Genomic DNA, 100,233 nt, shown 5'->3' on the forward strand with positions numbered 1-100,233 from the left:
CATTTAGAAACATAAGTACAGATGGCTTTCCGGTCTTTGTTCCGAAAAAGCTGTAGTCTTCGCTAAAGGACATAGGCTCTTTGAGGATGTAGTAATTTTCCTCACCTAGAGTGCCTGTGATTAGGTCGACGAGGTCTTCATCGTTGTAGCAGGCGTCATAGCCCAAGCTGATGTTGGCGTCTATTTTGCAGCCGGAAAGGGTTTCTATACCTTTGCAGATTTCGCGAATTTTTTCTGTTGCGATGGTGCGGGCTTCTTGGGTATAAGCGCGAAGTGCACCTTCCATGTAACAATAGTCGGCAATGATATTGATTGCCGCGCCCCCTTGAATCAGGTTCATGGACAATATGCAGGTGTCCAATGGGCTGATATTTCTCGCTTGAATCTGCTGCAACAAAAGGTTAATCTGCGTTGCGGCTAAAATTGCGTCGTTTGCATTTTGCGGTTGTGAACCGTGACTGCTTTTTCCGTGAATTTTGATTTTTACTTCGTCGGCGGAGGTTGTCACGGCGCCTTTTCTAATTCCTATCAGTCCAACGTTGTCATCGCTTGGAATGACATGGGTTGCGAAAAAAGCGTCAACATCGTCTACTGCACCTGACTCGATGATTCCAATAGCGCCGCCGGGCTGCGTTTCTTCACCTGCTTCAAAGATAACCTTTACCGTGCCAGAAAACTTATCTCTCATATCGCACAGGGTTCTTGCAATTCCTAGCATCATTGCAGTATGTAAATCATGGCCGCAGGCATGCATAGCGCCGGGGGTCAGGCTGCAAAATGAAAGACCTGTTTCTTCTAAAACCGGAAGTGCGTCCATATCACATCGCAGACCGATACATTTTCCGGGTCCTTTTTTACCTCTTATCGTGCCTACGACGGAAGACTTGCCGGCGCAGATAATTTCATCGACACCGTAGGCTGAAAGTTCTTTTTTTACCAGAGCTGAGGTTTTGGGCAGTTCAAATCCAATCTCTGGGTTTCTATGAATTTCCCGTCTTATTGTGATAACATCTTCCAGAATTTCACTGATTTTTTCTGGTATAATCAAGGCGATATCCCTCCTTCTTCAGTTTTGAATTTTAATTTAGAGATTTTTCATAATAAATTGTAATATTTTTATTGATGAAAAGGAAATTAAAGGTTATAATGGACATCATTAGTGAAAGTAATGACAGCTATATTTGTGACTTGAACTAAGGGGAGATACGACTATGGAAATTAGACAGATTTATTACGTGTTAGAGGTTGCAAAGCAGAAAAACTTCACAAAAGCCGCGCAGGCTCTGTATGTCACACAGTCCAATATTTCACAGCAAATCAGTGCACTTGAGTCTGAACTGAACACGGCCCTTTTTGTAAGGGATCATCACAATATTTATTTAACTGTAGATGGAGAGCGATTTTGCAAATATGCAAGAGGGGTTGTGGATGCTATCGATGTGCTTATGAAGGAATTCAATGGCAATGAGGAGTCAGAAAAAGCGGTAATTAATGTCGCTGTTTTTCCGTTTTCATGGACCGTTGGGGTATCTACAATCGTAAAAGATTTTTATAAATCAAGCACCAATGTTGTCGGCACCATAAGAATTTCTGATAATTACTGTGCCTATACTGACCTCAAAAAAGGGGCTTTGGACTTCGCCCTTGTCAAGCTGAGACCGGAGGATAAGGTTGACTACTTGACCTACATTCCGCTAATTGAAGAGGATTTACTGGTGATTATCAATCGGAATAATCCAATTGCGGCGCATCATGCCATTTCGGCGGAAGATCTGTCAAACTTACCGGTACTTGTAGGGGAGAAAACGACAAATCTTTACGATGATTTTCACAAGATATATGCGGATAGAAATGCTGAATTTCAGGTCGTCCTCGAAAACACATTTGATAGAGATTTGCTTATCAATATGCTTTCCAGCGGCGAGGGTATTACCTTTGCTACAGAATCCACAGCTGCACAGATTGTTAATGACAAAATCACAGCCATTCCTCTTGAAGTTCCAGTTAAATATAATACTTATCTGGTATATTTGCAGGACAAAGAACCGAGGGGAATTTACAGAGCTTTTGTAGATTACGTGGTAAATGAAACTCATAGTTTGAACGAAACGAAGAAAATTAAGATTAAAAATAACGATATTTTGTATTAGACGGGGAGAGCACTGAAAAAATACATATTTTTAAAGAAAACCCCGAAAATATGCACATCGGTCTGCATATTTTCGGGGTTTTTACGTTATATATGCACATTCTGAGCTGTAAGGCGATAGTAAAACTGCTGTTTGATAGTTTTTTATAGGAAAAAATGCATTTCAGGAGAAAAACTATCAAAAATATGCACATTTGCTCGAGGATTTGTGCATATTTTGGCTGTTTTGATGGATATATGCACAGAGGCGAACGAGCAGTAAAGTTCGCTGTTCTTTGCACTTGTGAATCGCAGGATATTTGGTATAATGTTCTTAGGTTAGCGAAGCAGAATGAATAACAGCTGAGGCTTCGGTTGCATTGAATCGTTTAATTAAGATAGATTTGATTAAAAAATTTTGACAAGGAAGAAGTTTTTTCTATCAAAAAACTTGATGTTTCACCAAAAATAAAGGAGGCACGGTATGAACAAACCAGTACTGGTTATTATGGCTGCAGGCATGGGCAGCAGGTACGGAGGACTTAAGCAGATAGATCCAATCAGCGACAGAGGAGAAATCATTTTAGATTTTTCTCTTTACGATGCCATGATGGCGGGCTTTGAGAAGGTGATTTTTATCATTAAAAAAGAAAATGAAGAAGATTTCCGCAGACTGATCGATCAGCGCGCAGGAAAATACATGAAGGTGGAGTATGCTTTTCAGGAGCTTACAGATATTCCGCAGGGGTATCAGGTTCCTGCAGAGCGTGTGAAACCGTGGGGAACTTGTCATGCGGTGCTCAGTGCACGCAAACTCATTGACGGACCTTTTGCGGTTATCAACGCAGACGATTACTACGGACCAGGTGCATTTCAGATCATCTACGACTATCTGGACCAGGCGAAGGATGACGGAAAATATCGTTACTGCATGGTTGGCTATAATCTGGAGAAAACTTTGACCGAAAACGGTCATGTAGCTCGCGGCGTCTGCAAAGTGGGTGAAAATGGACAGCTTTTGGATATCGTGGAACGTACAAAGATTATGTATCGTGACGGTGGCATTGCCTTTACAGAGGACGATGGAGTAACCTGGCAGGCTTTGGAAGAAGGAACCACCGTTTCTATGAATTTCTGGGGTTTTACAGAGTCCTTTGTCCGTGAAATGGAGGAACGTTTTCCGGCATTTTTGGATAAAGCGCTGGTCGAGAATCCTCTTAAAGGAGAATATTTCCTGCCGGGGGTTGTGGATCAGCTAATTAAAGAGGATAAGGCGACCGTAAAGGTGCTTCACTCCCATGACAAGTGGTATGGCGTCACATACAAAGAAGATAAGCAGAGCGTAGTTGATGCGCTGCAGTCCATGAAGGATAAGGGGCTGTACCCGGAAAAGCTTTGGAAATAATGCAAAAAAGACTTGCAAGGCCGCTGCTTTGCGGGTATAATAATAAGGCACGATTTTGTGCAAAATCTCTGCGTAGGCATGGGGCTTACGCCATTTAGTCCATAGGGAGGTGAAACCAATGACAAATTATGAAGTTATGTTCATTATCGATCCTACTTTAGAAGATGCTAAGAAGGAAGCTACAGTTGAGAAGGTACAGGGTATCATTGCAGCTGACGGAGAAGTTCAGAAAGTAGACACTTGGGGCATGAGAAAGCTTGCTTATCCGATTCAGAAGAAGAACGAAGGCTACTACGTTGTAATCGAATTCGCAGCAAGCACAGAATTACCTAAGGAACTTGACAGAAGACTGAGAATTTCCGACGATGTAATGAGACACATCATCATCAACAAAGACGCAAAATAAGGAATGGGGTGTAGTTAATGAATAGTGTAGTTCTAATCGGAAGACTTACCCGTGACCCGGAAGTCAGATATACTGCAAGCACACAGATGGCAGTTGCAACCTTTACCGTTGCTATTGACAGACCTGTAAGAGCAGGCGGAGAGAAGCAGACAGATTTTCCTCGCGTGACCGTTTTCGGCAAACAGGCAGAGAACTGCGAGAAGTATCTGGCAAAGGGCAGATTAGTCGGCGTTCAGGGTAGAATCCAGACCGGAAGCTATCAGAACAAGGACGGCGTCACTGTTTACACAACCGATGTTGTGGCAGACAGAGTAGAATTTTTAGAGTGGGGCGACAGACCGCAGAGCAGCGGTAATTTCGCACCGAGACAGAACGCTTCTTCAGGCTATAACAATCAGCCGGCTGCCAGCAGCATGCCGGAAGAGATGCCGGATTCATTCCAGGCAATTGATGAAGACGTTCCATTCTAAGGAAAGGAGATAAGAACCATGATGGATAGAAGACGTGGTGGCATGAGAAGAAAGAAAGTATGCCAGTTCTGCGCTGATAAGACAGAAGTAATCGATTTCAAGGATACAGAAAAACTCAAGAAGTATATCACTGAGAGAGGCAAAATCCTGCCTAAGAGAATCACTGGAACTTGCGCTGTACATCAGAGAGAAGTTACCACTGCAATCAAAAGAGCAAGAATCGTTGCATTACTGCCTTACGTTGCAGACTAATTTAAAAAGAACCATACAGGAGCCGACCAGGCTCCTGTTTCTTTATATTAGAAAGCCTGTTAAAGACAAGTAAGATTGCATGACGCCAATTTGAAAGATTTTTTTTGAGAATTTTGCATAGGGGCAACGCAAAAATAAAGAAAAAAAGCGGCGAAGTTGGCGTTGGTAGAATCGAAGGAGCTACTACAGTTTTATTGTGAATCCTCTTGACAACAGACAGGTGGGTGCTTTAATATGTTAATGTAATAAATGACAAGAGGTGTATTTAAGATGAAAATTTTGAAGAAATCCAAAGAGAGAACCGCAGAAGATAACCGGGCTTTACGAGATGGTGTAACTGCGATTATAGATGATGTATGCCAGCGCGGTGATACGGCGCTTCATGAATATAACGAGAAATTTGATGACTGCCATAGACAGATGCTGCGAATCAGCAGAGAGGAAATTGAAGAGGCTTATGAACAGATAACAGAGCAGGAACTCTCAGATCTTCGCATGGCAAAGTCTAATATAGAAAAATTTGCAGCGGCACAGAGAGGAACTGTGACAGAATTAGAGAATTTCAGTCCACAGCCGGGGATTTATCTGGGGCACAGAATTATTCCCGTTACATCCTGCTGCTGTTATGTGCCAGGCGGTGGCTATCCTCTTTACTCCACTGCGCTGATGTTGATTACACCTGCAAAAGTGGCAGGCGTGAAGCGGGTTGCAGCATGTTCACCGACAGTAAAAGGTACTTCGAGGATTCACTACAAAACGCTGGTTGCTATGGATCTTGCAGGCGCAGATGAAATTTATGCAGTAGGCGGGGCGCAGGCTGTTTCTGCGTTCTCATACGGTACAGAAGAAATCAAACCGGTGGACATGATTGTAGGACCAGGCAATCGCTATGTAACAGAAGCAAAGCGCCAGTGTTACGGACAGATTGGAATTGACTTTGTAGCAGGACCTAGTGAAGTTCTTGTCATTGCAGATGCGAAAGCAGATAGCAAGACTATCGCTGCCGATCTTTTGGCACAGGCGGAGCATGATCCCAATGCTAAGGGTATTCTGGTAACCACCGATGAAGCCTTTGGCAAACAGGTCATCGAAGATGTAGAGGCAGAACTGAAAATCCTTTCTACTTCAGGCATTGCAAAAAAATCCTGGGACGACTACGGTGAAGTTGTAGTTGTAGATACATTGGCGGAAGCCGTGGCGATATCCAATGATTATGCGCCGGAACACTTAGAGGTCAATATTGAAAATCCGAATGAGATTATAGAGGATTTGTATAATTATGGCTCCTTATTTATCGGTGGCAATACAGCGGAGGTCTTTGGTGACTATGCGTCGGGAACCAATCATACTCTGCCGACAGTAAAAGCAGCACGTTATACTGGCGGCGTCTGGGTAGGTACTTTCCTAAAAACTTGTACGCACCAGAGCATGAGTCTCGAAGCGTCGAAGAAAATTGCGCCGCTAGTTGCTAGAATGGCATATGGAGAAGGGCTGGAAGGTCATGCAAAGGCAGCAGAGGCAAGAGCATAGAAAATATAAAACGCTGAGAGAGTACGGCTCATCTCAGCGTTTTGCTTTAGTTATTTATCGTGTTAATTAAATTACGATATTTTGGCTTCTCCGTTTGGGGGATATCCAAGCAGTCCATGACCTGTTCAAGGTCTAAGTGAAGATTTTTAATTAGAGATTGGATATTGGAGAGTGTGGTCTGTTCCAAGGTTTTTTTAGTGACTTCTTTAGTGACTTCTTTAGTGACCTCTTTAGTGACTTCTTCGGTCACTTCCCTGGTCACCCTCTCCGTGGTTTCTTTTGTGGCTTTCTCTGCGGCAATCTCCGCAGCTTCTTCTGCTCTAATCTCTATGAATTCCTCCATGGTTATGCTCCGCCATGCCATCTTCTCCACCTCCGCGCTATGAGCTCTTAAAAAATTCACTAAGATGTTTTCCTTGAGGCAGCGTTCTACGGCAGCGCCTACTGCTTCTTTTCTGTCCTTTCCTGCAGAAAGCCCTTCTTTCACATACCTAACGAACATTCCATATTCTCTCAGCTTAGTACTTTTCTGCAATACAGGATTTTTCTCCGCTTCCTCTTCTTCTCCTTCATTGTACACCACTTTGATGACTTTTACTACTAATTCTACGGAATTTTCCTTTGGCTCTCCCATGAAGCTGGATGATAATCTCAGTTCGTCCACGTCCCATGGCTCGCTTCCCGTGTAGATGACGAAAAACCGTGGTGTCGGGATTTTTACCTGACCCTGTCTGAAAAACGCTCTACTGTCTAGTAGTATTGCGATGTTATTCGCCAAATAGCGGAGCATACGGAGTGGAATATTAGCAGATATAGTACTCTGCTGTTCTCCAAATACCAGATATGCAACTGCAATCTCATAGCTAAGGTCATTTTTAATGCCGTGATAAATGACGTCATCTAAGGTCAAAAACCTCACTTCGGTGTCGGGACCATAGTCAGTTCCCTCCAGTGCATTAAAAAGTTCGATGGCATTTTCTTTTTCTGAAAACAGCATGCGAAAGATACTGTCTTGATAAGTTCTCTTAGGTTCGGCTGCTGTCAACAGCTTATTCTCTGTCATTTACTTCCTCCGTTCTATATTAATGGGATATTATTACTGTATTTCTATTATATTCCAAAAATCAATCAGTGGCAAGAAGAAATTCCTTTATAAGGATAAAATGTTAATATATGGATAATAAATATTTCCTTTTTAAAGTTAAAATTAAAATTTCTTTCTTTTCTAAAAACTTTTGGGAAATCTATTGTCTTTGCTTTATACAAAGATTAGAATGTAGGTAAATATTTATAATGCGTCGAGGAGATTAAGAGAAAGTACGCGGGAAAGGAAAACATATGGGAAAATTTGTTTATTCATTCAGTGAAGGATCCAAGGACATGAGAAGTCTTTTGGGCGGTAAAGGCGCAAATCTGGCGGAAATGACCAGGATTGGGCTGCCAGTTCCCTACGGGTTTACGGTGACGACTGAAGCCTGCACGCGGTACTATGAAGAAAATCAGATGATTGGCGAAGATATCATCGAAGAAATTTATGAGAAACTGGCGGAACTGGAAGCAGTCACTGAGAAAAAGTTCGGTGACAAAGAGAATCCGCTGCTGGTTTCCGTTCGCTCTGGCTCTGTTTTCTCCATGCCCGGCATGATGGATACGATCCTGAATCTGGGTCTCAACGACGAAACTGTGGAAAGTCTGGCAAAGCTGACAGAAAACGATCGTTTTGCTTATGACAGCTATCGCCGTTTTATTCAGATGTTCGGCGACGTCGTGCTGGAAATTCCAAAGAGCGAGTTCGATTTTATCTTTGATGGACAGAAAGAAAAAGTAGGCGCAGCCTTTGACGTAGATTTAACCACTGACGATTTGAAGGAAATTATCGTTGGCTATAAAGCGCTGGTTAAAAAAGCTGTGGGCAGAGATTTTCCGCAGGAGCCAAAAGATCAGCTGATGGAGGCAATCAAGGCAGTATTCCGTTCCTGGAACAACGATAGAGCGATTCTTTACAGAAAGCTCAACAGAATTTCCGATAAGCTGGGCACTGCAGTCAACGTGCAGTCCATGGTATTTGGCAACATGGGAGACACCTCCGGTACAGGTGTAGCCTTCACCAGAGATCCGGCAACCGGAAACAATCAGCTTTACGGAGAATTTCTTGTGAATGCTCAGGGCGAAGATGTGGTTGCAGGAATCCGCACCCCGAAACCAATTGCAGAAATGGCTGAGGCATTCCCTGAAGTATATAAAGATTTTGAACGTATCGCAGAGATACTGGAAAAACACTATAAAGACATGCAGGATATGGAGTTTACTGTAGAAAGAGGTAAGCTATTTATGCTGCAGACCAGAGCGGCAAAGAGAACGGCGGTTTCTGCAATCAAGGTGGCGGTTGATATGGTGGATGAAGGGCTGATTGCCAAAGAGACAGCCGTAGAGCGCATTGACCCCGCGCAGATTGATCAATTGCTGCATCCGACCTTTGACACAAAGGCTGAAAAAACGGCAGAAGTACTGGCAAAGGGTCTTCCTGCTTCACCTGGCGCAGCGACGGGAAAAATTTATTTCACAGCCTCTGACGCAGAGGCAGCTGTAGAGTCCGGTGAAAAAGCCATTCTTGTTAGACAGGAAACTTCTCCGGAAGATCTTGCTGGTATGGTTGCGGCAGAGGGAATTTTGACTGCCAGAGGCGGTATGACCAGCCATGCGGCAGTTGTAGCCAGAGGCATGGGCAAATGCTGTGTTGCAGGCTGCTCTGAAATTATCGTAGATGAATCGGGTAAAGCTTTGACAATCGGAGATGATCGTTTGGAGGAAGGCGACTATATTTCTCTAAACGGATCTACTGGTACTGTATATAGAGGGCAGATTGCAACTGTTCAGCCAGAACTTTCCGGAGATTTTGGAATGATTATGAGTTGGGCAGATGAAATCCGCAAGTTAAAGGTTCGCACCAATGCGGACAATCCGAAAGATGCAGCGCAAGCATTGGCGTTTGGCGCAGAGGGAATTGGTCTTTGCAGAACGGAGCATATGTTCTTTGAAGAAGAAAGAATTCCGGCAATTCGTCAAATGATTTTGGCGGAGACCGAAGAAGAAAGAAGAGCCGCTTTGGCAAAACTGCTGCCGTTCCAGAAGTCTGATTTTAAGGGCATGTATGAAGTGATGGAGGATAAGCCGGTTACCATTCGTCTATTAGATCCGCCGCTTCATGAATTCTTGCCGCAGACCGAGGAAGACACCAGAGAACTGGCAGCTCATACCGGCATTCCGTATGAAAAGCTGGCGCAGGCAGCCAGTGAGCTTCACGAGTTCAACCCAATGCTGGGACATCGCGGCTGCAGACTTGCAGTGACCTATCCGGAAATCGCAGAAATGCAGACTCGTGCTATTATGGAAGCAGCCATTGAAGTTTCTGCGGAGAAAGGCGTAGATATCGTACCTGAAATCATGATTCCGCTGGTAGGAAGCAAGGCAGAAATCGCTGATGTAAAAGCGACTGTTGTAAAGACTGCTGACGCTTGCAGAGAAGAAGCAGGCGGCCAGATGAAGTATCACATCGGCACGATGATTGAGGTGCCTAGAGCTGCTTTGACAGCAGATGAGATTGCGGAAGAAGCAGAATTTTTCTCCTTTGGAACTAACGATCTGACCCAAATGACTTTCGGTTTCTCCCGTGATGATACAGGAAAGCTGATTAAAGAATACGTGGATAAAGGGATTCTGCCTGATGACCCGTTCCAGACCATTGATCAGGATGGTGTAGGTTTGCTGGTGCAGATGGCAGTGGAAAAAGGAAGGCAGACCCGCCCGAATATTAAATTGGGTATTTGCGGTGAACACGGCGGAGATCCGAGAAGTATTGAGTTCTGCCACAGAACAGGACTTGACTACGTTTCCTGCTCCCCTTACCGCGTGCCGATTGCAAGAATTGCGGCAGCGCAGGCAGCAATTAAAGATGTTGAAAAATAAATATGAATTGGTAATAGGCAAGAGTCCTGAAGAACAGAATCTTTAGGGCTCTTATTTTATCATTGTGCACTGGCTTGGTGTTTAACCTATAGACAATTTTTCCTTAAAATATGTATAAGAGCTTCCCCGATTCTTAACCGAGATTATAGAAAACGCTATAAAAATGTATAAGAGTGTTGTCAGTGAAACGGATTATCTCGAAATTGCGGGCGAAAAACTTGCGTTATATGCAATAATTTCCCCAAATTTTTGGCGTATATGGCGCGGTTCATAGGAAATTTGAGTGTGAGAGATGATGGACTTATACATTTTTAGAAAGAATTTGCTGTTTGGGTTAAGATTTCATTTTTGATTCAACCAACAACTCTAGCTTTAGCAGTTTTGTTACTCCATAGCCGGCAGTGATTCCTGCGACATACAGAATAATATCAAAGGTGTCAAAGAATCCTCGCGCAGTAAGTGCTTGTAAAAGCTCCAACGCAAAAGACAGGAAGATGGCGCTGCAAATCATGAGTGGGAATTTTATTTTCCTAAAGAAATAGCCCATAGGAACAAAGCAAAGAAAATTTAATAGACTTTGCAGTTTCATTTCCGGCTCGCCCAATGCCGCAAAAGAGTCTGCTGGATTCCAAATATATTCGGCATGGAGTGCGGAGCGACCGAAAAGGGTGATAAAAAGAAGTACAGCGTAAAGGGCTATTAACGAAAAATATAAATATCTCGGTATTTTGTGATAAAGCACGATGTAACCTAATGCTGAAAAACATGCGATACAGAAGAAAAGTGAAAACCACATGGCAGGAAAATACAGTGGATTGCCGGTTGATACAAATCGAGTAAGAAGTTCACAGAATAGGTAGTAGTGCATAAGATAACCGGGAACGATACTGACTATGGCAATGGTTGGAAGTTTTTTAAGGTTCATAAAAAAGCCTTTCTTTCCTAAAAAATATGATATCAATATTTTAATATATATTGGATGGAACGTACAGAAAAAAGTCAAAAAGGAGGCAGCTTCAAGAGCAGCCTCCAACTTTCACCAGCACAATCTTACTTACTGTTTGGTAAGGGGTATAAGCATTTTTCACCGAGTATTTAATTTGATATTCACCTTCGCAGTCGAAAATCCATGCTGCGGCTTCTTCGGCAGTCACTGGTTGGAAATCAGCATCAGAAGGACCTTTAATTGCAATTTTCAGCTTTGATGTCACATCTTTACCGTTATGAACAGCGCTGATTCCGGTGATAAGATCGGTCGATATGCGGGGCTGTACGGCTAAAGGTGTATTGCAACTGCCGTCTGTACCGACAAGAGCAGCGTTAAACGCCGGCGGCAGCGTCAACTGTGGGTCATTGTTGACTGCCCCTTTTTTAGAAGTGATTGTAATGACCTTTTTCGCCGCTTTATAAGGGGCGTATTTATTTTTGACGATGTATTTTACCGAGTATTTGCCGGTCTTTGCAAACCGGTAATTCTTTGCGTCCCGGTAGGAATAGATCTTGTATTTCTTTGCGCCGGGCGCTTTGATGTAGACCTTCATGGCACTGGTGCGGATGGCGGAAGCCTGCTTTGCGGTGACACCTTTTACAGCGTTTTTATCGCCCCAAGTGACGGTCCTGCTCTTTGCGCCGGAGATGACGGGCGCTTTTAAATTGTCCACGACTTTGATTTTCACGGTGGTGCTGGCGCTTTTTCCGTAAGGAGCAGTGACGGTGTAGGTGATCTTATAAGTTCCCAATTTGTTTGTGGAAAAAGTATCGCTGACATATTTTCCTTTCTTGGAAGAGTAACGCTCCACCTTGGAAACCTTGATGAAACCCTTTAAGTTCATAAAGGTATTCGGATCCTCCGCATAGACGTAGCTTTTCGGGTCATAATTTTTCTTGCCGTATTGCACCGTCAGAGGTTTTTTTGAAGAAACTCTGATGGTTGGCGCGTCTATAATATAGTACGGATTGGCGGGGTCCGGGTCTGTAGGATCCCAGTATTTATAGCGACCGGTGTAAACCTTAATGGGTGCAGGCTTTCCCAGCGGACCCGGGTTATCACTGCGATAAATGGTCACCTTGGTGCCGATTTTGCAGGTGTAATAAATCCACTTGGCGTCGACGACGGAAAGGCGTACGCAGCCGTGGGATGCGGACTGCCCCAGCATGTTGAACTGGCTGGTGACCTGCGAAGCCTTGTCAAAGCGTTCTGTATAGTAAACGGAGTGGAATAGAATGTCATCGGTGATGTGGGTGCAGTACTGTCCATACACATCGTTCATCAGTTCACCCCAGTTCCATCTCCCCTGCGTGTAAAAAGTCCCTTTGGGCGTAGTGCCGCCAAGACCGGTAGAACAGAGCATGGCGCGAATCGGCTTCCATTTGCCGTCAATTTTTTTGTAAGCCGTTATAACGTTTTGCTGTTCGTTGACTTTGAGCCAGTATTTGCCTGTATAGGTGCTAGCGTGAGCATCTGAGACTGTAAAGCATAGCACTGCCATGGTAAAAAGCACGGCGAGCAAAATACCAATTCCCTTTTTTTCTCTAATCATATTTTGCCTCCCAATTTAATCAGTGACTATAGTATAGCACGTTTTTTTCTGTATAAATATGAAATTTTCTAAAGAATTTCCCAAGAATTCTTCTTTTTTTTCTGAACGGAAGGGAAAAGGACAGTAGTACTTTTTTTTATGCCTGATTTTTCAACGGAAATAAAGAATCAAGATTCTGAATTTAATAAATATACATAGTAAAGGGATACAACTTTAAAGGAATAACGCGAAAAAATATATACATTTTCTGGAAAATAATTACATAAAAAATGAAGAAAAAGCTGAAAAAATCAATGCTTTTTGACAAAAAAGAGTAGCGCGCAGAGCAAAAAAACTGTATAATAGGGATACAAAAAATAGGAGTCAAGAAAAGCATATTAATACTAAAATTAGAATAATTATAATGAAAGATAGGAGTGAGAAGATGGCAGTTTTGATTAACGGACGTGACCTTACGGTAGAAGAGGTTATTCGCGTATGCCGCGGAAATGAAAAAGTTGAAATCGAACCACAGGCGAAGGAGGCAGTCAACAAGGCACGGGCTTACATCGAGCGAAAGCTGGATGAGGGCGCAGTGATTTATGGTTTGACTACCGGGTTTGGTAAATTTTCCAACGTGCTGATTTCTAAAGAGGAGACGACAGACTTACAACGCAATCTGATTATCAGCCACACTTGCACTTTTGGAGAGCCCTATCCGAGGGAGTATGTAAGAGCAGCTATGCTGCTGCGCTGTAACGCATTATCGAGGGGAAATTCCGGCATCAGACTGTCCACCATTCAAACTATGCTGGATATGCTGAATGCAGGCATTCATCCGGTGATTCCAAGGAAAGGCTCTTTGGGCGCTTCGGGCGATCTTGCACCGCTTTCTCACATTGCGCTGGGTCTGATTGGACTTGGAAAAGTGGAATATAAGGGGGAAATCGTTGACGCAAAGGATGCCATGGTGGCAGAAGGCATTACGCCTGTGGAACTGGCAGCCAAAGAGGGGCTTGCCCTGAACAACGGAACCCAGATGATGACAGCAGTTGGTGTTAACGTGCTTTGGGACGCAATGAATCTTTTGAAAGTGGCAGATCTTGCCACTGCCATGACAGCAGAGGCGCTACACGGAATTACTAAGGCGTATGACCATAAAGTGCAGGATGTGCGGGGACATCAGGGGCAGAAAATTACAGCGGAGAATTTGCTTACCCTGCTCGATGGCAGCAAGAATGCTATGGGGGTACAGCCGACTAAGGTGCAGGATCCATATTCTCTTCGCTGCATTCCGCAGATTCACGGGGCTTCCAGAGACGCGCTGCAGTACGTGTATGATGCGGTTTCCAGAGAGATTAATGCAGTAACGGATAATCCAATCGTATTTCCTGATGAAGACGAGGTTATTTCTGGCGGAAACTTCCACGGTCAGCCAATGGCACTGGCATTTGACTTCATGAAGATGGCGATTTCCGAGCTTGCCGATGTTTCTGAAAGAAGAGCAGAAAGATTGATTAATCCGGCGCTTTCGGAGGGACTTCCGGGCTTCCTCACTAAGCATGGAGGCGTTTGCTCCGGCTTTATGATTGCCCAGTATGCAGCGGCTTCCATGGTTTCCGAGAACAAAGTTTACGACCATCCGGCCTGTGTGGATTCCATTCCGTCCTCCGGTAATCAGGAAGACCATGTGTCTATGGGAACGACTTCTGCAAGAACAGCAGCAATGGTGCTCGACAATGCACAGAAAGTGCTCAGTATTGAAATCGCAGCGGCGGCACAGGGCATCTGGCTGAGACAGGAAATCGGCGAAAGCAGCATTGATAATCTGGCGCCGGCAACCAGAGCCGCTTACGATTACATCAGAAGCATTTCTGAGCCGATTGAGGAAGACGTAATCATGCACGATGAGCTTGCAAAATTTGAGCGGATGGTGAAGGATAACAGCCTGCTTGAAGCAGTGGAAAAGGTAGTAACTTTGAAATAAATGGAGGGGAAAAGCATGTTAGATAACAAGACCATTGAAGGGGCTATGACTATTAGACTGGGAAATGACTATCCAGATCATCCGGCTTTTGCGGAAGGAATCAGAAGAGCGCCAGACAGAGGATTCAGACTGACCAAGGAGCAGACAAAGATTGCGCTGAAAAATGCACTGCGCTATGTACCAGAGGAGCTGCACGAAAAGCTGGCGCCGGAATTTATGGAAGAGCTGACAACCCGCGGTAGAATCTATGCGTATAGATACAGACCGGAGGGCAGACTTTACGGAAAGCCGATTCACGAATACAAGGGCAAGTGCCTGGCAGGAAAAGCGTTTCAGGTCATGATTGAAAACAATTTGGACTTTGAGGTTGCTCTTTACCCATATGAACTGGTTACTTACGGCGAAACTGGTCAGGTTTGCCAGAATTGGCTGCAGTACAGACTGATTAAGAAATACCTGGAAGAGTTGACCGAAGACCAGACCCTGGTTGTAGAATCGGGGCATCCACTGGGACTGTTCCCGTCCAAACCGGAAGCGCCGAGGGTTATTATCACCAACTCCATGATGATTGGCATGTATGACAATCTGGACGATTGGGAAATTGCCGAGGAAATGGGCGTTGCCAACTACGGACAGATGACTGCAGGCGGCTGGATGTATATCGGACCGCAAGGTATCGTTCACGGTACATTCAACACCATTTTAAATGCAGGCAGAAAATATCTGGGTGTGGCAGAGCAGGGTGACTTACAGGGTCATACCTTCGTGTCCTCAGGGCTTGGCGGCATGAGCGGGGCACAGCCGAAAGCTGCTAATATTGCAAATGCCGTAGGCATTTTTGCGGAAGTGGACTATTCCAGAATTGTCACCCGTCATCAGCAAGGTTGGGTTGACGTTATCATGGACGACATCGACGAGGTTTTCAAGCTGGCCAACGAGAAAATTGCGGCAAAAGAAAGCATTTCCATCGCTTATCACGGTAATATCGTAGACCTCCTGGAAGCTGCTGCCGCAAAGGATTTTCACATTGATTTGCTGTCAGATCAGACCAGCTGTCACAACGTATATAACGGCGGCTACTGCCCGGTGGGCATGACCTTTGAAGAAAGAACGGAGCTGCTCCATGAGGATCGAGACAGGTTCTGCAAAGAAGTTGACAAGACACTCCACAGACATTACAAGGCAATCAAGGCGCTGACCGAAAAAGGAACCTATTTCTTTGACTACGGCAATTCCTTTATGAAAGCTATGTACGACGCAGGTATCAAGGAAATTTCCAAGAATGGTTACGACGACAAAGACGGCTTTATCTGGCCTTCCTATGTAGAGGATATCATGGGACCGGTACTCTTTGACTACGGCTATGGTCCGTTCAGATGGGTTTGCCTGTCTGGAAAGCCAGAGGATCTCGACGCAACCGACAAGGCGGCGATGGACTGCATCAATCCGGAAAGAAGAGCGCAGGACAGAGACAACTGGGTTTGGATTCGCGATGCAAAGAAGAACAAACTGGTCGTTGGAACCCAGGCGAGAATCCTTTATCAGGATGCAGAAGGCAGAAGGGATATTGCGCTAGCATTTAATAAGCTGGTGCGCGAAGGCAAGTGCGGTCCTATTATGATGGGAAGAGATCACCATGACGTATCCGGTACCGATTCCCCATTCAGAGAGACTTCCAATATCAAGGATGGCTCCAATGTCATGGCAGACATGGCAGTGCAATGCTTTGCAGGAAATGCAGCTAGAGGTATGTCTCTTTGTGCACTGCACAATGGCGGCGGTGTAGGCATCGGAAAAGCCATCAACGGCGGCTTCGGACTGCTTCTTGACGGCTCTGAAAGAGTGGACGAAATTATCAAATCTGCTATGATGTGGGACGTCATGGGCGGCGTTGCCAGAAGAAACTGGGCGAGAAACGAAAACGCACTGACTACTTCCATCGAATACAACAAGAACTACGCAGGAAAAGGACATATCACCATTCCGTTCCTTGCTGACGATGCACTGGTGGAAGCGACAGTTGATAAGTTTGTGAAATAAATCGGGATAATCGTGAGAATCGGAGCAGCCTTGGGTGGGCTAATCTGGTTTATCATGTGAAATGTCTTCGTATGCTGACAAACCTGACAAAAAGCAAAAATATTGTCAGTTTCGTCAGCATTTTGAAAGAAAACCCTGACAAACCTGACAAAATTATAGAAATTTGTCAGTACTGTCAGCAAAATCTATGAGTATGGGAGTGTTTGAGCTGAAAATGCTGACAAAACATTGATCCATTCATAGATTTTGTCAGTAAACACAAAGAGAGACGAGGAGAATCACCAAATGGCAACAGTACTTGTAAAAAATATCGGATTGCTGCAGACCCCTGTTGGCAGTTTCAGTCACGGCGGCAAAGTGCAAGGTGAGAACCTAAAGCTGAAGGACGCCGCTATTCTCATCGAGGACGGAATTATCAGTGAGATTACCGAGGGCGGCGTGCTGCCAAAAGGAGCAGAAACAGCTGATACAGTCATCGACGCAGAGGGCAGGCTGGTGACGCCAGGGCTGGTGGAAGGGCATACCCATATGGTATTCGGCGGCTACAGGCAGCATGAAATACCCATGAAGCTGAAAGGCGCGGGATATCTGGATATTCTGAGAGCAGGCGGCGGCATTCTGGATACCGTGAGAAAGACCAGGGCTGCAAGCTTTGAGGAACTTTACGACAAAACCGAAGGTTTTCTCGATGAAATGATGGGGCTGGGTGTTACCACCTGCGAAGCAAAGAGCGGCTATGGTCTGGACTTTGATACTGAAGTGAAAATGCTGGAAGTGCTGAAAAAGCTCAATGAGGATCACCCGATGGATATTGTGAGCACTTTCATGGGAGCCCATGCCATTCCTGAAGAATACAAGGACCGGGAGAATGGCGCAGATCAATTTATTGATATGCTCTGTACGGACCTGCTGCCTTATGTAAAAGAAAACCAGCTGGCTGACTATGCGGATATCTTCACCGAGGATTCGGTATTTAACTATGAGCAGAGCAAAACCTACCTGGAAAAGGCAAGGAAGCTGGGTTTTGGGCTGAAAATCCATGCTGATGAAATTGAGGCAATCGGCGGCAGCGTATTGGCAGGCGAAATGGGAGCAGCCAGCTGCGAGCATTTAATTGCCATCGATGAAGCGGGTCTTGCGTCTCTGGCAAAAGGCGGTGTGACCGCTATGTGTCTGCCGGCAACTTCCTTCTATTTAGGGGCAAATTTTGCGCCGGCGCGGAAAATGATTGAGATGGGCATACCTGTGGCGACAGCCTCCGATTTTAATCCGGGATCCTGCCCGTCGCTGAATCTGCAGTTTGTCATGAATCTGGCATGTATCAAATACCGCATGCTGCCGGAAGAAGTGCTGACTGCAGTGACCATCAATCCGGCTTGCGCTATTGGAAAAGGTGAGCTAGTAGGGACGCTGGAGTGTGGCAAACAGGGCGATCTGGTAATCTGGGACGCCCCTGACATGGATATGCTTTGCTATAGATTTGGCTCTAATCTGGCATTGCAGGTAATCAAGAAAGGAATGGTAGTAGCATGAAATTAATCGATATGCAGGTAAAAGAATATTTGGACGTTTTGAAATCAGATGCACCGGCGCCGGGCGGCGGTTCTGTCAGTGCATTGGCAGGTGCGCAGGGCGCGGCTTTGTTCATGATGGTGGCGGATCTTACTATCGGTAAGGAAAAGTACGCAGACTGGCAGGAGGTGTGCAAAGCAGCAAAGGAAAAGGGCGCAGCCCTTTACGAAGAATTGACTGCGGCGGTAGATAAGGACACCGAGGCGTTCAATCTTGTTTCCGCAGCCTTTAAAATGCCGAAGGAAACTGATGAGGAAAAGGCGGCAAGAAAACAGGCAATTGCGGACGGAACTCTGGTGGCAACGGAGGTGCCTTTCCGCACCATGCAGTTGGGCTATGAGGGTTTGATGACAGCAAGGACCATGATTGGAAAGTCCAATCCTAACGCAGCAAGCGACCTGGGCGTAGCCATTTTGAACCTGACGGCTTGCATCAAGGGCGCATGGCTCAATGTAAAAATCAATCTGCCGGGCGTAAAGGACGAGGCAAAGGCAGCGTATTACGCACAGGAAGGACAGAAAATGTTCGATGAGGCGGATAAAATTGCTAGCGGTCTGTATAACGAAGTGGCTGCAGCACTGTAATTTTTAGATGATAGAAGGAGAAAGAGGAACAATGGCACAGATTATTGAAAGTATTCCAAATATCAGTGAAGGAAGAAGAACTGATGTAATAGAGGCATGTGTGGATCAGATTAGAACCACACCGGGCTGTACCCTGCTTAACTACAGCTCCGACGAGAGCCACAACAGAACCGTTATCACCTATATCGGTGATGCAAAAGGCGTGGAAGAAGCCAGTGTGAAGTTGGTTAAGAAAGCGGCTGAACTCATCGACCTGACAAAACACGAAGGGGAGCACCCTAGAATGGGCGCAGTAGATGTCATGCCTTTCCTTGCCATCAAGGACTGCACCACAGAGGATTGCGTAGAACTTTCCAAGGTAGTCGGCAAAAGAATCGCTGATGAAGCAGGCGTGCCAGTTTTCCTCTATGAGTACTCCGCACAAAGACCTGAAAGACAGAATCTCGTAAAAATCAGAAAGGGTCAGTTTGAAGGCATGGCAGAAAAAGTGCAGGAGCCTGATTGGGAACCTGATTTCGGCGAAAGAAAAGTTCACCCGACAGCAGGGGTTATGGCAGTAGGAGCAAGACCGCCGCTGGTTGCATACAATTTGAATCTGAACACAGACGATGTGCAGGTTGCGAAGAACATTGCAAACGTTATCAGAGAAAAGGACGGCGGTCTGAAATGCGTCAAAGCCATGGGCTTTGAAATCGAAGATGAAGTGACTGGCAAGAAATATGCTCAGGTTTCCATCAACATGACCAATTATGAGCAGACACCGCTTTATAGAGTCACCGAAATGGTAAAATCCGAAGCAGCCAGATACGGCGTAGTTGTTACCGGTACAGAAATCATCGGACTTTGCCCGATGAAAGCGCTGGTGGATTCTGCGGAATATTATTTGCAGATAAAAGATTTCGATTTCCACACACAAGTACTTGAAAATCATATTCTGTAGTGTTATAACTAAAGGGCAGAGTATTTTTCGAGAACAAGGAGAACCAAATGACCGGCGGCAATAACTATTCTAACGTATTTTCACTGACTGATGAAATCGCAGATATCATCCGGGATAGAATCCTCAAAGGGGAGTATAAAATCGGAGAAAAGATCAAGGAAACACAGATTGCGTCAGAGCTGAAGGTCAGCAGAACGCCAATCAGAGAAGCGTTCAAGCAGTTAGAAAATGAAGGGCTCATTGATTACATTCCAAATAGAGGATGTTTTGCGAAGGGTTTTACCAAGCAGGATATCGAGGATATTTACGCGGTGCGTAAGGCACTGGAAATTCTGTGCGTGGAATGGGCAGTAAGCAGAATCACAGAAGAACAGATTCAGAATCTGCAGGATCAATGTGACCTGATGGAGTTTTATACGGTGCGCCAGGATGAAAAGAAGGTGCTGGAAATCAACACTGGGTTTCACGACATCATCTATAATGCCACCGGCAGCCGTTTTATGGCGCAGGTGCTGCGCTCTTATAAAGAGTACATCGACCAGACGAGAAAGGCGCTTTACTATGAGCCTGACTATTTAGACGAGATTCTGGAAGAACATCGGGCGATTCTTACTGCAATCAAGAACAGAGACGTAGAAGAGGGCAAGACGGCCATGTCAAGACACTTGGACGGTTCCAAGCGCCGGGCAGAGTTTATCTATAATGTGAAATAAGTAAAAATAAACGGGTGGGGACGTAATAAGGCGTTCCCGCCTATTTTTTTACTTTATAGTAAATTGCGTTTGTGAGAACAATGAGGTAAAACGAAGAGAAAATAAAAATCAACTCGTTGAGCAAAGCGGTACAGAGGGCGTTGCGAAGTAAAGTATAATCGAAATGTTTCACATGACGCAAAACAGAGACGTTAACGACACCACCCTCAGAAGGGAGTGAGTTCTCTTTGCGACCGGTTTTAGCAGGGGGAACAGTAGTGATGCTTGAGATAGATGGAGTTGACAATATGGCATATATAACATATAATGGAATAAAAGGAGTAGAATTAAATGTTTCAAGTTCAATTTTTTGAAAAAGAAAATGGGGATTGCCCTGTTGAGAATTTCATTCTAAGCTTAGATGCAAAAATGCAGGCAAAGATTGTAGGCTTATTGGAAATTCTTCAGGAAAACGGAAATTCGCTTAGAGAACCGTATAGCAAACATTTATCAGAAGGCATTTCTGAATTGCGATGCAAAGTTGGAAGTAATGCTGCCAGAGTTTTGCATTTTTTCTATTTTGAGGAGAGAATAATCTTGACGAATGGTTTTATTAAAAAGACATAAAAGACGCCAGACAAGGAAATCAAGTTGGCAAAGCAAAGAAGGCAAGCTTTTATAGAGAGGATGGATAGAAAATGAAAACATTAAATTCTTTTAAGGAGCAGAGAATGCAAGATGCTGATTTTGCAAAGGAATATGAAGCAATGCAGCCGGAACTGGATGTAATTAGAGCAATTGTAAATGCTAGAACATCACAGAATCTGACACAAAAGGAACTCGCTGAACGCACAGGGATTAATCAGGCAGATATCAGTAAGCTAGAGAATGGCACGAGAAACCCATCAGTAAATCTTTTAAAAAGATTGGCAGATGGAATGGACATGGTTTTAAAAATTGAATTCGTTCCCAAGACAAAGTAGTGAAGGGGTCTTGATGATGTCGAAAAGGGAAATGTAAGAGTAGCATAGCACGGTGTGGGAGAAAGTGCAATGGAGATTTACCCCTTGCACATAATCTGTTCTATCATGACAAGAACGGACGCACAGGTGTGAAACTGTACGATATCATCTTCTAAATTCAGAATTTGGCGAAGTCTGCCGATTCTGTAGCGGATAGTGGTCTCCTTTTGACCCATAGCCTCGGCAGCTGCTTGATAAGAGCCCTGACAGCGGACATACGTTCTTAGGGTATCAAAAAGTGTTGAGTTGTTTTCTGACTTATAAGTGTTGATTGCGGAAACCATGCTGTCATAATAGCGATAAAGCTCAGGGGCATCTTTTAATTTCATGAGGAGCTGCAGCAAAGAGGTTTCGTCATAGGTGACTTGGTTTTCATGTAAAAATATTGCAGTGTTCATTGCCTGCTCACATTCATTAAGGCAAAGATCAATTTCTGTATTTGGGTGGAGCATACTGACGCCTGTAGTATGGTCGGAAAAATAAGACTTCAGTGTATTTGAGAAAACTTCTATATTTTTCTTTAAACGGGACTTTTGGCTGTGGCTAAAAATAAAATAATGATAATCGTCGCACACGATATAGGCGCTCAAAGAATCTTTCATAAAAGATGCAGTCAGTTCGTTTTCGGTGACAGAGGAGCGAATGGTACCTTTTGTACTGATTACGCCTATGAACTGCTCAAATTTAGGATTGATACTTTCTAAAATACGGAGCTTTTCTATATCACTTAGCTTTGCCCGCTTCAGCATATTGATTTTGCTGCCGTTTAAGGCGTGGTAGTATCTTTGTACAATTAACTTGTTAATCGTATCCATGATTTTGGCATAGGGAATATCCCGGTCAACCATGATAATCGGCAGTCCGCCGCGATTGCAGTGAGACATGATTTTCTCTGTAATCAGCGAAGCGTTAATGTCGAGAACGATGAGGGCGCTGCACTTACAGTCAATCAGTGTACAGATAAATTCTAAAAGAATCTCAGGACTGTCTATAAATTGATCCAGACTGGAAAGAAATAAATCCCCATGTTCGATGATATTTTTGTCGATGGCACTGCCTCTGACGGGACAGTCAAACACGGAAACCCTGTTAATGATGTTATCGAGATAGGCTTCTCCCGCCAGAATCTGAGCATCTTCAAAAAGGGGCTGATTTAGAAGCGTCTGTACTGTACATAACATAGTGCTACCTCCTGACAACATTATAGCAGAATCGTAATAAAAAAGATAGCTTCCATGGGGGAAAATAGAAGCTATCTTTTGTTTATAGTAATATCATAAATTAACGAGGATAGATAGCCTCTAATTCAGGATCTGCCATCTTACCTTCATCCATCAGCTGTACGCCATCAAGCCATACGGAGGTATTCAGACAAATGCCATCGGTGTGAGAAACAGCAGCCTGACCTTCAGGACCTCCGACAGTCGGGCTGACATAGCCGATACCCCATTCTGTACAGCCCCATACGCGTTCATCCTCTACGACATTGCCGGAAAGTTTTGCACCCGGATTAAATCCATAAGCGACATGAGCCATTTTCAGCATACCAGGGTCATTAAAATCTTTTAGCCACTTCTCATAGGCTTTTGCGTCAGTGCCGCCTTCAATATTAACGATGACGCTGTCTTTTACAGTCAGTTTGATTGGCTGGTCAGGGGTTCTGCCAAACGGCGGCGTTACGGTGCCGTCGAAAACGATAGTTCCGTTAACTGAGCCATATCTAGGCACTACATTGAGTTGTCCCATCATCATATATACGCCGCTCTTTGAAGCATCGCCGGCATCTACACTGACCACATGGCGGTCGTCTGTTTCAAAAGTGACATCAGTTCCGCTTGGAGTCGTCATACGGATGACCTTTGCAGCACGGTTCAATTCAGTTACGCGGTTCATAAATTCAGTCAGCTTTGCGGTGTCGATATCGCTCATGGTTCTAATCATTACATCTTCTGTAAATTCCACAAGGCACATATATCTCAATTTTTTATTGGTTGAGATTGCTCTCTGATATGGAGTGGAATATAAGAGCCATTTCTGGTTAAACTCAATCCAGACGTCGCAGTTTGAAACAGCGCCCGTCAGCGGCTCAATTGGAAGCTTGGGATCTGCAGCCTGACCAACGCCGTCTGGTGCTGGAAACTTAATTACCATTGGGAGAGCTCCTGCTGCATGAGCACTTGAAGCAACTGCGTCAACGATTTTCATGCAGGAGAGAGAATCACAGGTTAGTACGACAGTTTCTCCCGGCTGAACCTTAAAGATATCGCGGATTAAAGTGTCCGCAGCTTTTTGCATTTCATAATCAAACATTTTGAAACCTCCTAGAATTGAATGAGTTCTTCAAATTGGATTATACGAAAGTGATGCAAGAAGGTCACTAATATTTTTTCAATATTTTAGATTTTAGACTGTAAATTTTATAGTGCAGTAGAGTATACTTTAGAGTAAAATGTTAGAAAATTCAATTTCGTTTGTATTTTGTTTGCGTATTGGGATTGTATATTCTATCTTTTGTATGAAAATGAGTTCTTCAAAGCAATCCCGGCAAAAAATAGATACGAAATTGAGCTGGAATAATTCACTTATTGTATTTAAGAAATGAGGACAGTAATGAAAGAAAAAAAGAGTAATGTGGAAACCACTACTTTGAATCAGGTTTCAGAAGAAGAAAAGAAGGGATGGGTGGAGGTTGCGTTTATTCATGCAGGTGTTATGATTTGTGTTCCCAGTCTGCTGATTGGAGGCCTGCTTGCTTTGGCAATGCCGCTTGGACAGGCGCTCCTTGCCGGATGTATCGGGTATGGACTAGTTATGCTTTTCGCATGTTTCACTTCTATACAGGGCAGTGATTTAGGCTTGCCTTCCTGCGTTGTATTGCAGTCCTGTTTTGGCAAAGCAGGATCAAAGTATCTGATTTCCCTTTTGTTTACAATCTCTCTGTTAGGTTGGTTCGGCGTTAATAATGCTGTGTGCGGCAGTGCATTTTCAAATCTTATGGCAAATTCTTTCGGCATTGAGGTACCTGTTTCTGTTTCCATTCTGATTTGGGGTGTAATCATGCTGACAACGGCAGTATAGGGAATCAGTGCAATGGGAAAACTCAATACCTTGGCGGTGCCAGCGCTGCTGATTGTTTGTCTTGCGGGCTGTATTATGGCACTGCGCACACACGGTACAGAAAATATCAATACTCATGTCGAGACGACCATGTCTCTGATTGAAGGAATTACCCTTACGACGGGATTTTTAACGATGCAGATTGTAACTGCTGCGGATATTACTCGTTATCAGAAGGGCAGAGGCAATACGGTAAAGGCAACTCTTTGGGGCGTTCTTCCGGCAGGCATTCTGATGCTGGTTATCGGCATTGTGATGGCAAAGGTTGCCGGTGAGTACGATATCAGTCGGGTGCTTTGCAATGTAGGACTTCCTGTATTGGGGATGATTGTTCTGATTTTAGCGGCATGGACCACTAACACTACGAATGCTTATCTGGCAGGAATTAATATTGTAAATATTCTGGGTCTGAAAGATGATAAACGTGCAATGGTAACGCTGATTTCGGGGCTCATTGGAACAATTCTGGCGGTGATAGGAGTGATGAGTCAGTTCGAGGCATTTATCACATGGCTGGGCGCAGCATTTTCACCGATGGGCGGCGTGATGCTGGTTGACTACTGGATTCTAAGAAAAGCAAATCCCGAAAAATGGTCTCCGAGAGAAAGCTTTGACTGGCTTGGCGTTACCGCATGGGCAGCAGGTTTTGTACTGAATATCTTTGTGACAAGCGGTCTTGTGCTGGTGCAGAGCATTTTGCTGTCAGGCATTGTTTACTATGCATTATGTAAGGGTTTGAGAAAAGAGGAATACCATGGCGCAGCTCTTTGATGAATATTATGAGGAAAAAGAAGCAGAACTTTTGCGGGATATCTGTGATAGTATTGCAATTCCCAGTATTGCGCAGGAAGATGATGGGCAGGGGAATCCCTTCGGAAGGTCTGTGACAAAATGTCTGGAACACATTTTGGAGTGTGGGGCGGCACTGGGCTTTCAGACAAACAACGTAGATAACTATGTGGGCGAAATTACCATGGGCAGCGGGGAACATCTGATTGGAATTTTATGTCACGCAGATGTGGTAGACGCTGGCACAGGCTGGAATACGGAGCCTTTTTCTGCGGTTGTGGCAGATGGTGAACTATATGGAAGAGGTTCCATAGATGATAAAGGCCCGATGATGTGCTGCTTATATGCTATGGATTACATACAACGAAATCAACTGCTGCCGGATAATACTAGAATTAGGATGATTATCGGAACAGATGAAGAAGAAAATTGGCTTAGTATTGATAAATATCTAAAAGAAAATCCGGAAATTCCAGAAATATCCATTGTTCCAGACGCAAATTTTCCTGTGATATCTTGTGAGAAAGGACTGATTAATGTAGCAATGACTGTGCCTGTCACCTGCAACAATAAGGAATCTGACAATCGGATTCTTCTGAAGTTGGAATCACTTAGCGGCGGCGAGAGAGCTAATGTAGTGGCAGCAAGTGCGAGCTGTAGTATTACCAGCACAGATGAAAAATATGATTGCTGCAAACTGGCTGAGGCAGTGAAGCAGTTGGGCAGAAAGTTACATGTACCGGTTACTGTTGCTATAGCGGAGAGTAAGCTGACCATTAAACTTGAAGGAAAAGCTGCACATGCGATGACTCCTGAAAAGGGAATTAATGCGATTTCTTATCTAATGGAACTCTTATTCCGGTTGACTTCGGATGAAGAGTATGTTTTTGCACAGCAGAATGTATTGGAATTTTACCATCGCTACCTTGGTCTTTCCTATAACGGAGAGGGAATGAATCTGGCATGGACCGATGAGGATTCCGGAAACTTAACAGTAAATGTGGGACTTCTGACATTAACAGCTTTGAATCTGGACGTTATAATCAATCTCCGTTATCCGGTGACAAAAAGGTTTGAAGAGGTAGAAGCGGCACTTGCTATGGTATGTGAGGAAAGCGGCGCTTTTATGAAATTCGGTGTTTGTATGAATCCGATTTACTTTGATAAAAACAGTTCGATTGTAAGACAACTCATGTCAGTTTATCAGGAAAGCACGGGGGATATGGTATCGCAGCCAATATCTCTGGGCGGCGCTACTTATGCAAGAGCAATTCCTAATGCGATTGCCTTTGGACCGGTTTTTCCTGATCAAGAGGAACTGGCGCACGAGGCTAATGAGCATTATAGAGTAGCGGATTATAAACGAATTACTGAGATTTATGTAAAAGCACTACTAAAACTGAGTGCCAACATATAGAAAAAGTTATGAACAGGGTGTGCTGATGTGCACCCTGTTTTTTAGTAATAGTCGAGATAAAAGTAAATTTTTATACACAAAAATATGTATACATAATATATTGAATTATTTGAAATGGCATGTTATACTAACAATAGTTGCCTTAACAGGGAATAGGAATAGGAGACTTTATTATGGAAAAGAAAAACGGTAAGAATGTGGCTGGATTTGTCGTTCCATCGGTCATCGGTATTATTTTATTTATGGTGCCGGTAAAGTACGATGGAAACTGGACGGTCACAGTAAAGATTATTGCAGACTTAATCGGCGGAGCCCTTGGCTCGGTTCTCCCGATACTCTGCGTTGCAATTGTTACGGTTTCTGCAGTTGGTTCTTTAATTGGACTAGCAAAACCTAAATTTATGACAGAAAACGCAATTTTAGCAGACACCTTCTGTACAAGCCCGATATGGACCATTGTCAGAGTCATCGGTGCAGTATTCATCTGGATGACGTATCTGGGCATGGGTACAGAAGGCGGATCCGATATTGTCAGCATGATTACTGATGGTGGCGCAGGCGGATTTGTACTAGGCGATTTGCTGACAGTATTAGTTATTATATTCTTGATTGCAGCTTTACTTTTGCCACTTCTTTTGGATTTTGGACTTTTAGAATACGTAGGCGCCCTGCTGACAAAGATCATGCGCCCGCTGTTTAAGATTCCGGGTCGTGCTGCTGTTGACTGTATTACTTCCTGGATTGGTGACGGAACTCTGGGCGTTATGCTGACCTGCAACCAGTACGAAGGTGGATATTACTCGGAAAGAGAAGCGTCTGTTATAGCAACGACATTTTCTGCAGTATCCATTACTTTCAGTATCGTAGTACTTGAGCAGGTAGGCTTGATGCAGTACTTCGGTCTTTATTATCTGATGATTTGTCTGGTCGGTATCGCTTGTGCGATTATCGTACCGAGAATCCCGCCGCTTTCTCTGAAGAAGGACAGGTACGTTGTAGAAGGAAAGGCTATGCCGGATACACTTCCAGCACCGTACAAAACTTCTCACGAATACGGTATGGCTTTAGCTATGAAGAAGGTTGGTGAATTCAGAGGAATCGGTCAGTTCTTTGAAAACGGCATGAAGAACGCCGTAGGTATGTGGTTCGGCGTACTGCCTACAGTTATGGCAATCGGCACACTGGCGCTGGTTCTTGCAAACAATACCCCAATCTTTGAGATTTGCGGAAAACCGTTTATGCCGCTTCTCGAACTGTTACAGGTTCCGGAAGCTGCAGAGGCGTCCAAGACAATGATTGTCGGATTTACAGATATGTTTACGCCTTCCATTATTGCTGCGGAAGGTATTGCAAGTGAGATGACCAGGTTTATCGTAGCGTCTGTATCTGTAACACAGCTGATTTACTTATCCGAAGTGGGTGGTCTGATTCTGGGCTCTAAGCTGCCTGTAAACATTGTTGAGCTGTTCATTCTGTTCTTAGAGAGAACAATCATCAGTTTACTGATTATCTGCCCGCTGGCACATTTGATTTTTTAGGAGATGTACTATCCCTGCAAATAGGCAAAACAAAATCCCGGCACGTGCGAAAGCGTCTTGCCGGGATTTTTAAGTGGGAGAATCCTATAAAGACTATATCTTTATATTGCGGTGAATCTTTTGACAAGAAGAACCTGGGCGAGTATAATGGACTTTATGAATAAGATGAATCAGGAAAAATATATCGGCTGTCACCTTTCCAGTTCGAAGGGTTTTGCAGCCATGGGAAAAGACGCTTGCAGCATAGGCGCCAATACATTTGCATTCTTTACGAGAAATCCCAGAGGCGGAAAAGCGAAGGAGATCAATCCGAAAGATGCAGAAAATCTGCTTGCTATCATGGAGGAACATAATTTCGGCAAGCTGGTGGCACATGCACCTTATACGCTGAATCCGTGTTCTGCGACTGCGAAAACCAGGGAGTTTGCGCATATGGTAATGTCTGAGGATATGAAAAGAATGGAGTATTTACCGGGAAATTATTATAATTTTCATCCAGGCAGTCACGTTGGACAGGGCGTAGAGAAAGGAATCAAAATGATTGCTGACCTGCTCAATGATATTATTACACCGCAGCAGTCTACCACGATTTTACTGGAAACTATGGCAGGTAAGGGCAGCGAAATCGGCGGTCGTTTTGAAGAACTGGCAGCGATTATTGACTGTGTAAAGTGTGAAGAGAAAATAGGCGTATGCTTGGATACATGCCATATTAGTGATGGTGGCTATGATATTATTACGGATTTGGAAGGAGTGCTGGCGGAATTTAATCGGATCATCGGACTGGGTAAGCTAAAGGCATTGCATATTAATGACAGTCAGAATGAAGTAGGAGCACGCAAGGATCGACATGCTTGTATTGGGGAAGGAAAAATCGGCAGGGCTGCTATTTTGCAAGTGGTCAATCATCCGAAGCTTTTAGGACTGCCGTGTATTTTGGAAACGCCGCAGTCTGACCTTGCGGGCTATGGCAGAGAAATTGCAATGCTGCGGGAGGAAGGAGAATAAAGGATGGAAGTAAAGGATATTTTGGTAATTAATCCCGGCTCTACCTCTACGAAAATTGCTGTTTACAGGGGAGAAGGGCAGCAGCGGTTGCTGGAAAAAAACATCGTCCATGATGATGAGGCAATTAATGCTTTTTCCTGCGTGGCAGCGCAGAAGGATTATCGGAAGGATATGATTTTGGAGTTTTTGCAGGGAGAAGGGTATGATTTAAAGAATTTGTCTGCAGTAGTTGGTCGCGGTGGTATGGTGTATGAGCTTTCAGGCGGCGGCTATCAGGTCAACGAAAAACTCTGTGCGCGAATGGCAAGTGCGGATATTCCACAGCACGCTTCTAGTCTAGGTGCACTCCTTGCATTTGCTATTGCAGAGCCACTGGAGACCCCATCGTATATTTACGATTCGACTATGGGATGCGATCTTTTGGAAACTGTGAAAATTACAGGTATCGCTGAGGTGGAGAAGTATGGTGCCACTCATCTGCTTAACTCTAGGGCTCAGGCGATTAAACATGCGACATCACTGGGCGGTGATTACCATAAAATGCAGTTCATCGTCTGCCACATGGGAGGCGGTATTACAGTGAATGCCTGGAAAGACGGAAAGGTAATCGATGTCGCCTCCTATGATGACGGACCTATGGCGCCGGAGCGTTCCGGAGGCGTGCCGCTTCTGCTGATGAAAAAGCTTTGCTTTGACGGGCAGCATACGGAGGCAGATATAGAGGCGCTCATCAGTGGCCGCGGAGGCCTTTATTCCTACCTTGGAACAAAGGATTGCAGGGAAGTTGAGCGAAGAATTGCTGCCGGTGACGATTACGCTGCACTTGTTTATGAAGCGATGGCGCTGCAAGTCGGAAAAGCTATTGCAGGGCTGTCCTGCACGTTGAAAGGAAAGGTGGACTTCATCATTTTAACTGGTGGAATTGCTCACTCTTCTAAGTTGACTGGCATGATTGCGGACTACTGCGGACATATCGGAGAAATTGTCGTCATGGCTGGTGAAAGTGAAATGGAAGCCCTCGCTGCCGGTGCGCTGCGCATGCTGCAGGGTGAAGAGGAAGCGAAAGAATATTAATAGTAGTAACGTGAACTGCCCTATGGGAAACCATGGGGTTTTGTTTTGCAAAGGTTTTGCACCTTCGCTGCCGTGCCATATTCTTGATAGAATTTTGAGAATATGGCATTAACTACCTGGAAAGTGCCATATTCTTAATTCGATTTCGAATGCATGGCGTTTATCGCCAAAGAAACGCCATGTTTTATAGGCATTTATGGAGATGATGGCAGAAAATCGGAGTCTCCTGCCATGTTTTTAAAGAAGATATTGTTGTTATGGCGGAGAATCACAGGAGAGAAGAGACCTAAAGTAGTCTAAGTTCGTGTTTCGTGCAAGTTTAAAAGAAAATATGCAGGAATGTGGCAGTTTATTAGAGACCAACGCTATAATACAGAAGAAACGACTTAAAAGTGGCGTGCGTAACAATTCACCATCTGGAGAGCTAAGGAAATTATTGTTAATAATATCAAAAAACGGAAAATATATTGACAGAACGCAAGGGAATATGTTATTTTATAATAAAAATGGAAAAAACTGAGAATAATAAGGGGAGAAGGATGGGAAATTTTTTTCAATTAATAGAGCAAGAAATTCGAAGAGAAGAGCAGCTTTTGAAACAATGGAATAGTAAATTAGAGTCTGCACCCAAGGGGTATATCTCCGCGAGAAAACGCAAGTTTATTACCAGCTATTATTGGAATCGAGAAGATGGTCGAGGGGAGAATAAAAAGCAGGTACAAAAGAACATTACAGACAATAAGGGTTTTGTTTTGCAGTTAGTTGAAAACAGCTAGCAAAGAAAATTTCTCAGAGATGTGAATCGAACTTACGGTTTTTACGCAAATTGCGAAGATATTATAAAGCAGTAGATATTAATGATATTTTACGGCAACTCCCGGAAACTTATTGTGAAATCATCAAGTTACGAGAGAAGAAGACTCTTGAAGCCCGGCTAAATCAGCCCTATAAAAAAGCGCCTTTCAATGCGCTGAGCCACAAACACGAAACGGATTATGGAGAGTTGGTACGCTCTAAATCAGAGCAGCTGATCGCCAATGCCCTTTATGCCTATGGGATTCCGTTTCATTATGAGGAGATTTTCGTTTATCGGAAAGGCGTAGGCAGTGTGATTTATCCGGATTTCACAATTCTGCTTCCAGATGGGAATGTAATAATTTGGGAGCATTTGGGATTGCTCTCGGATTTAGGGTACTGTCAGAGGACTGCAGAAAAACTAAATATCTATCAGCAAAACGGATATACAATTGGTAAAAATCTGATTCTAACTATGGACGACAGCAATCAGAATGTCAGCAGTGTTCTTATTAATCATATTATTGAAACGCAGATTTTGCCGCACTTCGCAAAGGGCGGAATTGCGGAGAAAAGAACCGCTGCCGCAATATGAGACTGCGACAGCGTGCATTGACTAATTTTATAACTTACTGATATCCAGTTTATCGTAGCCTGCCAGCAGAGGCTTCAGCATTCTGCGGATTTCATCGGTACCACCTTCCACATCGGATTCGATATTCAGTGGCATGATTGGATCGTGCAGAGATTTGCGAAGAAGGAGCCAGCCAGTGCAAGACGGCTGGGCAAAGTCGATGCGAACCCCTTCGTAGTTTGGTGTTACCAGCGAAGCGCCTTTGATTTGACCGGAGCCTGCCAGTATTTCCAAATCTTTTAGAATTTGGTCACCGTAGGAGGCAAAGTCCTCTGCCAGAATCGGAAAACGAACTTCGATGGATTCTGCTGGCATTTTCATCTCGGAAATTAGACTGGAGATGCCGCGCCCCTCACGAAACAGCAGCGCTGCTTTGATGACAATTTTTGTGGCGAGGTAAGCGCCGTCGTCGAGAAAATAATTTTCTTTGTATGCTGCGTGACCGCTGGTTTCGATGGCGAGCTGACTGTCTACGCCGGATTCGCAGAGTTCTATGGATTTGTTAATCACATTTTTGTAGCCGCGCTTAAACCGCAGATGAGAAAGACCGAGCGTATCTTCGAGGAAAGCAGTCAGCTGCTTACTGGTAATGCTGTCTGTAACAACGGTTGTACCCGGGTACTGATCTGCAATCAGAGCCGCAGCCATTGCAACAATGCCGTTTCGGTTGATTTCGTTGCCGTGCTCATCGACCGCAGAGGAACGGTCCACATCCGTATCAAAAATCAGCCCCAAATCGGCACCGCAGGTACGAACCTGCTGACATATCGCCGCCATGGCTTTTTTGTCCTCTGGATTCGGTGCATGGTTTGGAAAATGTCCGTCCGGTTCAAGGAACTGACTGGAAGAAACGTCCGCTCCCAGTGGCGCTAGTACCTTTTCCGCGTAAAATCCGCCGGAGCCATTACCCGCGTCTACGGTAATCTTCATGCCGGAAAGCGGCGTGTCGCCGGCGGCAGCGCCGTCTGTAATCAGTTTGCGCAGATGGGCAGCATAAGTATCCAGCAGCGGAATTTCTTTTATTTCCGATGGCGCGCCGGGTCTGATTGAATTAAGTACTGAGTCGGACTCTGCAAAGGTAATAATGTCAGCGATATCGCCTTTGTTAAGTCCGCCTTCTTTGCTGAAAAACTTCATGCCGTTGCGGTTCCAGGGAAGATGGCTGGCGGTTACCATAACTGCACCGTCACACTGATACTCTTCAAAGATAGTGGACATAAACATGGCGGGCGTGGAAGCCAGTCCTGCGTCTAAAATTTTGCAGCCGTATGGCGCGAGGGCATCGCAGAATGCTTTTACTATAGCTTCGCCGGAAAGTCTCGGATCTCTGCCGATAGAAACCGTCAGCTGTGCTGCTTCTTTACCAGTGGTATGGTGCAGCCAGAATAAAAATCCTCTGGCGATTCTTCCTGCGGCTTCAGTGTCCAGGTTCACATGTTCACCTTCTACGCCTTCTAAAGCAATTCCTCTTATATCACTGCCGTTTTGCAGCTTACCGTAATCATATCTTGGCATAATGAAATCTCCTGTCGCATTTTCAGTATAGAAATATACCTTTATTATATTTTATCAATGCGAAGAAGGCAAGGCATAATACAAACCAGTAGGCTGTATATTTTGGGCAGACCTGTCCTAAAATATTGCCGGGCAGTGCAGAGTAATCCCAGACATCCCACTGCAGCCACAGGTTTACGACAACGCCCATAGAAAATTCGTAAAATGTTACGATGAGAGCGCCGACCGCTGCGGCAAAGAAAATGTTCGTATGAAGGAGAAACGGTGTCAGCAAATAAAAAGTGAAGGCGACGGCACCGCCAGTCAGTACCATGGACCAATGCGTGTATCCACGATAAAGAATTTCCGTAAGACCATAAAAAACGCCGCCTAAAATAAATACTATCAATTCCATGGATTTAATATTTGACCCTGAGAAAAAATTATGCGCAAAACAATGAAATGGAAATTATTTTATGATACAATAAGGACAAAGGAGATGAGATTTATGGAGAAGCAGGAGAAAAAGAAAGGTAAAATTATATATAAAATTATCATCCTTGTGCTTTTGATTATTATCGGTGTCTGTATCTATAAAATCGTGGGAATTTTAAGCGAGTATCACGAGGGAACCAAAGCTTATGAACAGCTGCAGCTTCTTGCTGGCATAGAAGATATGGAGGATATAGAGAACATCAATTTCAAAGCATTGCGGAAGCAGAACAAGGATGTGAAAGCATGGCTTTATTCAGAAGGTACGGTTATCAATTATCCGGTAGTGCAGGGCGACGATAACAGCTACTATTTGTACCGCATGGTAAACGGAGAGTGGAATGGAAAAGGCTCACTGTTTATCGATTACCGCGTGGAAAAGCCTTTCAGAGACTTTAATACGATAATTTATGGACACCGCATGAAAGACGGTAGCATGTTCCACTCTTTGACAGAATATGAGAGCAAGCGATATTATGACAAGCATCCGGTGATGCAGCTGATTACACCGAAACACGAGTATGATGTTGAGATTTTCGGTGTGATTCGTATACCGGCGGACAGCCCGATGTACAAATGTCAGTTTGACAGCTACGAGGAAAAAGCCAACTATCTGGCACAGATCAAGAAGAACAGCCTGATCAATATTGATGAGGTGGAGGTAAGCGCAGAAGATCGGATTGTGATGCTCAGTACCTGCACTTATGAGTTTGAAGACGCCAGAATGGTCGTGTATGGTAAGCTGGTGGAGAAAGAGGAAGACGGAGATAAATAGAATAGAATGCAGGCAGTTTCTATCTATAAAAATCATGAAAAATATGATAAATATGCGCTTTTAAAATCGGGTGGTTTGAGATATATTATATCTATAGTGAGGAACTCGCAAGAATAAGGAGGAAATAGTATGTTTACGAGAGCAATTACAAGAAAACCCTGTAAAGCGCTGATTGACGGCATTTCCACTGCACAGTTTTGTGATGGCACACCGGATTATGAGAGAGCGATAAAGCAACATGATAAATATGTTGAAGTCCTTCGGAGTTTGGGACTGGATGTCACAGAATTGGAAGCAGACGAAAGATATCCAGATTCCTGTTTTGTGGAAGACCCTGCTGTAGTAATGGAGCGCTGTGCAGTTATCACCAACCCGGCTACGGATTCAAGAAATGGTGAGAAGCACGAGATTATCGACGCAATCAAAAAGTTTTACGACGATTCTCAGATTTTCTACATCGAAGCACCGGGAACCATGGAAGGCGGCGATGTCATGAGAGTTGGGGATCACTTCTATGTTGGTCTGTCTGACCGTACTAATAAAGAGGGCGCAAAGCAGTTTAATGATATCGTGACGAAATTCGGTTACACTTCTTCAACTGTTCCTGTAACAGAGGGGCTGCATTTGAAGGACTTTGTCATCTATCTTGAAAATAACAACATGCTGGTTACGCCTGTTATGAATGAGATGCCTGCGTTCAAGGATTTTAACCGGTTTGTCGTCGATACAGACGAGCTTTATGCAATCAACAGTATGAACATCAATGGCACAGTACTTGTACCGGAAGGCTATCCTAAGACACAGAAAATCATCGAGGATTTAGGATACCCGATTGTACTGGTGGACACCGGAGAATTTAGAAAGATTGACGGAAGTCTGACTTGCCTGTCGTTGAGATTCTAAAATTGTGAAAAAAGCTGCCTGTGGGTTTCCCCTTGGCAGCTTTTTGTATGCTATTTTACTGTTCCATCTGCGTTGAAAAGAGGAAGTTTTTCCAGGAAAATAATATCGTCTCGGTCTGCAGCCTCGCCTTCTGCAAGGACTGCCATTCTGCCTGCGATTTCGCAGCCGACCTGTTTCAGCAGGGTTTCTATAGAAAGCAGAGATTCGCCGGTACTGATGACGTCGTCGATGATAAGCACTTTTTTGCCTTTCATTTTATCAATTTCCGTCTGACCCAGGCACAGTGTCTGAATGTGGTCGGTAGTGATAGAGTCCACCTCTGTGGTGATGACATTCTGCATATAGAGTTTCGGTCCCTTTCTGGCAACGATATAATCGTTGATGCCAGCTTGTCTTGCCATTTCGTAAGCAAGGGGAATGCCTTTGGATTCGGCAGTAATGATTACGTCAAATTCCGGCGCTTTTTCCAGAAGCGCTGCGGCGCTGGCGCGAGTAATTTCTACATCACTGAACATGATGAATGCGCCGATATAAAGTTCATCGTTGATTTTGCAAAGAGGCAGCTGGCGCTTGCAGCCTGCAATGGTCATTTCGTAAAACATGATTTATTTCTCCAATTCTGCGATTTCGTCTTCGCAAGCCTGCATGGCTTCGAGGACCTCAGCCATGAGTGTTTCCAGTTCCCAGCCCAGCTGTTCAGCGCCGGTTCTGATGACATCTCTGTCACAGCCTGCAGCAAAGCGCTTGTCCTTAAATTTTTTCTTTAAAGATTTTAAATCCATATCCTTGCAGCTTTTGGAAGGGCGCAAAATAACAGCAGCGCCGATGAGTCCGGTCAGTTCGTCTGCCGCAAATAGGATTTTTTCCATCAGGTGGGTCGGTTCTACGTCAGAACATAGACCGTAGCCGTGGGAACAAACAGCATGGATAATCGCTTCGTCAACACCGGCTTCCTGCAGCAGCTGCGGTGCTTTCTTGCAGTGCTCTTCCGGCCACATCTCAAAGTCGATATCGTGAAGCAGCCCGCAGACTGCCCAAAATTCAGCGTCTTCTTCAAACCCCTGTTTTTTCGCCATGTAGCGCATGACACATTCCAGTGTAATGCCGTGATGGATGTGAAACTCCTCCTTGTTATATTTTTTCAAAAGCTCCAAAGCTTCCTTTCGATTAATCATTGGTATCACTTCCTGTTCTGTTAAGTTTTGGTATTTCCAATTTGATACTTTCAGTATACGACAAAACGCGCAGTCTTGCAAGACCTGCGCGTTTGCTTTGGTTGTTGATTTCTTCAGAAAACGCGAAAAGGGGCACAGTGGAACTGACCCAATTTCGCGTTTCTTATTATACTTTTGGAAGTGTGTGCTTATTATTGTTATTTTGCCTGTAAGCGCTCTTCTTTGGATGGAAGCTGTGGTATTATAACTGCAATGAAGATGACAATGCAGCCCAGCCCCTCCAGCAGTGTGAGCCGTTCGCCTAGAATCAGTGCGCCGAAGAGCACAGAGAATACAGATTCCAGACTTAGAATCAAAGAGGCCGCAGCAGGCTCTGCGTCTTTTTGACCTAAAACCTGACAAGTATAGGCAACACCTGAGGAGATGACGCCGCAGTACAGAATCGGCAGCCAACAGTCTAAAATATCTGCAAGTATTGGTGTTTCAAAGATGAACATACATATGATTCCGATTATACCGGCGGTCAGGAACTGGATGCAGGAAAGCTTGATACCGTCGCATTTTGGAGAAAAGTGATCAACTACCAGAATGTGACAAGAGAAAGCGACTGCACAAATCAGAACAAACAGTTCACCGGTATGAATGGTAAAGCCTTCTCCTTTTCCTGCCATGGTCAGCAGATAGAATCCGAATGCGCCCATGACAATGCAGCCCCAGACAATAGGTTTTACCTTTTGTCGCAGGAATAAACCCAGTACCGGTACGATGACGATGTAAAGGGATGTGATGAATCCAGCCTTTCCGGCACTAGTTTCAAAATATAGTCCGAACTGCTGCAGGGTAGAAGCGATACATAGGACGACACCGCAGGAGATACCTCCGACGATGAGGGTTTTTCTCTCAGCGGCAAGCTCCGCTTCTGTTTTAGGTGTTTCCTCTTTGTCCTTGCTCAGTGCTTTAAACACGTAAATGACGGGAATCAGCACAAGTCCGCCGATAAACATACGAATTCCGTTGTATGTGAAAGGCTCCAATGAAGCGCCCGCTTTTTGGGCAACAAAAGCGGAACCCCAGATGACTGCTGTAATCAGCAGTAAGATGTTACTGCGCATTTTTTTACTCATAAAATTAAATCCTCTTTATTAATCAGAATTATTTCGTATCTCAATTATATTAAAAAAAGGAAAACATTACAAGCGGAGAACATTTTTTTTCATACAAAAAAGCAAAGGGGTAGTTGTATTTTGTACAAATGAAGGCATGTTTTTTGAAAATACAGTGGCGCAAAAACTGACTGAAGCGACATAGAAATTACAGAAAAGAAGGCCAAACAGTTTATCTGCCGTCCTATATGCTGATGTGTTTATAGGCTTCAATGAAAAATCCGTGCTTTTCCCTCGTTTGGAATTGTGGTAAAATAGATTTATTGTGAATGAAAGAGAGATGTAGAAGAAAGGTTACAAAAGATGAGCAACGAAAAGAAATTATTTGAGCTAATTGGAAAAATAGAAACCTTGGATGAAGGGGCAATGGCAGCAGCAAAACAGCGGCAGGATTACCTGGCAAAACCGCCGGGAAGTTTAGGTAAGCTTGAGGATATCTCCATAAAAATTGCAGGGATTTCCGGAAAAGCTGTAGGAAATGATGTGTCGAAGCAGTGTGTTGTCATCATGTCTTCAGATAATGGTGTCGTTGCAGAGGGCGTCGCGTCTGCACCGCAGTCTGTTACTTTGTCCCAGACTATCAATTTTACCAGAAGATATACCGGAGTCAGCTCCATGGCAAAGTATTATGGCATTGATCTTTTAGTAACAGATGTGGGCGTTGCCATGGAAATTCCGCAGGAACTTTATACGGATGCTATGCTGACAGAAGAGGGAAAGATTCCTGTCAAAATCGTAAATAGACGAATTGCAAACGGTACGCGGAATCTGGCAAAGGAAGCCGCTATGACCAGAGAGGAGGCGGTAAGAGCTATTCTCATCGGGATTGAAGCAGCGGAGGCGGCAAAAAAAGCTGGCGTACAGCTTATGGGCGTCGGTGAAATGGGTATCGGAAATACGACTACCAGTTCTGCAGTTTTGAGCGCATTGACCGGCGCACCTGCAAAGGACGTAGTCGGCAGAGGCGGCGGACTTAACGATGAGGGACTTGCTAAGAAGCTGAAAATCGTAGACGATGCAGTCAACAGCTGGTGCATGAGCGATCCTATAGAGAAGCTGGCAAAAGTTGGAGGCTACGATATCTGTGCTATGGTAGGTGCATTTTTGGGTGCAGGTATTTACAGGATTCCGGTTGTAATTGACGGTTTTATTTCTGTTGTTGCAGCTTGTGTTGCCAAGGAACTGAATCCGAGGGTGGTGGATTATATGTTTGCTTCCCACAAATCCTACGAAATCGGTTATGTGATTGCAATGGATCGACTGGGTCTTGCGCCGATGTTTGATCTTGGCATGCGTCTTGGAGAAGGAAGCGGCTGCCCGATTGCATTTAAAATTATCGAAACTGCCATTGCGTCCATGAATATCATGAAGACCTTGGAAGAAGCGTCTATTGACGGCGATTACTTAGAAGAAATTAGAAGGGAAAATTTATTCTAATGAATGTATTTATCAGCGGCGGCTGCAAGAATGGGAAGTCCATGTATGCCCAGCGGATTGCAAAGAGAATGTCTCAGGAGGAAGGAGTTCCTTTGTATTATCTGGCAACCATGATTCCTACCGACGATGAAGATAGAGAGCGAATTACCCGACACATCGGTGACCGGGAGGGATGGGGCTTTGAGACCATTGAACAGGGAATCCAGATTGAAAAAGCTTTAGATGGAGAAGTGGACGCAGGTGGAGCCTTTCTTCTTGATAGTGTGACGGCGCTGCTTTCCAACGAGATGTTCAGGCAGGATGGAACTATTGACCTTGGTGCAGGCGAGCGGGTTTGCAAAGAACTGGTGCGCTTTGCAGAAAAGACGGGAAATACAGTGTTCGTATCAGACTATATTTACTCTGACAGCAGAGTGTTCGACCACTACACCGAAAGCTACAGAAAAGCCCTTGCGCTCATCGACAGGACCCTTGCAAAGACCTGCGATAAAGTCATCGAAGTGGCTTTTGGGCATATATACGAATACTGTGAGGAAGATAGATGAAGAAATTTATAATTGGTTTTTTTATGGCATGGGGAAATTTTATTACGCTTCCTTGTCCATATAAACGGTGGGACAGCCAGTTAAAAAACATGATGCTGGCATTTCTGCCATCCATCGGGATGGTGATCGGTTTACTTTGGATGGGACTGTTTTGGATCATGCTGCGGATAGAATTATCACCGCTTTTGATCAGCTTCCTTATGATGTTTTATATTTTTGCCATATGCGGGTTTATGCATATGGACGGCTTTATGGACTGCAACGATGCAATTATGTCCAGACGTCCGTTAGAAGATCGGCAGAGGATTCTAAAGGATTCCACAGTCGGTGCTTTTGCGGTGGTGACGGTAGCGTTTCTGCTTCTTGCATGGTTTGCAGCTATGTCGACGGCGATTTATAGAATTAGCTATGCAGATCTTTTGACTTTACCTGTGGTAAGCCGGGCGATTAGCGGACTTGCGGTGCTTGTGTATCAGCCTATTGGGCACAGCCAGTATGTGGAAGACTACAAAGCTCCGGGCAGATGGAAGTATCGGCTTTCCGTGCTGCTGCAAACAGGGCTTGTAATGGGGCTTTCTGTGCTTCTAGGCGCAGGATGGATTAAGATGCTGATTTGCAGCGCAGTGATTGCTGTTGTCGGCTTTATCGCATGTCTTTATGCGAGGAAACAATTAGGTGGTATGAGCGGCGATATTGCGGGGTATACCATTTGTATCGGTGAACTGGCAGGCATTTTTGCGCTGGCGGTGCTTTAGGAAAGGATGGGAAAAGAAATGATTTTTATTTTCGGTGGTGCGTATCAGGGAAAATTGGATTATGCGCTAAAGAACTACGACTTGACGGAAAAAGATGTACACCATTGCGATATGGAGTCCATGGTGCTGAACTTTGATAGAAAGGTTATTGATAATCTGGACCGTTTTGTGCTGGCATGCATTAAGGAAGATGTCAATGCGAAGGAGTGTCTGGAAGACAATATTGATAAGCTGCGGGACAAAATTATTATCTGCGATGATATTTCTCAGGGAGTGGTGCCTATGGACAAGACCGAACGGGCATGGAGAGAGGCTACCAGCAGGTGTATGACCTATTTGGGGCAGGAGGCAGACGAAGTGATTCGTATTTTCTGCGGAATCGGCAGCAAGATTAAATAATTAAGGTGAGACAATGGTATCAAAAATTTACCTGATCAGACATGGAATTACGGAGGGAAATCAGAAGAAATGGTTTTACGGTGCGGCGGACTTACCGTTGGCGGATGAAGGTATCGCGGCACTGGAGAAAGCTGCTTCTGGCGGCATATATCCGCAAATTCCGGAGGACGCAGACTGCTATACGACAGGACTTTTGCGCACGGAGCAAACCTTTGAGCTGATTTTTGGAGAGCGTAATCATGGTGTGATTCGCAATTTGCGGGAGATGGAGTTTGGAGATCACGAGTGCAAATCCTACGAGGAGCTAAAGGATAATGAGGAATTTTCTGCTTGGTGCTGGGACGAGACCGGTGAGGCGGTTTTGACTGGCGGCGAGACGAAAAATGCCTTTGCAGCCAGAATTTCTGCCGGCCTTAGGGAACTTGTCGGTTATCACCGTTTGAAAGAACTTTCTCATCGCCACGACGGCAAGGACGCAATCACAGTCGTAATCTGTCACGGCGGTGTAATTTCTGCCGTTATGCAGGAACTTTTTCCGGCAGCAAAGGGCAGCATGTGGGACTGGATGCCGGAGCCAGGATTCGGCTATGCAGTGGAATTTAAAGATGGCGAGCCGGCTTCCTTTGAGGAAATTAAATAATCCAATAAATATATAAAAATCAAAAGGTTTTTTACTACTTGTACATATATCCGGGAAAAGAGCCTAAAATATGCATAAACTCTTGAGGAAATCTGCATATTTTTGATGTTTCTTCTCCTGATATGCATTTTTTTCAATAAAAACCTCTGAAATAGCAGCCGGATTGTCGGTTCGGTGCGGCGAATGTGCATATATAACGCAAAAATCCCGAAAATATGCAGACTAATGTGCATATTTTCGGGATTTTCTTTGAAAATATGTATTTTTCCACAGGGCAGAAGCAGCTATTCTTCTAGTCGCACGGATACCTCCCCCGTGGTGAGGGTTTCAATCTGACGCATTTTAGGACCTTCCATGTATTCCACTACCAGTCCGCCATTGTCGTCGATATCGATGGCTCTGGCTTTAATGGATGTTTCATTAAGATTGGCATGAATACGGATATTTTTGCCTAAGAGAAAACACTTTGTGCGGTATTCGATGAGGAAAGACTTGCTTTCTAGATTTTCCAGTATTTCTAGAGTCTGATTATAGATTTCAGCTGCCAGCTTTCCGCGGGAGAAGGCGTTCTTCTTGTCGGATACACAGCCGACGATATCTTTCAGATCTTCTGGAAAGCTGCCGGGGAAACAGTTGACACCGATCCCAATGATCAGGCTGTCAATTTTTCCTGATTCAAAATTGGTCTGCGCCTCTGTGAGGATGCCGCAGATTTTTTTGTTCTTATAAAAAAGGTCATTGACCCATTTGATTTTTACTTTGACGCCGGCTACTTTTTCCAAGGCGCGGCAGACTGCCACAGCTACGGCCATAGTAACGTAGAGGGATTTATTCAAATCAAAGGTTGGTCGCAGGGCAATGGTCATGTACAGTCCAGTTCCTGAGGGTGAAGCAAACATTCTGCCCAGACGACCCCTGCCGGCTTCCTGCTTGTTGGCAATCACCATAACGGGTTTATTTCCAACAGTGATTTCCTTCGCTACATTGTTGGTGGAATCCACGGTGTCAAAGACACGCAGATCACAGGGATAGCGAAGATCGCCGACGACAGAGGCATCGGTGAGAATGTTGCTCTTTGTTTTTAGACGATAGCCGACGCTAGGCTTGCTTTCTATATGATAACCTTCATCTTTAAGCTGCTTCATAGCTTTCCAGATGGCGTTTCTGGAAACCTGTAATTCTTCTCCGATTTTCTGACCGGAAAGAAAGATTCCTGTATTTTCACTGAGCAGTTTTAAAAGTTCGGTTTTTGTGGACATGTCGTATTCCTCCGTATTTTGTTTATATGCTTAGTATAGCACGAATTCCTATCAGAAAAAAGTTGGAGTTTGTGTGAAATCCTTTATTTTTTTTGATATATGTGGTAAAATACTATGTTACAAGTACCTTTTTTTAATTCAAAATATGAGGAGGAAAACAGGAAATATATGGATAGTCATATAGGGTATTCTATCGGGATTATTGTTATTTTTGTGGTTTTGTCGGCGTATTTTTCGGCAACAGAAACGGCGTTCACATCGCTTAACCGGATCAGACTGAAGAATCTGGCAGGAGATGGGGATAAACGAGCAAAACGAGTATTGGAGTTAGAAAGCAAATACGATAATTTACTTTCGACGATTTTAATCGGAAACAATATTGTAAATATAGGGATGACCGCAGTTGCGACAGCTTTATTTCTGGAATTAACGCCGCAATATGGGGCAACACTTTCAACTGTAGTTGTCACCGTCGTCGTATTGATTTTTGGTGAGATTTCTCCAAAGAGCCTGGCGAAGGAGAGTCCAGAAAGTTTTGCTATGTTTTCATCAGGTTTTATCAATGTGCTGATGGTGATTTTAACGCCAATCAACTTCGTTTTTAGCCAATGGAAGAAACTTCTTGCGAAGATTTTTAAGGTGGTAGATAACAGGGGAATTACGGAAGACGAGCTTTTGACTATTGTGGAGGAAGCTGAAACGGAAGGGAATCTGGCGGCAGAGCAAAGCGAGCTGATTCAGAATGCTATCGAATTTAATGAACTTGAAGCGTGGGATGTGCTGACACCCCGTGTAGATATTAAGGCAATCGAAATTGATTCTACGAAGAAAGATGTAGCGAAGATGTTTATGGAAACCGGCTATTCGAGATTGCCGGTTTATGAGGATGATTTGGATAAGATATTGGGAGTTCTCAATCAGAAGGATTTTCACAATTACATTTCTGGTTCTAAGAAGACAATCTCTGACTATGTAAAACCTGTAGTTTACGTAGCAGGTTCTATGAAAGCGGCAGATCTTTTAAAAAAGCTGCAGGTGAACAAAACCCATATCGCTATTATCGTCGATGAATACGGCGGGACGGCGGGGCTTGTCACGATGGAGGATATTATTGAAGAGCTGGTCGGTGATATTTACGACGAGCATGACGAAGTGGAATCTCAGGAGATTACGCAGCTGCAGGATGGAAGCTATAGAGTCCTGTGCAGTACTAACGTAGAGAAAATGTTTGATTACTTTGATGAAGAGGTAGAGCTAGATGCAACTACCGTCAACGGCTGGGTTGTACTGCAGCTTGATAAACTGCCGAAGGCGGGAGATACTTTTGAATATGAAGTAGGAAATAAATTATTTGAAGGTCGGGTTATCAAGGCTGACGAACGCAAAGCAATTGAAATTAATTTAAGAGTTACGGAAAAACCTGAAGAAGAGCAGACGAACAGAAAGGGGAATTAATACAGACTATGGGACTGATGGAAAAGATCTTTGGTGATCTAAATGAAAAAGAAATTAAGAAAATATCTAAAATAGTAGATCAGGTTGAGGCACTAGACGAGGATATGCAGAAGTTATCCGATGAGGAACTGCAGGCAATGACGCCAAAACTGAAGGAGAGGCTTGCAAATGGTGAAACACTGGATGACATTTTACCAGAGGCTTTTGCGGTCTGCCGTGAAGGGGCGGTGCGAAGCCTGGGCATGAAACATTTCCGCGTACAGCTGATCGGCGGGGTGGTTTTACATCAGGGAAGAATTTCCGAAATGAAAACTGGTGAAGGTAAGACCTTGGTGGCAACGCTGGCAGCATACCTCAATGCCTTAGAAGGCAAGGGGGTGCATGTGATTACAGTCAACGACTATCTGGCAAAGCGTGACGCAGAATGGATGGGTAAACTCTATTCCTTCCTGGGGCTCTCCGTGGGCTGTGTTATTCACGGAATCTCCGGCGAAGAGAGAAAAGCTGCTTATATGGCGGATATCACTTACGGAACCAATAACGAATTCGGCTTCGATTATTTGAGAGACAATATGGTAATTTATCAGGAAGAACTCATGCAGCGCGACCTGAACTTTGCCATCATTGACGAAGTCGACTCCATTTTAGTAGATGAAGCTAGAACGCCGCTGATTATTTCCGGCAAAGGTGCAAAATCTACGGATTTATATAAAACTGCGGACCGCTTTGTTACGACGCTGACTAAGGAAACGGACTTTACGGTAGAAGAAAAAGACCAGCAGGTAGCGCTGACGGATGAAGGCGTTGCCAAGGCGGAAGCCTTCTTTAAGGTGGATAACTATGGCGACCCTGAGAATATGGAGATCAACCATCACGTGCTGCAGGCTCTGAAGGCGCGTAATCTGATGGAGCGAGATGTAGACTATATCGTAAAAGATGGAGAAATCATCATCGTTGACGAGTTCACCGGTCGTCTTATGTTCGGAAGAAGATTCTCCAACGGTCTGCATCAGGCAATCGAAGCAAAGGAAAGAGTAGCGGTTCGCTCAGAATCTAAGACGCTGGCAACCATCACTTTGCAGAATTATTTCAGAATGTACAACAAGCTGGCAGGCATGACCGGTACGGCGAAGACTGAGGAAGAGGAATTCCGCGACATCTACAATATGGATGTCGTGGTGATTCCAACCAACCGCGAAATCGCCAGAAAAGATTTGGACGATTCCGTTTACCAGACAGAGCGGGGTAAAGTCAAAGCTATCGCAAATAGAGTTGCCCAGGTGCACGAAACTGGACAGCCAGTGTTGGTAGGTACCATTTCTATTGAAAAATCCGAGATGATCAGCGATATGCTAAAAAAGCGCGGTGTAAAACACAACGTGCTCAATGCGAAGCAGCATGATAAGGAAGCCGAAATCGTTGCAGAAGCAGGTCGCCTTGGCATGGTAACCATTGCGACTAATATGGCAGGTCGTGGTACCGATATTATCCTGGGTGGCAATCCGGAATTTGAAGCGAAACGGGAAATGAAGAAGCAGGGCTATTCTGACGAAGCGATTTCCTTCGCATCCAGCTTTATCAAATCTGATGATCCGGCGCTCAATGAAGCCAGAGAAAAATTTAATCAGCTGCATCAGCAGTTTAAGGAAGAGAGAAAAGAAGAACAGCAGAAAGTTGTGGAACTTGGCGGGCTTTGCATCATCGGTACTGAACGCCACGAATCCAGACGTATTGATAACCAGTTGCGAGGTCGTTCCGGTCGTCAGGGCGACCCTGGTCAGACTCAGTTCTTTATCTCATTGGAAGATGAACTACTTCGCCTCTTTGGCGGCGAGAGAATGCAGAAGCTGGTTGACAGAATGGGGCTTGAAGAGGATGAAGCGATTGAAGCAGGCATGCTTTCCCGTGCCATCGAAGGTGCACAGAAAAAGGTGGAAGGCAAGAACTTCGGCATCAGAAAATATGTATTGCAGTATGACAATGTCATGAACAAGCAGAGAGAAATCATCTACGAAGAACGCCGCAAGGTGCTCTTTGGTGAAGATTTGCGAGAGTATATCATCAATATGATGAAGACGATTGTAAATGCAATCATCGATCCGATTGTAGTAGATTCCAAATTCCCTGAGGAATGGGATTTTGAGACGATGAACAAGAACCTGCGCAAGATTACCGCAAATTATCGCGGAAAGAGTTCCCATACAGCAGAAGAACTTCGCGATATGACAGAAGAGTCTTTGCGTGAGTCGGTTATCGCTGAGTTTGAAAAACTGTATGAGTTGAAGGAAGCTGAAATCGGTGCGGAGCAGATGCGAGAAGTTGAGCGCATGATTCTTCTTCGTGTCGTAGATAATCTTTGGATGGATCACATCGACGCTATGGATCAGCTGAAATCCGGTATCGGTCTGCGTGCTTTGGGGCAGCAGGATCCTGCTGCAGCTTACGCAAAAGAAGGCTTTGACATGTTTGAGCAGATGATCAGCGCAATTCAGGAAGACACGGTGAAGTACTGCTATAACGTAACTGTTGAAACGAAGACAGAGCGCCGTGCTATCATGGAAGCGGAAAAAGCAACGAAATCAGACTTTGTTGAGGACGATACCGTTCGAGCAATGCAGGGCGAAGGGCAGCTTCCAGAAGGTGCGCAGGTGCCGGAGCGGGAAAACAAGCCGGAAACCTACAGACGCGATCAGCCGAAAGTCGGCAGAAATGATCCATGCCCTTGTGGCAGCGGTAAGAAATATAAGAACTGCTGCGGGAGATCCTAGCTGATTTTCCCCCACTTCAGTGGGAATGGAAAATCGGACAGCGAAGGGAGCCAGTCGATTGTAGACTGGAGACCGGAGGAGTGAAGCGATAGCGAAACGTTGCCCAATTGTCTGAGCTGATGCCGCCAAAGACGGCGGAGGCGAAAGAGGAGTAAAGTTGTGCAAAATTGAGCGTTTTTAGGCTTGATGCAAACCCCATAGAGTTATCAGTTGTGCAGATTGGCTTTTTTATCATGCCTCTGCACAACTTTTTGATTTTCTTTAAGATTTGGTGGGAAAGGTTGTGTAAATTTGAGCTGTTTTATCGCTGACACATAACCTGAATCGGAGGCGAAGCCGAATATCGAGGACATATAAGCATTTTGCTATTAGAGTTGTGTAGGGATCTTGGTTTTGCTAGCGCTTGCACAACTTACGATGATTGGAGTTGTGCATGGAAGATGTAAACATGTAAATTTGCACAACTTGTGCTGGTTGTCATGTAAGGAGAGAAAAATTGAACGATAGAGAGCAAATTCGCAAAAGTACAATTTCTGCAAGAGATTGCCTGGGCGGTGTACAGCGGCAGGAGTTGTCCGCAAAAATATCGGAGCACATCGCAGCCTCAGCGGAGTTTCAAGAGGCTGAAATCATCATGTTATATAAGGGCGTGCGGGGTGAAGTGCGCCTTGAAAAGCTGGAGCAGATTGCAGAACATGCCGGTAAGCGGATTGTTTATCCGCTATGTACAGGTCCGGGGGAGATGATTGCGCTGGAACCAAAGAAAAAAGAGGGTGCATGGGAAAAAGGTGCCTACGGCATTATGGAGCCAGTGCGAAAGCATTCCATTGTTGTGTCGCCGGAGGATATTGATCTGGTGATTTGTCCATGTACTGCCTTTGATGAAAAGGGGAACCGCATGGGTATGGGAGCTGGCTACTATGATAGATTTCTGCCGCAGTGTGCAAATGCGGTTGTCATCGCTGCTGCTTTTGAAGTGCAGAAGGTAAAAAGACTGCCTGTAGATGAGTGGGACTACTCGATGGAACGGGTTTTCACGGAAGAGAGAACATATTAAAAAATCCGCACGGTTCATTTTTGAAGATGTGCGGATTTCTTTCGCGTCCAAGCTTACAGTTCTTTTTTGTTATCCGGTCCCGGTGTGGTTACAATCACTTTTTCGGGGGTGATAACAACTGCACCTTTTGCGGCCAGCGCACCGCCAAATTTTTCGGCGGCAACCTTTTTAAGCATGTCTACTACCGGACCTTCGCTCAGGTATTCGGCGGAACCCTTGATTTGATAGCCCTCGGAAGTAGCCGGGTTGCATACAGAAACTGCAGCTTTGCCGGTTGCCTGAATATTTTTTGCAGTGGTTTCCATGAAAACATCTCCGGCAATCAGCTTTTCATCGTCTGATACCATCTTAAATCCTACCGGTACAGCGTTGGGTTCGTCGGAAAAGGTGGCAATGTACCACAACTGTTCATTGAGTAAATTTTTTACAGCTTCACTTAACATCGAAATATTCCTCCTAATAATGTATGTTTGACCATATTATAACAAATTCGCTACTAAAAAATAAGATATGATTATATTTATTAGTCACTATTAAAAAGAATAGTGACTTGTAAAAAAATAGTAAAATTGATATAATGCAAACTGACGGAAAAGGAGGATAAGCAATGTATCAGGCAAAATTAGAAAAGGATATTCGTTGCCCTTTGGAATATGGACTGGAAGTCTTTGGTGGAAAATGGAAATCCCGTATTATTTGTGTACTAGCGGGGAAAGAACCGGTGCGTTATAGCGAAATTCGCAAAGAAATGCGCAATATAACTGACGCAGTTCTGGCGGCAAATTTGAAGGATTTAATTAAAGAGGGAATTGTACTGCGAAGATCCTACGATGAAATTCCACCGCGGGTGGAATATAGTTTGACAGAAAAGGGCAGGACTGTATTGCCGGTGTTGATCGATATCGCAAAGTGGGCAGAGCCCTATTTTGAGAATCATGCGAAGGCTGCAGAAGAAAGGACCTGCCAGCATTGCGGTGTGCAGAAGAAATTTTAGCAAAGTGCGGCGTTCGCAGCTTGATATCTTAACTTATATCCGGTTTTTTCAATAAAAGTGTATAAGAGAAGTCTCGAATCTTAACCGAAGACTATGGAATCTTCAAAAAATGTATAAGCCCAAGAGAATGTTTCAGCCGTGTATAGTGTTCTGCATATATAATTCGGGGATTTCCGCGAGAAAACTTACATTTTATGTAGAATTCAATGCCTTACAGATAACATCTTGCGTGAAATGTAAGTTCTGCGAGGTGTGGGGAGATTCTTTTTATACATTTTTTGAAGAAAGCCGGGAAGTGAGTTAAGATTTTTCGGTGAGGAGATTTTGTGAATAACAGACTCGCAGTGAAAGTCATCGAAGCCATGGCGCACTGGCACAGTTTTTTTAGAAAACCGGTGTAAAACAGATGTAAAGCCGGAATTTTTATGATAAAATAATAAAATATGAATTTAACAGTAAAGGATGTGAGAAAATGATTCAATTCGATCAGATGAAATCTGACCTGCCGATTGCAAAGGCGAATCTCAAAGAGGTAGGTGAGTCCCTTTGACCTTGCGGGTCTTAGGAAGCAATTAGAAGAACTCAGCGTGCAGACGGAGGATCCGGAATTCTGGAACAATCCCGACACGGCACAGAACATTTTAAAGAAAAAGAAGAGCCTGGAAACCAGACTTGAAAAATATGAATCTCTGGAAAAAGGCTTTGACGATATGGAAGAACTGATGGAACTGGCAGAAGAAATGGAAGACGAGGAAGAAGCTGACTCCATCGTAGAAGCCTTCGGAAATCTGCAGCAGCAGCTGGAGACACTGAAACTGGACACTTTGTTATCTGGAAAATACGACCATAACAACGCTATTATTTCCGTACATGCGGGAACAGGCGGCGTAGATGCTATGGACTGGGCGCAGATGCTTTACAGAATGTACGTCCGGTGGTCGGAGAAGAAAGGATATAAAGTGACTTTGGTCGACATGCAGGATGATACCGAGGCGGGCATTAAGAGCGCAACTTTAATTGTAGAGGGTGAAAATGCTTACGGTTATTTGAAGAACGAAAAAGGTGTGCACCGTCTAGTCAGAATTTCTCCGTTTAACTCAGCAGGAAAGAGACAGACTTCTTTTGCGGCGCTGGAAGTTATGCCGGAAATCGAAGACGATATGTCTGTAGAAATTGACCCAGAGGATCTGCGCATTGACACCTACAGGAGCAGTGGGGCAGGGGGTCAGCATGTCAACAAGACCGATTCGGCGATCCGAATCACACATCTGCCGACCCACATTGTAGTAACTTGCCAGAACGAGAGAAGTCAGCACCAGAACAAGGAGATGGCGATGAAGATTCTGGCATCCAAGCTGATGGAACTGAAAGAGCAGGAGCACAAGGAAAACTTAAAGGAACTGAAAGGTGACTTTTCCCTGATTACCTGGGGTTCCCAGATTCGCTCCTACGTTTTCCAGCCATACACCATGGTAAAAGATCACCGTACCGGTGCAGAAGTCGGCAATGTAGGCGCAGTGATGGACGGAGACATCGACTACTTTATTAATGAAAAACTGAAACAGAGGGACGAAGATTAATATGAACATTATTGAAAAACTAGCAAGTGAATTTAAAGTCAAAACAGCGCAGGTGGAAAGCACAGTTGCGCTCATCGATGAGGGAAATACGATTCCCTTTATCGCTCGTTACAGAAAGGAAGTGACCGGCGGTCTGACTGACGTGACTCTTCGCGATATGGACGAGAGACTGCAGTACTTGCGCAACCTGGAAAGCCGAAAGGAAGAGGTGCTCCGTCTTATTGAAGAACAGGGCAAGCTGACCGAAGAGCTGAAAGCCGAAATCCAAAAAGCGGAGGTTTTGCAGCGTGTAGAAGACCTGTATAAGCCATATAAACAGAAAAAGGCAACTAGAGCTTCCAAAGCAAAAGAAAGAGGACTGGAACCTCTGGCAATGATTTTTTATGCCCAGCAGAAGAAAGAAGGAAATCCTCTGGACTTTGCAGCAGATTTTATCAATCCGGATAAAGAAGTGGAAACAGCAGAAGACGCTGTGCAGGGCGCTATGGACATCATCGCAGAGATGATTGCCGATGACGCAGATTTGACCAAGGCAATCAGAGAAAAGACCTTTGCCAAGGGACAGATTGCTACAGAAGCAACGGATCCAGAGGAGAAGACTGTCTACGAAATGTATTACGGCAGCAGCGAAGCGATTGCTAAAATGCCGAACCACAGAGTTCTTGCGGTCAATCGCGGTGAAAAAGAAAAGAAATTGAAAGTAAAAGTCGCTATCGACAGCGAAGAAATTACAGGCCTTATCGCAAAGCAGGTCATTCGCGGAAAATCTATCTTTACAGGTCTTTTGGAAGAGACTATTGCCGATTCTTACAAGCGTCTCATTGCGCCGTCCATTGAGCGTGAAATGCGCAATATTTTGACTGAACGGGCGGAGACTGAGGCGGTAAAGGTCTTTGCAAAGAATACAGAAAAGCTTTTGATGGTGCCGCCTGTCAAGGGAAAGAAAATCATTTCCATTGACCCAGGCTACAGAACTGGTTGTAAAGTTGCGGTGCTGGACGAGACAGGAAAGCTAAAAGCCTACACCACCATCTATCCGACTGAGCCAAAAAATGATGTAGCTGGAACGGAGAGAACTTTGGAAAAGATTATCAATAAATTCGGTACGGATATCATCGTAATCGGAAACGGCACTGCTTCCAGAGAAACCGAAGAGGTAGTTGCAAACTTCCTGAAAAAACACGATTACGATATTCAGTACACCATCGTCAACGAAGCGGGCGCTTCCGTTTATTCGGCTTCCAAGCTGGCAACAGAAGAGTATCCTGACCTTGATGTTACCACCAGAGGCGCTATGTCGTTGGGCAGACGTCTGCAGGATCCACTGGCAGAGCTGGTAAAAATTGATCCAAAGCACATCGGCGTAGGACAGTATCAGCACGATATCAACCAGAAGCAGCTTGATACAGCGCTGACTAATGTGGTTGAGGACTGCGTAAACAGAGTCGGTGTAGATTTGAACACCGCGTCTCCGTCCCTTCTTTCCTATATCGCAGGTGTCAACATGGGTATCGCCAAGAACATCGTGGCATATAGAGAAGAAAACGGCAGATTCAAAAACAGAAAAGAACTGATGAAAGTTTCCAAGCTAGGGGAAAAGGCGTTTAAGCAGTGTGCAGGTTTTATGCGAATTGCAGACGGCAGCGAGCCTCTTGACAGTACCTCTGTACATCCTGAATCTTACAAAGCTGCCGAGGAAATGATGAACAAAATCGGCATTACCAAGGAGGAAATCTTATGCGGCGGCGCTAAGAATATCGATGAGAAAATTTGGGAGGCGTACCCTGCGAAAAAACCTTCGGAAAGTGTAAAGAAAATGGCAGAGGATCTGGGTATCGGTGAAATGACTCTAAGTGATATCATCGCAGAAATGAAAAAACCGGCAAGGGACCCTCGTGAGGACGCGCCACCGGTGATTTTCAGAAACGATGTTAGGAGTTTTGAGGATTTGAAGGTGGACATGGAGCTAACTGGAACCGTCCGCAACGTGGTGGACTTCGGAGCTTTTGTGGATATCGGCGTCAAGCAGGACGGACTGGTGCACGTGTCTCAGCTTTCTAACAAGTTTATCAAGCACCCGATGGACGTGGTGTCCGTGGGAGATACTGTGAAAGTAAAAATTCTCAGCGTAGATCCGGAGAAGAAAAAGATTGCGCTGACGATGAAATTCTAGAAAAGGAGCCTGTCATGGCAATAAAGACGATTTTATTTGATTTTGACGGAACGGTTGCAAATACCAATAGACTGATTATTGATTCCTGGCAGCATGTTTTTCGGACGGTTCATGGAAAAGAAGCCGATGAAGCAGATATTAAGGCGACCTTCGGAGAGCCTTTGGGCATTAGTATGGTGAAGAACTTTCCGGATATGAATCCGGAGGAAGCCATCGACATGTACAGGAGCCATCAGAAGGATATTTATGAGGACATGATAGAGCCCTTCCCCGGCATGATAGAGCTTTTGCAGGGCCTTAAGGAAAAAGGTTATCAAGTAGGCATTGTAACTTCCAGACTGCGCAACTCCACGATGATCGGGCTTAGAAAGTTTGGTATCATGGAAGTGATCGACTGCATCGTAACTTGTGAAGATACGGACAAACATAAGCCGGATCCTGAGCCTGCGCTGATTGCCCTTGAGCGGCTTTGTGCAAAGGCAGAGGAAACGCTGATGGTAGGCGACAGCATGTTCGATATTAAATGTGCCCACAATGCCGGCATGAAGGCGGTTATGGTGGGGTGGGCAGAAGCTATTACGGAAGCTGATTTGACTGGTCCTGACAGACCGGAGTACTGTATCACAAAAGCTGAAGATCTGTACGACATTCTTTAGAATTTGGGGAATCACTATGCTGCAAATCTTTTACGGAAGAGAAAGTATCGAAAAGGAAAAGTTCATCTACGAGGATATTCAGAAAAATCCAGGCAGGACGATTGTCATCGTGCCGGATCAGTACACGCTGGAAGCAGAGAAGCAGGCTTTCTTGTTTTTGCATGCAGAAAGCATGATGGATGTGGAGATTATCGGCATGTCGCGCCTTGGAAGCAGATTGCTTTCGCAGCAGGGGGGCGGCAGCAAAACCTTTATCGATAAATACGGCAGACATATGCTGCTGACCCAGATTGCCGGAAAATGCGAGGACAAGCTGCAAGTGTTTAAAGGCAGTCTCAGAAAACCGGCATTTATCGAGATGACGAATAACTTTATTTCGGAGATGAAGCAGTATAACGTGAATCCGCAGGACTTGACGGAACTAAGCCAGGCGCTTTCTGAAGAAAGCGTTCTGCGGGCGAAACTTGCTGATCTTGTGCTGATTTTCAGTGAATATCAGAAGAAAATTAAGGATAGATATACTGACTCTGAGGATTATATCGACCTGTATATGAGTAAGATTCGTTCATCTGCGTGGATTTCCGAGAGCAGGATTTGGGTATACGGCTTTGACAGTTTTGCGCCGAAAGCCTTGGATGTGCTGGGAAATCTCATAGCAACTGCAAAGGAAGTCAGCGTATTTTTGACCTGCGACAAGGGCTGCAGAGATGAAGAACTGTTTCTGCTGCCGGAAATTGTCATGAGGAATTTACGGAAACAAGCGGAAGCCTATGATATGGAATGCAGGATACAGCAGATTGCTGAAGGGACTGGCTTTGATGCGGTGAGAAATCCAGCCATCTCCCATATTGAAAAAGAGTTTTATGCGGTGGGGCAGCGAACCGGCGATTTTCCTTTACTGAAGGAGCAAGACGCGCCGGTCGTTTTGGTGCAGGCTGCCAACATGTACAGCGAGGCAGAGTCAGCAGCGTCCTATATTTTGCATTTAATCAGGGACAAAGGGCTTCGCTATCGGGATATCGTAGTGATTTGCAATGATCAGACCGTGCGTGGCTCTATTATAGGAAGAGTTTTTGAAGAATGGGGTTTACCTGTTTTTGATGACAAAAAGCGGTCTGTCTTGAGTTCGCCTATTGCAATTTTTGCGGTGGGACTGTTGGAAACAGTAGTGTATAACTATCGGAGCAGCGATATTTTCAAAGTGCTGAAAACTGGGTTTTCCAGTCTTTCTGATGAAGAAATTGAGCGCCTTGAGAACTACTCCATTCAGTACAGAATCAAGAGGAACATGTGGCTGGCGCCTTTTGTTAAGGGGCAGATGGAGTACGGAGATGACGGTCTTGAGGAACTTAACGCCATAAGAGAAAAGGCGATGGAGCTGTTTGCCGGGCTTAAAATGATTTGCGATGAGACGGTATCTATGGGCGATTTTGTCTGCCGATACTATGATTTTTTGATAGAGGACTGCGGGCTAGGCGTGCGGATTGCGGAGTTGCTTCGCGTACAGGAGGAGCAGGGTCTTTTTGATCTGGCGGAGGAGACTGCACAGATTTGGGGGCAGATGGTTGGACTTTTGGATCAGATTGCAGAGCTTGCCGGGGAAGAGCAGTTTAGACGGAAGGATTTCGTAGAGCTCTTGATTGCCGGACTGTCTCAGCTTGAAATTGGCGTGCTGCCGCCGACTGCGGACGATATTCTCATGGGAACCATGCAGAGAACCAGAAGCGGTCAGGTGAAAGCGGTGGTTATCATCGGCGCTAACGAAGGTCTGCTTCCTGCAAATGCTTCTTCTGAGGGGCTTTTCAGTATGGAAGAACTGGAATTTTTCGCAGAGGAAGGAAAAGAAATCTGTAAAGTAGAAAAAATTCGTGTCATGGAAGAACAGCTGGCGATTTACAGGAACCTGTCAAAGGCGTCGGATTACCTGTGGATTAGCTATTCTGCCAGCGACGGAGACGGCAAGGAAAGTCGCCCGTCTGAAATCATCGATACACTGCGCAGGCTGTTTCCAAATCTCACCGTGCAGACAGATGTAGTTAGCAGCGGGGATATTGATGCAGTAGTAGGCGGCAGGATCAATACCTTGCGTCATTTGACGGAAGCGCTGCTTTCTGTAAGGCGGGGGGAAAAGATCGACAGCAGGTGGAAGGCTGTAATACATTGGTACCAGTGTCATGAACCGGAAAGCCTGCAGCGGGTTTCCGAGGGGCTGTCCTTTACCAATGCGCAGAAGGATATTTCGCCAGAACTGGCGGCGCTGCTGTATAAAAAGGAAATGAATTTGCCGATGACCCTGAGCCCGTCCAGGCTGGAGAAGTTCAGTCGTTGCCCCTTTTCTCATTTTATCGCATATGGGCTGAGACCGCAGGAACGGCGGATTTATGAGGCGTCGAGCAGAGAAATCGGGGATATCTACCATCGATGTTTAATGGAGGTTTCACGGAAGCTGACGGCAGAAGATCGATGGGATAGTATTTCGGAGGATGAATGCCGCAGTTTTGTCAGCGATATTGCAAAGCTGGAAGCTGCAAATTACCGGGAAGGAATTTTTGACTTCGGCAATGAAGAACGCTACAAGACCAGGCGTATTGAGGATACATGCTTTCATGTCTGCTGGGCTCTTGTGGAGCAGGTGCGGGCAGGAAAGATCGAGAAAAGTCTTTACGAGGTGCCTTTTGGAAGAGAACGCAGTATAGCGCCTATTGAAGTGGATCTAGGGAGCAGTACGGTTTATATCGAAGGCAAAATTGACAGATTGGATATTTTAGAAGGCGATCGGGTTAAAATTGTAGATTACAAGACCGGTAAAGAAACCTTCAATGAAAAAGAAGCCAGAGCCGGATACCGGCTGCAGCTTATGCTGTATCTCAAAGCGGCGCAGGAAAAACAGAGAAAGCCTGCCGGAGTATTCTATTTTCACATTGCAGACCAGCGAGTGGATTTGACTGGAACAGAGCGGGAAAAATTTTTTGAAAAAATTTCAAAAGAAATGAGGAAATTTTTCCGATTAAGTGGTATAATGATAGATAGTGGTGCGGTTATCGAAGATATCGCTGGCGAGTTCAGCGGATTTTCGGATATTCTGCCTCTGCGAAGAAACACTGCTGGTGAGGTTTCCGCAACTTCTGAGGGGTTTCTTCTCAGTGATGAACAATTTGAGCAGCTACAGGCAGATGTAGATGTACAGATTGAGAAGCTGTGCAGACAGCTTTCTGATGGCAGAATCGCCATCCACCCGAAGAAAACGGAGAAACAGTCCCCTTGTACTTATTGTGACTATAAGGGTATCTGCAGGTTTGACCTGAGTTTTCCGGGTTGTAATTACGAGGTCATTAAATAAATATGATAGATGCCGGGCGGCGTATGATAAAAGCCGCCGCCCGCTGGATTTGCTTCCGTGGCTCAGTTGGCAGAGCAGCGCATTCGTAACGCGCAGGTCGCCGGTTCGATCCCGGCCGGGAGCTCCAGAAGATTGAAAAATGCAGGTTGTTATAGCCTGCATTTTCTGTTTCTATGGAATTTAACCCGGTAGCAAAGGTGGGTTTTGATGGGGCGTTTTATGCGATACTGACGCGCATACAAGTCAAATATGACTGCCGGAAGTTGATGAAAAATAAGGAACCTTGTCCGCAGAAACAAGGCGTGGTATAATACGTATAGTCAAGAAAATATGGAAGTCTTATGGCGGCGAATCTTCGGAAAGGAGCCTGAATGTCTGACTATGAAATCCTAGTCATCGTATTGATGATTATTGGGATTGTCAGATGGGATAACCACCGAAAGTAAAACCGCCTCGGGCTGCCACCTGAGACGGTTTTGAATACATTTTAAAGCTTATCAGAAGGTTCGCCAAGGCTTCCTTCTTGACTCCAATATACCACGATTAAAAAGATTTTGCAATAGTCAATTTACCCTGCACTCCGCAGGGCTTTTTATTTTGGCGGTCTTTTTGTATATGCACCATTTAAGTCAAATATGCGATAAATTGTGCAGAAGAAACTAAATTTAATTCAAAAAGGAGCAAGGTATGATAGCACAAACAGTCAGGAAGACGAATTAAGAAAAATGTTTGTTTTCTCCGCCGATAAACATGGTATAAAACAAAATATAAAACACAAAGTAAAACTGAGCCCGTATATAATGCAAAAAAAGAAAGAAAGGAGAGCGGTTGTAAAGTATAACAACCCAAAAGGAAAATGAACGAAAAAACATTAAAAAAACCGTCGTTCGGTATTTCCGTCGTTATTATTGCATTTTTGTTTGTGGTGATTATTGCACAGCTGGTACTGGGATATTCTCCGGAGATTCATCTGACTCTGGTATTTTCCATTGCCTTTGCAGTAATCCTGTTGATGGCCACTGGCACAAAGTGGGCACAGATTGAGGAGGGTATTCTTCACGGCTGCAAAATCGCTACCGTACCGATGCTCATTCTGATGTTCATCGGTCTGTTGATTCCAATGCTGATTGCTTGTGGAACCATTCCGTCCCTCATTTATTATGGACTTAAAATTATCAGCCCGTCTGTTTTCCTGGTAACCGCTTGTGTGGTATGTTCCGTATCCGCAATCTGTATCGGTTCCAGCTGGACTACAGCGGCTACCTTTGGTGTTGCGTTCATGGGTATCAGCGTAGGTCTTGGTATTCCAGCTCCTATTACTGCCGGTGCAGTAATTTCCGGTGCAGTACTTGGTGACAAACTGTCTCCGATGTCCGACTCCACCAACCTGGCTGCAGGTGTTTGTGAAGCAAACCTGTTTGACCATGTTAGAGCAATGGTTTACACTACTGTTCCTGCATACGTAATCAGCTTAGTATTATATGCTATTATCGGAAGCAAATACTCTGCATCCAACATGGATATGGAGAGTGTAAATGAAATTTTAGGCGCAATTGAGGCAAACTTCGATATTGATGCACTGCATGTCATCATCAGTCTGCTGCCGCTGGTTCTGATCGTTGTACTTGCTGCTAAGCAGGTCAGTGCACTGGCAATTATGGTTGTAGGATCGCTGTTTGCAATGTTGATTGCAGTAATTACACAGGGTTATAACCTGTATGACTTGATGGTATACATGAATAATGGCTTCTCCATGGAAACTGGTTCTGATATCGTAGACTCTTTGGTAAACCGCGGTGGTATTCAGTCCATGATGTGGACGCTGTCCCTTGGTTACTTGGGTCTGTCCTATGGCGGTATCTTAGAAAAATGTCTGGTAATGGAAGCAATCCTGGACAAGATGGAAAGACTGACCCGTACACCGAGAGGTCTGGTTATCACTCACAATATTACTTCCGTTGTCGTTAACTTCTTATCCGGTTCTCAGTATGTAGCAATCATCATTCCAGGAAGAATGTACCTGCCTGCATACGACAAGCTGAACCTGCAGAGAAGACTGGCATCCAGAACTTGTGAAGACTCTGGTACAGTAACTTCTCAGTTAGTACCTTGGGGACTTTGCGGTGTATTTTACTTAGGCGCACTGGGCGTATCTGCATGGGATTATGCACCATACACATTCCTGTGCTACCTGACACCGATTATTGCAATCCTTTGCACCTGCTTCAAAATGTTCTTGTGGGAAAAGACACCTGAAGAAGCTGCAGCAGTTGCAAAAGAAAACGAGGCTAATGCGTAAGAAAAATGTGTAATGAAGTAATCAAGCTTCTGGAAAATCTGGTTGCAATTGACAGTCCTTACTTTGAAGAAGAGGATGTCATGGAATATGTCTGCCAGATATTCGAAGAACAAAATATACCTGTTAAGGTGCATGCTTATTACGAAGAAAAAATCACCGGATTTCATGGGAAGAATTTACTCATTGAAGCAAGCTGCGGAAAGGAAGGTCCGACCATTCATATCAATGGACATCTGGATACCGTTAAGCTCTGCGACGGATGGAGTAAAAACCCCTGCGGTGAGATGATTGAAGACCGCTTTTATGGCGTAGGCGCACTGGACATGAAGTCCGGATGCGCCGCCGCAATAGCGGCAGTGCAAAAATTTTTGAAAACCTATAAAGCATTTAAAGGAAGATTGCTGCTATCCTTAGTATCTGTGGAAGAAGGTCCTTATGGCATGGGGACAAATGCTATGATAGAAGACGGACTGCTTGCGGATATTGACTATTCCATTATTACAGAACCTAGTGCAGGATTTACAGGAAACGCTTTCCCAACCATGTGCCTGGGTGCGCGAGGCGGCTACGGTCTTACAGTCGAGTTTTACGGAAAGTCTGCCCATGCGGCAGATCCGCAGAAAGGAATTAGTGCGGCTTTAGATGCTTCAAAGTTTGTTGCAGAACTGGAAAACATTAACTATGTGGAAGATGATAAGCTTGGGAAAGGGGCAGCTTGTGTTGTTGCAATAGATTGCGACGGTGGTGCCTGCAGTGTGCCTGATAAAGCTGTAGTGAAACTGTTTTGGCATATTGTCAGAGGAGAATCTCCGCAAACCATCGAAGCAGAAATTAAGAAAGCCCTTGATAGAGCAACGGTTAAGTGCAGATACGAAATTTGTTTTCGGGAAGCGCCATCAGAGGGCTCAAAAGGATTCATGCCATATGTGACAGAAGAAAATAACCTGTATACCCGTGATTTTGCACAGGCAGTACGCGATGTGACGGGAAAGGAGGCAAATATATCCTATTTTCAGAGCATTGGAGATTTTAACTATCTGGGAACCAGACTGGGCGCACCGGCGCTAATCTTTGGACCAGATGGAGAAAATTACCACAGCGCTGATGAATATGTACAGATGGATACTGTAGTGCAAACTGCAGAGATTTTATATCGTTTTCTTGAAAAAACTATGGTAAACTAAAGGGAGGAATCGCTTTGCGTATGGAAAACTTAGATACACTGTTATATAACGGCAGAATTTACACCATGGAGGCTGCCGGAGATACAGTAGAAGCAATTGGAATACAAGACGGCAAGATCGTATTTGCAGGAAGCAGCGAAGATGCAAAAGCATACGACAGCCGCATAAAATATGACCTGAAAGGTGCAACCGTGATTCCAGGACTATCTGATGCGCATATGCATATGTATGCTTATTGTCAGAATCAGACCTTTGTAAATCTGGAACATGCGAAAACCATGGATGAACTATGCAGCCTCATGAGAGAGAAAGCAGAAAAAACGCCGGAAGGAACCTGGATTAAGGGCGTAGCTTTTGACCAGAATAAGCTGGCAGAAAATAGAATGCCGACCAGAGAGGATCTCGATAAGATCAGCACCAAACATCCGATTTTAATCCGCAGGGTTTGTCTGCATGCTGCAGTTGTCAACAGCAAGGCGCTGGAACTTGCAGGGGTGGATGAGAACTATCCGCAGCCAACAGGCGGTATTGTGGAAAAGGATGGAAGCGGGATGCCAAATGGCGTTTTCCGTGAACAGGCTACAAAGATCTTTGACTTTATCATTCCAGATCCGCTGTCTGATAAAAGTGTAAAGGATGAGGTATATCAGACTGTACTGCAGGATATGCATGCAAAAGGAATTACCAATATACATACCTATGCTGCACAGATTTGGAACTATGCAGAGGACATAGACTACTACAAAGAATTAGCTGAAAAAGAAGGGCTTGGCGTCAGAATTACAGTTTATCTGGATGAGTTGTTTGACAAAGAGCCTGTGACTGAAGAAGAATACAACAATCCGTATCGTTTAGTTCAGCAGGGAGGATACAAGCTGTTTACCGATGGATCACTGGGTTCTCGCTCTGCAGCATTGAAAGAGCCTTATGCAGATGATCCGGGAAACAGCGGGTTTATGACCTGCAGTCAGGAAGACCTGAACGAAAAGATTTTTACAGCATATCACAAAGGTTTGCAGCCTGCCATTCACGCAATTGGTGATGTAGCGCTTGATGCAACTTTGACGGCAATAGAAACTGCCATGGCAAAGGAAAAGGAATGCGGTGCAACCGAAGAAGAACTGGCAAAACGTTTGCCTTTCAGAATTATTCATGTGCAGATAATCAACGAAGAACTTCTTACACGGATGAAGGCACTGCCGGTGGTGCTGGACATTCAGCCGATTTTCCTTGCTACTGACTGGAACTGGATTGAGGATAGATTGGGTCCTGACAGAATGGATGGCGCTTATGCATGGAATACACTACAGCAGGCAGGGCTGCGTCTGACAGGAAGTTCGGATTGCCCAGTAGAAAGCTACAGCCCGATGCCGGGTATTTATGCTGCGGTTTCACGCTGCGGACTGGACGGGGCGCCTAAGGGCGGATACCACCCAGAGCAGAAACTGAGCCGTTTTGATGCTGTAGCATTATATACAAGAAACCCGCATTATGCAACTGGACAGGAAGATGTTCTGGGACTTTTACAGGAAGGATATTTTGCTGACCTTGCGGTACTTGATAAAGATATTTTTGAAATCCCGGAAGAGGAAATTCTGACGACAAAGGTAACCCATACTTTTGTTGCAGGCAACCTCGTCTATGGGGATTTGAAATAAGAAAAATCAAATCAGCATGGAGGATATTATGCTAGCGGACGTTATCATTAAAAACGGAAAATGTGTGACTATGGAGGAGGCAGGTCAGTGCTTCGACTGGGTTGCTGTTAGGAATCAGCGTATTCTAGATTTAGGATATGGAGAAGATTTTGAAAGCTATTTGTCGGAAGATACTGTCATTGTAGACGCAGAAGGACACACCGTTTTGCCGGGCTTCATCGACAGTCATTTCCACGTCATTCAAACTGCCTTTAATGCAGTGAGTTTGAATTTGAGCGATGTGAAAAGTCTTGCAGAAATTAGTGCCCGGATAAAAGAAGCAGCGATTGCCCATCCCGGCGAGATGATTCGAGGCTATGGATTGTCGCTTGATGGCCTTAGGGAAGATAAACAGCTGACTCGCAATATGCTGGATCAATGCTGTGATGACGTTCCTGTCTGGATTAATTCTAAAGAATACCAGGTAAGCATTTTAAACACCTATGCGCTTCTTTACTTTAAAATTCCATTTACAACTGTAGGCATTGAACTGGATGAAAGGTCAATGCCTACCGGTGTTTTTAGAAGAAATGCCAATTCGCTGCTTAGAACTAATATTTTGGACAGTTTTTCCGATGAATTTAGATTTGATACAGTCAATCAGCTGATGCCGACACTGCTGGAAAAAGGAATTACTACGATTAATGCCATGGAGGGCGGGACTTGTTACAGTGATAAGGATGCCGAGTTTATTTACCACCATGGGAAGGATTTTCCCATTGATATGGTGCTGTTTTATCAAACCATGGATATCGAGAAGGTAAAAAAGAAGGGGCTGAAACGAATCGGCGGGAGCCTTTATATCGATGGGACCATTGAAAACAGAACGGCAGCACTTTCTTTTGAATATGAGGACTGCCCAGGTACTATGGGAACGCTGTGTCTAAGCCAGCAACAGCTCAACGATTTTGTGCTGGAATGCTACGAAAATGAAATTCAGCTGGCGCTTTATACCATCGGTGACAGAGCCATCGAAGCGGCGCTTACTGCGCATGTGCAGGCGATGTATCAGGTGGGGACAACTGCACTGCGTCATCGTCTTGAACATGTGGAACTGGCAACGGAGGAGCAGGTTGAGCGGGCGAAAAGGCTGAATCTCATCTTCTCCATGCAGCCGTCTTACGAGCTGGATTGCGGCGGAAAGGGCGGGATTTATGAGAGAAGACTGGGAAGCAGATACAGACTGACAAACGCATTTCGTGAAATCATGGAAAAAGGAGTCAGGATTTGCGGTGGTTCAGATAGTGACGTTACGGAAGCAAATCCTTTGCTGGGTATTAGCGCGGCTGTGAATCATCCGGTGGAAGAGCATCGTATTGACGTGTACGATGCCCTCAGGATGTTTACCTGCGAAGGAGCCTACGCTATTTTTGAGGAAGAGAATAAAGGAACATTGAAAAAAGGAAAACTGGCGGATATCATCGTGCTGGACTGCGATATCTTTGAGGCAGAAAAAGAGAGACTGAAAGATATCAAAGTGACGATGACGATGAAGTCGGGGGATATTATTTACGAACGTTTTTAACTGCGGCACATCGGGGAGTAAAGAAATGTTGGAATTGTTCTTTTTGGGAAATTTAAAAATTTTATATCGTGGAAAGGATATTACGACGCAGCTGGGAAGCAAGGCATGCGCACTAATTTTTCTGCTCATGGAAAGTAAGGTAAAAGGTCTTTCCAGGGAAAAAATCATCGCTTATTTGTGGCCGGACAGCAAGGAGGAGGCAGCCAGATATAATCTTCGCTATAACTTGTGGGAAATCAAGAAAATCATCAAAGAAGATGCAGATGGAAATTTGTTTTTGCTGTCGGATAACAATACCTGCAAAATCAATGCTACCTATGAGTATGGATGCGATTTTATAGAAGCAGCTTGCTTTGACCGGAAGAAAGAGTACACTATGGCGGAGCTTTTGCACTTTCGCAGTCTGTTTTCCGGGGAACTCTATGAGGGTGCTTTCTTCAAGGGGTGTGAGGAACTCAACAATCTGATTCTATATCGCAGAATTGAGTTTGAAAAGCTGAAAGTACAGGTCATGGAGTCGATGGCTGAACTGCTTGCGCAGGAAGAAAACTATGAGGGTGAGATTGAAGTGTTGCAGGAGATTCTCAAGATTGACCCTTATAATGAAGAAATTGCTGGTCTGGTGATGGACGCTTACTGTAAAATTGGAAAAAGAGCGGAAGCAGTCAATTTTTACAGAACCTTTAGTAATACGCTGGCATTCAGTATTAATATTGCACCCGGAGAAGTATTGACTGAGAAATACAGGCAGATACAGGATGGTGCTCAGTATGAGGCATTTGTTCGAAGAGAGCGGAAAGTAAAAGATTCTGCAGCGGTTTCTACAGAGGAGAGAGTTTGTATTACCTGCATGGAGGGTATTCCATACTTTTGGCTGTCTGCACTTTTGAAAGATCTTAAAGAACTGCACGGAGATTTGCTCTATAAAGCTTTGAACGAGCGTGATGTATTCTGCCTTGGCAGCATCCAGCAGGAGTTTTGGAAGAGTGAACTGGCTGGTCGTGACAGCAGCACACTGAAAGATGTAAATATTATGAATGCTTGTGTGAAAGCACTGAGTGCGGTAGCAAGCCGCCGCAGTTTGATTATAGAAACCAGGCAGGGTGAATATATGGACCAAGCTTCCAGAGCTTTTGTGCGATATATGAAAGCAACCGCTGAAGAGCAGGGACTGAAAATTGTATTTTTTGAGAAATAATGACAGGAAATGATGGGCATAATAGAATAGAAAAGTGTTAAAGATTGCAAAAATCTATTCTAAATGCGGTTAATATATTGATTTCCGTAGGTTTAATTGCTACAATAGAATAGAAAAGTGTTAAAAGTTGCAAAAATCTATTCTAAAGGAGGATTTGCTATGGAAATCCGAAGAGATTTTTATCTGGATAAATTGATAAAAAGAAAAAATAATGGACTGATTAAAGTCATCACAGGTATTCGCAGATGCGGAAAGTCTTATTTGCTGAATACTATCTTTTATCATCATCTTTTGGAGAGCGGTGTGGACAAGAGTCATATTATCCGTTTTGCCTTTGACTCTGCAGATGATTTGTTCCTGATTGGCGAAAGCCTAATTCAAATTGAAAAAGAAAAAAGAGGCGTGAATCCTGAAAAATTCATGGCATATATTAGAACGCAGATTGTAGACGATGAAATGTATTATCTGCTTCTGGATGAAGTGCAGCTGATGGATTGCTTTGAGGCTGTACTGAACAGCTATCTAAGAAAAGAAAATATAGATGTGTTTGTAACCGGAAGCAATGCAAAATTTCTCTCTAAAGATATTGTCACTGAGTTTGCAGGCAGAGGTGATGAAATCCATATGTATCCTTTGAGCTTTGCGGAGTTTATGACTGTTTATCAGGGAGACAAGTATCAGGGACTGTCTGAATATATGCTTTATGGCGGTATTCCATTGGTGGTTCTTCGGGACGGAGCTGGAGATAAAGCGGCAGTCTTGCAGAATTTGTTTAACGAAATCTATATGCAGGATATTTATAAACGCAACCGTATTCGTAATCACGGGGAACTGGAGGATCTGCTGAATATTCTTTCCTCCGCTATCGGTTCTCTGACCAATCCGGAGAAGCTTAGGAATACTTTCAAAACTGTAAAAAAATCCCGAATCACTTCCGCGACGATTAAAAAATATCTTGCGTGTTTTGAGGATTCTTTTCTAATTGAATCCGCGCAGCGGTATGACATTAAAGGCAAATCATATATCGAAACGCCAAAGAAATACTATTTTTCAGATTTGGGACTGCGTAATGCGAGAATCAACTTCCGGCAGTTTGAACAAACGCATTCCATGGAAAATGTGATTTATAATGAACTTCGCATGCGAGGTTACAGCGTAGATGTGGGAGTGATTCCGATTGCAGAAAAGAACAAGGACGGAAAGGTAGTTCGAAAGCAGCTGGAGGTGGATTTTGTCTGCAATCTTGGCTCCGCTCGGTACTATATTCAGTCGGCATATTCTCTGCCTGATGAAGAAAAACGAAATCAAGAGATCAGACCATTCCGCAGGATTGATGATTCTTTCAAGAAAATTGTCATTACTGGGGACGTCGTACCTGCCCATTATGATGAATTCGGTATTCTGACTGTAAATATCTATGATTTTCTGATGGATCCTACTTGTATTGAAAAATAGACGAAAAAAGACGAAGTAAGTATACCTTTTCTTCGTCTTGCATCTATAGTTATTGTCTGCTGACAAGCAGGCTCCTGGGACCCACCCGAAGCTGTGCTTCGAGGAAGGGTGGGGTTGTTATTTCGTTAATTCCCCACGCAAATCTTCTTCCATCTTTGCCTTGATTTCTTCTTTTGGAAGATTGAGACTGAACAGGTAATATAGCTTGGCAACAGCAGCTTCTGTAGTCATGTTGTAGCCGCTGACGGCGCCGGCTCTTGTCAGTGCAGAACTGGTTTCATAGGCGCCCAGCTTGACGGTGCCCTGCTGGCACTGGGAGCAGACGGTGATGATGGTGCCGTGTTCAAAAGCTTTTTTGATAATCGGCAGCAGCGCATTATCGTAGCTTGGAATATTGCCTGCGCCGAAGGTTTCCAGCACGATGCCTTTCAGACTCTCCGTCATAATGGATTCAAAGAGACTGAACTGAATGCCTGGAAATACTTTTAATACACCGATGGAGGTCTGCGTAAACTCAGTGAGTGAAAAAGCAGCGTCTGGATTCGGTTCAAAGAGTTCCGCCGTATTGTATTTGATGTCGATTCCGGCTTCCGCCAGCGGGTGATAGTTGGGAGAATCGAAAGCGATGAGCCCGTCAGCGGAGGCTTTGGTTGAGCGATTTCCGCGCAGAAGTCTGCCGCCGAAATAAAGACTGACCTCACGTACGATACCTTGTCCGGCGATGAAAACGGAGGTAATCAGATTGTCTCTAGCGTCACTTCTGAGCTGACAGAGTGGAATCTGTGAGCCGGTGACAACTACAGGTTTGTTCAACCCTTCCAGCATAAAGGACAGGGCTGAAGCGGTGTATGCCATAGTGTCGGTGCCGTGAAGCACGACAAATCCATCATAGGCGTCGTAGTTGTCACGAATTGCCCTGCCAATCTGATTCCACTGCTCTACTGCGATATTAGAAGAGTCCAGCAGCGGTTCAAATTCGATCATGTCCCACTCCGGCATGCCCTCTCCTTTTAAATCGTCGATAGACGATATTGCATCGTGAAAATAACCCCTCTTTGGCGCATAGCCTTTGTCTGTGGGAACCATGCCGATGGTGCCGCCTGTATATAAAATGCAGATTTTTTTCTTCATATTAAAACCTCCGGTTATGTTGCTTACTCTATTTTAGCATAAAGGCAGATAAAATAAATAAAAAATTTCCGATGAGAAACTTTAGAAATGAAAGTCTGAAAAAGTAAAAATCCAACTTGCCTTTTCCAAGCTTTTATTCATAATAAAAAGAGAATCGGATGAAGGGGGAAATTATTTTGCAAATTGCGCTGGTATAAGGGGGACTATATTGATATAATAAAATAAACGAAATAGAAATGAAAAGGAGATGATTGATATGTCTAATATACCTACCCCACATATTTCAGCGAAGCTGGGCGATTTTGCAGAAACCGTACTTATGCCGGGCGATCCGCTGCGCTCTAAGTTTATTGCGGAGAATTTTCTGGAAGGCGCTGAACTTGTCAACAATGTAAGAGGTGTACAAGGATACACTGGTACATATAAGGGCAGGAAAGTATCCGTCATGGCTTCCGGTATGGGAATGCCTGCTATCGGGATTTATTCTTATGAGCTGTTCAACTTTTATGATGTAAAGAATATCATCAGAGTCGGCACTGCCGGCGGACTTCGCGAGGAAGTTAAAGTCAAAGATATCATCATGGGTATGGCTTGCATGACCAACTCCAACTGGGCTGCTCAGTATGAAATCAATGCGGTGCTTCCTGCTGTGTGCTCCTATGATCTTTTGAAAAAGGCTGAGCAAGCGGCTGCTGATTTAGGCGTTAAACCGCATATTGGCACGATTTTTTCATCAGATGTATTCTATGACAGCACCAGAGATTACGACAAGTGGAGAAGCATGGGCGTGTTGGGCGTAGAGATGGAAGCGGCAGCGCTGTACATGCAGGCTGCAAAAGCCGGAAAAAATGCGCTGTGCATCTGCACCGTATCCGATCACATGGTTACAGGGGAATCCTGCAGCTCAGACGAAAGGCAGACCGCATTTACTACGATGATGGAAATTGCGCTGGAAACAGCAATTAGATAAGATCAAATTTAATAGAACAGAGAAAACAGGGTGAACCGATGATGGTCAGCCCTGTTTTTTGTCTGTTATGGTATCTTTTCCAGAGAAAAAGTTTCCTGCCGGTTGATTTATCTTCGCGAAATATCGTGCATCTCTATTGAGCAGAGTGAGCGGGCTGGATATAATAACTGTAGGAGGTGTAAGGATGAATATTTTGAGTTTTTCAGAGAACATCACTTGTTTGCGCAGGGAACGGGGAATGACCCAGGAACAGCTGGCGGATTTTCTTGGCGTAACTAAGGCGTCTATATCTAAGTGGGAGACGAAACAGTCGCTGCCGGATATATTGATGCTGCCTAAACTTGCTGCTTTCTTTGATGTAACAATCGATCAACTGGTGGGATATGAGCCGCAGTTGAGTAAAGAACAGATACAGGGGATTTATGAGGAATTGTCGGAGGAATTTGCGATACGGGAACGGTTTGAACAGACCATGAGTCGGAGCAGGAAGCTAGTGAAGCAATACTACAGCTGTTATCGTTTTTTGTTCTATATAGGTTCGCTGTGGATCAATCATTTTATGCTGGCGGAGAGCAGGAAGCAGCAGGAAACGATTTTGGAAGATGCGATAGCCCTCTTTGATCATATCAGTTCTCAGAGTGGGGATGTAGGTCTTTGCGGTGATGCGCAGATGATGCGTGCTACAGCACTGTTACAGTTGGGAAAAGCTGCGGACGTTGTAGAGTGTTTGGAAGAAACATTGAGTCCATATCGTTTAGCGGTACAGAGCGACGGGCTTTTGATTCAGGCATATCAGATGCTAGGAGAAAATGAGCAGGCGGATAGCTTTGCGCAGGTAAGCATGTATATACATCTAATCATATTGATGTCTGATGCAGTTTGGCGCATGTCGTTAAGGAAGGATGACCGGAATTTTTGCATGGAAACCATCAGGCGCGTGGATAGCCTTTTGGAAGACTGGAATAAGGAGATGACGCATCCCAACGAGGCCATATATCATATGCAGGCAGCCGTTGTTTATATGTGTTATTCCATGCATGAAGAGGCTTTGAACCGTTTGGAACGCTACGTAAAATGTATCGGAAGCTGTGAAGAAAACGGATTTCGGCTTTGCGGCGACAGCTATTTTGATAAAATGGGGGATTGGTTTGAGACGCTGGTGCAGGGCGGAGGAGCGCCGCGCAGTAAGAAAGTGATTTTGGAAAGTGCTGCGCAGATTTTTCAGCATCCGGCGTTTGCGCCTATACAGAAAGAACCGCGTTTTTTAGCAATAAAGCGTTTATTAGAGACCATAGGAGGGCAGGAAAGATGAGTTTGCGAGAATTAATGCCGTTTCTCATTCCACTGGCAATTGCGGAGATTGCGCTGCTGGCGTTTACCATGTGGCATATATTGACCCATGACAGGTATAAAAGGGGAAACCGGACGATTTGGATCATTGTAGCCATTGCTGGTATGCAGTTTATTGGCCCGGTGCTATATTTTTTACTGGGGAAGGAGGATAACTGATGAATGTACTGGAGCTTCGCAATGTTTCAAAGCGCTTTGGCGCAAACAGTGTGTTGAATGATTTGAATTTTTCTGTTCCAGAGAATAGTATTTTCGGATTTATTGGAGAGAATGGTGCAGGGAAGACCACTACCATGAAGCTTATTTTAGGTCTGATGCAGCCTGATAGTGGGGAAATTCGTGTGCAGGGGGAAAAAGTCCTGTTTGGCAGCAGCCGGACCAATCGAAACATAGGGTATCTGCCTGATGTACCAGAGTTTTATGATTTTTTAACACCAATGGAATATCTGAACTTATGCGGAAAAATATCCAAAATACCGAAGGCGGAATGTGAACATAGAGTTAAAGACCTGCTGGTGATGGTAGGGCTGGCGGGAAAGAATAAACGTATTCATGGCTTTTCTAGGGGAATGAAACAACGACTTGGTATTGCACAGGCACTGCTTACACAGCCGAAGCTTTTGATTTGTGATGAGCCTACTTCAGCCCTTGATCCGGCGGGCAGACGTGAAATTCTGGACATTTTATCGGAGGTGAAATCTCAGACGACGGTTCTGTTCTCGACGCACATCCTGTCTGATGTAGAGCGAATCTGTGATGAATTTGCGTTTCTTCACGGTGGAAAGCTTGCTGCCTGGGGAACTATGGAGCAGATGAGAAAGCTGCGTGGCAGTAATGGGATAGAAGTCGAATTTGACACTGCGGCAGACGCTGCGTTATTTGCGGAGCGATATCCGCAGGTCAGAAGGACAGGAAGCTGCAGACTGCATTTTGATGATAAAGGAGTGGACGATATGCCCGCTATTTTAGAGGATTTATCGCACAGCGGTCTTGCAGTTCAGCGAGTAGAACAGAAGGAGCCAGCGCTGGAAGATTTATTTATGGAGGTGATGGGAAAATGATGGAACTGCGAGCATTTACATGGAAAGAATTTTTGTGGGCAGCGCGGACGGGAAAGCTGATGTTTTTGATGATTCTCTTTGTCCTCTTTGGCGTCATGAATCCTGCAATCGCTAAAATGACACCGTGGCTGATGGAGACATTAGCGGGAGATTTGGCAGACAGCGGTTTTCATATAGTGGCGACTACTGTTAATGGACTGACTTCGTGGAATCAGTTTTGCAAAAATATCCCTCTGGCTATGATTGTGTTTCTCTTACTTTTTTCTGGTATATTGACCAGCGAATACGAAAAGGGAACACTAACTATGATGCTGGCAAAAGGTTTGGCGCGCTGGAAAATCCTTGCGGCAAAGGGGCTGGTTACGGGAATCCTTTGGACCGCAGGCTATTGGATGAGTTTTGCCATTACATGGGGTTATAACCGCTTTTTCTGGAATGACGATAGTGCAGCGTACGTTTTTGCTGCTGGTGGGTGCTACTATTTGCTGGGATTATGGCTGATTACATTGGTTTTACTTATGTCGGCAATTTTCAAAACCGGCGGAGCCGCCCTTGCCGCTGTAGTTTGCAGTTTTGCTGCGGTATATTTGCTAGGATTTCTCCCCACAATTAAAGAATATCTGCCGGGCTTTTTGTTCAATGCCCAGACGTTACTTGCTTCCGCAGCAGAGCCGGCGGATTTTGTGCCTGTGATTTTGATAACCATTGCCATAAGTGTTGCAAGTTTGGTAAGTGCTTTTATCCTGTTTGCACGGCGGACGGTTTAGAAAATATGGAAGGTTCGTATCAAATAGAGTTGGGATCAATGAAATATTCGTGTAATTTAACGCGAATCATTCGATAAAAATTGTTGAAATGAACATGAATATCTGATATGCTATAGGTAACACTCTAAGGGAGGGTTATTCTATGGATAGAAAGATTACGAAATTTTTGGAGGAGTGGAAGGAAAGCCAACACCGCAAACCTCTTATTTTACAGGGGGCAAGGCAGGTTGGTAAGACCTATTCGATTTTAGAGTTTGGTCGTACTTACTATGAGAATGTGGTGTATTTTAACTTTGAAACGAATCCTGCGTTGAATAAGACTTTTGAAGAGAATATCAGTCCTGATTATCTTATACCGATATTATCTCATATTGCAAGTCAGACGATTATCAGAGAGAAAACGCTGATTGTTTTTGATGAGGTGCAGCTTTGCGAAAGGGCGTTGACTTCACTGAAGTACTTTTGCGAGGATGCACCAGATTATCATATCATTGTGGCAGGTAGTCTGCTGGGCGTAGCGGTCAATAGAGCCAGCTTTTCTTTTCCTGTTGGCAAGGTGGATATGAAAACCTTGTATCCGATGGATATGGAGGAATTTATGCTTGCTATGGGCGAGGATTCACTTGTAGAGCAAATTAAGAAGTCCTTTGCTTCTGATACGCCACTGCCGTCAGCATTTCATGATACGGCGATGAAACTCTATCGCCAGTATCTGGTTGTAGGTGGTATGCCAGAATGTGTGATGCAGTTTGCAAACACAAGGGACTATGTCCTTGTTCGTCATATACAGGATACAATTCTTGCAAGTTATCTGAATGACATGAGCAAATATAACAATCTAAATGAAATAAAAAAAACGAGGCTTGCCTATGACAATATTACTGTGCAGCTTTCAAAGAAAAATACTCGTTTTCAGTATAAGCTCGTAAAAAAAGGCGGGCGCGCTTCAGAGTTTGAAAATGCTATTGAGTGGCTTTGTCTGTCAGGTATCGTGTCACGGATTTACAAGGTAGAGCAGATTAAAAAGCCCCTTGAGAATTATCGCGACATTGACTCGTTCAAAATATATGTGTCGGACTTGGGACTGCTTTGTGCGAAAAAAGATTTAACCGCGGATGATATTCTCTACATGACATCAGAAATTAATGACTTTAAAGGCGGCATGACCGAAAATTATGTCAATGTACAGCTTGCAATAAATGGATATAATACGTATTATTGGATGTCCGAAAGAGGCGCAGAAATTGACTTTGTCATTCAGCGTGATGGCAAGCTGATTCCTGTTGAGGTCAAGTCTGCTGATAATACGAAAGCGAAAAGTTTAAAGGTCTACATGGAGACTTATAAGCCGGCTTATGCAATCAAGCTTTCTGCGAAGAATTTTGGCTTTGAGGATGGAAAAAAGACGGTGCCGCTTTATGCAGCATTTTGCATTTGATTTAAAATAGGATGTGCTAGGTGAAAAAACAGCAGCCAGGGAAATTCTTTTGGCTGCTGTTTTGGTTTGCGCGCCATGGGCGCGCTCTAACGGGTGAAAGACCCGAACACGCCTAGGCAACGAGGAAGTGTATAGCTGAACAGCAAGGGTGTCCATCGTGAGATGGAATCTGAAGGAAGCTGTAGGCAAACCCTTGGTCCGACGGACAAGAAAATATAAACCGCCGCCAGTCCGCAGGGTGGAGATACCAAAACCTGAGGGTGCCATAACAGCTAGATACAAAAGGCAATAAGCAACAAGAGATTAGCCGAATATGGGCTAATCTCTATGCTGGACTATTACACCGCAAGGTGTGTTACACGTTAAGTTGGTTGAACCGACGTGTACCGAATGGTACGCACGGTGGTGTGAAAGGCCGGAAATTTCTCAATTAGAGAAATTTTCTCCTACTCAATCTATAATTTTTGGTTATTTACTTTCTGCATCGCAGTATACGCATCTGTAAACCTGCTTTTCTTTGTCGACCAGTTTAAATTTATGTACGATTTCCTGCTCAATGGAAGTGATACATCTAGGGTTTTTACACTTGATTACATCGGTCAGAGTTTCCGGCAGTTCCAGATGTTTCTTCTCGAACAGTTTACCGTCTTTTACGATGTTGACGGTGATGTTGTCGTCAACGTAACCCAGAACATCAAAATCCAGATCGATCAGCTGGTCGATTTTGATGATGTCCTTTTTGCCGTATTTGGAGCTGTCTGCATTCTGAATGATTGCAACACAGTTGTTAATTTTGTCCAGTCTGAGCAGCTCGTAAATCTGCATGCTCTTTCCTGCTTTGATATGATCCAGTACGATACCGGTGCTTACGCCATCTATATTCATAAGTAATTCCTCTCTTTCTTTATTGCTTTAATTATGCTTCTCTCTTAATTCCCAGTAAGTAAAGAATCAGAGCCATTCTAATATGTTTTCCGCACAGTGCCTGGAAGAAGTAAGCCGCTCTCGGATCATCGTCAACCTCAACAGAGATTTCGTTTACTCTTGGCAGTGGGTGCATGATGGTCAAATCTTCTTTTGCAGCCTGCAGTTTTTCTAAATCCAGAATGTAGCTGTCCTTCAATCTGATATAGTCTTCTTCGTTGAAGAAACGTTCTCTCTGTACACGGGTCATGTACAGAATGTCTAGCTCTTCCATAGCGTCTTCCAGTCTTTCAACTTCTTTCCATTTTGCGCCGGCTTTGTCCATGGATTCCTTCACGTAGTCAGGTACCTGCAGTTCCTGCGGGGAGATGAGAACGAAGCTGACGTTTTCGTATCTCAGCATTGCTTCGATGAGGGAGTGTACGGTTCTTCCGAATTTTAAGTCGCCGCAAAGACCTACCGTCATGTTGCCCAGTCTGCCTTTTTTTCTCTTGATGGTCAAAAGGTCGGTCAGGGTCTGGGTCGGATGGAAGTGACCACCGTCGCCGCCGTTGATGATAGGTACGGTAGTTCTCTGTGCAGCTACAATCGGCGCACCTTCTTTTGGATGGCGCATTGCGATGATGTCTGCATAGCAGCCGACAGTTCTGATAGTGTCGCTTACGCTTTCGCCTTTTGCTGCGGAGCTGGAGCTTGCTTCAGAGAATCCTAGCACGCTGCCGCCCAGTTCAAGCATTGCAGCTTCAAAGCTGAGTCTGGTTCTGGTGCTCGGTTCAAAGAACAAGGTCGCCAGTTTCTTGTGTGCGCAGATGTCTTCGTATGCAGCATGGTTTTCCACAATGTCATCAGCCACACGAATTAGCTCATCGATTTCTTCGATGGTGAAGTCGGTAATGTTGATAAGATTTTTAATTTTGTTCATTTATTTGTCTCCCTTCATCCAACCTTCATCAGAAGGATTGTCTCTAAACTTTAAGATTCTCTCTTTATCAGAAGCCTTGATATAGCCTGTGTCAGCAGCGACTTCTACCAAAGCGTCAAGGTCACATAAGCTTACGTTTTTTACGTTGTGCTCCGCAAATCTGTCTAGACCCTTTTTCATGCCGTAGGTGAAAATGCTGGCAATACCCAGAACATCAGCGCCCGCAGCACGAAGGACTTCTACAGTATCTACTGCAGAGCCGCCTGTGGAGACCAGATCTTCCACGACAACAACTTTCTGACCCGGAAGGAGTTTTCCTTCAATCTGGTTAGTTCTTCCGTGGTCCTTGGCGGAACCTCTGACATAGCCCATAGGAATGTTCATCAGGTGACCGACGATTGCAGCGTGGGCAATGCCTGCGGTGCTGGTGCCCATGACAACTTCGCACTCGGAAAAGTGCTCTTTGATGGTGGCAACCAGTCCTTCTTCTACCTTAATTCTTACCTCTGGTGCGGTCAGGGTCAGTCTGTTGTCACAGTAAATCGGACTCTTAATGCCGCTTGCCCAGGTGAAAGGTTCTTCTGGTCTTAGGAAAACTGCCTCGATGGACAGAAGCCCTTTTGCGATATCTGTTTTCATAAAAAGTTCCTCCAATCTATATATAAAAAATGTATTAGCCTATAAATTCTCTGCATACGCGTTCGTAAGCCGCTACTGGATCATCTGCCTTGGTAATGGGTCTTCCTACGACGATATAGTCGCTTCCCAGTTCCTTTGCCTTTTCCGGTGTGGTGACTCTGACCTGATCGCCTTTATCACCATCGGCAAAGCGCACGCCCGGGGTTACGGTGAGAAAAGATTCCCTGCAAGCCTGATGAATTTTGCCGGATTCCAAAGGAGAGCAGACAACGCCGTCAAGACCAGCTTCTTTTGCGTTTTGTGCATATTTGGTTACCACTTCGTCAAGGGGCGCATCGATGAGCAGCTCCTTTTGCATTCTTTCCTGGCTGGTGGAAGTCAGCTGCGTCACTGCGATGAGCAATGGGCGACTGCCGTCTTCTCTGGTTAAGCCACGGAGCGCAGCTTCCATCATGTCTTTAGTGCCGGCAGCGTGCAGGTTACACATGTCTACATCCAGCTTGGATAAAGCTGCCATAGCTTTCTCCACAGTATTTGGAATGTCGTGCAGCTTCAGATCCAGAAAAATCTGATGCCCTCTATCCTTGATTTCCTTTACGATGGCAGGTCCTTCGCTGTAGAAAAGTTCCATGCCGATCTTTACATAAGGCTTTCTGCCTGTGAACTTGTCTAAAAATGACAGCGTATCTTCCTTTGACGGAAAGTCGCAAGCGATGATTACATCTTTACCCATAATATTCCTCCTATCTTAACCGAAATCTGAAAAAAGTTGATTTTATGTATAAATTTTCGTCTGTTTTAGTCCCGTTTCAGCTGAATTTTATACATTTTATTGAGAAAATCTTGATTTCGGTTAACTTTTCGCGTTTTTGTTATACTTAAATTCAAGTTATTTGCGATATAAGTTAAAATTCTATATTCGTCTTATTTGACACAGCCTATAATATCTGCCAGCTTTTCAATGCCCAGTTCTTCGCAGACAGAAGGCAGCTCTTCGATGATTTCTTTGCAGGCAAACGGATTGACAAGGTTTGCCGCGCCGACTTGCACTGCTGTTGCTCCAGCCATCATCATTTCGATAACATCACGGGCAGAGCTTACGCCGCCCATGCCGATGACCGGAATATTGACTGCATTTGCAACCTGATAGACCATGCGAACTGCAACCGGAAAGATTGCCGGACCGGAAAAACCGCCCATTTTGTTGGCGATAACAGGTTTTCTTCTATTGATATCGATACGCATGCCAAGCAGCGTGTTGATCAGGCTGATGCCGTCTGCTCCTGCGTCTTCGCAGGCCTTTGCAATGGATACGATGTCGGTTACATTTGGACTCAATTTAATGTAGACCGGTTTGGTTGTGACAGCTTTCACGGCTCGGGTTACTTCCGCAGCGCTTTCAGGCAAAACTCCGTATGCCATGCCGCCGTTGTGGACATTAGGGCAGCTGACGTTGACTTCGATGATGCCAACCTGCGGCTGTTTGTCCATGGCTTTAGCACATGCTACATATTCGTCCAGAGAAAATCCGCTGATGTTGGCGATTAGGGGTTTGTGATAGAGTTTGGCAAGCTCCGGCAGCTCCTTTTCGCACACCGCATCAAGTCCTGGATTTTGCAGACCAACTGAGTTGATCAGACCGGAAGGACACTCCGCAATGCGGGGCAGCGGATTGCCGAGGCGGGCGTCTTTGGTGGTACCTTTAAAAGAAATAGAGCCGAGGATATCGAGGTCGTAAAGCTCCGAAAACTCCTTGCCGTAGCCGAAGGTACCGCTGGCAGGAATGACAGGATTATCAAGGGTGATACCGCTTAAGGTTACTTTTAAGTCTACCATTTGATTTCCTCCTTATATAAAATCGGTCCGTCTTTGCAAATGCGCTTGTAGCCGTATTTTGTCTCGCAGGTACAGCCCATGCAGGCGCCGAATCCGCAAGCCATTCTCGCTTCAAAGCTGAACTGTCCGTCTGGCGCAAGGTCGTAAACCGCCTTTAACATCGGCTCAGGACCGCAGGTATATACATAATCAAATTCCAGATTTTTCATGGCATCTGTGACAAAGCCTTTGATGCCGAAAGAGCCGTCTGCTGTGGTGATGATAGGCTCGATTCCCAGTTTGCGGAACTTTTCTGTAAGGATGATATCGCTCTCTGTGTTGAAACCAATCACAACCTTTGGGGTAACACCTTGTTTTACCAGGCTTGCGGCAAGTCCGTAAAGAGGCGGCACGCCGATACCACCGCCCACCAGAAGGGGCTGTTGTTTGCAGTAGGAAGTGTCAAATCCGTTGCCAAGAGGCAGCAGCACGTCAAATTCGTCACCTGCTGCAGACTGGGCCAAAGATTTGGTTCCCTGACCGACCACCTTGAAAATGATGGTGACAGAAGTCTTATCCCAGCAGCAGATAGAAATTGGTCTCCGAAGATAAAAGCCGTCCAGCTTGATATTGAGAAATTGCCCCGGCATAGTGATTTTACTGCAGTCACCGGTTAAGGTCATAGCATAAATGTCGTTTTGAATTTGGCTGATACTGCTTACTTTAAGCGTTTGTCTCATCATATACGATTTCTCCTTCCACCAGGGTCATCACTACTTTTCCATAGACCTCCCAGTCCGTAAACGGAGTGGCTTTGCCCATGCTGACGAAGTCGCTCGGATCGATGGAAAAGTGTCTGTTTAAATCTATTACGGTAAGGTCGGCAGGTGCGCCGTCTTCGATTACTCCGCCTTCAAAACCGAAGCGTCTTCTTGGATTTATGCTCATCACCTCGATGAGTTTTTCCAGGGAAATGATGCCTTTCTTTACCAGATGTGTATATAAAATCGGAAAGCTGGTTTCAAGACCTACGATACCGAAGGCGCTGCCTGCCAGTCCCTTGGATTTTTCTTCTTCGCTGTGGGGTGCATGGTCGGTGGCAATCATGTCGATGGTGCCGTCACAAAGCCCTTCAATCAGAGCATCACGATCGGCCGCAGCGCGCAGAGGGGGATTCATCTTGAAGCGTCCATCCTCCTGTAAGTCTGCGTCGCAAAGGACCAGATAGTGGGGACCTGTTTCACAGGTCACATCGACGCCCCGTGCTTTTGCGGCTCTGATGATGTCAACGGTTTCCTTTGTGGAAATATGGCAGACGTGATAAGATGCGCCGGTCTTTTCTGCCAGCCGCACGTCGCGTTCCACCTGACCCCATTCGCTTTCGGAGCAGATCCCCTTGTGATTGTGTGCCTTTGCATACTCGCCATCATGAATGTAGCCGCCGTAAAGAAGCGTTTCGTCTTCGCAGTGAGCGACGATCAGCTTGCCCAGCTCTTTGGCTTTTTCCATGGCTTCTTCCATCAAATCACCGGTCTGTACGCCTTTACCGTCATCGGAAAAAGCGCAGACATAAGGCGCCATGGCTTCCATATCTGAAAGAGCGCTGCGCCCGTCCTGATTCTGGGTAATGGTTCCGTAAGGAATGGTTTTCACTTTTGCGTCTTTTTCGATAATAGAAAGCTGCGGCTGCAGAGACTCCATATCGGAAGGAACCGGTTTTAGGTTCGGCATTGGGCAGACACAGGTATAGCCGCCTTTTGCAGCAGCCGCCGTACCGCTTGCAATCGTTTCCTTATAAAAAAATCCGGGTTCGCGTAAATGTACATGTACATCGGTGAAACCCGGAATGATAATACGGTCTGTGCAGTCAATGATACTGCTTGCGTGGTCTGTATCGAAAGTATCTGTGGAGCTGACAAAAACTTTTCCATTGGAAACAAAAACGTCTTTTTTCTCAAACCCGAGAGGTGTCAAAACCATACCATTTTTTAACAAAGTCGTCATGTATTTGCTCCTTTTCTCAATATTAATCCTTATTTTTGCTCAAATCTTCAATATATTAGCATAGAATCAGAATACTGTCAATGGGCTAAGAGAAAAAATCTCGCACTAAAATCAGCAGCATATTATCGTCGTAGAGTATGCTCGCTGCATAGGAATTTTCCATGGCCTTTGTGATGGTCTCTGAAAGGTCGGGGACTATCAGACTCAGCACCGGCACTAGTACTGCAAAGCCTAGAAGCAGCAGAATCAGTCCTCTTGCGATACCGAAGAGAAAGCCGAGAAATCCATCAAGAAATCCAGTGATTCCTTCGTTGTATCTGCGGGACAAAAGCCGTACCAGTCCAAAGCAGATCAGCTTGATGAGGAATACCACAGAGAGGAAGCCGATGACTGTCATCAGCGATGAAGTGATAGATGCAGCGGTATCCTCTGCAAGAATCGCAGTGCCGTCATCAATCCAGTCATGGAATAAATCCGGCAGCGCCAGGTAAGCGCTGCTTTCATTGACCGTAGTTTGGATATGGGAAAGAATACCATTGTGAATGATATCATCCAGCTCTGTGTATTCCATGAGAAAGCTTTTCGCTGTGCCGCACAGAATAAATCCGAGAATCACGCATACAAACCACTGCATAAAACTGACTACAGTCAGTGCAAAACCCCTGCGGGCGCCAAGCGCTGTTGAGAGTACGATAATTCCCAGTGCGATAATATCTATAATAAGTCCTGAACCTGTTGACATAATATCCTTTTCCCCGTGAAAATTTTATCTTATTTTTTTGTGCTCACCGTGGGAGCGTAAATTTGACTATTGCATAATCTCTTGTTTCGTGGTATATTGATGTCAAGAGGAAACCGTTGAAAACGGTTGACCGGGGTTAAAAGATAACCGCTTGAGTCTGCGAAACTATCGGCGGTTATTTTTTATTTCCCCGAATCATTTCTATCAATGTAATTACCATTAAGATGATTACTAGAATTTCATAGGATGAAATAGTATCACCTCCCATTTGTACAATTCGGATTTTTCACCGTATATGTAGCAGCAACGGAAGGTCAACCGCTTTCTTAGTTCGTCCTCTTGACTATTTGATTATACCATGCCTTGTCCCTACGGACAAGGTTCTTTGTTTTTTTGATTGCCGTGGAAACTCAGTAATTAAGATATCGTAAAAGCCGTTGCTCTATCCCATAGAATTTGTCTTTTCGCAGTTGGTAGTAAACGTATTTCCTAACCTTTTGTGTTGTGACAAAACCACCTTCTTTCAGCTGTTTCAGATGAAGTGAAACCGTAGTTGGAGACAGAGAAAGTATTTCTGCCAGTTCCTTGGTCGCTGCTTCTAATCAGTATTGGATATTTCATGTGGAAATAGTGTAAAAAGAAAATAGGAAACTTGAACTGGGCTTGCATATTTATGCGGCCCTTTTCCGTTTTCGTATATTTTGCGTTGGGTTAGGTATGAAGAGAAACCTTCCGCATATATTTAGTGGTAAGAAAGTAGAAGCAGGGGAGTAATGCTATGTCAGATTACAGAAAATTTATCATAGAAGTAAGACGGGCACATAGGGGTTTTAGATTATGGAAAAGAGGGATGGATGCTGCGAACTGCATCGTAGAAACTTACAAAAACAAGCGGTCTGTTTATTTTGCGGTTTCTAACCTGCTTCCGTCAGATGTGCTCATGCGGGAGTACAATAAGGAATATCATTTGCTGCTAATCGGTGTAGATGAGGGCGAGCTGATCCATAAAGACTTTGGGGTGTTTCATGTAAATTCTGCGGGAGAGGGAAGCCTTTTTAAGAAGTTTACGGGGCCCTCCATTGAGTGCTACACCCATTGCCTTCTTGTAACCCTATCTAAAGAGGACGGCTCTACAGAGACGGTTTTCAGCGGAACTATGCCATTTTATCAGCCGGCAGCAGATGTTAGCACAGAAGCGCCTAGCGAGGATTGTGATGAGGGCGAACAAGGCTGGGAAAGTATTTTTTCTTGTTTTTGTGAAGCGGATGCTGTGGAAATCTTCGATAGACAGAGAGATGAAACAGGCGCAAGGTGGTGCAGAATCAGTCAAATTGACCAGCTGCCTCAGTCGCTTGCTGCCTGCAGCGACTGCATTGAGCGCTATGGACACTATACAATTGGAAAATATGAAGACCGCTGGTTTGTCGGCGTGCCGGGCAGATTTTTGCAAAAAGAGCAGCCTTGCAGAGAGCAGGGATGTTTTCTGTTGTGGCAGCCTATTCGCGGCGGCGAAAAGTACTTTAGCGACTTATCAGAACTGACAGGAAAGCTGCAGGAGGAAATCTTCGGATACTGGATTGGAGGTATTGATAAAAAGAGCGGCGAGGTTTTGCCGCTGTGATTTTGAAAAAGGAATGCGCTTTTTGCCGATATAACCTGTTTGGCAGAGGCGCTTTTTAATATACATTCATACATGCACGCAAATCAATACAAAAAACTGTTGAATACTGTATGGAATTGTGGTAACATTGAAAGGTATATGAATAAGTTTATGAGAGAGGCTCTAAAGGAGGCGCAGAAAGCCTTTGAGCTGGGGGAAGTGCCCATCGGGGCGGTCATTGTAAAAGATGAGCAGGTTATTGCAAGAGGTCACAATTTAACGGAAACCAGCAAGGATCCTACAGCCCATGCGGAGATGATTGCAATTCGCCGGGCAGCAGAGGCGCTGGGCGGCTGGAGGCTTCTTGGCTGCAGCCTTTACGTTACAGCTGAGCCTTGTACTATGTGTGCGGGCGCCATGATTTGGGCGCGTATAGAGAATCTGTACATCGGTACCATGGATCCAAAGGCGGGAGCTTGCGGTTCGGTTTTCAATGTACCGGCAGAAACGCGGCTGAATCACAGAATTCATGTAGAAACAGGCATTATGGAAGACCAGTGCGCACAGCTTTTGCGACAGTTTTTCAGCCAGCTTAGACATAGAAAGAAAAAGAACAAATCGGAGGAACAAACATGAAAAGAATAGGCGCAATTGTATGCCTTGCAGCATTGACGATAATGATGACTGCTTCCGTATGCTTCGGAGCACAGTCCCAGAAGCTGGAGATTGTGGACATGTATCCGGAAGACGGGCAGAAGAACACCAGTATTGAGAATATGAGTGTGAAGCTGCACTTTAATAACGAGATGGGTAATGAAGCCTCTGCAAAGGCTAACGCAAAAGCTTTCAGCATTACAGATGATGAGGGAAAACAGATTCCAATCAGAATCTTTTATAACCCAAAAGATTCCAAAGAAGTTATGGTACTGGCAGATACAGTAAAACTGAACGATAACGGACAGAGACTGAAGGACAATACCAAATACACTTTGCATATTTCAGGAGATGTAACAGATAACGATGGAAATGCGCTCGGAACAGATCAGACGGTGTCTTTCACCACACTGAATCAGGGTCAGAACACGAAAGTTTACATGATAATGATGGTTATCATGTTCGGGGGCATGTTCTTCTTTACGTCCAGACAGGCGAAGAGACAGATGGCAAAACAGGAAGAAGAGGTCGGAAGAGAAGAACCGTTTAACCCATACAAAGAAGCAAAGAAGACCGGTAAATCCGTACAGGAAGTTATCGCTGCTCACGAGAAAGAGGTAGCAAAGAGAGAAGCTAAGGCAGCAAAGAAAGCGAAGAGAGCCGCAAGTGACGAAGACGAAGATGACTACTACGAAGAAGAGAGCGGCAACTATAAGGTAAAAGGGCCTAGACCGATTTCCGCAGGCGGCAGTAGCTATGTTACCGGAAGGAAAGCTTTGGCAGAGGAAAGACTTGCAGAAGAAGAGAGACTTGCAAAGAGAAGAGCTGCCAACAGCAAAAAGAAGAAAAAGAAATAACTGCGAATACGAAATGAGCGGAATTCCGCTCATTTTGCGCATTGGAAATAGATATGAGAGAAATAAAGATACGTTCTTTTGCAAAAATCAATCTGTCCATTGATATTACTGGTGTTTTGGAAAGCGGTATGCATCAGGTGGACATGATTATGCACCAGCTTTCTTTTCACGACGATGTAGTAGTTAAGTATGCGCCGATGAAGAAAAAGCGGCGTGGAGAGTTTGACATTCGTGTTTCGACTAACCGCTACTATATCCCCACCGACGAAAGAAATCTGGCATATAAAGCGGTACAGGTGATGATGGAGGCCTATGGCAGGCGGGTGCCTGGCGGGAGAGTGGAAGTCCATATTTTTAAGCGAATTCCGGTAGCTGCAGGGCTTGCAGGAGGCAGCGGAAATGGAGCTGCTGTTTTACATGGTCTGAACCAGCTCTGGAAGCTGGGGCTTTCTTTGGAAAGGCTTTGTGAACTTGGAGCAATGCTGGGCTCGGATGTGCCATTTTGTGTCATGGGGCAGGCGGCAATGAACTTCGATATACCGAAGAAAGTTAGGAGAAGTCCTTTGGCGGCAACCTGTGGCAGGGCAACGGGAACCGGAACAGAGATTGTACCGCTGCCAGGAATTCGGAAAGCCCTGGTTATTGCAAAACCACCTATCGGTGTTTCAACAAAGGAAGTGTATGGCGGCATTGACGGCTGCAGGATTGAGAAAAGACCCGATAACGATGCACTGACGACAGCTCTTAAGCAGAAAGACTGCGGACAGATTTATGCCAACTGTATCAACGTTTTGGAAAACTACACACTGCGGGCTTATCCCAAGGTGCAGGAGTTAAAGGATATATTGCAGGCAGATTCCCGTGTTGAATTGGCGCTGATGAGCGGCAGCGGGCCGACCGTGTTTGCTATGTGCAGAACCATTGCGGATGCCAAGGTGGTGTGTGAGAATTTGCGGCAAGAGGGTTATGAGGCTTACTGGACAAAGACAATCAAGTGAAGTAGGAGAAAGATATGTTAAATTTTGATTTACAGAACCATAGACCATTAAGAGAAATCGTTTATGAGCAGCTGAAAATGCAGATTTTGCGCGGTAAAATTGTACCGGGAACCCGGATGATGGAGGTTGAGCTGGCTGACGAAATGGGTGTCAGCAGAACGCCGGTAAGAGAAGCCATCCGGAAACTGGAAAAGGAAGGGCTGGTAACGATTGAACCCAGAAAGGGAGCCTATGCCTCGGATATTTCCCTAAGGGATATGGTAGACACACTGGAAGTTCGTGAGGATTTGGAAGGATTAGCTGCGGCGCTGGCGGCAGAGCGGATGACTGACGAACAGATTCAGGAGCTGACAGAGATTTCTAAGAAATACAGAGAAGCGGTTAAGAACAGTGAAACCGAAAAGATGATTAGCTATGATGAACAGTTTCATAGATACATTGTAGCCTGTAGCGGAAACAAAACTCTGCTGCAGATTAGCGGAACGGTGCAGGAATTGGCGCTGCGTTTCAGATATCTTTACTATGATGATTTTTCCAGATATGAATTTATGCCGGTAGAACACCAGCGCATTATCGACGCAATTTCAAGCCATAATGTGGAAGACGCAAGAAGCATGGCTGATGTTCATGTAAAGAAATTGAAAGAATTCGTCATTCGCGAGGGCGAAGAGGAATTCAAATAATGACGGCTCTCAGAGCCTTTATACTTGAGAGACCCAGAAGAGTCGGAGTAATCCGGCTCTTTTTCGCTGGAGCAATTCTTCTAATCGGGCAGTTCTTTTTTTCTTCCGGTCAGCATAGAGTTTTAGCAGGAATCATTTTGAAGGGAGAAGAACTATGACTTACGAAAAGGATATACCGGAATACGCCCTGCAGCCGGCAAAAGCGCCGAAAACCGTTCCGGCAGAAGCCATCTATCATACACAGAAAATTACCTATCCGGCGGAGGAGCAAACGGTTACTTATGAGTTTGAAGAGGACATTTTAGTGCCGGATACGAAACCGGATATGCGGGAAATACTTTTGATGGACGCAGGATGTGACATTATGCCTACTGAGAAAAAAGTATCTCCCAAGACCGATGATCTTCTGAACATTACAGGAACGCTTACAATTCAGACCATATATGCTGCAGAGTCAGAGGAAAAAGAACCCATTTCTATTACCTCAAAAGTACCGTACAAATACCAGTGGAGCCTGAACCCGATAGCGCAGGCAGAAGGTGTGTTTGGATGTCAGGTAAAAAATCTGGATTACATGATTGTCAACGAGAGAAAGTTTCGTGTAAAAATTACGCTGGAATTTACAGGACAGCTGTTTTGTCAGAGAGAGTTTCAGTTTTTTGACGGGCTGAAGGATGAATCGCTGGAAACAAAACGGACTCAGGTTTCCATGACCTGTCTGGAACTGACAAAGAAAGATGAAGTCACCATTGACGAAACCTTTAAGGGAAAAGATAGTTCACTGCGTCCAGAATATATCTTAAAGCAGGACTTTGCTATTACGGAAAACTACCGCCAGGTAACGACAGAGAAAGTTGTTATCAATGGATTTATTTTCTGCAGCCTGTTGTACTGCGCGCAAAGCGAAGAAGAGGGCAGCGGTTCTGTGATTTGTCAGCATAATCAGCGAATTGAATTCACACAGTTTGTGGCAATTGATAAAGAGCAAAGAGGAAAGAACTGGACTGCGGTAAAGACTTCTTTTTCAGGTAAGAACCTGACTGTTTCCATTGACCGTGGAGAAGAGGGAGAAGATGAGGCACAGTTTAGAATCAAGGGAGATGTACAGACACGAGTAGAACTTTATGAAATGCGGCAAAAGGATATCATTGTAGATGCCTATCATTTGGACAAAAATTTCCAGTTTCAAAAGGCTAAGGAGCAGGTGTCTAATCTTGCCGGAGAAGCGATGGCGGAAACAGAAGTCCGGGAGATTATCAGCCTGCCAGAAGGAATAAAAGCTGCGGAGACAGTATACTGCACCGGCACTGTGCAGGAGTGCAGCTGCAGTCTGGAACGGGGCAGAATTATAGCGACAGGAAGTATCGCCTGCTGTGCGCTATGGAAAGATCAGGACGGAGATTACCGCAGTACGAAAGTTATCGCAGACTTTCGCGGTACAATGGATATGGAAAAAGCGCAGGTTACGCAAAAAGCCAGCTGCAGACCGGTGGTAAAAAGCGCATGGGTGGAACTGATTAATGAAAAGCAGATTGAAATCAATTGTACTGTTTCTCTTTGCGCAGCCCTCTATGACGATGATGAAATGGCACTTCTCAATCAGCCATGTTTTATGGAGAAGTCAACAGAAAAGCAATATCCGATGGTCATTGTAACATTAAAAAAAGATGAAACTCTGTGGGATTTAGCAAAACGTTACAAAACTACGCAGGCTCATATCAGAGACGCAAATCAGCTGGAAGAAGAGCCGACAGAAGGAAAAAGGCTGTTAATTATCAAATAAATGTTTAGATTTCAGATTTCTGTCCATACTCGAAGATAGAACGGAGGTAAATAGGATGGAAAGAATGAAATCAATACTGAATTTAAGGTTGACACGACTGCAGCGGGAGATTTTGCTTTTGCTGGCGCTGCTTTTAATCTGTACTGGGGTGGGGATTTACTACATAAATCATACGCCCAATGAACACCCGGGGATGATTCGCCTTCACGTGGTAGCCAATAGCGATTCAAAAGCGGATCAGGCGCTGAAGCTAAAAGTAAGAAATGAAATCCTGAAGTTTATGGACGGTCAGGAGACACTTGATGATGCCAGAGCGTATCTGAATGCAAATCTAGATACCATTGAAGAGATTGCTGAGGAGGTTATCGCAGCAAATGGGTTTGATTACCCTGCACGCGCAAACTTAAAAGTAACTTTTATTCCAGAAAAAAGCTATGAGGATTTGACTTTGCCTGCAGGAAATTATGAAGCACTGAAGGTAACTCTTGGCAGAGGAGACGGTCAGAACTGGTGGTGCGTGATCTTTCCGCAGCTGTGCCTGGTTGGCGAAGAGAACGGTACCGAAAAACTAGTTCTTAAATCAAAAGTAAAAGAGATTATGAAAGCTACTGAAACCGAAAGGTGAGGTAGCTTTTGCTTTAACGGAGAAGAGGATAGAATGCTGATAGACTTGTTTCCGTTTTTGTGCTAAAATAAAATCAGTATAGGAGATATCGGAGGTACGAACTTATGTTAGTATTAAAAAATGCGCGTCTGATTCCTGAACTGACAGAGGGGTATGACGACAAATGTGCAGACGTTGTCATTGACGGCACTGAAATTTTAGACATCAAGCCGGCAGGCAGCGTCAGTGCAGCAGAGGACAAAGTCATTGACCTGAAAGGAAAGACTCTGATGCCTGGTCTCATTGAAGGACATCTGCACCTTGACCTTTGCGGGAAGAATACTTTTGAAGAAAACGTAGAACCGGATTCTTACCGCGTTATGCGCTGTTTGCAGCTGGCACAGGACAACTTAAGAAAAGGGTACACCACAGTGCGCGATGTAGGCGATAGAAATAATATTACAATCGGTCTTGCAAGAGCTGTAAACGAAGGCATGGTGGTAGGTCCGGATATTTTGACCAGCGGTGTGATAATTTCCCCAACAGAAAGAGGCAATGAATTTTTCGGCACCATGTATGCCGAATGTGATTCTCCTGCGGAATTTACAAAGGCAGTTCGCCGCCAGTATCAGCTTGGCGCTGACTGGATTAAGATTATGGGTACCGGGGCAGTAATGAATCCGGGAGGGGAACCTGGCATGCCGATTATTTACGAGGAAGAACTTGCAGCAGCCTGCACAGCAGCTGACTATGTGGGTCTTCCTGTTGCAGTACACTGTCACGGAACTGAAGCCATCAAGATGTGCATTCGCTGTGGCGTAAGAACTGTAGAACATTCCTCTATCATGGACGATGAATGTATCGAAATGTACACGAAGACTAATCGCTCTTTCCCGATGCCGACCTTGTCACCGATGGTAAACTTCCTGGAGTTTCCGGAAGGAAAGCCAAAGCACTACGTCGAGAAAGCTGAAAGATTGCTCGAAACTTTGTTGCATGGCGCTAACGCATATAAGAAGAATAACATTAAGATCGGCTGGGCGACTGATGCAGGTGTTTATACAGGCAGCCACGGCAATGGTCTTTATGAGTTCCGCGTCAGAGTCAATATGGCAGGTTTTACACCGCTTGAGACCTTGATTCAGGCGACTAAGAATAACGCTGAGATTTTGATGATTGACGATAAAGTCGGCACAATTAAGTGCGGAAAGCGTGCAAATCTGGTTGTCTTCGATGGAAATCCTGATGAGGATATCGAAGTCCTCGATAAAGTGTCAATGGTAATCAAGGCAGGAGAAATTGTAAATTTATAAAGCAAAGAAAAAGGCGGTTTCAAAGTAAAACGAAACCGCCTGCTTTTTTTGAAGTGTTATAAAGTTTCGATTGCGTCTACCGCGTCAATAACTGCGCTGCGAAGCCCCCTGCGCTCCAAAGCAGTAACGCCGACGATGGTGGTGCCACCCGGAGAGCAAACGCCGTCTTTCAGTACGCCAGGGTGCATGCTGGAGGAAACCAGCATTTTTCCGGTTCCGACAATCATCTGACTTGCCAGCTGATAAGCAAGATCGCGGGACAGTCCATGAAGCACACCTGCGTCCCCAAGAGCCTCAACAAACAAGGCGGTTAGCGCAGGGCCACAGCCCGCAATGGTACCTGCAATACTGAACTGAGATGGCGCAACGGATTTTACCAGACTGATGGTTTCTAAAAGTGTCTTGACAAAAGCAAATTCATCTTCGGTTAAAGTGTGGGCATTTTCTGCGATAAAAATGCCTTCGCCGGTGGAAACCGGTGTATTTGGAATGGTACTCAGATGATGAGTACCCGGCAGAAATTTTTCATAATCATCACTGAGCATACCTGCGGCAACTGAAATCAGAATTTTGCCCTGCAGCTTTTTGCAAATGGGAGCAGTGACTGGTTCAACCATATTTGGCTTTACTGCAATAAAAATGATATCACTTTTTTCAGCTACTTCCTCTGCACTGTGGCAAGGGGAAATGCCTCTTTTTCTAGCGTTGCAGCACAGCTTTTCGTAGCTGCCGCCGCAGGCACAAATCTGGTCTGGCCGCAGCGCTCCTTTATATAAAAATCCGTCGGTGATGGCTTGCGCCATATTCCCAAAACCGATAAAACCTAAGTTGATTTTGTTCTGTGTTAGCATACTCTATTGTCTCCTTTGTCAAATCAAGCCATGATGGGAAACATCTGCAGTGTTGAGCCAGTCAATCAGGGTTTGCTTATTTGTATTGTCGATTATTTCAGGTCATTATCTTTCATAAACTCTACCATCTTTGGATAACGGGCTACAGAATCATTATACTTCCCTTGTGTTAGATAATACTTTATCATAGAATCAGAGAAAAAACAAGCTTTGCGGCAGAATGGAAGCTCATGTGTGTAGTGCATAAATTTAGAAAAAACCCTGAAAATATGCACAACATCTTGAAAAAATGTGCATATTTTTAGAGCTTTTTCGCAAAATATGTAGATTTAGTCTGAAAAAGGCAGTTAAATCGAAGAGAAAAGTCGATTATAACTGCCTTTTCTGCATATAATTAGAGATTTTCTGGAAAATATGCACGACATTGTGCATATTTGTGGCATTCTCATGAAAAATATGCACATCGCACCGAAGCCGCCAATCGAAAGGGCGCCTACTCCCATACAGTCATGATACAACCATCCACATTGTTTCCGGAAATTTCGGTAATGATGCCGGCGGTCTCATGGCTAGCCTCGTTTGTCTCACTAAAGAAAACTGATATTTCTTTGTCTCCGCGTCGCAGAAGCATAGGATGACAATAAGTGAATCGGTGCAGATAATCGATATATTCTTCCAGACAGAAATTCATTTCCTCCATGATTTCTGAGTGAGGATATCCCACGTAGCGGAAATGCCAAGGCTCGCAGGCAATACCGGTGATATGCTCTTTTTCGGCGGTGTACCGCTGGATAAAGCCGTATCGGCTGGCAGTCTTGCGGAATTCAGCGCAGATTCCGATGTCAGGAAAATCCGGACAAATAAAATCAATTTTCGGCGCTTTTTTTGCGAGGTCGATGGCAAGACCGTTCTGGTGCTCACTGCAGCCCGGCTTTGCTACGTACTTTGCGGTGAAGGCAGCGCCGTTTTCTGCAAGGGAATCTTGGTAAATCTGCATTTGCTCAGAATAGGGTCTGTAGCCGCTGACCGGGACGATTTCATCACCTGCGCCGATTGCCCGAAGCAGCTGTAAAAGGCAGGCAGCAGCGCGGCGCTCCATGGTAACGGCAGGATAATTTTCCAGAATTGGAACGCAGCAGGGCTGCGCGCTTTGCTGCAGCGGGTGGTCGTGATTGACTAAAATCAGGTTGCCGCCAAAGGCCTGCATTCTTTCTGTCATGATAAACACCTCCTGCTTTTACACCTGCAGCGCCAGTGAAATCAACTGCTGCACGATATCGGTATAGGAAAGCCCCACGCCTTTTAGCATATTTGGATAGCGACTCATTGCGGTGAAGCCGGGAATGGTATTAACTTCATTGAATACAATTTCACCCTCCGGTGTGAGGAACATATCCACTCTGGCAAAGCCTCTGCAGCCTAAAGCTCTGTAGACGGCAGCGGCAGCCTCCTGAATTCGCAGTTCTGTAGCAGAATCAATGCGGGCAGGCATATAGATGGTGGAAGTTTCCTGGGTGTATTTTTCGGTGTAATCAAAGAATCCGCCGGAAAGTTCAATTTCATCGACCCGACCTAAGGTCAGGCGTGAATCGCCCAGCACCGCACAGCCTACTTCAAAGCCGTCGATATTTTCTTCGATGATGATTTCACTATCATAGGAAAATGCCAGTTCCGCAGCGTCAGCCAGAGCGGACGGCGATTCGACCTTGGTGATACCGAAGGAAGAACCGGCACGCAGTGGTTTTACGAAGAGCGGATAGGTTAGAGTCGAAACTGCTGCGGCAAGTTCTGCTGCAGAAGGTTTTTTGTAGAAATAGGCGGCTTTTGGCGCGTTTACGCCGGCAGCCTCAGCAAGCAGATGGGCGCGGTGTTTATCCATGCAGAGCGCAGAGGACATGATATCGCAGCCAACTACAGGGATCCCGGCGAGCTGCGCTAGACCCTGCACGCTGCCGTCTTCTCCGTTACGACCATGAAGTACAGGAAACACTGCGTCAAGATAAATCGTAGAAATGCCATCTTTGTCCACTTCGCAAAGACCGTGGACTTTCCGGTCCGGTGAAATAAAAGCGCTTCGGCACTGGCTTTCGTGTTCATACCAGGTATCGTTCAAAATGGCTTCGTATTCCCCAAGATAGCGAAGCCATTTGCCGTCCTTTGTGATTCCCACGGCGATGATCTTATACTGATCGGTATTGATGTGATTCAAAACAGCATAAGCGGATTTCAGCGATACTGGATACTCCGGAGAACAGCCTCCGAATAAAACTGCAATATTCTTTTTCATATATTAAACCCCTTCCTTGATTTCGATGTGCTGCGGCAGCGGATAGCCGATGACGCAGTGATTATGGTAAAGAATTTCCTCTGACTCGCACCCCGTAAAGCAGCTGCGTTTTTTTCTCGCTACATCCGCTTCCTGATAGAGAACACCGCCTTTTCGGATATAGTCGCAGGAAGTGTTGTAGACCTTGTAGTCGTAGCACTTTTCACTTTCGCTTCGCACTGCGCCTATGATGTCGTCACCTTCAAAGGTAACGGAGATTTGAAAAGCATGGCAGGTATCATTTTTTACCTTTAAGTCCAGCCAGCCTTCGGCGATGGTAGCGTCGATTCCGGCAAGTTCATTTGGATCAGCCGGTGGAATGGACTCGGTGCCGTGGCCGTGCCGCTCCGTTACGGTCAGAGGCGTGTGAAGAAAGACCCAATAGAGCAGGTTGCTCAGCTGACAAAGACCGCCGCCGTACTCACCGGTGGTTTTTCCGTTGGACAGGCTGAGACCCTCCAGATAAGGCTCGTCTTTGTCGGCATCTTTGATAGCGTAGCAGAGGGAAAAGCATTCTCCTGGCTTAATGACAATACCGTCTACCTTGGCTGCAGCTAACTTCAGGTTGTGCACCTTATTGTATTGGTACTGAATGTCGTAGCCGCTGTGCGTGTTGATCATCATTGCACGGCTTTTAAAAATTTCATAGGGCAGCTGCTTTTTCTGCTGCGTTCTTGTATAGATATTTCTTGATAGACGCATTCCCGTGTAAAAAAACAGCTTTCGCTGATACTGACGCAAGGGCAGCAGCCACGGAAAAGCTTCTGTCAGTCGTTTTCTTGCCATGGTAACCTCCTCATAAAAACTCATGAAAAAACCACAATCCTTTGTTACGATTCAATCATAACAGGATTGTGGTTTTGAATCTTATAGACCTTCTAATGAGTGACTAACCATTTTTAAACGATTTTCTTACAAATTTCTCACAGGGGTAGGGCTACCTCAAAGCGAATGATATCGTTTTCGCTGAACGCGGTGATGGTGCCGCCGTGAAGCTCTACGATTTCTTTTGCGATAGCAAGACCCAGACCGGCGCCGCCGCTTCTTGTTGAACGAGAGGTATCCAGCCGGTAGAACTGCTCGAAAAGTCGCGTCAGCTTTTCTTCGGAAATCGTGTCGCCATAATTCTCAAAGGTGAGAAGCACATGGGGAGATGGTAGTTTTTCTACCTTTGCAGTAATGCGGATTGGGCTGTTCTCAAAGCTGTAGTTGACTGCGTTTCTTAGCAGATTATCGAAAACCCGCTGCAGCTTGTCAGGGTCGCAGCGAAGCATGATACTGTCTTCTGACTGCAGCTGCGTTGTCAGATGTTTGGCATCCAGCATAGGCTGAAACTCATAAATCAACTGATTCAGCATGAGAGACAGGTTAATCTGTCTTTTTTCTAAAGAGATATGAGACAGATTAAATCTGGTAATATCAAAAAATTCGTTAATTAAGTCGTCCAGTCGTTCCGCTTTATTCAGTGCGATATCCATGTAGCGCTCTCTCATTTCCTCGGAAATCTGCGGCTCATCTCGAAGCAGGGTTAGGTAGCCGATGACAGATGTAATGGGTGTCTTCAAATCGTGAGCCAGATAGGTGACCAGATCGTTCTTTCTCTGCTCGGCCTCTCTGGCGGCTCGCTGATTGTTCATGGAAGAGAGTTTCAGTTGGTTCAGCTGACCTTCAAGTTCGGAAAGCTGGGGTGAAAGCTCCACCAGACTATCGTCCTGCCGGTTGACCGTCTCAGCTGCATCGACCAGTTCCTGAAAAAATCGGAAAGGCTTAAACCAGTAGTGGAAGAATATCACGACAAGCCCAATGCCATAGTAGGCAAACGCAACGAGAAGCAGATGCTGCTGCAGGTTCATAGCCAGTCTGTAAAGAGGCTCATCTCCCTGCCATGTAAACATAGCAAAGGCAAAGGTGGACAGAATGTAAATGCCGATTCCGCTGAAAAGCAGAAGGATTGCGGCAGCAATCATTTTTGCAAACAAGGTCCATGCCAGTTTGCGGCTCAGTGAATTAGTTTTCAATTTTGTACCCCACTCCCCACACTGTCTTGATGAATTTCGGATGCTTTGCAGGTTCCTTTAGTTTTTCCCGCAAGCGTCCGATGTGTGCCATCACAGTGTTATTGCTGTTGTCCAGATATTTTTCTCCCCAGACCTTTTCAAAAAGCTCCTCGGAGGAGACCACTTTGCCCTTCTGCTCGCAGAGATACCATAAAATGGAGAACTCCAGCGGCGTCAGACTGACCTCCTTGCCGTAAAGGGTACAGGTGTGAGTATCTTTGCTGATAACAAGCCCTCTAATGTCGTGCATGTTGGCAGCAGGTTGGCTGACAGCCTGATTATAGCTTTTGTATCTGCGCAGCTGCGTCTTAACACGCGCTGCCACCTCCAGCGGATTAAAAGGTTTGGTAATGTAATCGTCAGCGCCTAGAGTTAGTCCCATGATTTTGTCCATATCCTCTACCTTTGCAGTCAGCATGATAACTGGAAAAAAGTGGTTTTCGCGAATTGTCTGCAGGATTTTAAAGCCGTCAATATCCGGCAGCATAACGTCCAGAACAGCCATATCAAGGGGCTGTGAGGCGATACAGGAAAGAGCGTCCTGTCCATTGTAAAATTTATGTACATTGTAGCCGTCGCTTTTCAGATAGAGTTCGATTAAGTCGGCAATCTCCTTTTCGTCGTCTACAACGAGAATGTGTTCGTTCATAGCAATCTCTCCTTTTCCCATTTTGTAAGTCTTGTTTTCACTTTACCATATTGGGGGAAAATTGGCAAGACACAGACTGCTTGCAGGCACGGCAAACCCATGAAACACATCATTAGTACTTTTAAGAGTATTTGGCAAAAAAGGTACTAAAATATCCAAAACGTTTTATCCATTATATGGAAAACAAGGAATAAACTTTTGTATAATGGAAGACTTGTATGAAAATAGACCCTTAGAAAACAAAAAAGAACGAAGAATTTCATTTCTATTTCGTAAAACCTTTTAGTTAGTATAAAGTAACTCCTAATTTTTGATACCTTTTTTGTAAAAATACGGATTAGGTACTAAACTTTAATGTTCGCAACTTTTCATGGGTTTGTCGTGTGCTCGCAGGTAGTGGTTCGACCAGATGCCAATCTGAAAAAATCGACTAGAATAGCGTAATTTCTTGACAAATTCGACATATAAATTTATAATGTTAAACAAATAACGAAATCTGGTATGACCAGATGAGGTTGAACGAAAAACAAGTTTGCGCAGGGAGAAAGAACAGAAAGGAGATTTCCTATGGCAGATCATTTGGCGGGATATGTACCGGAGTACATAGAGAACGAAGTTGAGCGGGAGCCAATTGTCAAGCTGGCGAAAATGATTACAGATCGTGTTCCTCAGAAATTGGGCATCAAGAAGATTACAAAATACGACCCGGAATATTGGGGACTGGCGGCGATGTGCACCGACGAAATGGCAGAGGTAGCGCTGAAAATGGGCGTGCGAAAGCCGAAAACGCTGGATCAGATGGTGGAGCTTACCAAAATGGATAGAGACCATTTGGAAGAATTGCTGGAGCAGATGGCTGTAAACGGAGTGCTGGAATATAACTGGGAAAATCCGGAGCATGTGAAGCAGTATGTGCTGCCGATGTTCGTGCCGGGCAATGCAGAGTTCAGCAATATGAACCTTCAGATGCTGCAGGCACATCCAGAGGTCGGAAGATTTTTTGAGAGAATGAGCAGGCTGCCTTTGGAGAAGATTACGCCTATGGTGCCGCCGGGAGGAGCAGGCATCGGCATGCATGTCATTCCTGTAGAAAAAGCCATAGAAATGGAGAACGAATCTATATCTTTAGAGCATATTTCCTATTGGCTGGATAAGTATGAAGGTAAATATGCGGCAAGCCCTTGTTCCTGCAGATACTCCAGACAGACCTATGATGAAGGCTGTGCTGATGATCCGGAAGGTTGGTGCGTGGCCATGGGAGATATGGCTGATTATGTAGTAGAAACCAACAAAGGCGGCAGATATGTAACAAAAGAAGAGGCGCTGGATATCTTCAGACAGGCTGAAGAAAACGGCTTTGTCCATCAGATTACCAATATTGACGGTGAAGACAAAATCTTTGCAATCTGTAACTGCAATGTTAACGTTTGCTATGCCCTTAGGACGTCGCAGCTGTTCAATACACCGAATATGTCGGCTTCTGCATACCGCGCTCGTGTCAAAACAGACAACTGCGTGGCCTGTGGCAGATGTGTGGAGTATTGCCCGGCAGGGGCTGTAAAGCTGGGGCAGAAGCTTTGTCAGAAAGACGGAAGCAAAGTGGAATATCCAAAGATTCCGCTTCCAAGTCAGCAGCCTTGGGGACCGCACATGTGGGACGAAGATTACAGAGACAACAACAGAATCAACTGCTACGATACGGGAACGGCACCTTGCAAGACTGCTTGTCCTGCACATATCGCAGTGCAGGGATATTTGAAAATGGCGGCGCAGGGCAGATACACCGAAGCATTAGCGCTGATTAAGAAAGAAAATCCTCTTCCAGCTATTTGCGGTCGTATTTGCAACAGGCGGTGTGAAGATGCCTGTACCAGAGGCAGCATTGATGAGGCGATTGCTATCGATGAAGTAAAGCGATTCATCGCAGAGCAAGACCTGAGAGCAGAGACCAGGTTTATTCCGAAGAAAGTAGTGCCTGCCCTGAAAGGCTTTTTCCCGGAAAAAATCGCCATCATCGGCGGAGGTCCGGCAGGTCTTTCCTGTGCGTTTTATCTGGCAGAAAAAGGTTATGCACCGACCATCTTTGAAAAGAATCCGAAAGCTGGAGGCATGCTGGTATACGGAATTCCTTCGTTTAAGCTGGAGAAAGACGTGGTTCAGGCGGAAATTGATATTATCGAGGCTATGGGCGTTGAAATTCGTACCGGTGTGGAGGTAGGAAGAGATATCACCATAGAAGATTTGAGAAAAGAAGGCTATAAGGCATTCTATATTGCAATAGGCTGTCAGGGCGGCAGGCTGGCAGGTGTGCCCGGAGAGGATGCAGAGGGCGTTATGACTGCGGTAGATTTGCTGCGAATCGTCAGTGAGGATTCGTCCTATAACGTTGACGGCAAAGCGGTAGTCATCGGCGGCGGCAATGTTGCCATCGACGCAGCAAGAACCGCCGGCAGATGCGGCGCATCAGAAGTTTCCATGTACTGTCTGGAAAGTCGGGATATCATGCCGGCGTCAGAAGAGGAAATCGCAGAAGCAGAGGAAGAAGATGTAACGATTAGCTGCGGATGGGGTCCGAAGGAGATTCTCACAGAAAATGGAAAAGTCACCGGCATTGTCCTGAAAAAGTGCCTGTCTGTCTTTGATGAGGAAAAACGTTTTGCGCCGGTTTACGATGAAAATGAAACCATCACAGTGCCGTGCAGCCGGATTTTCATGAGTATCGGTCAGAGTATTCAGTGGGGCGACCTGCTGAAAGACAGCAAAGTGGAACTGGGAAGAGGGCAGGCGGCTGTGGCAGACAGCCTGACCTATCAGACTGCAGAGCCGGATATCTTTGTAGGAGGAGACGTTTATACCGGACCGAAATTTGCCATTGACGCTATCGCAGCCGGAAAGGAAGGCGCTATCTCTATTCATCGTTTCGTACAGCCTCATTCCAGCATGACCATTGGCAGAAATCGCCGCCAGTTCATAGAGCTGGATAAGGAAAATATTTACATAGAAAGCTACGACAATTCCAGTCGTCAGGTTCCCGGCAGAGATTCTGTAGTGAATCACAAGAGGTCTTTCCGCGACCCTTCTCTGCCGCTGACAGAAGAACAGGTGAAAGTCGAGACGGCGAGATGTTTAGGCTGTGGTGCATCTGTCGTGGATGAGAATAAGTGTATTGGCTGCGGCGTTTGTACAACCAAATGCGAATTTGATGCAATCCATCTGTACCGTGACTTCCCAGAGGCCAGCAAAATGGTGCCAAGCGAAGACAAGTTGAAATACATTTTGCCATATGGTGCAAAGCAGGCGATTAAAGTGAAGTTCTCAAAAAAGGGGAAGAAGTAAAATGCACGAGCTTGGGATTGTATTTCACATCATCAAAGGCGTGGAGAAAACAGCAGAAGAAAACGGACTGATGAAGGTTGCTTCTGTTACGGTGGAGCTGGGGGAGGTATCTTCGGTGATACCTCACTATCTGACCGACTGCTGGAGATGGGCGGCAGATAAAAATGACCTGACTCGGGAAGCGGAGCTTTTGATTGAGGAGATTCCTGCGGTGACCTACTGCGAAAACTGTGAGAAAACCTATGGCACAGTGGAGTACGGGAAAATTTGTCCCCATTGCGGCAGCGAGAAAACCTGGCTGCTGCAGGGAAATCAAGTCATGATTAAAGAGATAGAAGGCTGTTAGGCTAATTTAAGAAAGAAGAAAAGGAGTTGATTGTTTATGTTATTTCATGTTTATGGAGCAGGCGCGGCAGCGAAATGGATTGCAATGCTTGCGGTTCTTGTTGGACTGATTTTGCTCAATGAATTTGCCAGAAGAACCAAGACCGGAGGTCTTTTGATGTTCGGCGTATTACCGGCAGCGCTGACGGTATACTTTGTAGTTATCGCTGTAGCAGCGGGTTCAGGCGCTGAGTGGGCGCTGAATAACCAGACTTATCTGTATATGAACGGCTGGTTCCACTACGCGAAGTTATACGCATCTTTGGCAGGCTGTATCGGATTTATGATGATTAAATATGAATGGGGAATTGGTAAAAAGCACTGGTTCAAGGCTTTTCCGTTTGCCATCGTAGCCATCAATATTCTGATCGCCGTGGCCAGCGATTTTGAGTCCGCTATCAACGGATGGGGCTCCTGGTGGTTGTCTTCTGAGGGCGTATGGCTTTATGGAGGCTGGCACAATGTGATGAACGGTATTGCAGGTATTCTGAACATCTTCTGTATGACCGGCTGGTGGGCAGTTTATTCTTCCAAAGATGGAAAGGATATGATTTGGCCTGATATGATTTGGGTGTATATCATCGTGTACGATATCTGGAATTTTGCTTATACCTACAACTGTTTGCCGACCCATTCCTGGTTCTGCGGTGTGGCACTGCTGCTGGCACCGACCATCGCAGCGCTTCTGTGGAACAAAGGCGGCTGGATTATGAACCGTGCAAATACTCTCTGTATTTGGTGCATGTTTGCACAGGTATTCCCATTGTTCCAGGAGACTTTTGCAGACGGAAGCAGCAGATTTGCGTGGGCAACCATCTCAACCCAGTATGCTGACGGAACGATGAACGGTATCATGGCAGGAAATGCAGTCAATGCAGACCCGACAGCAATGACCGTTGTCAGTGCGCTGGCATTGATTACCAATATTATTGCACTGCTTTACATCGTGAGAAAATCCATGAGGACAAAGACCAATCCGTATAAGGGCGAAGTCTTCACTGACTTTAAATATTACAAGGATGCGGCTGCAAGAGCTGTGATCAAATAGGTGAAAATATGGATAAGTATAAGGTGATAGAAGTAAAGGAAAGTGTTTTTGCCAGTAATGATGCTGATGCTAAGACGCTGCGAGAGGAACTGAAGGCGCAGGGGACTTTTCTGCTGAACCTGATGTCTTCGCCGGGAGCAGGAAAGACTACCCTGCTGAAGCAGACTGTCAAAGCACTGCAAAGTGGGATGGCGATAGGCGTCATGGAAGCCGACATTGATTCTGATGTGGATGCTGCAGCCATTGCAGAGACCGGTGTAAAGTCTATTCAGCTGCACACAGGAGGCATGTGCCATTTGGACGCAGATATGACTCGGCAGGGACTGCGTGAGCTGGAAACGGGTGAACTTGATCTGGTGATTCTGGAAAATGTAGGAAATCTGGTATGCCCTGCAGAATTTGACACCGGAGCGGTAAAGAACGTTATGATTCTCTCTGTTCCGGAGGGTCACGATAAGCCGCTGAAGTATCCGCTGATTTTTCAGGTCTGTGACGTGCTCATCATCAATAAAACAGATGTGCTGCCGTACTTTGACTTCGACATGGAGAAGGTAGAGGAGTATGCGCACATGAGAAATCCTGATTTGAAAATCTTCCCGATTTCTGCAAAGACAGGGGAAGGCGTGGAAGCATGGTGCCAGTGGCTGAGAGATGAAGTAGCGACGTGGAAACAGGCGTAAGCTCATAAGGAAAACTGCTATGCAAAAAGTTCATCTGACTGCATAGCAGTTTTTTTGACATTCTATTTGATTTTATGATAGGTATGCGGCAGCTTATGCTGCTGAGAAAACGGCGCGCCATAATCTCAAGATTTTTTTGGATATCTGGCGCTCACCTCCTGGAAAACGCCATATTCAAAGCGTTTTTTTGTATACATGGCGCCAGCCATCTGCCAAACGCCATATTTGGATTCATTTTCTAAAAAGCTGGCGCGCGCCTGCTGCCTTTGAGCTGATACAATAAAGTTGTAATAGGAGTGAGACTTTTGTAAAATATAGTAAAACGAAAGGAGTACCCCTATGAT

General features: G+C 44.9%; 90 protein-coding genes, 1 tRNA gene and 3 pseudogenes (1 of these 94 running past the window's edge). 64 read left to right on the plus strand and 30 right to left on the minus strand.

Features of this window, described 5'->3' with window-relative positions; translation table 11 throughout:
- Positions 1–1,048 carry the 5' portion of a M20 metallopeptidase family protein gene (locus tag NFR88_RS05655; RefSeq protein WP_251614123.1) on the minus strand. The gene continues 125 nt to the left of window position 1, outside the view, so the window shows 1,048 of its 1,173 coding nt (coding positions 1–1,048); its start codon is at positions 1,046–1,048; its stop codon lies off the left edge, out of view.
- Positions 1,049–1,211: 163 nt separating this feature from the next.
- Between NFR88_RS05655 and NFR88_RS05660 the strand changes: the two genes are divergently transcribed.
- The 6 genes from NFR88_RS05660 to hisD all read left to right on the plus strand — a co-directional run bounded on the left by NFR88_RS05660 (position 1,212) and on the right by hisD (position 6,191).
- Positions 1,212–2,150, plus strand: a complete 939-nt coding sequence (locus NFR88_RS05660; protein WP_160201055.1) for a LysR family transcriptional regulator — start codon at positions 1,212–1,214, stop codon at positions 2,148–2,150.
- Between the two features lie 462 nt (positions 2,151–2,612).
- Complete coding sequence (locus tag NFR88_RS05665; protein WP_251614126.1) at positions 2,613–3,533, plus strand: sugar phosphate nucleotidyltransferase; 921 nt, start codon at positions 2,613–2,615, stop codon at positions 3,531–3,533.
- 118 nt (positions 3,534–3,651) lie between these two features.
- A complete protein-coding gene (rpsF, locus tag NFR88_RS05670; protein WP_161908826.1) occupies positions 3,652–3,939 on the plus strand; it encodes a 30S ribosomal protein S6 in 288 nt (95 codons plus the stop codon).
- 17 nt (positions 3,940–3,956) lie between these two features.
- Positions 3,957–4,409, plus strand: a complete 453-nt coding sequence (locus NFR88_RS05675) for a single-stranded DNA-binding protein (RefSeq protein ID WP_160201058.1) — start codon at positions 3,957–3,959, stop codon at positions 4,407–4,409.
- Between the two features lie 18 nt (positions 4,410–4,427).
- Positions 4,428–4,661: a 30S ribosomal protein S18 gene (rpsR, locus tag NFR88_RS05680; protein WP_160201059.1), complete on the plus strand. Its 234-nt coding sequence runs from the start codon at positions 4,428–4,430 to the stop codon at positions 4,659–4,661.
- A 270-nt stretch (positions 4,662–4,931) separates the two neighbouring features.
- Positions 4,932–6,191, plus strand: coding sequence for a histidinol dehydrogenase (gene hisD, locus NFR88_RS05685; RefSeq protein WP_251614129.1), 1,260 nt, complete (start codon positions 4,932–4,934; stop codon positions 6,189–6,191).
- A gap of 46 nt (positions 6,192–6,237) precedes the next feature.
- Here hisD and NFR88_RS05690 read toward each other — a convergent pair whose 3' ends face one another.
- Positions 6,238–7,254, minus strand: coding sequence for a hypothetical protein (locus tag NFR88_RS05690; RefSeq protein WP_251614132.1), 1,017 nt, complete (start codon positions 7,252–7,254; stop codon positions 6,238–6,240).
- A 275-nt stretch (positions 7,255–7,529) separates the two neighbouring features.
- On the opposite strand from NFR88_RS05690, the gene ppdK reads away from it, so the two are divergent.
- Positions 7,530–10,157: a pyruvate, phosphate dikinase gene (gene ppdK, locus NFR88_RS05695; protein ID WP_251614135.1), complete on the plus strand. Its 2,628-nt coding sequence runs from the start codon at positions 7,530–7,532 to the stop codon at positions 10,155–10,157.
- A gap of 334 nt (positions 10,158–10,491) precedes the next feature.
- On the opposite strand, the gene NFR88_RS05700 is transcribed toward ppdK, so the two are convergent.
- Together NFR88_RS05700 and NFR88_RS05705 are read right to left on the minus strand one after the other, a co-directional pair.
- Positions 10,492–11,082, minus strand: coding sequence for a VanZ family protein (locus tag NFR88_RS05700; RefSeq protein ID WP_161908830.1), 591 nt, complete (start codon positions 11,080–11,082; stop codon positions 10,492–10,494).
- Between the two features lie 91 nt (positions 11,083–11,173).
- Positions 11,174–12,697, minus strand: a complete 1,524-nt coding sequence (locus NFR88_RS05705) for a L,D-transpeptidase (protein ID WP_251614138.1) — start codon at positions 12,695–12,697, stop codon at positions 11,174–11,176.
- Between the two features lie 424 nt (positions 12,698–13,121).
- Between NFR88_RS05705 and hutH the strand changes: the two genes are divergently transcribed.
- The 8 genes from hutH to NFR88_RS05745 all read left to right on the plus strand — a co-directional run bounded on the left by hutH (position 13,122) and on the right by NFR88_RS05745 (position 21,474).
- Positions 13,122–14,663: a histidine ammonia-lyase gene (hutH, locus tag NFR88_RS05710; protein WP_251614140.1), complete on the plus strand. Its 1,542-nt coding sequence runs from the start codon at positions 13,122–13,124 to the stop codon at positions 14,661–14,663.
- A 15-nt stretch (positions 14,664–14,678) separates the two neighbouring features.
- Entirely contained in the window at positions 14,679–16,703 is a 2,025-nt protein-coding gene (locus tag NFR88_RS05715; RefSeq protein WP_251614143.1) for a urocanate hydratase, read from the plus strand.
- A 285-nt stretch (positions 16,704–16,988) separates the two neighbouring features.
- Positions 16,989–18,236, plus strand: coding sequence for an imidazolonepropionase (gene hutI / locus NFR88_RS05720; protein ID WP_161908834.1), 1,248 nt, complete (start codon positions 16,989–16,991; stop codon positions 18,234–18,236).
- The gene (locus NFR88_RS05725) at positions 18,233–18,859 is read left to right on the plus strand and encodes a cyclodeaminase/cyclohydrolase family protein (protein ID WP_251614144.1); all 627 of its coding nucleotides are present in this window, start codon (positions 18,233–18,235) and stop codon (positions 18,857–18,859) included. Before hutI ends, NFR88_RS05725 begins: the two co-directional genes overlap by 4 nt.
- A 7-nt stretch (positions 18,860–18,866) precedes the next feature.
- Positions 18,867–19,799: a glutamate formimidoyltransferase gene (gene ftcD / locus NFR88_RS05730; RefSeq protein WP_251614146.1), complete on the plus strand. Its 933-nt coding sequence runs from the start codon at positions 18,867–18,869 to the stop codon at positions 19,797–19,799.
- A 47-nt stretch (positions 19,800–19,846) separates the two neighbouring features.
- Entirely contained in the window at positions 19,847–20,512 is a 666-nt protein-coding gene (locus NFR88_RS05735; RefSeq protein WP_161908837.1) for a GntR family transcriptional regulator, read from the plus strand.
- 330 nt (positions 20,513–20,842) lie between these two features.
- Positions 20,843–21,118, plus strand: coding sequence for a type II toxin-antitoxin system RelE/ParE family toxin (locus NFR88_RS05740; RefSeq protein ID WP_307726233.1), 276 nt, complete (start codon positions 20,843–20,845; stop codon positions 21,116–21,118).
- A gap of 71 nt (positions 21,119–21,189) precedes the next feature.
- On the plus strand, positions 21,190–21,474 hold the full coding sequence (locus NFR88_RS05745) for a helix-turn-helix domain-containing protein (protein WP_160201072.1): 285 nt from the start codon (positions 21,190–21,192) through the stop codon (positions 21,472–21,474).
- A gap of 77 nt (positions 21,475–21,551) precedes the next feature.
- On the opposite strand, the gene NFR88_RS05750 is transcribed toward NFR88_RS05745, so the two are convergent.
- Together NFR88_RS05750 and NFR88_RS05755 are read right to left on the minus strand one after the other, a co-directional pair.
- Positions 21,552–22,694: a PucR family transcriptional regulator gene (locus tag NFR88_RS05750; RefSeq protein WP_251614148.1), complete on the minus strand. Its 1,143-nt coding sequence runs from the start codon at positions 22,692–22,694 to the stop codon at positions 21,552–21,554.
- Between the two features lie 100 nt (positions 22,695–22,794).
- A complete protein-coding gene (locus NFR88_RS05755) occupies positions 22,795–23,823 on the minus strand; it encodes a 2,5-dihydroxypyridine 5,6-dioxygenase NicX family protein (RefSeq protein ID WP_251614150.1) in 1,029 nt (342 codons plus the stop codon).
- 300 nt (positions 23,824–24,123) lie between these two features.
- Between NFR88_RS05755 and NFR88_RS05760 the strand changes: the two are divergent.
- The 7 genes and pseudogenes from NFR88_RS05760 (at position 24,124) to NFR88_RS05790 (ending at position 31,846) form a co-directional block, all read left to right on the plus strand.
- A pseudogene (locus tag NFR88_RS05760) lies at positions 24,124–25,401 on the plus strand (cytosine permease).
- Positions 25,385–26,836, plus strand: a complete 1,452-nt coding sequence (pepV, locus tag NFR88_RS05765; protein ID WP_251614153.1) for a dipeptidase PepV — start codon at positions 25,385–25,387, stop codon at positions 26,834–26,836. Before NFR88_RS05760 ends, pepV begins: the two are co-directional and overlap by 17 nt.
- Positions 26,837–27,009: 173 nt before the next feature.
- Positions 27,010–28,374 carry a YjiH family protein gene (locus NFR88_RS05770; protein ID WP_160201077.1) on the plus strand — a complete coding sequence of 455 codons (1,365 nt, stop codon included), beginning with the start codon at positions 27,010–27,012 and terminating at the stop codon, positions 28,372–28,374.
- A 156-nt stretch (positions 28,375–28,530) separates the two neighbouring features.
- Positions 28,531–29,382, plus strand: coding sequence for a deoxyribonuclease IV (locus tag NFR88_RS05775; RefSeq protein ID WP_251614156.1), 852 nt, complete (start codon positions 28,531–28,533; stop codon positions 29,380–29,382).
- A gap of 3 nt (positions 29,383–29,385) precedes the next feature.
- Positions 29,386–30,456 carry a butyrate kinase gene (buk, locus tag NFR88_RS05780; RefSeq protein WP_161908839.1) on the plus strand — a complete coding sequence of 357 codons (1,071 nt, stop codon included), beginning with the start codon at positions 29,386–29,388 and terminating at the stop codon, positions 30,454–30,456.
- Between the two features lie 467 nt (positions 30,457–30,923).
- Entirely contained in the window at positions 30,924–31,232 is a 309-nt protein-coding gene (locus NFR88_RS05785; RefSeq protein WP_251614158.1) for a hypothetical protein, read from the plus strand.
- A 50-nt stretch (positions 31,233–31,282) separates the two neighbouring features.
- Positions 31,283–31,846, plus strand: coding sequence for a hypothetical protein (locus NFR88_RS05790; RefSeq protein WP_251614160.1), 564 nt, complete (start codon positions 31,283–31,285; stop codon positions 31,844–31,846).
- Positions 31,847–31,873: 27 nt separating this feature from the next.
- Here NFR88_RS05790 and NFR88_RS05795 read toward each other — a convergent pair whose 3' ends face one another.
- A complete protein-coding gene (locus NFR88_RS05795; protein WP_251614162.1) occupies positions 31,874–33,400 on the minus strand; it encodes a phosphohexomutase domain-containing protein in 1,527 nt (508 codons plus the stop codon).
- Positions 33,401–33,422: 22 nt separating this feature from the next.
- A complete protein-coding gene (locus NFR88_RS05800; RefSeq protein ID WP_161909417.1) occupies positions 33,423–33,794 on the minus strand; it encodes a putative ABC transporter permease in 372 nt (123 codons plus the stop codon).
- Positions 33,795–33,887: 93 nt separating this feature from the next.
- On the opposite strand from NFR88_RS05800, the gene srtB reads away from it, so the two are divergent.
- Positions 33,888–34,646, plus strand: a complete 759-nt coding sequence (gene srtB / locus NFR88_RS05805; protein WP_161909418.1) for a class B sortase — start codon at positions 33,888–33,890, stop codon at positions 34,644–34,646.
- A 129-nt stretch (positions 34,647–34,775) separates the two neighbouring features.
- The gene (locus tag NFR88_RS05810) at positions 34,776–35,549 is read left to right on the plus strand and encodes a dimethylarginine dimethylaminohydrolase family protein (RefSeq protein ID WP_161909419.1); all 774 of its coding nucleotides are present in this window, start codon (positions 34,776–34,778) and stop codon (positions 35,547–35,549) included.
- A 50-nt stretch (positions 35,550–35,599) separates the two neighbouring features.
- On the opposite strand, the gene NFR88_RS05815 is transcribed toward NFR88_RS05810, so the two are convergent.
- From NFR88_RS05815 to NFR88_RS05825, 3 genes are all read right to left on the minus strand, one after another.
- On the minus strand, positions 35,600–36,151 hold the full coding sequence (locus tag NFR88_RS05815) for a phosphoribosyltransferase family protein (RefSeq protein WP_160201595.1): 552 nt from the start codon (positions 36,149–36,151) through the stop codon (positions 35,600–35,602).
- A 3-nt stretch (positions 36,152–36,154) separates the two neighbouring features.
- Positions 36,155–36,724 carry an HDIG domain-containing metalloprotein gene (locus NFR88_RS05820; protein WP_371874445.1) on the minus strand — a complete coding sequence of 190 codons (570 nt, stop codon included), beginning with the start codon at positions 36,722–36,724 and terminating at the stop codon, positions 36,155–36,157.
- Positions 36,725–36,921: 197 nt separating this feature from the next.
- Complete coding sequence (locus NFR88_RS05825) at positions 36,922–37,848, minus strand: DMT family transporter (protein WP_161909420.1); 927 nt, start codon at positions 37,846–37,848, stop codon at positions 36,922–36,924.
- Positions 37,849–38,190: 342 nt separating this feature from the next.
- On the opposite strand from NFR88_RS05825, the gene cobT reads away from it, so the two are divergent.
- The 5 genes from cobT to NFR88_RS05850 are packed head-to-tail and all read left to right on the plus strand — an operon-like array spanning position 38,191 to position 41,663.
- Positions 38,191–39,324: a nicotinate-nucleotide--dimethylbenzimidazole phosphoribosyltransferase gene (cobT, locus tag NFR88_RS05830; RefSeq protein ID WP_161909421.1), complete on the plus strand. Its 1,134-nt coding sequence runs from the start codon at positions 38,191–38,193 to the stop codon at positions 39,322–39,324.
- Entirely contained in the window at positions 39,324–39,869 is a 546-nt protein-coding gene (locus NFR88_RS05835; RefSeq protein ID WP_251614166.1) for a bifunctional adenosylcobinamide kinase/adenosylcobinamide-phosphate guanylyltransferase, read from the plus strand. Before cobT ends, NFR88_RS05835 begins: the two co-directional genes overlap by 1 nt.
- Positions 39,866–40,624, plus strand: a complete 759-nt coding sequence (locus tag NFR88_RS05840; protein ID WP_251614168.1) for an adenosylcobinamide-GDP ribazoletransferase — start codon at positions 39,866–39,868, stop codon at positions 40,622–40,624. The genes NFR88_RS05835 and NFR88_RS05840 overlap by 4 nt, the downstream gene beginning before the upstream one ends.
- A gap of 18 nt (positions 40,625–40,642) precedes the next feature.
- Positions 40,643–41,023 (plus strand): bifunctional adenosylcobinamide kinase/adenosylcobinamide-phosphate guanylyltransferase, encoded by a 381-nt coding sequence (locus tag NFR88_RS05845; protein WP_207709516.1) that lies wholly within the window; start codon positions 40,643–40,645, stop codon positions 41,021–41,023.
- Between the two features lie 13 nt (positions 41,024–41,036).
- On the plus strand, positions 41,037–41,663 hold the full coding sequence (locus NFR88_RS05850) for a histidine phosphatase family protein (protein WP_160201602.1): 627 nt from the start codon (positions 41,037–41,039) through the stop codon (positions 41,661–41,663).
- Positions 41,664–41,947: 284 nt separating this feature from the next.
- Here the strand turns inward: NFR88_RS05850 and NFR88_RS05855 are convergent, their stop codons facing one another.
- Positions 41,948–42,922: a biotin--[acetyl-CoA-carboxylase] ligase gene (locus tag NFR88_RS05855; protein WP_160201603.1), complete on the minus strand. Its 975-nt coding sequence runs from the start codon at positions 42,920–42,922 to the stop codon at positions 41,948–41,950.
- Positions 42,923–43,090: 168 nt separating this feature from the next.
- Between NFR88_RS05855 and NFR88_RS05860 the strand changes: the two genes are divergently transcribed.
- The 3 genes from NFR88_RS05860 to NFR88_RS05870 all read left to right on the plus strand — a co-directional run bounded on the left by NFR88_RS05860 (position 43,091) and on the right by NFR88_RS05870 (position 48,202).
- The gene (locus tag NFR88_RS05860) at positions 43,091–44,377 is read left to right on the plus strand and encodes an HlyC/CorC family transporter (RefSeq protein WP_160201604.1); all 1,287 of its coding nucleotides are present in this window, start codon (positions 43,091–43,093) and stop codon (positions 44,375–44,377) included.
- Between the two features lie 8 nt (positions 44,378–44,385).
- Positions 44,386–47,145, plus strand: coding sequence for a preprotein translocase subunit SecA (secA, locus tag NFR88_RS05865; RefSeq protein ID WP_251614170.1), 2,760 nt, complete (start codon positions 44,386–44,388; stop codon positions 47,143–47,145).
- A 496-nt stretch (positions 47,146–47,641) separates the two neighbouring features.
- Positions 47,642–48,202 carry a 5-formyltetrahydrofolate cyclo-ligase gene (locus tag NFR88_RS05870; RefSeq protein WP_251614173.1) on the plus strand — a complete coding sequence of 187 codons (561 nt, stop codon included), beginning with the start codon at positions 47,642–47,644 and terminating at the stop codon, positions 48,200–48,202.
- Between the two features lie 53 nt (positions 48,203–48,255).
- Here the strand turns inward: NFR88_RS05870 and NFR88_RS05875 are convergent, their stop codons facing one another.
- Positions 48,256–48,645, minus strand: coding sequence for a pyridoxamine 5'-phosphate oxidase family protein (locus NFR88_RS05875; RefSeq protein WP_251614176.1), 390 nt, complete (start codon positions 48,643–48,645; stop codon positions 48,256–48,258).
- Between the two features lie 164 nt (positions 48,646–48,809).
- Here NFR88_RS05875 and NFR88_RS05880 point away from each other — a divergent pair, with 164 nt between their 5' ends.
- From NFR88_RS05880 to NFR88_RS05945, 14 genes are all read left to right on the plus strand, one after another.
- Entirely contained in the window at positions 48,810–49,196 is a 387-nt protein-coding gene (locus NFR88_RS05880) for a winged helix-turn-helix transcriptional regulator (protein WP_251614179.1), read from the plus strand.
- A 472-nt stretch (positions 49,197–49,668) separates the two neighbouring features.
- A protein-coding gene (gene prfB, locus NFR88_RS05885; protein ID WP_161909429.1) for a peptide chain release factor 2 occupies positions 49,669–50,776 on the plus strand; the annotation gives its coding sequence in 2 pieces (ribosomal slippage) (positions 49,669–49,734 and positions 49,736–50,776; 1,107 coding nt in all).
- 1 nt (position 50,777) lies between these two features.
- On the plus strand, positions 50,778–52,949 hold the full coding sequence (locus NFR88_RS05890; RefSeq protein WP_251614182.1) for a Tex family protein: 2,172 nt from the start codon (positions 50,778–50,780) through the stop codon (positions 52,947–52,949).
- A gap of 14 nt (positions 52,950–52,963) precedes the next feature.
- Positions 52,964–53,605: an HAD-IIIA family hydrolase gene (locus NFR88_RS05895; protein WP_251614185.1), complete on the plus strand. Its 642-nt coding sequence runs from the start codon at positions 52,964–52,966 to the stop codon at positions 53,603–53,605.
- Between the two features lie 16 nt (positions 53,606–53,621).
- A complete protein-coding gene (locus tag NFR88_RS05900) occupies positions 53,622–56,945 on the plus strand; it encodes a PD-(D/E)XK nuclease family protein (RefSeq protein ID WP_251614188.1) in 3,324 nt (1,107 codons plus the stop codon).
- Positions 56,946–56,996: 51 nt separating this feature from the next.
- A tRNA-Thr gene (locus NFR88_RS05905) sits at positions 56,997–57,072 on the plus strand.
- A gap of 46 nt (positions 57,073–57,118) precedes the next feature.
- On the plus strand, positions 57,119–57,256 hold the full coding sequence (locus NFR88_RS05910) for a hypothetical protein (RefSeq protein WP_160201613.1): 138 nt from the start codon (positions 57,119–57,121) through the stop codon (positions 57,254–57,256).
- Between the two features lie 336 nt (positions 57,257–57,592).
- Positions 57,593–57,805, plus strand: coding sequence for a hypothetical protein (locus tag NFR88_RS05915; protein WP_160201614.1), 213 nt, complete (start codon positions 57,593–57,595; stop codon positions 57,803–57,805).
- Positions 57,802–59,244, plus strand: a complete 1,443-nt coding sequence (nhaC, locus tag NFR88_RS05920; RefSeq protein WP_160201615.1) for a Na+/H+ antiporter NhaC — start codon at positions 57,802–57,804, stop codon at positions 59,242–59,244. Before NFR88_RS05915 ends, nhaC begins: the two co-directional genes overlap by 4 nt.
- Positions 59,245–59,249: 5 nt before the next feature.
- Entirely contained in the window at positions 59,250–60,428 is a 1,179-nt protein-coding gene (locus tag NFR88_RS05925; RefSeq protein ID WP_251614191.1) for a M20 family metallopeptidase, read from the plus strand.
- A gap of 20 nt (positions 60,429–60,448) precedes the next feature.
- On the plus strand, positions 60,449–62,086 hold the full coding sequence (locus NFR88_RS05930; protein ID WP_161908625.1) for an amidohydrolase: 1,638 nt from the start codon (positions 60,449–60,451) through the stop codon (positions 62,084–62,086).
- Positions 62,087–62,102: 16 nt separating this feature from the next.
- Positions 62,103–63,650, plus strand: a complete 1,548-nt coding sequence (locus NFR88_RS05935; protein WP_251614194.1) for an amidohydrolase — start codon at positions 62,103–62,105, stop codon at positions 63,648–63,650.
- Between the two features lie 43 nt (positions 63,651–63,693).
- Positions 63,694–64,848: an AfsR/SARP family transcriptional regulator gene (locus NFR88_RS05940; RefSeq protein WP_251614197.1), complete on the plus strand. Its 1,155-nt coding sequence runs from the start codon at positions 63,694–63,696 to the stop codon at positions 64,846–64,848.
- 159 nt (positions 64,849–65,007) lie between these two features.
- A complete protein-coding gene (locus NFR88_RS05945) occupies positions 65,008–66,303 on the plus strand; it encodes an ATP-binding protein (protein WP_251614200.1) in 1,296 nt (431 codons plus the stop codon).
- 117 nt (positions 66,304–66,420) lie between these two features.
- Here NFR88_RS05945 and ansA read toward each other — a convergent pair whose 3' ends face one another.
- Positions 66,421–67,434, minus strand: a complete 1,014-nt coding sequence (gene ansA, locus NFR88_RS05950) for an asparaginase (protein ID WP_161908623.1) — start codon at positions 67,432–67,434, stop codon at positions 66,421–66,423.
- 256 nt (positions 67,435–67,690) lie between these two features.
- Here ansA and deoD point away from each other — a divergent pair, with 256 nt between their 5' ends.
- The 6 genes from deoD (at position 67,691) to NFR88_RS05980 (ending at position 73,020) form a co-directional block, all read left to right on the plus strand.
- Positions 67,691–68,404: a purine-nucleoside phosphorylase gene (gene deoD / locus NFR88_RS05955; RefSeq protein WP_160201622.1), complete on the plus strand. Its 714-nt coding sequence runs from the start codon at positions 67,691–67,693 to the stop codon at positions 68,402–68,404.
- Positions 68,405–68,588: 184 nt separating this feature from the next.
- Positions 68,589–69,716, plus strand: coding sequence for a helix-turn-helix domain-containing protein (locus tag NFR88_RS05960; protein ID WP_160201623.1), 1,128 nt, complete (start codon positions 68,589–68,591; stop codon positions 69,714–69,716).
- Positions 69,713–69,913, plus strand: a complete 201-nt coding sequence (locus tag NFR88_RS05965) for a PLDc N-terminal domain-containing protein (RefSeq protein ID WP_160201624.1) — start codon at positions 69,713–69,715, stop codon at positions 69,911–69,913. The genes NFR88_RS05960 and NFR88_RS05965 overlap by 4 nt, the downstream gene beginning before the upstream one ends.
- Positions 69,913–70,815 (plus strand): ABC transporter ATP-binding protein, encoded by a 903-nt coding sequence (locus NFR88_RS05970; RefSeq protein ID WP_160201625.1) that lies wholly within the window; start codon positions 69,913–69,915, stop codon positions 70,813–70,815. Before NFR88_RS05965 ends, NFR88_RS05970 begins: the two co-directional genes overlap by 1 nt.
- Positions 70,812–71,582, plus strand: coding sequence for an ABC-2 transporter permease (locus tag NFR88_RS05975; protein ID WP_161908621.1), 771 nt, complete (start codon positions 70,812–70,814; stop codon positions 71,580–71,582). The genes NFR88_RS05970 and NFR88_RS05975 overlap by 4 nt, the downstream gene beginning before the upstream one ends.
- 142 nt (positions 71,583–71,724) lie before the next feature.
- Positions 71,725–73,020 carry an ATP-binding protein gene (locus tag NFR88_RS05980; protein WP_251614203.1) on the plus strand — a complete coding sequence of 432 codons (1,296 nt, stop codon included), beginning with the start codon at positions 71,725–71,727 and terminating at the stop codon, positions 73,018–73,020.
- Positions 73,021–73,488: 468 nt separating this feature from the next.
- On the opposite strand, the gene NFR88_RS05985 is transcribed toward NFR88_RS05980, so the two are convergent.
- The 9 genes and pseudogenes from NFR88_RS05985 to NFR88_RS15170 form a co-directional block, all read right to left on the minus strand.
- Positions 73,489–73,905: an aspartate carbamoyltransferase regulatory subunit gene (locus NFR88_RS05985; protein ID WP_160201628.1), complete on the minus strand. Its 417-nt coding sequence runs from the start codon at positions 73,903–73,905 to the stop codon at positions 73,489–73,491.
- Positions 73,906–73,936: 31 nt separating this feature from the next.
- A complete protein-coding gene (pyrB, locus tag NFR88_RS05990) occupies positions 73,937–74,866 on the minus strand; it encodes an aspartate carbamoyltransferase (RefSeq protein ID WP_160201629.1) in 930 nt (309 codons plus the stop codon).
- Positions 74,867–75,505 (minus strand): orotate phosphoribosyltransferase, encoded by a 639-nt coding sequence (pyrE, locus tag NFR88_RS05995; RefSeq protein ID WP_251614206.1) that lies wholly within the window; start codon positions 75,503–75,505, stop codon positions 74,867–74,869. It lies immediately after the preceding gene.
- A 34-nt stretch (positions 75,506–75,539) separates the two neighbouring features.
- Complete coding sequence (gene pyrF / locus NFR88_RS06000) at positions 75,540–76,238, minus strand: orotidine-5'-phosphate decarboxylase (protein WP_160201631.1); 699 nt, start codon at positions 76,236–76,238, stop codon at positions 75,540–75,542.
- A gap of 191 nt (positions 76,239–76,429) precedes the next feature.
- The gene (locus NFR88_RS06005) at positions 76,430–77,341 is read right to left on the minus strand and encodes a dihydroorotate dehydrogenase (protein ID WP_251614209.1); all 912 of its coding nucleotides are present in this window, start codon (positions 77,339–77,341) and stop codon (positions 76,430–76,432) included.
- Entirely contained in the window at positions 77,335–78,063 is a 729-nt protein-coding gene (locus NFR88_RS06010; RefSeq protein ID WP_251614212.1) for a dihydroorotate dehydrogenase electron transfer subunit, read from the minus strand. Before NFR88_RS06010 ends, NFR88_RS06005 begins: the two co-directional genes overlap by 7 nt.
- A complete protein-coding gene (locus tag NFR88_RS06015; RefSeq protein ID WP_251614214.1) occupies positions 78,044–79,324 on the minus strand; it encodes a dihydroorotase in 1,281 nt (426 codons plus the stop codon). Before NFR88_RS06015 ends, NFR88_RS06010 begins: the two co-directional genes overlap by 20 nt.
- Positions 79,325–79,409: 85 nt before the next feature.
- Positions 79,410–80,066 carry a CvpA family protein gene (locus NFR88_RS06020; protein ID WP_251614216.1) on the minus strand — a complete coding sequence of 219 codons (657 nt, stop codon included), beginning with the start codon at positions 80,064–80,066 and terminating at the stop codon, positions 79,410–79,412.
- Between the two features lie 410 nt (positions 80,067–80,476).
- Positions 80,477–80,650: pseudogene (locus NFR88_RS15170) on the minus strand (ArsR/SmtB family transcription factor); the annotation flags it as partial.
- 194 nt (positions 80,651–80,844) lie between these two features.
- On the opposite strand from NFR88_RS15170, the gene NFR88_RS06025 reads away from it, so the two are divergent.
- From NFR88_RS06025 to NFR88_RS06060, 8 genes are all read left to right on the plus strand, one after another.
- The gene (locus NFR88_RS06025) at positions 80,845–81,687 is read left to right on the plus strand and encodes a hypothetical protein (RefSeq protein WP_251614218.1); all 843 of its coding nucleotides are present in this window, start codon (positions 80,845–80,847) and stop codon (positions 81,685–81,687) included.
- Positions 81,688–81,825: 138 nt separating this feature from the next.
- Positions 81,826–82,302 (plus strand): tRNA adenosine(34) deaminase TadA, encoded by a 477-nt coding sequence (gene tadA / locus NFR88_RS06030; protein ID WP_201759546.1) that lies wholly within the window; start codon positions 81,826–81,828, stop codon positions 82,300–82,302.
- Positions 82,299–83,177: an Ig-like domain-containing protein gene (locus NFR88_RS06035; RefSeq protein ID WP_161908615.1), complete on the plus strand. Its 879-nt coding sequence runs from the start codon at positions 82,299–82,301 to the stop codon at positions 83,175–83,177. The genes tadA and NFR88_RS06035 overlap by 4 nt, the downstream gene beginning before the upstream one ends.
- 53 nt (positions 83,178–83,230) lie before the next feature.
- On the plus strand, positions 83,231–84,175 hold the full coding sequence (gene ispE / locus NFR88_RS06040; protein ID WP_251614220.1) for a 4-(cytidine 5'-diphospho)-2-C-methyl-D-erythritol kinase: 945 nt from the start codon (positions 83,231–83,233) through the stop codon (positions 84,173–84,175).
- Between the two features lie 14 nt (positions 84,176–84,189).
- Positions 84,190–84,858, plus strand: coding sequence for a GntR family transcriptional regulator (locus NFR88_RS06045; protein ID WP_161908613.1), 669 nt, complete (start codon positions 84,190–84,192; stop codon positions 84,856–84,858).
- A gap of 154 nt (positions 84,859–85,012) precedes the next feature.
- Positions 85,013–86,641 (plus strand): LysM peptidoglycan-binding domain-containing protein, encoded by a 1,629-nt coding sequence (locus NFR88_RS06050; RefSeq protein ID WP_251614222.1) that lies wholly within the window; start codon positions 85,013–85,015, stop codon positions 86,639–86,641.
- A 55-nt stretch (positions 86,642–86,696) separates the two neighbouring features.
- Positions 86,697–87,266, plus strand: coding sequence for a stage II sporulation protein R (locus tag NFR88_RS06055; RefSeq protein WP_251614224.1), 570 nt, complete (start codon positions 86,697–86,699; stop codon positions 87,264–87,266).
- A gap of 104 nt (positions 87,267–87,370) precedes the next feature.
- Complete coding sequence (locus NFR88_RS06060; RefSeq protein ID WP_251614227.1) at positions 87,371–88,558, plus strand: metal-dependent hydrolase family protein; 1,188 nt, start codon at positions 87,371–87,373, stop codon at positions 88,556–88,558.
- Positions 88,559–88,614: 56 nt separating this feature from the next.
- Here NFR88_RS06060 and proC read toward each other — a convergent pair whose 3' ends face one another.
- The 6 genes and pseudogenes from proC to vanR all read right to left on the minus strand — a co-directional run bounded on the left by proC (position 88,615) and on the right by vanR (position 94,441).
- Positions 88,615–89,409 carry a pyrroline-5-carboxylate reductase gene (gene proC / locus NFR88_RS06065; RefSeq protein WP_160201643.1) on the minus strand — a complete coding sequence of 265 codons (795 nt, stop codon included), beginning with the start codon at positions 89,407–89,409 and terminating at the stop codon, positions 88,615–88,617.
- A 651-nt stretch (positions 89,410–90,060) separates the two neighbouring features.
- Positions 90,061–90,454: pseudogene (locus NFR88_RS15205) on the minus strand (D-alanyl-D-alanine carboxypeptidase family protein); the annotation flags it as partial.
- A gap of 192 nt (positions 90,455–90,646) precedes the next feature.
- A complete protein-coding gene (gene vanG, locus NFR88_RS06075) occupies positions 90,647–91,696 on the minus strand; it encodes a D-alanine--D-serine ligase VanG (RefSeq protein WP_251614233.1) in 1,050 nt (349 codons plus the stop codon).
- 3 nt (positions 91,697–91,699) lie between these two features.
- Entirely contained in the window at positions 91,700–92,521 is an 822-nt protein-coding gene (vanW, locus tag NFR88_RS06080) for a glycopeptide resistance accessory protein VanW (RefSeq protein WP_161908609.1), read from the minus strand.
- Positions 92,522–92,658: 137 nt separating this feature from the next.
- Positions 92,659–93,702: a sensor histidine kinase gene (locus tag NFR88_RS06085; RefSeq protein ID WP_371874448.1), complete on the minus strand. Its 1,044-nt coding sequence runs from the start codon at positions 93,700–93,702 to the stop codon at positions 92,659–92,661.
- 40 nt (positions 93,703–93,742) lie between these two features.
- Positions 93,743–94,441, minus strand: coding sequence for a VanR-ABDEGLN family response regulator transcription factor (vanR, locus tag NFR88_RS06090; protein ID WP_160201647.1), 699 nt, complete (start codon positions 94,439–94,441; stop codon positions 93,743–93,745).
- Positions 94,442–95,008: 567 nt separating this feature from the next.
- On the opposite strand from vanR, the gene NFR88_RS06095 reads away from it, so the two are divergent.
- Genes NFR88_RS06095 through hypB form a run of 4 tightly spaced genes read left to right on the plus strand, consistent with a single transcriptional unit; the run spans position 95,009 to position 99,889 of the window.
- Positions 95,009–97,777 (plus strand): FAD-dependent oxidoreductase, encoded by a 2,769-nt coding sequence (locus NFR88_RS06095; RefSeq protein WP_160201648.1) that lies wholly within the window; start codon positions 95,009–95,011, stop codon positions 97,775–97,777.
- Between the two features lies 1 nt (position 97,778).
- Positions 97,779–98,123: a hydrogenase maturation nickel metallochaperone HypA gene (locus NFR88_RS06100; protein ID WP_251614236.1), complete on the plus strand. Its 345-nt coding sequence runs from the start codon at positions 97,779–97,781 to the stop codon at positions 98,121–98,123.
- Between the two features lie 36 nt (positions 98,124–98,159).
- Positions 98,160–99,209, plus strand: coding sequence for a DUF5692 family protein (locus tag NFR88_RS06105; protein WP_160201650.1), 1,050 nt, complete (start codon positions 98,160–98,162; stop codon positions 99,207–99,209).
- Positions 99,210–99,217: 8 nt separating this feature from the next.
- Complete coding sequence (gene hypB, locus NFR88_RS06110; RefSeq protein WP_251614240.1) at positions 99,218–99,889, plus strand: hydrogenase nickel incorporation protein HypB; 672 nt, start codon at positions 99,218–99,220, stop codon at positions 99,887–99,889.
- A gap of 125 nt (positions 99,890–100,014) precedes the next feature.
- Here hypB and NFR88_RS06115 read toward each other — a convergent pair.
- Positions 100,015–100,233 (minus strand): hypothetical protein (locus NFR88_RS06115; RefSeq protein WP_251614242.1); only part of this gene is annotated, 219 nt, incomplete at its 5' end.

Origin of the sequence: Senimuribacter intestinalis (genome assembly GCF_943192965.1) — a bacterium.
Classification (GTDB): domain Bacteria; phylum Bacillota; class Clostridia; order Peptostreptococcales; family Anaerovoracaceae; genus Senimuribacter; species Senimuribacter intestinalis.

What these genes read in the sequence shown, in the direction of transcription:
- NFR88_RS05660 (WP_160201055.1), top strand. Translation starts at nt 1,212, where the DNA reads ATGGAAATTAGACAGATTTATTACGTGTTAGAGGTTGCAAAGCAGAAA.
- NFR88_RS05665 (WP_251614126.1), top strand. Translation starts at nt 2,613, where the DNA reads ATGAACAAACCAGTACTGGTTATTATGGCTGCAGGCATGGGCAGCAGG.
- rpsF (WP_161908826.1), top strand. Translation starts at nt 3,652, where the DNA reads ATGACAAATTATGAAGTTATGTTCATTATCGATCCTACTTTAGAAGAT.
- NFR88_RS05675 (WP_160201058.1), top strand. Translation starts at nt 3,957, where the DNA reads ATGAATAGTGTAGTTCTAATCGGAAGACTTACCCGTGACCCGGAAGTC.
- rpsR (WP_160201059.1), top strand. Translation starts at nt 4,428, where the DNA reads ATGATGGATAGAAGACGTGGTGGCATGAGAAGAAAGAAAGTATGCCAG.
- hisD (WP_251614129.1), top strand. Translation starts at nt 4,932, where the DNA reads ATGAAAATTTTGAAGAAATCCAAAGAGAGAACCGCAGAAGATAACCGG.
- NFR88_RS05690 (WP_251614132.1), bottom strand. Translation starts at nt 7,254, where the DNA reads ATGACAGAGAATAAGCTGTTGACAGCAGCCGAACCTAAGAGAACTTAT.
- ppdK (WP_251614135.1), top strand. Translation starts at nt 7,530, where the DNA reads ATGGGAAAATTTGTTTATTCATTCAGTGAAGGATCCAAGGACATGAGA.
- NFR88_RS05700 (WP_161908830.1), bottom strand. Translation starts at nt 11,082, where the DNA reads ATGAACCTTAAAAAACTTCCAACCATTGCCATAGTCAGTATCGTTCCC.
- NFR88_RS05705 (WP_251614138.1), bottom strand. Translation starts at nt 12,697, where the DNA reads ATGATTAGAGAAAAAAAGGGAATTGGTATTTTGCTCGCCGTGCTTTTT.
- hutH (WP_251614140.1), top strand. Translation starts at nt 13,122, where the DNA reads ATGGCAGTTTTGATTAACGGACGTGACCTTACGGTAGAAGAGGTTATT.
- NFR88_RS05715 (WP_251614143.1), top strand. Translation starts at nt 14,679, where the DNA reads ATGTTAGATAACAAGACCATTGAAGGGGCTATGACTATTAGACTGGGA.
- hutI (WP_161908834.1), top strand. Translation starts at nt 16,989, where the DNA reads ATGGCAACAGTACTTGTAAAAAATATCGGATTGCTGCAGACCCCTGTT.
- NFR88_RS05725 (WP_251614144.1), top strand. Translation starts at nt 18,233, where the DNA reads ATGAAATTAATCGATATGCAGGTAAAAGAATATTTGGACGTTTTGAAA.
- ftcD (WP_251614146.1), top strand. Translation starts at nt 18,867, where the DNA reads ATGATAGAAGGAGAAAGAGGAACAATGGCACAGATTATTGAAAGTATT.
- NFR88_RS05735 (WP_161908837.1), top strand. Translation starts at nt 19,847, where the DNA reads ATGACCGGCGGCAATAACTATTCTAACGTATTTTCACTGACTGATGAA.
- NFR88_RS05740 (WP_307726233.1), top strand. Translation starts at nt 20,843, where the DNA reads ATGTTTCAAGTTCAATTTTTTGAAAAAGAAAATGGGGATTGCCCTGTT.
- NFR88_RS05745 (WP_160201072.1), top strand. Translation starts at nt 21,190, where the DNA reads ATGAAAACATTAAATTCTTTTAAGGAGCAGAGAATGCAAGATGCTGAT.
- NFR88_RS05750 (WP_251614148.1), bottom strand. Translation starts at nt 22,694, where the DNA reads ATGTTATGTACAGTACAGACGCTTCTAAATCAGCCCCTTTTTGAAGAT.
- NFR88_RS05755 (WP_251614150.1), bottom strand. Translation starts at nt 23,823, where the DNA reads ATGTTTGATTATGAAATGCAAAAAGCTGCGGACACTTTAATCCGCGAT.
- pepV (WP_251614153.1), top strand. Translation starts at nt 25,385, where the DNA reads ATGGCGCAGCTCTTTGATGAATATTATGAGGAAAAAGAAGCAGAACTT.
- NFR88_RS05770 (WP_160201077.1), top strand. Translation starts at nt 27,010, where the DNA reads ATGGAAAAGAAAAACGGTAAGAATGTGGCTGGATTTGTCGTTCCATCG.
- NFR88_RS05775 (WP_251614156.1), top strand. Translation starts at nt 28,531, where the DNA reads ATGAATAAGATGAATCAGGAAAAATATATCGGCTGTCACCTTTCCAGT.
- buk (WP_161908839.1), top strand. Translation starts at nt 29,386, where the DNA reads ATGGAAGTAAAGGATATTTTGGTAATTAATCCCGGCTCTACCTCTACG.
- NFR88_RS05795 (WP_251614162.1), bottom strand. Translation starts at nt 33,400, where the DNA reads ATGCCAAGATATGATTACGGTAAGCTGCAAAACGGCAGTGATATAAGA.
- NFR88_RS05800 (WP_161909417.1), bottom strand. Translation starts at nt 33,794, where the DNA reads ATGGAATTGATAGTATTTATTTTAGGCGGCGTTTTTTATGGTCTTACG.
- srtB (WP_161909418.1), top strand. Translation starts at nt 33,888, where the DNA reads ATGGAGAAGCAGGAGAAAAAGAAAGGTAAAATTATATATAAAATTATC.
- NFR88_RS05810 (WP_161909419.1), top strand. Translation starts at nt 34,776, where the DNA reads ATGTTTACGAGAGCAATTACAAGAAAACCCTGTAAAGCGCTGATTGAC.
- NFR88_RS05815 (WP_160201595.1), bottom strand. Translation starts at nt 36,151, where the DNA reads ATGTTTTACGAAATGACCATTGCAGGCTGCAAGCGCCAGCTGCCTCTT.
- NFR88_RS05820 (WP_371874445.1), bottom strand. Translation starts at nt 36,724, where the DNA reads ATGATTAATCGAAAGGAAGCTTTGGAGCTTTTGAAAAAATATAACAAG.
- NFR88_RS05825 (WP_161909420.1), bottom strand. Translation starts at nt 37,848, where the DNA reads ATGAGTAAAAAAATGCGCAGTAACATCTTACTGCTGATTACAGCAGTC.
- cobT (WP_161909421.1), top strand. Translation starts at nt 38,191, where the DNA reads ATGAGCAACGAAAAGAAATTATTTGAGCTAATTGGAAAAATAGAAACC.
- NFR88_RS05835 (WP_251614166.1), top strand. Translation starts at nt 39,324, where the DNA reads ATGAATGTATTTATCAGCGGCGGCTGCAAGAATGGGAAGTCCATGTAT.
- NFR88_RS05840 (WP_251614168.1), top strand. Translation starts at nt 39,866, where the DNA reads ATGAAGAAATTTATAATTGGTTTTTTTATGGCATGGGGAAATTTTATT.
- NFR88_RS05845 (WP_207709516.1), top strand. Translation starts at nt 40,643, where the DNA reads ATGATTTTTATTTTCGGTGGTGCGTATCAGGGAAAATTGGATTATGCG.
- NFR88_RS05850 (WP_160201602.1), top strand. Translation starts at nt 41,037, where the DNA reads ATGGTATCAAAAATTTACCTGATCAGACATGGAATTACGGAGGGAAAT.
- NFR88_RS05855 (WP_160201603.1), bottom strand. Translation starts at nt 42,922, where the DNA reads ATGTCCACAAAAACCGAACTTTTAAAACTGCTCAGTGAAAATACAGGA.
- NFR88_RS05860 (WP_160201604.1), top strand. Translation starts at nt 43,091, where the DNA reads ATGGATAGTCATATAGGGTATTCTATCGGGATTATTGTTATTTTTGTG.
- secA (WP_251614170.1), top strand. Translation starts at nt 44,386, where the DNA reads ATGGGACTGATGGAAAAGATCTTTGGTGATCTAAATGAAAAAGAAATT.
- NFR88_RS05875 (WP_251614176.1), bottom strand. Translation starts at nt 48,645, where the DNA reads ATGTTAAGTGAAGCTGTAAAAAATTTACTCAATGAACAGTTGTGGTAC.
- NFR88_RS05880 (WP_251614179.1), top strand. Translation starts at nt 48,810, where the DNA reads ATGTATCAGGCAAAATTAGAAAAGGATATTCGTTGCCCTTTGGAATAT.
- NFR88_RS05890 (WP_251614182.1), top strand. Translation starts at nt 50,778, where the DNA reads ATGAACATTATTGAAAAACTAGCAAGTGAATTTAAAGTCAAAACAGCG.
- NFR88_RS05895 (WP_251614185.1), top strand. Translation starts at nt 52,964, where the DNA reads ATGGCAATAAAGACGATTTTATTTGATTTTGACGGAACGGTTGCAAAT.
- NFR88_RS05900 (WP_251614188.1), top strand. Translation starts at nt 53,622, where the DNA reads ATGCTGCAAATCTTTTACGGAAGAGAAAGTATCGAAAAGGAAAAGTTC.
- NFR88_RS05910 (WP_160201613.1), top strand. Translation starts at nt 57,119, where the DNA reads ATGGAATTTAACCCGGTAGCAAAGGTGGGTTTTGATGGGGCGTTTTAT.
- nhaC (WP_160201615.1), top strand. Translation starts at nt 57,802, where the DNA reads ATGAACGAAAAAACATTAAAAAAACCGTCGTTCGGTATTTCCGTCGTT.
- NFR88_RS05925 (WP_251614191.1), top strand. Translation starts at nt 59,250, where the DNA reads ATGTGTAATGAAGTAATCAAGCTTCTGGAAAATCTGGTTGCAATTGAC.
- NFR88_RS05930 (WP_161908625.1), top strand. Translation starts at nt 60,449, where the DNA reads ATGGAAAACTTAGATACACTGTTATATAACGGCAGAATTTACACCATG.
- NFR88_RS05935 (WP_251614194.1), top strand. Translation starts at nt 62,103, where the DNA reads ATGGAGGATATTATGCTAGCGGACGTTATCATTAAAAACGGAAAATGT.
- NFR88_RS05945 (WP_251614200.1), top strand. Translation starts at nt 65,008, where the DNA reads ATGGAAATCCGAAGAGATTTTTATCTGGATAAATTGATAAAAAGAAAA.
- ansA (WP_161908623.1), bottom strand. Translation starts at nt 67,434, where the DNA reads ATGAAGAAAAAAATCTGCATTTTATATACAGGCGGCACCATCGGCATG.
- deoD (WP_160201622.1), top strand. Translation starts at nt 67,691, where the DNA reads ATGTCTAATATACCTACCCCACATATTTCAGCGAAGCTGGGCGATTTT.
- NFR88_RS05960 (WP_160201623.1), top strand. Translation starts at nt 68,589, where the DNA reads ATGAATATTTTGAGTTTTTCAGAGAACATCACTTGTTTGCGCAGGGAA.
- NFR88_RS05965 (WP_160201624.1), top strand. Translation starts at nt 69,713, where the DNA reads ATGAGTTTGCGAGAATTAATGCCGTTTCTCATTCCACTGGCAATTGCG.
- NFR88_RS05970 (WP_160201625.1), top strand. Translation starts at nt 69,913, where the DNA reads ATGAATGTACTGGAGCTTCGCAATGTTTCAAAGCGCTTTGGCGCAAAC.
- NFR88_RS05975 (WP_161908621.1), top strand. Translation starts at nt 70,812, where the DNA reads ATGATGGAACTGCGAGCATTTACATGGAAAGAATTTTTGTGGGCAGCG.
- NFR88_RS05980 (WP_251614203.1), top strand. Translation starts at nt 71,725, where the DNA reads ATGGATAGAAAGATTACGAAATTTTTGGAGGAGTGGAAGGAAAGCCAA.
- NFR88_RS05985 (WP_160201628.1), bottom strand. Translation starts at nt 73,905, where the DNA reads ATGAATATAGATGGCGTAAGCACCGGTATCGTACTGGATCATATCAAA.
- pyrB (WP_160201629.1), bottom strand. Translation starts at nt 74,866, where the DNA reads ATGAACAAAATTAAAAATCTTATCAACATTACCGACTTCACCATCGAA.
- pyrE (WP_251614206.1), bottom strand. Translation starts at nt 75,505, where the DNA reads ATGAAAACAGATATCGCAAAAGGGCTTCTGTCCATCGAGGCAGTTTTC.
- pyrF (WP_160201631.1), bottom strand. Translation starts at nt 76,238, where the DNA reads ATGGGTAAAGATGTAATCATCGCTTGCGACTTTCCGTCAAAGGAAGAT.
- NFR88_RS06005 (WP_251614209.1), bottom strand. Translation starts at nt 77,341, where the DNA reads ATGGTAGACTTAAAAGTAACCTTAAGCGGTATCACCCTTGATAATCCT.
- NFR88_RS06010 (WP_251614212.1), bottom strand. Translation starts at nt 78,063, where the DNA reads ATGATGAGACAAACGCTTAAAGTAAGCAGTATCAGCCAAATTCAAAAC.
- NFR88_RS06015 (WP_251614214.1), bottom strand. Translation starts at nt 79,324, where the DNA reads ATGACGACTTTGTTAAAAAATGGTATGGTTTTGACACCTCTCGGGTTT.
- NFR88_RS06020 (WP_251614216.1), bottom strand. Translation starts at nt 80,066, where the DNA reads ATGTCAACAGGTTCAGGACTTATTATAGATATTATCGCACTGGGAATT.
- NFR88_RS06025 (WP_251614218.1), top strand. Translation starts at nt 80,845, where the DNA reads ATGTCAGATTACAGAAAATTTATCATAGAAGTAAGACGGGCACATAGG.
- tadA (WP_201759546.1), top strand. Translation starts at nt 81,826, where the DNA reads ATGAATAAGTTTATGAGAGAGGCTCTAAAGGAGGCGCAGAAAGCCTTT.
- NFR88_RS06035 (WP_161908615.1), top strand. Translation starts at nt 82,299, where the DNA reads ATGAAAAGAATAGGCGCAATTGTATGCCTTGCAGCATTGACGATAATG.
- ispE (WP_251614220.1), top strand. Translation starts at nt 83,231, where the DNA reads ATGAGAGAAATAAAGATACGTTCTTTTGCAAAAATCAATCTGTCCATT.
- NFR88_RS06045 (WP_161908613.1), top strand. Translation starts at nt 84,190, where the DNA reads ATGTTAAATTTTGATTTACAGAACCATAGACCATTAAGAGAAATCGTT.
- NFR88_RS06050 (WP_251614222.1), top strand. Translation starts at nt 85,013, where the DNA reads ATGACTTACGAAAAGGATATACCGGAATACGCCCTGCAGCCGGCAAAA.
- NFR88_RS06055 (WP_251614224.1), top strand. Translation starts at nt 86,697, where the DNA reads ATGGAAAGAATGAAATCAATACTGAATTTAAGGTTGACACGACTGCAG.
- NFR88_RS06060 (WP_251614227.1), top strand. Translation starts at nt 87,371, where the DNA reads ATGTTAGTATTAAAAAATGCGCGTCTGATTCCTGAACTGACAGAGGGG.
- proC (WP_160201643.1), bottom strand. Translation starts at nt 89,409, where the DNA reads ATGCTAACACAGAACAAAATCAACTTAGGTTTTATCGGTTTTGGGAAT.
- vanG (WP_251614233.1), bottom strand. Translation starts at nt 91,696, where the DNA reads ATGAAAAAGAATATTGCAGTTTTATTCGGAGGCTGTTCTCCGGAGTAT.
- vanW (WP_161908609.1), bottom strand. Translation starts at nt 92,521, where the DNA reads ATGGCAAGAAAACGACTGACAGAAGCTTTTCCGTGGCTGCTGCCCTTG.
- NFR88_RS06085 (WP_371874448.1), bottom strand. Translation starts at nt 93,702, where the DNA reads ATGATTGCTGCCGCAATCCTTCTGCTTTTCAGCGGAATCGGCATTTAC.
- vanR (WP_160201647.1), bottom strand. Translation starts at nt 94,441, where the DNA reads ATGAACGAACACATTCTCGTTGTAGACGACGAAAAGGAGATTGCCGAC.
- NFR88_RS06095 (WP_160201648.1), top strand. Translation starts at nt 95,009, where the DNA reads ATGGCAGATCATTTGGCGGGATATGTACCGGAGTACATAGAGAACGAA.
- NFR88_RS06100 (WP_251614236.1), top strand. Translation starts at nt 97,779, where the DNA reads ATGCACGAGCTTGGGATTGTATTTCACATCATCAAAGGCGTGGAGAAA.
- NFR88_RS06105 (WP_160201650.1), top strand. Translation starts at nt 98,160, where the DNA reads ATGTTATTTCATGTTTATGGAGCAGGCGCGGCAGCGAAATGGATTGCA.
- hypB (WP_251614240.1), top strand. Translation starts at nt 99,218, where the DNA reads ATGGATAAGTATAAGGTGATAGAAGTAAAGGAAAGTGTTTTTGCCAGT.